At 57.4% G+C, this 115,343-nt stretch carries 85 protein-coding genes and 1 pseudogene; 32 read left to right on the plus strand and 54 right to left on the minus strand.

All coding sequences use genetic code 11. The features are described from left to right. Positions 1-46: 46 nt before the first annotated feature. The 3 genes from AUC60_RS19095 to AUC60_RS19105 form a co-directional block, all read right to left on the minus strand. Entirely contained in the window at positions 47-727 is a 681-nt protein-coding gene (locus AUC60_RS19095) for an SPOR domain-containing protein (RefSeq protein WP_087271104.1), read from the minus strand. Position 728: 1 nt separating this feature from the next. Then, positions 729-2,465, minus strand: a complete 1,737-nt coding sequence (argS, locus tag AUC60_RS19100; RefSeq protein WP_087271107.1) for an arginine--tRNA ligase — start codon at positions 2,463-2,465, stop codon at positions 729-731. Between the two features lie 222 nt (positions 2,466-2,687). Beyond that, the gene (locus AUC60_RS19105) at positions 2,688-4,907 is read right to left on the minus strand and encodes a primosomal protein N' (protein ID WP_087271110.1); all 2,220 of its coding nucleotides are present in this window, start codon (positions 4,905-4,907) and stop codon (positions 2,688-2,690) included. A gap of 166 nt (positions 4,908-5,073) precedes the next feature. Between AUC60_RS19105 and rpmE the strand changes: the two genes are divergently transcribed. The 3 genes from rpmE to AUC60_RS19120 all read left to right on the plus strand — a co-directional run bounded on the left by rpmE (position 5,074) and on the right by AUC60_RS19120 (position 7,690). Next, entirely contained in the window at positions 5,074-5,301 is a 228-nt protein-coding gene (rpmE, locus tag AUC60_RS19110) for a 50S ribosomal protein L31 (protein ID WP_087271113.1), read from the plus strand. Between the two features lie 23 nt (positions 5,302-5,324). Beyond that, on the plus strand, positions 5,325-6,128 hold the full coding sequence (locus AUC60_RS19115; RefSeq protein ID WP_087271116.1) for a thermonuclease family protein: 804 nt from the start codon (positions 5,325-5,327) through the stop codon (positions 6,126-6,128). A 293-nt stretch (positions 6,129-6,421) separates the two neighbouring features. Further along, positions 6,422-7,690 (plus strand): malic enzyme-like NAD(P)-binding protein, encoded by a 1,269-nt coding sequence (locus AUC60_RS19120; protein ID WP_027901987.1) that lies wholly within the window; start codon positions 6,422-6,424, stop codon positions 7,688-7,690. A 177-nt stretch (positions 7,691-7,867) separates the two neighbouring features. On the opposite strand, the gene AUC60_RS19125 is transcribed toward AUC60_RS19120, so the two are convergent. Further along, complete coding sequence (locus AUC60_RS19125) at positions 7,868-10,324, minus strand: penicillin-binding protein 1A (protein WP_405623991.1); 2,457 nt, start codon at positions 10,322-10,324, stop codon at positions 7,868-7,870. 211 nt (positions 10,325-10,535) lie between these two features. Between AUC60_RS19125 and AUC60_RS19130 the strand changes: the two genes are divergently transcribed. From AUC60_RS19130 to hemE, 12 genes are all read left to right on the plus strand, one after another. After that, entirely contained in the window at positions 10,536-11,600 is a 1,065-nt protein-coding gene (locus tag AUC60_RS19130; protein WP_087271122.1) for a pilus assembly protein PilM, read from the plus strand. Beyond that, complete coding sequence (locus AUC60_RS19135) at positions 11,600-12,166, plus strand: PilN domain-containing protein (protein WP_087271125.1); 567 nt, start codon at positions 11,600-11,602, stop codon at positions 12,164-12,166. The genes AUC60_RS19130 and AUC60_RS19135 overlap by 1 nt, the downstream gene beginning before the upstream one ends. Further along, entirely contained in the window at positions 12,163-12,786 is a 624-nt protein-coding gene (gene pilO, locus AUC60_RS19140) for a type 4a pilus biogenesis protein PilO (RefSeq protein ID WP_087271128.1), read from the plus strand. Before AUC60_RS19135 ends, pilO begins: the two co-directional genes overlap by 4 nt. Continuing rightward, positions 12,783-13,310, plus strand: coding sequence for a type 4a pilus biogenesis lipoprotein PilP (pilP, locus tag AUC60_RS19145; RefSeq protein ID WP_087271131.1), 528 nt, complete (start codon positions 12,783-12,785; stop codon positions 13,308-13,310). Before pilO ends, pilP begins: the two co-directional genes overlap by 4 nt. Positions 13,311-13,366: 56 nt before the next feature. Then, positions 13,367-15,469 carry a type IV pilus secretin PilQ gene (locus AUC60_RS19150; RefSeq protein ID WP_167384377.1) on the plus strand — a complete coding sequence of 701 codons (2,103 nt, stop codon included), beginning with the start codon at positions 13,367-13,369 and terminating at the stop codon, positions 15,467-15,469. 4 nt (positions 15,470-15,473) lie between these two features. After that, positions 15,474-15,992, plus strand: coding sequence for a shikimate kinase AroK (gene aroK / locus AUC60_RS19155; protein ID WP_087271137.1), 519 nt, complete (start codon positions 15,474-15,476; stop codon positions 15,990-15,992). A gap of 129 nt (positions 15,993-16,121) precedes the next feature. After that, the gene (aroB, locus tag AUC60_RS19160; RefSeq protein ID WP_087271140.1) at positions 16,122-17,225 is read left to right on the plus strand and encodes a 3-dehydroquinate synthase; all 1,104 of its coding nucleotides are present in this window, start codon (positions 16,122-16,124) and stop codon (positions 17,223-17,225) included. 9 nt (positions 17,226-17,234) lie between these two features. Next, entirely contained in the window at positions 17,235-18,854 is a 1,620-nt protein-coding gene (locus tag AUC60_RS19165; RefSeq protein ID WP_087271143.1) for an AAA family ATPase, read from the plus strand. Between the two features lie 356 nt (positions 18,855-19,210). Next, positions 19,211-23,659 carry a glutamate synthase large subunit gene (gene gltB, locus AUC60_RS19175; RefSeq protein WP_087271145.1) on the plus strand — a complete coding sequence of 1,483 codons (4,449 nt, stop codon included), beginning with the start codon at positions 19,211-19,213 and terminating at the stop codon, positions 23,657-23,659. Between the two features lie 116 nt (positions 23,660-23,775). Then, the gene (locus AUC60_RS19180) at positions 23,776-25,194 is read left to right on the plus strand and encodes an FAD-dependent oxidoreductase (protein ID WP_087271148.1); all 1,419 of its coding nucleotides are present in this window, start codon (positions 23,776-23,778) and stop codon (positions 25,192-25,194) included. 440 nt (positions 25,195-25,634) lie between these two features. Next, on the plus strand, positions 25,635-28,892 hold the full coding sequence (locus tag AUC60_RS19185; protein ID WP_087271151.1) for a dermonecrotic toxin domain-containing protein: 3,258 nt from the start codon (positions 25,635-25,637) through the stop codon (positions 28,890-28,892). Between the two features lie 169 nt (positions 28,893-29,061). Beyond that, the gene (gene hemE / locus AUC60_RS19190) at positions 29,062-30,126 is read left to right on the plus strand and encodes a uroporphyrinogen decarboxylase (protein ID WP_087271154.1); all 1,065 of its coding nucleotides are present in this window, start codon (positions 29,062-29,064) and stop codon (positions 30,124-30,126) included. A gap of 91 nt (positions 30,127-30,217) precedes the next feature. On the opposite strand, the gene AUC60_RS19195 is transcribed toward hemE, so the two are convergent. Beyond that, complete coding sequence (locus AUC60_RS19195) at positions 30,218-31,444, minus strand: MFS transporter (protein ID WP_420800744.1); 1,227 nt, start codon at positions 31,442-31,444, stop codon at positions 30,218-30,220. A gap of 165 nt (positions 31,445-31,609) precedes the next feature. Between AUC60_RS19195 and AUC60_RS19200 the strand changes: the two genes are divergently transcribed. The 3 genes and pseudogenes from AUC60_RS19200 (at position 31,610) to AUC60_RS28620 (ending at position 34,210) form a co-directional block, all read left to right on the plus strand. After that, positions 31,610-32,506, plus strand: a complete 897-nt coding sequence (locus tag AUC60_RS19200; protein ID WP_087271161.1) for a LysR family transcriptional regulator — start codon at positions 31,610-31,612, stop codon at positions 32,504-32,506. 81 nt (positions 32,507-32,587) lie between these two features. Next, a pseudogene (locus AUC60_RS28615) lies at positions 32,588-33,349 on the plus strand (MCP four helix bundle domain-containing protein); the annotation flags it as partial. Between the two features lie 72 nt (positions 33,350-33,421). Next, the gene (locus AUC60_RS28620; protein ID WP_420800745.1) at positions 33,422-34,210 is read left to right on the plus strand and encodes a methyl-accepting chemotaxis protein; all 789 of its coding nucleotides are present in this window, start codon (positions 33,422-33,424) and stop codon (positions 34,208-34,210) included. A 117-nt stretch (positions 34,211-34,327) separates the two neighbouring features. Here the strand turns inward: AUC60_RS28620 and AUC60_RS19210 are convergent, their stop codons facing one another. The 21 genes from AUC60_RS19210 to AUC60_RS19310 form a co-directional block, all read right to left on the minus strand. Continuing rightward, positions 34,328-34,774: an excinuclease gene (locus AUC60_RS19210; RefSeq protein ID WP_087271167.1), complete on the minus strand. Its 447-nt coding sequence runs from the start codon at positions 34,772-34,774 to the stop codon at positions 34,328-34,330. 31 nt (positions 34,775-34,805) lie between these two features. Continuing rightward, on the minus strand, positions 34,806-36,032 hold the full coding sequence (locus tag AUC60_RS19215; RefSeq protein WP_087271170.1) for a beta-ketoacyl-ACP synthase: 1,227 nt from the start codon (positions 36,030-36,032) through the stop codon (positions 34,806-34,808). Next, positions 36,032-36,760 carry a 3-oxoacyl-ACP reductase FabG gene (gene fabG / locus AUC60_RS19220; protein WP_087271173.1) on the minus strand — a complete coding sequence of 243 codons (729 nt, stop codon included), beginning with the start codon at positions 36,758-36,760 and terminating at the stop codon, positions 36,032-36,034. The genes AUC60_RS19215 and fabG overlap by 1 nt, the downstream gene beginning before the upstream one ends. Continuing rightward, the gene (locus AUC60_RS19225) at positions 36,757-37,212 is read right to left on the minus strand and encodes a hotdog family protein (protein ID WP_087271176.1); all 456 of its coding nucleotides are present in this window, start codon (positions 37,210-37,212) and stop codon (positions 36,757-36,759) included. Before AUC60_RS19225 ends, fabG begins: the two co-directional genes overlap by 4 nt. Further along, entirely contained in the window at positions 37,209-38,405 is a 1,197-nt protein-coding gene (locus tag AUC60_RS19230; protein ID WP_087271179.1) for a beta-ketoacyl-[acyl-carrier-protein] synthase family protein, read from the minus strand. Before AUC60_RS19230 ends, AUC60_RS19225 begins: the two co-directional genes overlap by 4 nt. After that, complete coding sequence (locus AUC60_RS19235; protein ID WP_087271182.1) at positions 38,402-38,899, minus strand: DUF3261 domain-containing protein; 498 nt, start codon at positions 38,897-38,899, stop codon at positions 38,402-38,404. The genes AUC60_RS19230 and AUC60_RS19235 overlap by 4 nt, the downstream gene beginning before the upstream one ends. Continuing rightward, a complete protein-coding gene (locus tag AUC60_RS19240; RefSeq protein WP_087271185.1) occupies positions 38,896-39,630 on the minus strand; it encodes a class I SAM-dependent methyltransferase in 735 nt (244 codons plus the stop codon). Before AUC60_RS19240 ends, AUC60_RS19235 begins: the two co-directional genes overlap by 4 nt. Further along, positions 39,627-40,871, minus strand: a complete 1,245-nt coding sequence (locus tag AUC60_RS19245) for an NAD(P)/FAD-dependent oxidoreductase (RefSeq protein ID WP_087271188.1) — start codon at positions 40,869-40,871, stop codon at positions 39,627-39,629. The genes AUC60_RS19240 and AUC60_RS19245 overlap by 4 nt, the downstream gene beginning before the upstream one ends. Next, on the minus strand, positions 40,858-42,030 hold the full coding sequence (locus tag AUC60_RS19250; protein ID WP_087271190.1) for a cation:proton antiporter: 1,173 nt from the start codon (positions 42,028-42,030) through the stop codon (positions 40,858-40,860). The genes AUC60_RS19245 and AUC60_RS19250 overlap by 14 nt, the downstream gene beginning before the upstream one ends. Beyond that, a complete protein-coding gene (locus tag AUC60_RS19255) occupies positions 42,027-44,381 on the minus strand; it encodes an MMPL family transporter (RefSeq protein ID WP_087271193.1) in 2,355 nt (784 codons plus the stop codon). The genes AUC60_RS19250 and AUC60_RS19255 overlap by 4 nt, the downstream gene beginning before the upstream one ends. After that, positions 44,353-44,928: an outer membrane lipoprotein carrier protein LolA gene (locus AUC60_RS19260; RefSeq protein WP_087271198.1), complete on the minus strand. Its 576-nt coding sequence runs from the start codon at positions 44,926-44,928 to the stop codon at positions 44,353-44,355. The genes AUC60_RS19255 and AUC60_RS19260 overlap by 29 nt, the downstream gene beginning before the upstream one ends. A gap of 134 nt (positions 44,929-45,062) precedes the next feature. Continuing rightward, on the minus strand, positions 45,063-45,488 hold the full coding sequence (locus tag AUC60_RS19265; protein WP_087271201.1) for an acyl-CoA thioesterase: 426 nt from the start codon (positions 45,486-45,488) through the stop codon (positions 45,063-45,065). Next, entirely contained in the window at positions 45,478-47,025 is a 1,548-nt protein-coding gene (locus tag AUC60_RS19270) for an HAL/PAL/TAL family ammonia-lyase (protein ID WP_087271203.1), read from the minus strand. The genes AUC60_RS19265 and AUC60_RS19270 overlap by 11 nt, the downstream gene beginning before the upstream one ends. After that, positions 47,006-47,938 carry an LpxL/LpxP family acyltransferase gene (locus tag AUC60_RS19275; protein ID WP_087271206.1) on the minus strand — a complete coding sequence of 311 codons (933 nt, stop codon included), beginning with the start codon at positions 47,936-47,938 and terminating at the stop codon, positions 47,006-47,008. Before AUC60_RS19275 ends, AUC60_RS19270 begins: the two co-directional genes overlap by 20 nt. 106 nt (positions 47,939-48,044) lie before the next feature. Then, positions 48,045-48,779 (minus strand): glycosyltransferase family 2 protein, encoded by a 735-nt coding sequence (locus AUC60_RS19280; RefSeq protein WP_087271210.1) that lies wholly within the window; start codon positions 48,777-48,779, stop codon positions 48,045-48,047. Between the two features lie 248 nt (positions 48,780-49,027). After that, positions 49,028-50,707 carry an ApeI family dehydratase gene (locus AUC60_RS19285; protein WP_405623985.1) on the minus strand — a complete coding sequence of 560 codons (1,680 nt, stop codon included), beginning with the start codon at positions 50,705-50,707 and terminating at the stop codon, positions 49,028-49,030. A gap of 19 nt (positions 50,708-50,726) precedes the next feature. Then, positions 50,727-51,272 carry a COG4648 family protein gene (locus tag AUC60_RS19290; protein WP_087271215.1) on the minus strand — a complete coding sequence of 182 codons (546 nt, stop codon included), beginning with the start codon at positions 51,270-51,272 and terminating at the stop codon, positions 50,727-50,729. Then, positions 51,269-51,523: an acyl carrier protein gene (locus AUC60_RS19295; RefSeq protein WP_087271218.1), complete on the minus strand. Its 255-nt coding sequence runs from the start codon at positions 51,521-51,523 to the stop codon at positions 51,269-51,271. Before AUC60_RS19295 ends, AUC60_RS19290 begins: the two co-directional genes overlap by 4 nt. Positions 51,524-51,532: 9 nt before the next feature. Further along, positions 51,533-51,793 (minus strand): phosphopantetheine-binding protein, encoded by a 261-nt coding sequence (locus AUC60_RS19300; RefSeq protein ID WP_087271221.1) that lies wholly within the window; start codon positions 51,791-51,793, stop codon positions 51,533-51,535. Then, positions 51,768-52,580, minus strand: a complete 813-nt coding sequence (locus AUC60_RS19305; RefSeq protein ID WP_087271224.1) for a lysophospholipid acyltransferase family protein — start codon at positions 52,578-52,580, stop codon at positions 51,768-51,770. The genes AUC60_RS19300 and AUC60_RS19305 overlap by 26 nt, the downstream gene beginning before the upstream one ends. Beyond that, positions 52,556-53,278 carry a beta-ketoacyl synthase chain length factor gene (locus AUC60_RS19310; protein WP_087271227.1) on the minus strand — a complete coding sequence of 241 codons (723 nt, stop codon included), beginning with the start codon at positions 53,276-53,278 and terminating at the stop codon, positions 52,556-52,558. The genes AUC60_RS19305 and AUC60_RS19310 overlap by 25 nt, the downstream gene beginning before the upstream one ends. Before the next feature lie 275 nt (positions 53,279-53,553). Between AUC60_RS19310 and AUC60_RS19315 the strand changes: the two genes are divergently transcribed. Continuing rightward, positions 53,554-54,327 (plus strand): ParA family protein, encoded by a 774-nt coding sequence (locus tag AUC60_RS19315; protein ID WP_087271230.1) that lies wholly within the window; start codon positions 53,554-53,556, stop codon positions 54,325-54,327. A 132-nt stretch (positions 54,328-54,459) separates the two neighbouring features. Here AUC60_RS19315 and AUC60_RS19320 read toward each other — a convergent pair whose 3' ends face one another. Further along, on the minus strand, positions 54,460-54,858 hold the full coding sequence (locus tag AUC60_RS19320; protein ID WP_087271233.1) for a PAAR domain-containing protein: 399 nt from the start codon (positions 54,856-54,858) through the stop codon (positions 54,460-54,462). 134 nt (positions 54,859-54,992) lie between these two features. Next, positions 54,993-55,427, minus strand: coding sequence for a thioredoxin TrxC (trxC, locus tag AUC60_RS19325; RefSeq protein ID WP_087271236.1), 435 nt, complete (start codon positions 55,425-55,427; stop codon positions 54,993-54,995). A 119-nt stretch (positions 55,428-55,546) separates the two neighbouring features. Between trxC and AUC60_RS19330 the strand changes: the two genes are divergently transcribed. The 3 genes from AUC60_RS19330 to AUC60_RS19340 all read left to right on the plus strand — a co-directional run bounded on the left by AUC60_RS19330 (position 55,547) and on the right by AUC60_RS19340 (position 57,967). Continuing rightward, positions 55,547-56,242 (plus strand): aspartate/glutamate racemase family protein, encoded by a 696-nt coding sequence (locus AUC60_RS19330; RefSeq protein ID WP_087271239.1) that lies wholly within the window; start codon positions 55,547-55,549, stop codon positions 56,240-56,242. 294 nt (positions 56,243-56,536) lie between these two features. After that, positions 56,537-56,971: a hypothetical protein gene (locus tag AUC60_RS19335; protein ID WP_087271242.1), complete on the plus strand. Its 435-nt coding sequence runs from the start codon at positions 56,537-56,539 to the stop codon at positions 56,969-56,971. Positions 56,972-57,067: 96 nt separating this feature from the next. Next, positions 57,068-57,967, plus strand: a complete 900-nt coding sequence (locus AUC60_RS19340; protein WP_144443276.1) for a hypothetical protein — start codon at positions 57,068-57,070, stop codon at positions 57,965-57,967. Here the strand turns inward: AUC60_RS19340 and selO are convergent. From selO to putA, 8 genes are all read right to left on the minus strand, one after another. Then, on the minus strand, positions 57,906-59,369 hold the full coding sequence (gene selO / locus AUC60_RS19345; protein ID WP_087271248.1) for a protein adenylyltransferase SelO: 1,464 nt from the start codon (positions 59,367-59,369) through the stop codon (positions 57,906-57,908). The genes AUC60_RS19340 and selO overlap by 62 nt on opposite strands. A 346-nt stretch (positions 59,370-59,715) precedes the next feature. Beyond that, positions 59,716-63,093 (minus strand): mechanosensitive channel MscK, encoded by a 3,378-nt coding sequence (gene mscK, locus AUC60_RS19350; RefSeq protein WP_087271251.1) that lies wholly within the window; start codon positions 63,091-63,093, stop codon positions 59,716-59,718. A gap of 35 nt (positions 63,094-63,128) precedes the next feature. Continuing rightward, the gene (locus AUC60_RS19355) at positions 63,129-64,871 is read right to left on the minus strand and encodes a potassium/proton antiporter (protein ID WP_087271254.1); all 1,743 of its coding nucleotides are present in this window, start codon (positions 64,869-64,871) and stop codon (positions 63,129-63,131) included. 238 nt (positions 64,872-65,109) lie between these two features. After that, the gene (locus AUC60_RS19360; protein ID WP_087271257.1) at positions 65,110-66,912 is read right to left on the minus strand and encodes an acyl-CoA dehydrogenase; all 1,803 of its coding nucleotides are present in this window, start codon (positions 66,910-66,912) and stop codon (positions 65,110-65,112) included. A gap of 250 nt (positions 66,913-67,162) precedes the next feature. After that, on the minus strand, positions 67,163-67,381 hold the full coding sequence (locus tag AUC60_RS19365) for a DUF6124 family protein (RefSeq protein ID WP_087271259.1): 219 nt from the start codon (positions 67,379-67,381) through the stop codon (positions 67,163-67,165). A gap of 469 nt (positions 67,382-67,850) precedes the next feature. Continuing rightward, on the minus strand, positions 67,851-69,002 hold the full coding sequence (locus AUC60_RS19370) for a hypothetical protein (RefSeq protein WP_087271392.1): 1,152 nt from the start codon (positions 69,000-69,002) through the stop codon (positions 67,851-67,853). A gap of 714 nt (positions 69,003-69,716) precedes the next feature. Next, a complete protein-coding gene (locus AUC60_RS19375) occupies positions 69,717-70,769 on the minus strand; it encodes a hypothetical protein (protein WP_144443277.1) in 1,053 nt (350 codons plus the stop codon). A 218-nt stretch (positions 70,770-70,987) separates the two neighbouring features. Beyond that, positions 70,988-74,941 carry a trifunctional transcriptional regulator/proline dehydrogenase/L-glutamate gamma-semialdehyde dehydrogenase gene (gene putA / locus AUC60_RS19380; RefSeq protein ID WP_087271265.1) on the minus strand — a complete coding sequence of 1,318 codons (3,954 nt, stop codon included), beginning with the start codon at positions 74,939-74,941 and terminating at the stop codon, positions 70,988-70,990. A gap of 389 nt (positions 74,942-75,330) precedes the next feature. On the opposite strand from putA, the gene putP reads away from it, so the two are divergent. Beyond that, a complete protein-coding gene (putP, locus tag AUC60_RS19385; RefSeq protein WP_087271268.1) occupies positions 75,331-76,821 on the plus strand; it encodes a sodium/proline symporter PutP in 1,491 nt (496 codons plus the stop codon). A gap of 131 nt (positions 76,822-76,952) precedes the next feature. Here putP and AUC60_RS19390 read toward each other — a convergent pair whose 3' ends face one another. Next, positions 76,953-77,624 carry a polysaccharide lyase family 7 protein gene (locus AUC60_RS19390; RefSeq protein ID WP_087271272.1) on the minus strand — a complete coding sequence of 224 codons (672 nt, stop codon included), beginning with the start codon at positions 77,622-77,624 and terminating at the stop codon, positions 76,953-76,955. A 313-nt stretch (positions 77,625-77,937) separates the two neighbouring features. On the opposite strand from AUC60_RS19390, the gene AUC60_RS19395 reads away from it, so the two are divergent. From AUC60_RS19395 to AUC60_RS19405, 3 genes are all read left to right on the plus strand, one after another. Then, complete coding sequence (locus AUC60_RS19395) at positions 77,938-80,067, plus strand: putative bifunctional diguanylate cyclase/phosphodiesterase (protein ID WP_167384379.1); 2,130 nt, start codon at positions 77,938-77,940, stop codon at positions 80,065-80,067. Positions 80,068-80,121: 54 nt separating this feature from the next. Then, entirely contained in the window at positions 80,122-80,613 is a 492-nt protein-coding gene (locus tag AUC60_RS19400; protein WP_167384380.1) for a M48 metallopeptidase family protein, read from the plus strand. A gap of 129 nt (positions 80,614-80,742) precedes the next feature. Further along, entirely contained in the window at positions 80,743-81,039 is a 297-nt protein-coding gene (locus tag AUC60_RS19405) for a winged helix-turn-helix domain-containing protein (protein WP_087271282.1), read from the plus strand. 5 nt (positions 81,040-81,044) lie between these two features. Here AUC60_RS19405 and AUC60_RS19410 read toward each other — a convergent pair whose 3' ends face one another. Beyond that, positions 81,045-81,503, minus strand: a complete 459-nt coding sequence (locus tag AUC60_RS19410) for a GNAT family N-acetyltransferase (RefSeq protein WP_087271285.1) — start codon at positions 81,501-81,503, stop codon at positions 81,045-81,047. 272 nt (positions 81,504-81,775) lie between these two features. On the opposite strand from AUC60_RS19410, the gene AUC60_RS19415 reads away from it, so the two are divergent. After that, positions 81,776-82,513, plus strand: a complete 738-nt coding sequence (locus tag AUC60_RS19415; protein ID WP_087271288.1) for a substrate-binding periplasmic protein — start codon at positions 81,776-81,778, stop codon at positions 82,511-82,513. Here AUC60_RS19415 and yccS read toward each other — a convergent pair. The 12 genes from yccS to AUC60_RS19475 all read right to left on the minus strand — a co-directional run bounded on the left by yccS (position 82,494) and on the right by AUC60_RS19475 (position 99,963). After that, positions 82,494-84,695 (minus strand): YccS family putative transporter, encoded by a 2,202-nt coding sequence (yccS, locus tag AUC60_RS19420; protein ID WP_087271291.1) that lies wholly within the window; start codon positions 84,693-84,695, stop codon positions 82,494-82,496. The two genes, AUC60_RS19415 and yccS, sit on opposite strands and share 20 nt — an antisense overlap. A gap of 235 nt (positions 84,696-84,930) precedes the next feature. Further along, a complete protein-coding gene (locus AUC60_RS19425) occupies positions 84,931-86,109 on the minus strand; it encodes a BaiN/RdsA family NAD(P)/FAD-dependent oxidoreductase (protein ID WP_087271294.1) in 1,179 nt (392 codons plus the stop codon). A gap of 140 nt (positions 86,110-86,249) precedes the next feature. Further along, on the minus strand, positions 86,250-87,629 hold the full coding sequence (gene dbpA, locus AUC60_RS19430; RefSeq protein WP_087271297.1) for an ATP-dependent RNA helicase DbpA: 1,380 nt from the start codon (positions 87,627-87,629) through the stop codon (positions 86,250-86,252). Positions 87,630-87,791: 162 nt separating this feature from the next. Further along, positions 87,792-89,210: a multidrug transporter subunit MdtD gene (gene mdtD / locus AUC60_RS19435; protein ID WP_087271300.1), complete on the minus strand. Its 1,419-nt coding sequence runs from the start codon at positions 89,208-89,210 to the stop codon at positions 87,792-87,794. Between the two features lie 262 nt (positions 89,211-89,472). Beyond that, on the minus strand, positions 89,473-90,798 hold the full coding sequence (locus AUC60_RS19440; RefSeq protein ID WP_087271303.1) for a TldD/PmbA family protein: 1,326 nt from the start codon (positions 90,796-90,798) through the stop codon (positions 89,473-89,475). Beyond that, positions 90,798-92,240: a TldD/PmbA family protein gene (locus AUC60_RS19445; protein ID WP_087271306.1), complete on the minus strand. Its 1,443-nt coding sequence runs from the start codon at positions 92,238-92,240 to the stop codon at positions 90,798-90,800. The genes AUC60_RS19440 and AUC60_RS19445 overlap by 1 nt, the downstream gene beginning before the upstream one ends. A 340-nt stretch (positions 92,241-92,580) precedes the next feature. After that, positions 92,581-94,284 carry a choline dehydrogenase gene (betA, locus tag AUC60_RS19450; RefSeq protein WP_087271309.1) on the minus strand — a complete coding sequence of 568 codons (1,704 nt, stop codon included), beginning with the start codon at positions 94,282-94,284 and terminating at the stop codon, positions 92,581-92,583. Between the two features lie 174 nt (positions 94,285-94,458). Then, positions 94,459-95,931, minus strand: coding sequence for a betaine-aldehyde dehydrogenase (gene betB / locus AUC60_RS19455; protein WP_087271312.1), 1,473 nt, complete (start codon positions 95,929-95,931; stop codon positions 94,459-94,461). A 114-nt stretch (positions 95,932-96,045) separates the two neighbouring features. Beyond that, the gene (gene betI / locus AUC60_RS19460) at positions 96,046-96,639 is read right to left on the minus strand and encodes a transcriptional regulator BetI (protein WP_087271315.1); all 594 of its coding nucleotides are present in this window, start codon (positions 96,637-96,639) and stop codon (positions 96,046-96,048) included. A 288-nt stretch (positions 96,640-96,927) separates the two neighbouring features. Further along, positions 96,928-98,106: a choline ABC transporter ATP-binding protein gene (gene choV, locus AUC60_RS19465; protein WP_087271318.1), complete on the minus strand. Its 1,179-nt coding sequence runs from the start codon at positions 98,104-98,106 to the stop codon at positions 96,928-96,930. Then, positions 98,103-98,948, minus strand: coding sequence for a choline ABC transporter permease subunit (gene choW, locus AUC60_RS19470; protein ID WP_027899605.1), 846 nt, complete (start codon positions 98,946-98,948; stop codon positions 98,103-98,105). Before choW ends, choV begins: the two co-directional genes overlap by 4 nt. Positions 98,949-99,015: 67 nt before the next feature. Further along, positions 99,016-99,963 (minus strand): choline ABC transporter substrate-binding protein, encoded by a 948-nt coding sequence (locus AUC60_RS19475; RefSeq protein ID WP_087271322.1) that lies wholly within the window; start codon positions 99,961-99,963, stop codon positions 99,016-99,018. 1,080 nt (positions 99,964-101,043) lie between these two features. Between AUC60_RS19475 and gbdR the strand changes: the two genes are divergently transcribed. Further along, on the plus strand, positions 101,044-102,147 hold the full coding sequence (gene gbdR, locus AUC60_RS19480) for a choline metabolism transcriptional regulator GbdR (RefSeq protein WP_027899603.1): 1,104 nt from the start codon (positions 101,044-101,046) through the stop codon (positions 102,145-102,147). A 454-nt stretch (positions 102,148-102,601) separates the two neighbouring features. Beyond that, positions 102,602-104,263 carry a hypothetical protein gene (locus tag AUC60_RS19485; RefSeq protein WP_087271326.1) on the plus strand — a complete coding sequence of 554 codons (1,662 nt, stop codon included), beginning with the start codon at positions 102,602-102,604 and terminating at the stop codon, positions 104,261-104,263. A gap of 60 nt (positions 104,264-104,323) precedes the next feature. On the opposite strand, the gene AUC60_RS19490 is transcribed toward AUC60_RS19485, so the two are convergent. Further along, entirely contained in the window at positions 104,324-104,581 is a 258-nt protein-coding gene (locus AUC60_RS19490; protein WP_087271329.1) for a hypothetical protein, read from the minus strand. 303 nt (positions 104,582-104,884) lie between these two features. Continuing rightward, the gene (locus AUC60_RS19495) at positions 104,885-107,350 is read right to left on the minus strand and encodes an autotransporter outer membrane beta-barrel domain-containing protein (protein WP_158099142.1); all 2,466 of its coding nucleotides are present in this window, start codon (positions 107,348-107,350) and stop codon (positions 104,885-104,887) included. Positions 107,351-108,005: 655 nt separating this feature from the next. Between AUC60_RS19495 and AUC60_RS19500 the strand changes: the two genes are divergently transcribed. Beyond that, entirely contained in the window at positions 108,006-109,961 is a 1,956-nt protein-coding gene (locus tag AUC60_RS19500; protein ID WP_087271335.1) for a hypothetical protein, read from the plus strand. A gap of 146 nt (positions 109,962-110,107) precedes the next feature. Beyond that, entirely contained in the window at positions 110,108-112,159 is a 2,052-nt protein-coding gene (locus AUC60_RS19505) for a hypothetical protein (protein ID WP_144443278.1), read from the plus strand. Positions 112,160-112,220: 61 nt separating this feature from the next. On the opposite strand, the gene AUC60_RS19510 is transcribed toward AUC60_RS19505, so the two are convergent. Then, the gene (locus tag AUC60_RS19510) at positions 112,221-113,135 is read right to left on the minus strand and encodes a hypothetical protein (protein ID WP_087271339.1); all 915 of its coding nucleotides are present in this window, start codon (positions 113,133-113,135) and stop codon (positions 112,221-112,223) included. Positions 113,136-113,884: 749 nt separating this feature from the next. Here AUC60_RS19510 and AUC60_RS19515 point away from each other — a divergent pair. Then, positions 113,885-114,721, plus strand: coding sequence for a 23S rRNA (adenine(2030)-N(6))-methyltransferase RlmJ (locus AUC60_RS19515; protein WP_087271342.1), 837 nt, complete (start codon positions 113,885-113,887; stop codon positions 114,719-114,721). 81 nt (positions 114,722-114,802) lie between these two features. On the opposite strand, the gene AUC60_RS19520 is transcribed toward AUC60_RS19515, so the two are convergent. Beyond that, complete coding sequence (locus AUC60_RS19520; protein ID WP_087271345.1) at positions 114,803-115,273, minus strand: REP-associated tyrosine transposase; 471 nt, start codon at positions 115,271-115,273, stop codon at positions 114,803-114,805. Between the last annotated feature and the right edge of the window lie 70 nt (positions 115,274-115,343).

Below are 115,343 nucleotides of genomic sequence, written 5' to 3' on the forward strand. Positions count from 1 at the left end.
TTCAAACGCTGAGCGTTGGCGGACTTCCTGTAAGGATTGCGCGTAGTTACTTACTACGCTGCTGCAACAACAAGTTACTAAAACCACCGGTCGCCAATTGTTTCTGGGCAACGGTCAGTTGTTCGCGGTTGCTGAACGGGCCGACCAGTACGCGGTACCAGGTTTCTTCTTTGACGGTACCCGATTCAACGGCAGCGCTCTGGCCGAGCAGAATGATCTGCGCTCTAACCTTGTCGGCGTCTTCTTTCTTGCGGAACGAGCCCGCTTGCAGGAAGAACTGCGTCACTGCTGCCGGTTTGACCACGGGCGGAGCTGGCGGAGGCGTCAGGCCGCTGAGTGCAGCTTGAGCTCGTGCGGTATCAATCTTCGCTGCCTGCTCTGGCGTAACTGGGGCAACCACCGGTGGCGGCGTTTTCTCAGGTACGGCTTCGTTAGGCACGATGACTTCCGATTCCGGCAACAATGTGTAGAAGTCGTACTTGGGCTTCACCGGTGCAGTCGGGCTTGGCGGCGTCTTGTTGGCTTCGGCGATCTTCGCAGCCTTGGCATCGGCCCGGACCCGTTTGATGTCATCACCGCCCGGTTCGAGCTTCATCAAAAAGACGACAAATGCACCGACGCTCAGGCCGATTGCCAGCCACAGCCATCCAGGAATCGGCTTCTTCGCGGGTGCCTGATAACGGCTGGCGCCGCGCTTGGGAGCAGGTTTCTTTTTCGCAGCAGCCAACTTACATACGCTCCAGAGTTTCCAGACCCAACAGTTGCAGGCCTTGCTTGAGGGTGCGGCCGGTCAATGCAGCAAGGCGCAAACGGCTCTGCTGTTGTTCGGCATTATCGGCAGCCAGGATAGGGCAGTTCTCGTAGAAGCTGGAGAACAACCCGGCGAGGTCGTAAATGTAAGCGCACAGGACGTGAGGCGTACCTTTTTCGGCAACGTTATTGAGGATTTCCCCAAACTGCGCCAGACGTGCCGCCAATTCCTGTTCCTGCGGTGCTTCAAGGACGATCTGTCCCTTGCTGGCATCAAACGGCGTACCGAGCTTACGGAACACACCCGCGACTCGCGTGTACGCATACAGCAAATACGGTGCGGTATTGCCTTCGAAGCTGAGCATCTGGTCGAAGTTGAAGCTGTAGTCGCTGGCCCGGTGTTTGGACAGGTCGGCGTACTTCACCGCACTGATACCCACCGCCTGGGCGATGGTGCGCAGTTCGTCTTCTGGCAGCTCCGGATTCTTTTCCTTCACCAGGGTGTAGGCGCGCTCCTTGGCTTCTTCGAGCAGGTCGATCAGTTTGACTGTGCCGCCGTCGCGGGTCTTGAACGGACGGCCATCGGCGCCGTTCATGGTGCCGAAGCCCATGTGCTCCAGTTGCATGCCTTCGTGAACGAAGCCTGCACGGCGTGCCACTTCGAAGACTTGCTGGAAGTGCAGGGCCTGACGCTGGTCAACGAAATACAGGGCGCGATCAGCCTTCAAGACCTTGCTGCGGTAGCGGATCGCTGCCAGGTCGGTGGTCGCATACAAATAGCCGCCACCGGCTTTCTGCACGATGACCGGCAGCGGGGTGTCGTCTGCGGTGCGGAATTCCTCGAGGAACACGCACTGTGCGCCGTTGCTCTCGACCAGCAGGCCAGTCGCTTTCAGATCGGCAACTACGTTGGCCAGATCATCGTTGTAAGCACTTTCGCCCATCACGTCTGCCGGGGTCAGTTTGACGTTCAGCAGGTCGTAGACTTTCTGGCAGTGCGACAGCGAGATGTCTTTGAATTTTGTCCACAGGCTCAGGCATTCGGCGTCACCGGCCTGCAGCCTTACCACCAGTCCACGGGCGCGGTCGGCGAACTCTTCGGATTCATCGAAGCGTTTTTTCGCCGCGCGGTAGAAGTCTTCCAGGTCCGACAGTTCGTCACTGGTGGCTGGCTGCTCTTGCAGGTAAGCCAGCAGCATGCCGAACTGCGTCCCCCAGTCGCCCACGTGGTTCTGGCGGATGACGGTGTCGCCCAGAAACTCCAGAACGCTGGCAACGCCGTCGCCGATGATGGTCGAGCGCAAGTGGCCAACGTGCATCTCTTTGGCCAGGTTCGGAGCCGACAGGTCGACTACCGTGCGCTGTGCAGGACCGTTTTTGCGGACGGACAGTTGGGCATCGGCGAGGGCGGCATCAAGACGTGCAGCCAAGGCCTGAGTGTTCTGGAAGAAATTCAGGAAGCCCGGACCGGCGATTTCCACCTTGCTGATCTGCTCGTCGGCAGGCAGTGCGGCGATCAGCTTTTCAGCCAGATCACGCGGTTTCATGCCGGCTGGCTTGGCCAGCATCATGGCGATGTTGCTGGCGAAGTCGCCGTGGGTCTTGTCCTTGGCATTCTCCACCTGAATCGCTGGCGACAGGCCTTCTGGCAAGACGCCCTCGGTGACGAGTTGGCTCAGGGCTTGTTGGATCAGATGGCGAATGGTGTCTTTCATGGTGCTCTCTTTCGACCGCAAGCGCGGCAGCGCCTGGATGCGCGGGTGGAAAAACTGGGCATTATCCGTTGCCGGAGCCACCTTGCCAACCGCGTTGGATGTGCGGTCTGAAATTTCCCCTGTGGGAGCTGAGCTTGCTCGCGATAAGGTTGAACGCGGTTCACTTTAGACCCCGGTGTCCTTATCGCGAGCAAGCTCAGCTCCCACAAGGGATTTGCGCGTTTAATACAAATCCACCGGATCCACATCCAGCGACCACCTGACCTGCCTGCCACTCGGCATCTGTTCCAGCGCCAATAGCCAGGAAGCAAGTAGCCGATGCAGCGGCGCGCGGGCGCTGGATTGCAGCAGCAATTGCGCTCGATAACGACCGGCGCGGCGCTCCATCGGTGCTGGAACCGGGCCGAGCAGTTCGATACCGCCCAGATTCAGGTCGTTCAACAGTTGCTCGGCAACCAAGCAGGCTTCATCAAGGAATCCTTCGGCCTGCCCCGGTTTATGCGCTTCTGCCCGTAAAAGCGCCAGATGCGCAAAAGGCGGCAAGCCCGCAGCGCGGCGTTCACTCAAGGCCTGCTCGGCGAAGGCGAAGTAACCTTGCTCGGTGAGTTGAATCAGCAGCGGATGATCTGCCAGATGCGTCTGGATAATCACTCGGCCCGGTTCTTCAGCACGTCCGGCCCGCCCGGCCACCTGCACGATCAACTGTGCCATGCGCTCGCTGGCGCGGAAATCCCCGGAAAACAGGCCTCCGTCGGCATCCAGAATCGACACCAGCGTTACACGCGGAAAGTGGTGCCCTTTGGCGAGCATCTGCGTGCCCACCAGAATGCAAGGCTGGCCGCGCTGAATGGTCGCGAACAGTTGATTCATCGCGTCTTTGCGCGAGGTGCTGTCGCGATCAACCCGTAATACGGGGTAATCCGGAAACAGAATGGCCAGACGCTCTTCGGCGCGCTCGGTGCCTGCGCCAACCGGACGCAAATCGACTTTGCCGCAGGACGGGCACTGGCGCGGCACGCGTTCGACGTGACCACAGTGGTGGCAGCGCAACTCGCCGGAGCGTTGATGCACGGTCATCCGCGCATCACATCGCGGGCAGCCCGACAGCCAGCCGCAATCGTGGCAAAGCAGCGTCGGCGCAAAGCCCCGTCGGTTCAGAAAGACCAATACTTGCTGGCCCGCAGCGAGGGTCTGGCCGATGGCCTGTTGCATCGGTCCGGAGATACCGCTGTCCAGTGGACGGCTTTTTACGTCCAGACGCATGAATTTCGGTTGCTGCGCACCGCCCGCCCGCTGGTTCAAGCGCAACAGGCCGTAACGGCCGGTGTAGGCGTTATGCAGGCTTTCCAGCGAAGGCGTGGCCGAGCCGAGCACAATGGGGATGTTTTCCTGGCGTGCCCGCACCAAAGCCAGATCCCGGGCGTGATAGCGCAGGCCTTCCTGCTGTTTATAAGAGCCGTCGTGCTCTTCGTCGATGATGATCAGACCGGGATTCTTCATCGGCGTGAACAGTGCCGAACGGGTACCAATAATAATGTCGGCTTCGCCATCCCGCGCTGCTAGCCATGCATCCAGCCGATCGCGGTCATTGACCGCCGAATGCAGCAGCGCGATGCGTGCGTTGAAGCGCTGCTCAAAGCGCGCCAGGGTTTGCGGCCCCAGGTTAATTTCCGGGATCAGCACCAGCGCCTGTTTCCCGGCTTCCAGGGTTTCACGGATCAACTGCAAATAGACTTCGGTTTTGCCGCTGCCGGTAACACCCGCCAGCAGAAAGGCATGGAAGCTGTCGAATCCGGCGCGAATTGCTTCGCAGGCGGCACGCTGTTCGGTGTTGAGTGGCAGTTCCGGCTGCGCCAGCCAATGTTCATGACGCGCGGAGGGCGCATGACTGCGCACTTCGACCTGCACCAGTTCTTTCGCCAGCAGCAGGTTGAGGCTTTCTTTATTAAGCATCAGCTTGCTCAGTAACTGATGCGCAACGCCATGCGGGTGCTGGGCGAGTGTCGTCAGTGCTTCGCGCTGCTTGGGCGCCCGGGCGATACGCGGATCGTCAACGCTGGCATTTGGCGCAACCTGCCAGAAGCGTTCCTGACGCGATTCTGCCGGTTCGCCTTGACGCAGCAGCACCGGCAGCGCCCAACTCAAGGTGTCGCCGAGGCTGTGCTGATAATACTGAGAGGTCCACAGACACAATTTGAACAGCGCTGGAGGCAGCGGCGCTTGTTCATCGAGCAGGGCGATGGCGGGCTTGAGCTTCTCGGCGGGCACTTCGCTGTGATCGGCGATCTCGATCAGGATGCCGATCATTTCCCGGCGGCCGAATGGCACTCGCAAGCGCATGCCCGGCTGCAAGGCACTGCGCAGCACTCCTGCAGGCGCTCGATAGTCGAACAGGCGCCGCAGTGGCGAGGGCAGGGCAAGGCGCAGAATGGCGTCGGGCACGCGGGGTTTCCCTGTTACGGTGTGTGACGGATGCGCGATCTTAGCAGACGACCGGCGTAAAGCCCCGCTTGCGTGATCTGGATTGTCTGGTAATATTCGCGGCCTATTTACGTGCGGTATTCAACAATAGTGTTGGATGGCGGCACGCTAGCCCGAGGAAGTACCGATGAAAGCTGATATCCATCCAGTTTACGAAGCCATTGACGCTACTTGCAGCTGCGGCAATGTCATCAAAACCCGTTCGACTCTCGCCAAGCCTCTGAGCCTGGACGTTTGCAACGAGTGCCACCCGTTCTACACCGGCAAGCAGAAGACTCTTGACGTTGGCGGCCGTGTTGACAAGTTCAAGTCGCGCTTCGGTGCGTTCGGCGCGACCAAGCCTGCTGCTCAGTAAGGTCGGTCGTTCTGGAAGGTCCAATGGATTTCTCCAGGCTGCTAAAAAAGGCGTCCCTTGTGGGCGCCTTTTTTGTGGCCGCGATTTGGCTGCCTGCGGCTCAGGCTCTGTGCCCCGCGCCATCCTCGCTCCCGGTTGCTCAGGTCGAGCGTGTGGTCGATGGCGATACCCTGCGCCTCAAAGATGGCCGCAACGTACGCATGGTTGGCCTCAATACTCCCGAGACGGGCAAGAAAGGTCGTTCCGCCGAGCCGTTTGCCGAGGCTGCCAAGCGCCGCTTGCAAGCGCTGGTGGATGAAAGCGATGGCTCCGTCAGGTTGCGCGTCGGCCAACAGGGCAAGGATCACTACGGTCGTGTGCTGGCCAATGTCTATGGGGGCAACGGTGCGAATTTCGAAGCGCAGCTGCTGAGCGAGGGCTTGGGCTATCTGGTCGCAGTATCGCCGAATGTGGCGCTGGTGGATTGCCAGCAAGCGGCTGAGCGCATCGCTCGCGACGCCAGGCTTGGTCTGTGGCGTGATTCGCCGGTACAGCCCGCCGCGCAGATCGACAAGGGTGGCTTTGCCTTGGTGTCCGGGCAAATCGTTGATGTGCAGCGCAATGGCGGTGGCGTTTGGATCGAATTGCAGGGCTCACTGGTGCTGCGTATCGCACCTGATCTGGTCAGCCAGTTCGGTGTAAAACAGCTGAGTCGCCTGAAGGGCCAGCGCATCGAGGCGCGTGGCTGGATCGTTGATCGCTCCCGACGAGGCGGTCTCAAGGACGGGCAGGCGCGCTGGATGATGCCCATTACCCATCCGGCGATGCTTGATTCATCGACCCTCTGACGCACCGATCTGTAGGCGCGCGCCTCCATCAAACAACACGCAAACTAATGGATTGGAATGCATTTTCTGTAGGAGCTGCCGAAGGCTGCGAAGCGTTTATCCTGGCACACCGCAATCGCAGCCTTCGGCAGCTCCTACAAACCCTTTCCCCTGATGCAACTCCTCCGCTCTAAGCGTAAAGTCTTAGTCCCCGCCTATTGACAGTTGTGACTGGCCAGTCTTGTTAGGACTTTGCATCTTGCGTATCCTCGGCGGTCCGTCTGTCCCACAGTAAAAAAAAGCGGAATGCCCACATGTCTGATTTGAAAACTGCTGCGCTTGAATATCACGCCAATCCTCGCCCGGGGAAACTGAGCGTAGAACTGACCAAGCCTACCGCAACTGCTCGCGATCTGGCCCTGGCTTACAGCCCTGGCGTTGCTGAGCCTGTGCGCGAAATCGCCCGTGACCCTGAGCTGGCTTACAAGTACACCGGCAAAGGCAACCTGGTAGCAGTTATTTCCGACGGTACCGCGATCCTTGGCCTGGGTGATCTGGGTCCATTGGCTTCCAAGCCAGTGATGGAAGGCAAGGGTGTTCTGTTCAAGCGTTTCGCCGGTATCGACGTTTTCGATATCGAAGTGGATTCCGAAAGCCCGCAAGCTTTCATCGACACTGTAAAGCGCATCTCCATCACTTTCGGCGGTATCAACCTCGAAGACATCAAGGCGCCTGAATGCTTTGAGATCGAGAAAGCGCTGATCGAACAATGCGACATCCCGGTTTTCCACGATGACCAGCACGGTACCGCGATCGTTACCGCGGCCGGCATGATCAACGCACTGGAAATCGTCGGCAAGAACCTCGCTGACGCCAAGATCGTCTGCCTGGGTGCTGGCGCTGCGGCCATCTCCTGCATGAAGTTGCTGGTGAGCATGGGCGCGAAGATTGAAAACATCTTCATGATCGACCGTTCCGGCGTGATCCACTCCGGCCGTACCGATCTGAACCAATACAAAGCGGTATTCGCTCACGCGACCGAAAAACGCACACTGGCTGACGCGCTCGACGGCGCAGATGTGTTCGTGGGTCTGTCTGGCCCGAACCTGCTGAGCGCTGAAGGTCTGAAGTCCATGGCCAAGGATCCGATCGTGTTCGCATGCTCGAACCCTGATCCGGAAATCTCCCCAGAGCTGGCTCACGCTACTCGTAGCGACGTGATCATGGCGACTGGTCGTTCCGACTACCCGAACCAGGTCAACAACGTACTGGGCTTCCCGTTCATCTTCCGTGGTGCTCTGGACGTTCGTGCCAAGCGCATCAACGAAGAAATGAAGATCGCCGCGGCTAACGCCCTGCGTGAACTGGCCAAACTGCCAGTGCCTCAGGAAGTGTGCGACGCCTATGGCGGTATCAAGCTGGAGTTCGGTCGTGAGTACATCATCCCGAAACCAATGGACACCCGTCTGCTGGGCTTGATCGCTGATGCCGTTGCCAAAGCAGCCATCGAAAGCGGCGTTGCAACCCTGCCGTATCCAAAGCACTACCCGCTGACCAGCGTTGATGACGTTTTCAACGGCTAATCGCTGATTCAGATGCACAAAAAACCCTGCTGAGATGCAGGGTTTTTTTGTGGGTGATGATTTGATCTTGATCTGGCGTTGGACCCAATCGCTGCCTCTCGTTGCTCATGAGCTCCTACAAAATCCTGTAGGAGCTCACGAGCAACGCGAGGCAGCGATGACCGATGGCGCAGTCCGTCAGAACAAATCGATCGGCGCCGACTCATCCGCTGGCAGCGGGCTGCCCGGTGCCTGACCGCCCAGCTCGTTGACGCTTGGCGGCGTGTCTTCGCTTTTGAACAGCTCGAAGAATGCGTTAGGCGTGCTCGGCGTCGCTGCCCGGCCGCTGATCGGATCAACGCGTAAGCTCAGGATGCCGTCTGGTTCTGCCTGCTGGTGCGGCGGCTTGTCTTTGAGCGCAGCGCTCATGTAGTTCATCCAGATTGGCAGGGCAACGGTGCCGCCAAACTCATGACGGCCCAGGCTCTCGGGTTGATCGAAGCCTGTCCAGACGGTGGTCACATAATCTGCGTTGTAGCCAGTGAACCAGGCATCCTTGGATTCGTTGGTCGTACCGGTCTTGCCAGCGATGTCCGGACGATTCATTGCCAGGGCTCGGCGGCCTGTGCCGCGCTTGATAACGTCCTGCAGCATGCTGTTGAGGATGAACGTGGTACGCCCATCAACAATGCGAGGGGCAATGGCCGGTGCCTGAGGATCAACCGGCGCAGCAGGCTGTGCCGGGCCTTCGGTCGAGGAGGTGATCAGCGCTGGGCCATTGGGCACTGCTACCGTATTTGTATTGGGCGCGGGCTGACTGTCGACAGCCGGAACGCTTGGCGGATTCGCCTGGAACAGTGTCACGCCATCACGGCTTTCAATGTTCTGAATCAGATAAGGGTTGATCTTGTAGCCGCCGTTGGCGAACGCAGACCAGCCGGTGACGATTTCCATCGGGGTCAGAGTCGCGGTGCCCAGCGCCAGTGACAGGTTGCGCGGCAGATCGCTTTTGTTGAAGCCAAAGCGCGTGATGTAGTCGATCGAGGTGTCGATACCCAACTGTTGCAGCAGGCGGATCGATACCAGGTTACGCGACTTGTACAGCGCTTCACGCAGGCGGATCGGGCCGAGGAAAGTATTGGTGTCGTTTTTCGGACGCCATACCTTGTCCAGATACTCATCAACAAAAACGATCGGCGCATCGTTTACCAGGCTCGACGCGGTATAGCCATTGTCCAGTGCTGCGCTGTACAGGAACGGTTTGAAGCTCGAACCTGGCTGACGCTTGGCTTGCAGGGCGCGGTTGTAGTTGCTCTGTTCGAAGGCAAAGCCGCCGACCAGCGCGCGAATTGCACCGTTCTGTGGATCAAGTGAAACCAGTGCGCTTTGTGCTGCCGGGATCTGGCTGAATTTGATCGAGCCATTTTCCTGACGCTGCACGCGAATCAGGTCGCCAACACGCGCTACGTCAGCAGGTTGCTTCGGATTTGCGCCCAGGCTGTTGGTATTCAGATAAGGACGTGCCCACTTCATGCTCGCCCAGTCGACGGTTTCTTCCTTTTCGCCATTACGGGTCAGGACGCGCACGCCGGTCTTGTCGACCTGGGTAACAATCGCTGGCTCCAGGCCGCTGATTGGCCGCTGTTTAGTCAGCTCTTGTGCCCAGCCTTCGCGGGTCATACCCGGGAAGCGGCTTTCAGGGCCGCGATAACCATGGCGCTGGTCATATTCGATCAGGCCTTCTTGAACTGCGGTATTGGCGTGCTCCTGAAGATCGCTCGGTACCGTCGTGGTAACGCGGAAGCCTTCTGTGTAAGCGTCGCTGCCATAGCGGCCAACCATTTCTGCGCGAGCCATCTCGGCAATATAAGGTGCGTTAACTTCAGGCGTAGGTACGTGATAGCTGGCGTTGAGTGGCTCGCTGAGCGCGGACTGATAGGCGCTCTGGTCGATTTTGCCCAGCTTGTACATGCGGCCCAGAATCCAGTCGCGACGCTCTTTGGCGCGTGTCGGGTTGGCGAGCGGGTTGAAGCGCGAAGGTGCTTTAGGCAGGCCGGCAATCATCGCCATTTGCGCAAGACTTACGTCGCGGATGGATTTGCCGTAATACACTTGAGCCGCCGCTTCGATCCCGTAGGCTCTGTTGCCCAGGTAGATCTTGTTGACGTAAAGCTCAAGAATTTCGTCTTTGGTCAGTTGGCGCTCAATTTGCAGAGCAAGAAGGATCTCGGTGGTTTTGCGCGAAAAACTGCGTTCACTCGTCAGAAAATAGTTCTTTGCCACCTGCATGGTGATGGTGCTGCCGCCCGACTGAATATGGCCGCTTTTAACCAGCTGCGAAGCTGCGCGCATCAAACTGCCGGGATCGACCCCGTAGTGATTGGCGAAATTGTCGTCTTCGGCAGAGAGCAGGGCGTTGATGAAGTTCGGCGGAATCTCGGCGAAGCGGATAGGGGTACGGCGCATTTCGCCAAACTCCGCAATCAACTTGCCATCGCTGCTGTAGACGCGCAGAGGTATTTGCAGTTGGATGCTGCGCAGCGCTTCAACAGACGGAAGGTTCGGGCTCAGATAAAGAAAGGCACCGCTGAGGCCGAGTAACAGCGCACAGAATACGGCGACGAGAGACCACCAGAAAAACTTCAGCAGGCGTATCAAGGCTTTTTGATTTCCAGAATAAAAAGAATGAGTTAAGCGCAGGCATTAACAAATAGACACGCCTTGAAGCTTGGTTATACGAAAAAAGCGCTCGGCATTATAAGCATTTTTCGTCTCCGAGCGTTATTTGCGCTACTGTCAGGATTGCCGACAGTGGCGTTGGACAACAAATAATCCGTAAGTGACGGAAACTCATAGGGAACAGGTTGTGTTCGAACTCTTCAGTAAGAAGGCCAACACCCTTCTAGGGATCGATATTAGCTCTACATCGGTGAAACTCCTTGAATTGAGTCGTTCCGGCACGCGCTACAAGGTCGAGTCTTACGCGGTTGAGCCACTTCCCGCGAACGCTGTGATTGAGAAGAACATTGCCGAGCTTGAAGGGGTCGGCAATGCGCTGACGCGTGTGTTGGTCAAGGCTCGCACAAGCGTCAAATCTGTGGCGGTTGCCGTGGCCGGTTCGGCGGTGATCACCAAGACCATCGAGATGGACGCTGGCCTGTCGGATGACGACATGGAGAACCAGCTGAAGATCGAGGCCGATCAATACATTCCTTATCCGCTGGAAGAGGTCGCCATCGATTTCGAGGTCCAGGGATATTCGCTGCGCAACCCTGAGCGTGTTGAGGTCTTGCTTGCTGCCTGCCGCAAAGAAAACGTCGAGGTGCGCGAAGCAGCTTTGGCGCTGGCGGGGCTTAGTGCACGGGTTGTTGACGTGGAGGCTTATGCCCTGGAACGCGCATTCGGATTGCTGTCGGCGCAGTTGGGTAATGGTCATGATCAACTGACCGTTGCAATTGTCGATATCGGCGCAACCATGACGACCCTCAGCGTGCTGCACAACGGCCGCATCATCTATACCCGCGAACAGCTGTTCGGCGGGCGTCAGCTCACCGAAGAGATCCAGCGCCGCTATGGCCTCTCTGTGGAAGAGGCCGGGCTGGCGAAAAAGCAGGGCGGTCTGCCGGATGATTACTTATCCGAAGTGTTGCAGCCGTTCAAGGACGCCGTGGTGCAGCAGGTTTCCCGATCCTTGCAGTTTTTTTTCGCGGCGGGGCAATACAGTGCGGTGGACTACATCATGCTGGCCGGTGGTACCGCATCCGTTTCCGGGCTGGATAATCTGGTTCAGCAGCGTATCGGCACGCCGACGCTGGTCGCCAACCCGTTTGCGGACATGGCACTTGGCGCCAAGGTCAATGCTGGTGCGCTGGCTACTGATGCTCCCGCGTTGATGATCGCATGCGGTCTGGCCCTGAGGAGCTTCGACTGATGGCACGGATTAACCTTCTCCCTTGGCGTGAACAGCTTCGCGAAGAGCGCAAGAAACGTTTCCTGATAGCACTGGCTGGCGTGTTTGTCGCCTCAGTGGGTGCATTGTTCATGGTTGATCAATATTTGAGCAGCGCAATTACTCATCAGGCTGCGCGCAATGCGTTTATCCAGCAAGAAGTGGTGCAACTCGACGAGCGCATCAAGGAGATCAGCGATCTACGAGCCCGTCGCAAGCAACTGCTCGAGCGGATGAAAATCATCCAGGACTTGCAAGGCAATCGCCCGATTATTGGCCGGGTGTTTGATCAGATGGCGCGAACCCTGCCGGACGGCGTGTATTTCTCGGATGTGAAGATGGTCGACAATCTCATCAGCATCACCGGGGCGGCGGAGTCGAACAATCGCGTTTCAGACTTGATGCGTAACCTTGATGCCTCTGACTGGTTCGAAGCGCCAAGCCTGACCGAGGTCAAGGCAACGACCGCAGGTGCGCTGGATCAGGCCAACATCTTTCAGTTAACGGTACGCCAGACCCAGCCGAACCTTGATGGAGCCAAACCATGAATCTTTCCGAGACGCTGGAAGGTCTGCGCCGGATCGATCTTGGTGATCTGGACGTCAACAACCTTGGCTCGTGGCCCGCTGCGGTCAAGGTCGTAGCGGGTGCATTGTTGGCGGTGTTAGTGCTTGCTCTGGGGTACTTTTTCTACATCCAGGATCTGGAGAGTCAGCTCGATGCCGCCCGAGCCAATGAAGGTACGCTCAAGGAGCAGTTCACCAACAAGGCGTTCCAGGCCGCGAACCTGCAGCCTTATAAGGTGCAGATGACCGAAATGGAAAACACCTTCGGCGCGTTGTTGCGGCAGTTGCCGAGCGATACCGAAGTACCAGGCTTGCTGGAGGACATCACCCGGACAGGGTTGGGTAGCGGGCTGGAGTTCGAAGAAATCAAGTTGCTGCCCGAGGCTGCCCAGCAGTTTTACATCGAATTGCCGATACAAATCACCGTGGTTGGCGCGTATCACGACTTGGCAACCTTTGTCAGCGGTGTTGCCAGTCTGCCGCGGATCGTTACCTTGCACGATTTCGAGATCAAACCTCTGGAAGCTTCCAACCCGTCCAGGCTGCGCATGAATATCCTGGCCAAAACCTATCGCTACAACGATGAAGGGCTGAAGAAATGAGGCTGGCGAGATTGTTGTGCGCCAGTGTGGCGTTGATCAGTCTGGCCGGTTGTAACGATGACTCGACGTTTACCGACCTGACCAGCTTTATGGATGAAGCGCGTGCACGGCCGACAGGCACGATTGAGCCGCTGCCAAAGTTTCGCCCGTATGAAGCGTTTACCTATAACGCTGCGAATATGCGCAGCCCGTTTCAACCGCCGGTCAAGGCTGATTTGGTCAATCGTCAGAAAGGTTCAAGATTGGTGGCGCCGGATGAAACCCGGCCAAGGCAGTTCCTGGAAGGTTTCAACATCGAGGCTTTTGAAATGGTCGGTACCATGGGCAACGACTCCGGGACATTTGCTTTGCTCAAAGGGGCTGGCGGCGTGTATCGAGTAAAAGTCGGTGATTATCTGGGGCGTAACAATGGCCGGATTGTCTCAGTCGATGAATCCCGCGTTGATGTCGTAGAAATAGTTCCTGATGGAGAGGGGGCATGGTTGGAAAGGCCGCGCAGTATTTCCCTGAAAGAACGCTCATGAAACGGGCACAGCCAAGCATGCAAAACACCCTCGGGTTCGCAGGACGGAAAATGATCATGACCAGGATTCTTTCAACTATCGGTGTATCGCTATGGATTGCGATGATTTCGCCGACTCTTCAGGCCGCCACTCTCAAAACACTGGATGTGGCAGCGTTGCCTGGAGACCGGATCGAGCTGAAGCTGACCTTTGACGCTCCAGTACCTGCTCCGAGGGGCTATACCACTGAACAACCGGCGCGCATCGCGCTGGACTTGCCAGGCGTGAGCAGTCAGTTGGCGACCAAAAGCCGTGAATTGGGCAGTGGCAATGCTCGCAGTGTGGTCGTGGTCGAAGCCAAGGATCGTACTCGGATCATTATCAATATGACGACCCTGGCGCCCTACAGCTCGCGTGTTGATGGCAATAATCTGTTTGTCGTGATCGGTCAGGGGGCCGCAGCGGCTCAGGCATCGCAGCCGACCACTGCGTTGGGCGCCGCGCGGGTTGCCGTGCCACCACCAGCTCCGGCAAAGCCCAAGGCCTACGCGCCTGTAGGCAAGGCGATCAGGAACGTTGATTTTCAGCGCGGCGAGTTGGGTGAGGGGAATGTGATCATTGATTTGACTGATCCCGGTGTCGCCCCAGATATTCAGGAGCAGGGCGGCAAGATTCGTGTCGACTTTGCGAAGACTCAATTGCCTGAAAAACTGCGAGTGCGACTGGACGTCAAGGATTTCGCCACCCCGGTGCAGTTCGTCAACGCCAGTGCTACGGGTGATAAGGCCAGTATCACCATCGAGCCTTCCGGGGCCTTTGATTACTCGGCCTATCAGACCGAAGGTAAGCTAACCATTAGCGTGCGCCCCTTGACCAATGAAGATCTGGATCGCCGCAACGCAGAGAAACTGGTCTACACCGGTGAAAAACTGTCGCTCAACTTTCAGGACATCGACGTGCGTTCGGTGCTGCAACTGATCGCCGATTTCACCAGCCTCAACCTGGTCGCCAGCGACACGGTTCAGGGCGGCATTACCTTGCGTCTGCAGAACGTGCCTTGGGATCAAGCGCTGGATCTGGTGTTGAAAACCAAAGGCCTGGACAAGCGCAAGATTGGCAATGTGTTGCTGGTGGCTCCTGCCGACGAAATTGCCGCCCGTGAGCGTCAGGAGCTGGAATCTCTCAAGCAGATTGCCGAGCTGGCACCACTGCGCCGCGAGTTGCTGCAAGTCAACTACGCCAAGGCGGCGGACATCGCCAAGCTGTTCCAGTCGGTGACCAGTGCCGAGTCCAAAGTCGATGAGCGTGGCTCGATCACGGTGGATGAGCGTACCAACAACATCATTGCCTACCAGACTCAGGATCGTCTGGACGAGCTGCGTCGCATCGTTTCCCAACTGGATATTCCGGTGCGTCAGGTGATGATCGAGGCACGTATCGTTGAGGCCAACGTGGGTTACGACAAAGCACTTGGGGTTCGCTGGGCGGGCGACACCAACCGCAACAACAATCACAAGTGGAGTGGTTACGGTCTGGACGACAACGGCGACGAGGCGGGCAACACTGGTGACGAGCTAACCTCCAACGTGCCGTTCGTCGATTTGGGCGCGGCGAACGCTACGTCCGGTATTGGTATCGCGTTCATGACCAATAACACGTTGCTGGACCTTGAGCTGAGCGCTATGGAGCGGACCGGTAACGGCGAGATCGTCTCTCAGCCCAAGGTCGTCACCTCCGACAAGGAAACCGCGAAAATTCTGAAAGGCACCGAGATTCCTTATCAGGAGTCCAGCTCCAGCGGTGCAACCACCGTGTCCTTCAAAGAGGCTTCGCTGTCGTTGGAGGTTACTCCGCAGATCACCCCGGACAACCGCATCATCATGGAAGTCAAAGTCACCAAGGATGAGCCGGATTACCTCAATACCGTGCTCGGTGTACCGCCCATTCGCAAAAACGAAGTCAACGCCAAGGTGCTGGTTGCCGACGGCGAAACCATCGTGATCGGTGGTGTGTTCTCCAATACGCAAAGTAAAGTTGTCGATAAGGTGCCATTTCTCGGCGATGTGCCGTATGTTGGCCGCCTTTTCCGGCGCGATGTGGTCTCGGAGGCAAAATCCGAGCTGCTGGTGTTCCTCACTCCGCGTATCATGAACAACCAGGCGATTGCTGTGAGTCGTTGATTCTGTGCGAAATTTAATACTTGTAGGGCCGATGGGGGCTGGTAAAAGCACCATCGGCCGTTTGCTGGCCAAAGAGCTACGCCTGCCGTTCAAGGATTCCGACAAGGAAATTGAACTGCGCACGGGTGCTAATATCCCGTGGATTTTCGATAAGGAAGGCGAGCCAGGCTTCCGTGATCGCGAGCAGGCCATGATTGCCGAGCTGTGCAGCGTGGATGGAATTGTCCTCGCGACAGGCGGTGGCGCGGTCATGCGCAGTGAAAACCGTCAGGCCCTGCATCAGGGGGGGCGCGTGGTTTATCTGCATGCTTCGGTAGAGCAGCAAGTGGGACGTACGGCCCGTGATCGTAACCGTCCGTTATTGCGTACCGCTGACCCGGCCAAGGTTTTGCGCGATCTGCTGGAGATGCGCGACCCGCTTTATCGGGAGATCGCCGATCTGGTGGTTGAAACCGATGAGCGGCCGCCACGAATGGTGGTTCTTGATATCCTTGCGCGCCTGGCGGAGCTTCCTCCCCGTTAAAGCCCAGGCAGAAATGCGCTATCCTCGGCGACCAATAAAAAACAGGACGAGGCACAGCCTTGAGCCACATTTTGCGTGAGCGCCAACAAGCGCTTGCGAAGACGTATTCGGTAATCATCGTGGGGACACATGCAGACACTTAAGGTCGAGCTTGGCGAGCGCAGCTACCCGATTCATATTGGCGAAGGCTTGCTGGATCGTTTGGATTTACTGGCTCCGCATATCGTCGGACGGCAGGTGGCGATTGTCTCCAACTCCACTGTCGCACCTCTTTACCTTGAGCGACTGACCCGTACCCTGGCTGGCTATAACGTATTGCCCGTCATCCTCCCTGACGGCGAAGCTTTCAAGAATTGGGAAACGCTGCAAACCATTTTCGATGGCCTGCTGGGTGCCCGTCATGATCGGCGCACCACAGTGATTGCGCTCGGTGGCGGTGTGATCGGCGATATGGCCGGTTTTGCGGCCGCCTGCTATCAGCGCGGCGTGAATTTCATCCAGATCCCCACTACCCTGCTGTCTCAGGTCGACTCGTCGGTGGGTGGCAAGACCGGGATCAACCATCCGCTTGGCAAAAACATGATCGGCGCGTTCTATCAGCCGAGCGTTGTGCTGATCGATACGACCAGTCTCAACACTCTGCCGGAGCGCGAGCTTTCGGCGGGTCTTGCCGAAGTCATCAAGTACGGCCTGATCTGTGATGAGCCGTTCCTGACCTGGCTTGAAGAAAACATCGATCTGTTGCGTGGGCTGGATCAGGCTGCGTTGACGGTTGCCATCGAGCGCTCCTGCGCCGCAAAGGCCTTGATCGTCGGCGCTGATGAGCGGGAAACCGGCGTGCGGGCCACGCTCAACCTCGGCCACACCTTCGGGCATGCCATCGAGACCCATATGGGTTATGGCGTCTGGCTGCATGGTGAGGCGGTAGGTGCTGGCACCGCCATGGCACTGGAAATGTCTTGCCGTCTGGGCTGGATCAGCGAACAGGAGCGCAATCGCGGTATTCGTCTGCTTCAGCGCGCCGGTTTGCCGGTGGTGCCGCCTCAGGAGATGACGCCGGAGCATTTCCTTGAACACATGGCTGTCGACAAAAAAGTCCTGGATGGTCGTATGCGTCTGGTCCTGTTGAGCCGCATGGGCGAAGCAGTGATCACCGACGAATATCCAAAAGAAGTATTACAGGCCACGCTGGCGGCGGATTACCGCGCCCTCGTGGATCAGCTCAGAGGTTAATGAAAATCCATGACGAGTAGCTTGCACGCCGACGAGGCCTTTCTCGGCCATTATCAGTTGAGTCATGACCCCTTCGCAGCGCGGGTACCTGGCTTCAAATTCTTCCCTGCCCAGCGCAAGCCGGTGTTGGGACAACTGCATCATCTGGCGCGTTACAGCCAGCTATTGCTGGTAGTCACCGGGCCAAATGGCAGCGGTAAGACCTTGTTGCGCCAGGCACTGGTTGCCAGCACCAACAAGCAATCGGTCCAGAGCGTAGTGATTTCAGCGCGCGGAGCCACTGATGCGGCAGGTCTGCTGCGTCAGGTCGCTCAGGCGCTGAATGTCGCCCAGCCAGAGATACAAGCCATTCTCGGCCAGATCGTGCAATTGGCCCTGACCGGTCAGGAAGTCTATTTGTTAGTAGACGATGCCGAACAACTGGGCGAATCCGCAATCGAAGCACTGCTTGGTCTGGCCGATGGGAGCCCTGAGGGGCGTCCGCATGTATTCCTGTTCGGTGAAGCCTCGCTGATTGATCGACTCGATCAGTTGTTTGCTGAAGCCGAAACCGAGGGCGAGCGCTATCACGTCATCGAGCTGGCACCTTACACGGAAGATGAAACACGGGAATATCTGGAGCAACGACTGGAAGGTGCCGGACAAGGCATCGAATTGTTCACGGCCGAGCAGATAACCGATATTCACGAGCATTCCGGTGGATGGCCTGGAGCTATCAATCAGGTTGCCCGGGACTCAATGATCGAGGCGATGATCGCCAGCCGTTCGGCGGTCAAGCGCCCAAGTGTGGGATTTAAAATGCCGAAGAAATATGTACTGGCACTGGGTGCTGTGGTTGCAGTCGGGGTGTTGGCAGCAGTGCTGATTCCTGGCCGTGGCGGCAATTCCGGCGCCCCAGCGACGCAGTCTGCCAACTCTCAGGCGCAATTGCCTCTGGGGCAGGGGCAGCCTAGCGCTCAACAGTCCAACAATGGTGGCCCGGCCATCGAATTCGCGGGTAATTCGCAGCCTATGCCGTTGCCGTTGGTCGGTAACTCGCAGCCGGTAATGCGCGGTCCGCTGGCTGAAGCGGCTGGCTCGGGTGATGGCGAAGACGATGGCGTGCCGGTCGGTTCCGTTGATCAGCCGCCTACCGTGACCACTACTGCGCCACCTGCTGGTGTGCCGGCCGGTGCTGCGCCGTCGACACCTCGTTCTTCGATAGCCCCGCCAGCGGCCGCGACGGCTCCGAAGCCAGCCGCACCTGCTGCGACCGCTCCGAAGCCAGCAGCGCCTGCTCAGGCTCCGGCGCAAGTAGCCACCGCCAAGACTGCACCGGCCGCTGCTGCAAAACCTGCTGCCGGTGGCAGCTGGTACAGCGCCCAGGCACCCGGTCGTTACGTGGTGCAGATTCTGGGTACCAGCTCTGAAAGCACCGCTCAGGCGTTCGTTGCAGAGCAAGGTGGTGAGTACCGTTATTTCAAGAAAACGCTTCAGGGCAAGCCGCTGTATGTGATCACCTACGGCAACTTCTCTGACCGCGCAGCTGCACTTGCAGCCATCAAGGTATTGCCAGCGAAGGTTCAGGCTGGTAAACCTTGGCCTCGTACTGTCGCCAGTATCCAACAGGAACTCGGCGCAGCTCGCTGATGTCGCAGCGGCCTTATCCAGGCCGCTCACCCAGCAACCTGATTCAACCCTCGAGCGTGCTGCCAATGGGCAGCGCGCCTTGTGGTGTCTGCATTACAGACACCTTTAACAATCAGTGCGCTTCTGGTCAGATTGATAAAAGTTCTTTCGGCTAGCACAGCATCCAGCTATAAACGTTCATAAATGCGACACGAATTTACGACTGTTCGTCGTTAAATTTGTGAGGCTTTGTGTCGCTGTGTACAATGACCTCCCTTTTGCTCCCGCTAAGCTGGCGTACGTTCAGCGCGTGAGGTAACTGGTTGAATTGAAAAGAAATTTGCCTCGGAAAGAGGCAGCCTGGTGAGAAAGTGTCTATGAAAGCAGGTCTGTACCATCCAGATGAATTCAAGGATAACTGTGGTTTTGGCCTGATTGCCCACATGCAGGGCGAACCCAGTCATCACCTGTTGCAGACGGCTATCCAAGCCCTGACCTGCATGACCCACCGTGGTGGGATCAACGCCGACGGCAAGACCGGAGACGGTTGCGGGCTGTTGATTCAAAAACCGGACGCGTTCCTGCGCGCCGTTGCCAAAGAGCACTTTGGTAATGAGCTGCCGCGTCAATACGCTGTGGGCATGGTGTTCCTCAATCAGGACGACACTAAAGCAGACGCTGCCCGCGAGAACATGAATCGCGAAATCCTCGCCGCTGGCCTGACCCTCGTCGGTTGGCGCCAGGTGCCAATCGACACCAGCGTGCTGGGTCGTCTGGCCCTGGAGCGTCTGCCGAAAATCGAGCAGGTGTTCATTGGCGGTGAAGGCCTGAGCGATCAAGAGTTCGCAATCAAGCTGTTCAGCGCCCGTCGCCGTTCTTCGGTCGCCAACGCTGAAGACACCGATCACTACATCTGCAGCTTTTCTCACAAGACCATCATCTACAAAGGTCTGATGATGCCGCGCGACCTGACGGCATTTTTCCCGGACCTGAGCGACGAGCGCCTGCAAACCGCGATCTGCGTGTTCCACCAGCGTTTCTCGACCAACACCTTGCCGAAATGGCCGTTGGCCCAGCCGTTCCGCTTCCTCGCCCACAACGGCGAGATCAATACCATCACCGGCAACCGCAACTGGGCGCAGGCCCGTCGCACCAAGTTCGCTAACGAACTGATTCCGGATCTGGACGAGCTGGGCCCGTTGGTCAACCGCGTAGGTTCCGACTCCTCGAGCATGGACAACATGCTGGAGCTGATGGTTACCGGTGGCATCGACCTGTTCCGTGGCGTGCGCATGATCATTCCGCCTGCGTGGCAGAACGTTGAAACCATGGACCCCGATCTGCGGGCGTTCTATGAGTACAACTCCATGCACATGGAGCCGTGGGATGGTCCGGCCGGCGTCGTAATGACCGAAGGTCGCCACGCGGTGTGTCTGCTTGACCGTAACGGTCTGCGTCCGGCGCGCTGGGTCACCACCAAGAATGGCTACATCACTCTCGCGTCGGAAATCGGCGTGTGGGACTACAAACCGGAAGACGTCATCGCCAAAGGCCGTGTCGGTCCGGGTCAGATCTTCGCCGTGGATACTGAAACCGGCCAGATCCTCGACACCGACGCGATCGACAACCGCTTGAAGTCGCGTCATCCGTACAAGCAATGGTTGCGCAAGAACGCTTTGCGTATCCAGGCGACCATCGAAGACAACGACCATGGTTCGGCTTTCTACAATGCCGACCAGCTCAAGCAATACATGAAGATGTATCAGGTCACCTTCGAAGAGCGCGATCAGGTATTGCGTCCGCTGGGTGAACAAGGCCAGGAAGCGGTCGGCTCCATGGGCGATGACACGCCGATGGCGATCCTGTCGCAGCGCGTGCGTTCGCCCTACGACTACTTCCGTCAGCAGTTCGCGCAGGTGACAAACCCGCCGATCGACCCGCTGCGTGAAGCCATCGTCATGTCGCTGGAAATCTGCCTCGGTGCCGAGCGCAACATTTTCCAGGAGTCGCCAGAGCACGCTTCCCGCGTGATCCTCAGCTCGCCGGTCATTTCTCCGGCCAAGTGGCGCTCGTTGATGACTCTGGAGCGTCCAGGTTTCGAGCGGCAGATCATCGACCTGAACTACGACGAGAGCATCGGCCTTGAAGCGGCTGTGCGTAACATCGCCGATCAGGCTGAAGAAGCCGTGCGTGCCGGTCGTACCCAGATCGTCCTGACTGACCGCCATATTGCGCCGGGCAAGCTGCCTGCTCACGCCTCTCTGGCTGTTGGTGCTGTGCACCACCGCCTGACCGAAAAAGGCCTGCGTTGCGACAGTAACATCCTGGTTGAAACCGCCACGGCTCGTGACCCGCATCACTTTGCGGTGTTGATCGGCTTTGGTGCTTCGGCGGTTTACCCGTTCCTGGCCTACGAAGTGCTGGGCGACCTGATCCGTACTGGTGAAGTGCTGGGCGACCTCTATGAGGTGTTCAAGAACTACCGTAAAGGCATTACTAAAGGCCTGCTCAAGATCCTGTCGAAGATGGGGATCTCGACCATCGCTTCGTACCGCGGTGCGCAGTTGTTCGAAGCCATCGGCCTTTCCGAAGAAGTGTGCGAACTGAGCTACCGTGGTGTGCCTAGCCGCATCAAGGGTGCACGCTTCGTCGATATCGAAGCCGAGCAGAAGCTGCTGTCCAATGAAGCCTGGAGCCCGCGCAAGCCGATCCAGCAGGGCGGCCTGCTCAAGTTCGTGTTCGGTGGGGAATACCACGCCTACAACCCGGACGTGGTCAGCATGCTGCAAGCTGCTGTGCAGCAAGGCGACTACAGCAAGTTCAAGGAATACACCTCGCTGGTAGACAAGCGTCCGGTGTCGATGATTCGCGACCTGTTCCAGGTCAAGACCCTCGACACGCCGATGTCCATCGACGAAGTCGAGCCGCTGGCGGAAATCCTCAAGCGCTTTGACTCGGCCGGGATTTCTCTCGGTGCGCTCTCGCCAGAGGCCCACGAAGCGCTGGCTGAGGCCATGAACCGTCTGGGTGCACGCTCCAACTCCGGCGAGGGCGGCGAAGACCCTGCGCGCTACGGCACCATCCGCAGCTCGAAAATCAAACAGATCGCTACTGGCCGTTTTGGTGTGACCCCTGAGTATCTGGTCAACGCCGACGTGTTGCAGATCAAGGTTGCTCAAGGCGCCAAACCGGGAGAGGGCGGGCAACTGCCGGGCGGTAAAGTGAACGGTCTGATCGCCAAACTGCGTTATGCAGTGCCGGGCGTGACCTTGATTTCACCGCCGCCGCACCACGACATCTATTCCATCGAAGACTTGTCGCAGCTGATTTTCGACCTCAAGCAGGTCAATCCGGATGCGCTGGTTTCGGTCAAGCTGGTTGCTGAAGCAGGCGTGGGTACGATTGCCGCCGGTGTTGCCAAGGCGTACGCCGACCTGATCACCATTTCCGGCTATGACGGCGGCACCGGTGCTTCGCCGCTGTCGTCGATCAAATACGCCGGCGCTCCGTGGGAACTCGGTCTGGCCGAAACTCACCAGACCCTGCGTGGCAACGACCTGCGCGGTAAGGTCCGGGTACAGACCGATGGTGGTCTGAAAACCGGTCTGGACGTGATCAAGGCTGCGATTCTCGGCGCTGAAAGCTTCGGTTTCGGTACTGCGCCAATGATCGCGCTGGGCTGCAAATACCTGCGCATTTGCCACCTGAACAACTGCGCCACCGGCGTCGCCACTCAGAACGAGAAGCTGCGCAAAGACCACTACATCGGCACCGTCGACATGGTGATCAACTTCTTCACCTACGTGGCAGAAGAAACCCGCGAGTGGCTGGCCAAACTGGGCGTGCGTTCGCTGGAAGAGCTGATCGGCCGTACTGATCTGCTCGACATCCTGCCGGGCGAAACCGCCAAGCAACAGCACCTGGACCTGACGCCACTGCTGGGCAGCGACCACATCCCGGCTGATAAACCTCAGTTCAGCCTGGTGGATCGTAACCCGCCGTTCGACAAAGGCCTGCTGGCTGAGCGTATGGTTGAAATGGCCAAACCGGCCATTCAGAGCCTGAGCGGCGGTGAGTTCGAACTGGATATCTGCAACTGCGACCGTTCGATCGGCGCACGGATTTCCGGCGAAATCGCCAAGCTGCACGGCAACCAGGGCATGAACAACGCACCGATCACCTTCCGTTTCAAAGGCACCGCCGGGCAGAGCTTCGGTGTATGGAACGCCGGTGGCCTGAACATGTATCTGGAAGGTGACGCCAACGACTACGTCGGCAAAGGCATGACGGCCGGTAAGCTGGTGATCGTTCCGCCAAAAGGCAGCCCGTTCAAGACACAGGAAAGCGCCATCATCGGCAACACCTGTCTGTACGGTGCAACCGGCGGCAAATTGTTTGCGGCCGGTACGGCAGGCGAGCGTTTCGCGGTGCGTAACTCCGGTGCTCACACCATCGTGGAAGGCACGGGCGATCACTGCTGCGAATACATGACCGGTGGCTTTGTCTGCGTACTGGGCAAGACCGGCTACAACTTCGGTTCCGGCATGACCGGTGGTTTCGCCTACGTGCTGGACCTGGACAACACCTTCGTTGACCGGGTCAACCATGAACTGGTTGAAATCCAGCGCATCAGCGGCGAAGCGATGGAAGCCTATCGCAGCCATCTGGAGCGTGTACTGGCTGAGTACGTCGAGGAAACCGACAGCGAGTGGGGCCGTAACGTCTGGGAAAACCTGGACGATTACCTGCGCCGCTTCTGGATGGTCAAGCCGAAGGCTGCTTCGTTGAAGTCGTTGCTCTCCAGCACCCGCGCCAATCCGCAATAAAAGCAGCCACGAGCTGCAAGCTTGAAACTACAAGCTTGCAGCTCAGTGGGTCGAACAGAATTTGATTTCTTGCAGCTTGAAGCTTGTCGCTTGAAGCTGCCGTGAAGAGGCTCCAAATGGCTGAACGTCTAAGTAACGACTTCCAGTTCATCGATGTCGGGCGTAAAGATCCGAAGAAGAAGCTGCTGCGTCAGCGCAAGAAAGAGTTCGTGGAAATCTACGAACCTTTCAAACCCCAACAGTCGGCCGATCAGGCTCACCGTTGCCTGGGTTGCGGTAACCCGTACTGCGAGTGGAAATGCCCGGTACACAACTTCATTCCCAACTGGCTGAAGCTGGTTGCGGAAGGCAACATCCTGGCTGCCGCCGAGCTGTCGCACCAGACCAACACCCTCCCGGAAGTTTGCGGCCGCGTCTGCCCGCAAGACCGCCTGTGTGAAGGTGCCTGCACCCTGAACGACGGGTTTGGCGCTGTGACCATTGGTTCGGTGGAGAAGTACATCACCGACACCGCGTTCGCCATGGGCTGGCGTCCGGACATGTCCAAAGTGGTCCCGACCGGAAAGCGCGTCGCGATCATCGGCGCTGGTCCTGCGGGTCTGGGCTGTGCTGACGTACTCGTGCGTGGCGGCGTGACTCCGGTGGTGTTCGACAAGAATCCGGAAATCGGCGGTCTGCTGACCTTCGGTATTCCCGAGTTCAAGCTGGAAAAAACCGTATTGAGCCATCGTCGCGAAGTGTTCACCGGCATGGGTATCGAGTTCCGTCTCAATACCGAAGTCGGCAAGGACGTGACCATGGAGCAACTGCTCGAAGAATACGATGCCGTATTCATGGGCATGGGCACCTACACCTACATGAAGGGTGGCTTTGCCGGTGAAGACTTGCCGGGCGTGCACGATGCGCTGGACTTCCTGATCGCCAACGTCAATCGCAACCTGGGCTTTGAAAAGGCGCCGGAAGATTTCGTCGACATGAAAGGCAAGAGGATTGTGGTGCTCGGCGGTGGTGACACGGCTATGGACTGCAACCGCACGTCGATCCGCCAGGGCGCCAAATCGGTGACCTGCGCTTATCGTCGCGACGAAGAAAACATGCCGGGTTCGCGCAAGGAAGTGAAGAACGCCAAGGAAGAGGGCGTGAAGTTTCTCTACAACCGTCAGCCGATCGCCATCGTCGGCGAAGACAAGGTTGAAGGCGTGAAGGTCGTCGAGACCCGGCTCGGCGAGCCGGATGCCCGTGGCCGTCGCAGCCCTGAGCCGATTCCTGGCTCGGAAGAGATCATCCCGGCTGATGCCGTGGTCATCGCTTTCGGCTTCCGCCCAAGCCCTGCGCCGTGGTTCGAGCAGTTCAGCATCCAGACCGACAGCCAGGGCCGCGTCATCGCCCCGGAACAGGCGCAGTACAAACACCAGACCAGCAACCCGAAAATCTTCGCCGGTGGCGACATGGTGCGCGGCTCTGACCTGGTGGTAACTGCAATCTTTGAAGGCCGTAATGCGGCCGAAGGGATTCTGGACTACCTGGGCGTCTAAGCGATCCCGTGTAGAAGTGAGCTTGCTCGCGATGAACGATAACGCGATCCGCCTGATAGATCGCGGTGTCCGCATCGCGGCAAGCACTGCCCCCGCTGGTTCTATGATTTGCCTGATACACCGCGCCGCCTGATTCTCGAGCAAAGTGGAGCGCCACTCCGGCGCTCCAACGGAAAATCGCTGATACAAACCCTGCAACAACTCTGCGCAGTAACGCTGATTGAAGTAACTCTCCGCCCGACCCCAGCGCTAATACCTCCTCCAGCTTCATCCCCTTCTTTGCACCCATCCATGGCCACTACCTGCTGGCTCGCTGACTCTTTTGCTGCGTATTTCCGTTACGTTTTTCCGTCTTGCAGAGGGACTAGGATTGCCTGATCTACGGGAAATCAGTGTCACGTTGATTTCCTTGTCATACATGACGCTATAAGGAAATAGCCATGTCTCAAGATGCAACCTTGTCCACTCCTTCGACTGCCGAGGCGTCGAATACATTCTTGCCGAGCATCAGCGCGGTCCGTGAGCACCGTGCCCGCCAGCATGCTGACCGGATTCTTGATCAATTTGCCGAGCGTTTTACCGAGAAAGATTTTTTTCCTGAAGGCGGCGACGGATTGTTGTTCGCCATGCTGACTCGTTTACCCCAGTGGCCCGCGGATACGCAGATCACAGTGCTTGATGACGAGGGGGAGGTCGCGGGATACCTGAAGGACAATGACCAGAGTATTGCCCTGTACGCCGTAGTGCTCGTCCAGCAGGATGATGGCACGTACTCTCTAAACCACAATGAGCCCGCCACGGGGCCGGAGTCATTGTTTCGGCTGATCCTTGGTCAGCTTCCTGCCTCGTCGGGTCTTGGCCTGGGGGGCAACTTCCATGGCAGCAACAGTATTTCCGGACGTATCGTAACGCTTCGCGAACAGCTCGCAGGAATGGCGCGATCTGAACGTGGATTGTTGTTCGACGCGTTGTTGGCCGATGCCCAGGCAAACAAAAGCGAATCGCCAACCGGTTTACCCAATCCTTTCTTGCCGCTATGGACCCTTGCGGAGGCCGACCGGTTGCCGTCGCTCGTGAAGCTCCACGAGTTAAATCCACAGCTGCCTAGTGAAAGGCTGGGGGACCTGTTGCAAGCTGTTCCGATGACCGAAAGTCAAGATTCCGAGTTGCTGCTAAGCGGCACAATACCCGCAGAACATGCGGCAGCTTTGACGACTTCGCGGGCAGAGTGGGTTCGCTATCGCGCCATAGACGGCATATTGAATACTCGGGTTTATGACCCTGAAACCGATGCCTTGGCGCGGCAATTCGTCCAGCGGCTTTTAAAGGACACGCTTGACCGAGAATTGATGATTGTCGAGTCAGGCCAGAGCAGCTATTCACCTACGGAGCCCGACGACACTCGTATTGTCCTCTGGCATGACCGTGATGGTATTTATAGGGCAGAAAATCCTGGCACAGGTGAGATCAACAGCTTCGGACAGACCACCGACAGTTTTTATCTGGCTTTGGGTTCGCTACTGCAGCCTCATGAGCTCAGCCTGTGTGGCATGCAGCATGAGCGGGACGTAGCGGGGCTGCGCTCGACGGTAGGTAATCTGGTCGTCAAAGAAAACGGCGGCTGGTTCGAACTGGAAACATCGGCCCAGACCGATAATGCGTTAGCACCTGACTGGTTCAAGCAAGCGTCTGCTGCAGACAAACTCGCCTGGGCGGATGCGGTTCAGACGTACACCCAGGCCATGCTTGAAGCGCAAGTTCCTGATTCACCCACGCTGGCCGTGTCTGAGGTCGCCAGAGAACTACGCCAATTCGCCCGTAAGAAACTTCAGGATCACCTCAAATCCGGATTCGGCCTTGAACTGGACCCTGATCTGATCAGGGTTCACATCCCGGTTATACAGCCTTGGGGTACCGGCTCAAGCATTGGCCTGCCACATATTGGAGGTGACCACTCGGCCTCATTGCCGCGCACCGTCAGCCTTACCCAGCTAAGCCTGGAAAACGTAGCATTCAGCGATGTTCTGTTCCTGTTGCGTGCTCAAGTGAGAGACGCAGTCGGCAGGCCGATCGATGGTTTTGGTGCGCTTGATGCTTACAGGCTCGTGCGTGAAGTGGATATTGGCGAGACCTACAAAGCTTTTTTGAGAGCGCGATTGCTCAACTCTCCTGAAGGGGAGTGGTACAAAGAGCGCTTTGCTCAAGTCATGCAGGCTCAGATGCAACTGGATGCGTTAGAGGCCAAGCTTGCCGGAGATTACCTTGAAAATGGTACCTCACCGCACGGCCAGGAAGATCGCGGCTACAAGTGGGTCAAAGCCGTTCTGGATCATCCGGTCGATGATGGCGCTCGTCCTTTGGTGGAGGGCAGGCGAGTAAGGGTCGGTTCGCTACGCATTGCATCCGGTACCAAGCCGGATGACAGGGTGATCCTGAATGACTTTCTGGTTTTCGGACTGGCCTCTCCCTTGAGCGTTCCTTCCGCTGTGCTTTACACCGCTGGGGCTAAGGATGGGCGGTGTTTCGTTGAATTGAACAGCCTTGAGGATCTGCGTCCCAGATTGGGAGATAGCGAGTTTCAGGATTATTTGGTCCTTCAGGCTGAACCCTCTCAGAGACCCAGAATCAGGTGGATGTTGGAGAACAAGTGGCAGGATTTGATAATTGATGTGGCACTGCACACCGAAAACTTTCTTGAGACAAACTATAAGGCCCAAGCGGAGCGCGTAATTGCACTCGTTGATGAAAAGACCAAAAGTACTTGGGAAGTAAACTGGGAAAGTGCCTGGTCAATCGTCAGATCCGTCGGAGACTTTGCGCTAGGCTTCACACCGTTCAGGGTTGCGTTACCCGTAGCAGCCGTGCGCAGTTTGTATGCGATGTCCAAGGCGATAAAAAACGAGGACGGTGGTGACCACAGTTCCGCTTTGTATTTTGTTGCAGCGGCCAGCTTCCTGACCGCAGCATTGCCGACGTCAAAACAAACCAACATCAAATCCCCCCCTCGCAAATACCCCACTGTCATTGAATTAAAAGGCAAGGCGGCTCTGGCCGTCAGCCCGGATGGCTTGAGACTGCGCACGGATGGAATTTTTAAAGAAATCTACGAGCAAGCACAGCAAGGGTCAGCACCGCGTTTTTATATAAAACAGGATGGGAAAACCTTCCAGGTACGCTATGACCGTGACAGCGGGGTCTGGCGGCTGATTGATCCTCGCCGCCCTGACGCTTATTACCAACTACCGATACGCTCTCAGGGCGGTAACTGGGTATACGCCAGGTCCGGGTTGATAGGCGGCATGCCCAAAGGCGCAAAAGGCGCCAACGGTGCCACGGCTACGGTGCCAGCCGCGAGCGAAGGACCCAAGCGCTATACGTTGGACCTGACCGGGTTTGAAGAAGCCAAGCCGTTTAAAAAGGCTGATCCGTTTATTAAGGAAAAACTTCTGAAGTCGGCAGAGAGCGTCACTGAAAAGTACGCCCAGGAAGGTGGCGGAAGATTTCATGGCTACAAGGAGAAGGGTACTGGCAGGAGTATCTTTACCCTCGATCTGACAGGCATACCAGGCTCTACCGGCAGAGGCTCGTGGCGATTACAGCTTGTCGAGCGCTTGATAGTTGATGAAACGGGCAGCGTTGTTAAACAGCCGGGCCAGCCCGGTGTATTGGTGTTCGATAAGGTCTTGTCCCAGCACTAATGCAGACATTGTTTCATCTGGCATCGTAGCGGGAATGAGTGGCCGAGCTTCATTTGGCTCACTCAGCCCGCCGCGACAAATCGACCCGATAGATAAAAGGCACGGCTCTGTCCGTGCCTTTTACGTCCGCGTCTGAGAAAATGCCCGCACTTTTTTTGCGGATGCCGACATGACTGCCTTGAAGAACGACCGTTTCCTCCGTGCCCTGCTCAAGCAACCCGTGGACGTTACCCCTGTCTGGATGATGCGCCAGGCCGGCCGTTACCTGCCGGAATACCGCGCCAGCCGCGCCAAAGCCGGAGACTTCATGAGCCTGTGCATGAACCCGGAGTTCGCCTGCGAGGTCACGTTGCAACCGCTGGAGCGTTATCCGCTGGACGCTGCAATCCTGTTCTCCGACATCCTGACTATTCCGGATGCCATGGGGTTGGGCCTGTACTTTGAAACCGGCGAAGGTCCGCGCTTCAAGAAAACCGTCAACACGATGGCCGATATCGAGGCCTTGCCGATCCCCGATCCGCAAAAAGACCTCGGCTATGTGATGGACGCCGTCAGCACTATTCGTCGCGAATTGAATGGCCGTGTACCGCTGATCGGCTTCTCCGGCAGCCCATGGACCCTCGCCACCTATATGGTTGAAGGCGGTTCTTCGAAGGATCATCGCAAGTCCAAAGCCATGCTCTACGAAAACCCGCAAGCCATGCACCTGCTGCTGGACAAGCTGGCGGACTCAGTCATTGCTTACCTCAATGGCCAGATTCTGGCGGGTGCGCAGGCGGTGCAGGTGTTCGACAGCTGGGGCGGTAGCCTCTCTGATGCCGCCTATCAGGAGTTTTCGCTGGCCTACATGCGCAAGATCGTCAACGGCCTGATTCGCGAGCATGATGGCCGCAAAGTTCCAGTCATCCTGTTCACCAAAGGCGGTGGTCTGTGGCTGGAGAGCATGGCTGATACTGGCGCCGACGCACTGGGCCTGGACTGGACCACCAACATCGGCGACGCCCGTCGTCGCGTCGGTGACAAAGTCGCGCTGCAAGGCAACATGGACCCGTCAGTCCTGTACGCCAGCCCGCAAGCGATCCGCGCCGAAGTCTCGCGCATTCTCGCCAGCTATGGCAGCGGCAATGGCCACGTCTTCAACCTCGGCCACGGCATCACCCCTGAAGTTGACCCGGCACATGCCGGTGCTTTCATCGAAGCGGTGCATGAGTTGTCGGCGCAGTATCACGGTTAATGCAATGACCCTGTAGGAGCTGCCGAAGGCTACGAAGGTGTATTCCTGACACACCGCTTTCGCAGCCTTCGGCAGCTCCTACAGGGAGCGCTTATATTTGTGTCTTCACCTGCAACGGCGGCAGCTTCGCCAACTTCAGCGCCACCCCCAGTGCAATCAACAGCAGCACACCAATAAACAACCCGATGCCGTTCCACCCGCCGTAATGCCAGCACACTCCGCCCGCCGTCCCGGCCACGCTTGAACCTGCGTAATAACTGAATAGATACAGCGACGATGCCTGGCCTTTGGCCTTGAGTGCACGGCGGCCGATCCAGCTGCTCGCCACAGAGTGCGCACCGAAAAAGCCGAAGGTGAACATCACCACGCCAATGACCACCAGCGCTAATGGCTCAAACATCGTCAGGGCCATGCCTGCCAACATCAACACGATGACAGCCCAGAGCACCTGGCGACGTCCGAGTTTGTCCGCCAGCGAACCAATCTTCGCCGAGCTATAGATGCCTGACAGGTAAACCACCGAGAACAATCCCACGACCGCCTGGCTCAAGTGATAAGGCTCAGCCAGCAAACGATAGCCAATGTAGTTGAACAGGGTCACGAAGCTGCCCATCAACAGGAACGCTTCAAGGAACAGCAATGGCAGGCCAGCATCACGAAATTGCATGACGAAGCCATCAATCAGGCTGCGCGGTTGCAGCGAGCGTGCTCGAAAGTTGCGCGACTCCGGGAGGATTTTCCAGAACACCGCAGCGGCTATCAGGGCCAAAACACCCACCACCATCAACGCCACGTGCCAACTGACGTAGTCGATCAATACGCCAGTAATGACCCGGCCGCTCATGCCGCCAATCGCGTTGCCGCCGATATACAGACCCATGGCCAGACCAATGTGGTTGGGGTGGATCTCCTCGCTGAGGTAGGTCATCGCCACTGCCGCCAGCCCGCTGAGCGACAGTCCCACCAATGCTCGAGTAATCAACACACCTTCCCAGCTCGGCATCAATGCACTGGCGAGGGTGAAGATCGCTGCGCAAAACAGCGCCAGAACCATCACCGGCTTGCGCCCGAGGCGGTCGGAGATCGGTCCGGTGATCAATAAACCGATTGCCAGCATGCCGGTCGATACCGAAAGAATCAGGCTGCTCTGCGCCGCATTGATCGAAAACTCCTGAGACAGCACCGGCATCATCGGTTGCACGCAGTACAACAGTGCAAACGTCGCGAAGCCGCCCGCGAACAGCGCCAGCACCGTGCGCATGAACAGTGGCGTGTCTTTCTCGATGTAAACGTCACCCAAAGGGATGGCCGCTTCAATCGTTGTCGATTGGGTTTGCGGAGCAGAAGGGCTGACGGCAGTGTTCACGGTGGGCCTCAAAGAGCGTCTGGCGGGCAATGAGAAAAAAGAATATAGCTCGCTAATCATTCTTTCCAATATATTGTTCGACCTGTTTGATAGGTAAAACGACTTATTGGAAAGGCCATGGAATTACGTCATCTTCGCTACTTCATAGCGGTCGCTGAAGAGTTGCACTTCGGTCGGGCTGCGCAAGTTCTGGGCATTTCCCAGCCACCGCTGAGCCAGCAGATTCAGGCGCTGGAGCAGGAACTGGGGGCGCGTCTGTTTGATCGCACCAATCGGCGTGTGGAATTAAGCGAGGCGGGCCGGTTGTTTCTCGACGAAGCCCGTTTGGTGCTGGCGCAAGTCGACAAGGCTGCAGATGTCGCTCGTCGTGCGCAGTTGGGGGAACTGGGGGAGTTGAAGATCGGCTTCACCACGTCGGCGCCGTTCACCTCGAGTATTCCACAAGCGATCCTCGCTTTTCGCCAGACCTTTCCCGCGGTGCACCTGTCGTTGCAGGAAATGAACAGTAAAGAGGTTGCGGCCGGCCTTGAGGATGAGTCCATTCAGGTCGGCATCATGCGGCCACTGGCGTTGCCGGATTCCCTGGTGGTACATGAGCTGTTGCGCGAGTCGCTGGTGGCGATCATCAATGCGGATCACCCGCTGGCACAGGGCAGCGATCAAGGCATCCATTTGTCAGAACTGGCCAGTGAACCCTTCGTGTTTTTCCCACGCACTTACGGCAGCGGTTTGTATGCGCAGCTTGTCGATCTGGCGCGAGCGGCCGGGTTCAGCCCCTTGATCACTCAAGAAGCGGGAGAGGTCATGACCATCATTGGCCTGGTTGCTGCGGGGCTTGGCGTGACCGTGTTGCCTGCGTCCTACCGACGTATGCGAATCGAAGGTGTGGTCTATCGCACGTTACTTGATCCGGAGGCCACCAGCGCCGTCTGGCTGGTGCAGCGCAAGGATCAGCAATCACCGATGGCGAGGGCTTTTGTAGAGCTGGTGACGCGCCGGACAGAGGACAAGTAGCCAATTAATCGTGGCCTTGAGGTCAAGTTCTGCTGCCCGAAGTCGAGACAATTTAAAGACCTTTCCAGTTTTCGGTGACCTATGGCGCTTCGGCAGATACGTATTTCAACACGTGCATTTCTGAGTTTTGGCGTCATCAGTGTGTTGATGCTTGGCTTCGGGATCTTCTCCATGCACCAGATCACGCAGATGCGCGAGGCGGTTGTGCACACCGAGCAGGTGTCGCACGCCGGGACCCGATGGCTGGGCAGTATTCGTGATAACTCACTGGGCATTCGGGTTCTCACATTCCGGCTGATGATCAACCGTGATCCCGCTGTCCTGGGGCCTTCCACCCAGCGTCTGGTGTTTCTGCGTGGCGAATTGAGCAAGGCACTTGAGGGGTATACCCCGATCGTGCCCGAAGTCGCTCGTGCATCGTTTACCAGGATGCAAAGCGTCGTGGCCCAGTATCAACAGGCGCTGGATAGTTATCAGAAGCTTTCCGAGAAGGGCGACATCCCGGGGATGACAGCGCTGCTCAATGGCACCATCCAGGATCTGTCCAATCAGACGGGTGACTTGTTCAACGAGCTGGTCAAGATCAACCTCGAACAAGGCAGCCTTTACACCCAGCAGGCCGAGCAACGCTACGACACGGCCATGCAGACCACCGTGGCCGTGCTGGTGCTGGTATTTGTGTTGACCGTCGCGCTGGCCTGGCTGCTGACGCGCAGCATTGTGCAACCACTCAATGGCGCCATCGGTGCCGCCCGGCGTATTGCCCGTGGTGACCTGACCGGGACTATCGAGGTTGATGGCAAGGACGAGGCGGCCGATCTGCAGAAATCGCTGGGTGATATGCAGCAAGCCTTGATGGATACCTTGCGTCTGATCGGCAACTCCTCCGATCAACTGGCCACCGCCGCCGAAGAGATGACTGCAATTACTACTCAGACCTCGGGTGATCTGCACAACCAGAACGACGAAATCCAGCAGGCTGCTACAGCGGTCAACGAAATGACGGTGGCTGTTGAGGAAGTAGCTCGCAACGCGGTCTCCACGGCAGATGCTTCCAGCGCCTCAACGAGCACCGCACAAATGGGGCGCCAACGAGTCGACGGGACTATTCAAGCCATCGAGCGTATGGGGCAGCGTGTAGAGGACGCGTCTTCACAGGTTCGTGAGCTGGCTGAGCATTCCCAGGACATCGGCAAGATTCTGGATGTGATTCGGGGCGTGGCCGAGCAAACCAATCTGCTGGCGCTTAACGCGGCGATTGAAGCTGCTCGCGCGGGAGAAGCAGGACGAGGTTTCGCTGTCGTTGCCGACGAAGTCCGCGCATTGGCGGGGCGTACTCAGACTTCGACTCAGGAAATCGAGCAGATGGTCGCCGCTATTCGGGCTGGTACAGCGAAGGTCGTTGATACCATGCAGGCCACCAATGAGCAGGCGCTCACGACCCTGGACATGGCCAAAACTGCCGGTGGTGCGCTGGACGAAATTGCCCAGGCTATCTCGCTGATCCACGAACGGAATCTGGTGATCGCCAGTGCCTCAGAGGAGCAGGCGCAGGTGGCGCGGGAAATCGACCGCAATCTGGTCAACATCCGTGATCTGTCGATCCAGACCTCGGAGGGGGCCGGGCAGATAGATTCGGCCAGCCAGTCTCTGTCGGGACTGTCCCACGATCTGAAAACCATGGTTGGGCGTTTTCAGTTGTAGTCTGATCGGATACCGATTCCCGGTAGGAGCGAACTTGTTCGCGAGCCGCTTTACGCGGTGTATCAGGCAAACTGCCTCGCCAACAAGTTGGCTCCTACCACTATCTGCAACGTGGGATCAGTCCACCTTGCTCAGATCACCCTTCAACGCAACGCCAGCGATGATTGCACCGGCATGGCATTCGTAGTTCACCGGGTCTTTGCGTTCGATACTTTTGTAGTAGCTGGTGATGTTGGTCACGGCGTTGGCGTTGGCGTTTTTCGCTGCGCCGTACATCTGCAGGATGGCCGATTGCAGGACCCACTCACACGCTTCAGTATCGGTCTTGTTGAATGCGTTGGTTTTTTTGTTGGTCACAGCGCCAGGGCTGACCACGGTAACCTTACCTTTTGGCGGTACGCCTGCCAGGTAGAACTTTACGCTGCCATCGATTTTGCCAGCAGCGGTCATGTCATTGATGACTTTCTGAAACGGCAGGAACAACGCTGTGTCGCGGGCCTGGCTGACAGCAGGCAGGACGGACAACGCAATGGCAGCAGCGGCGATCCAGGATTTCATTTGCATAACGATCTCTCCTTGAGACTAGGTAAAAGGGTCAGGACCAGCGGCGGAAAATCAACGACGTGTTGACCCCACCAAAAGCGAAGTTGTTGTTCATCACGTATTCGTGGCTCATCTGCCGAGGCTCGCCGCGCAGGTAATCCAGGTCGCCGCACTGTGGGTCGATCTCGTTCAGGTTCAGCGTATGGATGTAACGGTCGCGATTGAGCATCTCGATGCAGAACCAGGACTCCAGCGCACCGCATGCGCCCAGGGTGTGGCCCAGAAAGCTTTTCTGCGAACTGATCGGCATGCGTGAGCCAAACAGACTGCTGGTGGCGAGGGTTTCAGCGATGTCGCCTTGCTCGGTTGCGGTGCCGTGACCGTTGACGTAGCCGATGGCTTCAGGCGGCAGGTTGGCGTCTTCCAGCGCCAGCTCCATGGCGCGGCGCATGGTCGCCTGTTCAGGGCGGGTGCTGTGCGCGCCGTCGGCGTTGCTGCCGAAACCCACCAGCTCTGCATGAATGTGCGCGCCACGGGCCAGTGCGTGCTCCAGTTCTTCCAGCACCAGCATGCCGCCGCCTTCGCCGATCACCAGGCCGTCACGTCGGGTGTCATACGGGCGCGGGCTGGTGTGGGGCGCGTCGTTTTTCAGGCTGGTGGCATACAGCGCATCGAAGACCATGGCTTCGGTAGGGCACAGTTCTTCCGCGCCCCCGGCCAGCATCAGCGGCAAGCGGCCGAACTTGATTGCCTCATAGGCATAACCGATGCCCTGGCTGCCGCTGGTGCAGGCGCTGGACGTCGGGATCAGACGACCGGTCAGCCCGAAGAAAATGCTGATATTGGCCGCCGTGGTGTGCGGCATCATCCGCACGTAAGAGTTGGCGTTGAGCCCAACGGCCACCGAGTTGAGCAGCATGTTGCCGAAGGCTTTTACATCTTCGGTGCTGCCCGTGGATGAGCCGCAGGCGGTGCCCATGCGCCCGTCACGGATGATGGGGTCATTGAGCAGGCCCGCACCTATCAAGGCCTGTTCGGCCGCGCCCACTGCCAGACGCGAGACCCGGCCCATGCTGCGCAGTTGTTTGCGGGTCCAGTGCGACGGCACGGCGAAATCATCGATAGGGCCCGCCAGCCGCGTGTTCAGCTCGGTGAAGCGATCCCATTCGTCCATGCGCCGAATGCCGCTGCGGTTGGCGTTGAAGTTGGCTTCAACGCTCGCCCAGTCGCTGCCCAGTGAAGTAATACCGGCCATGCCGGTGACGACGACGCGCTTCATCAGCACAGGCCTCCGTTGACGGCCAGTACCTGGCGAGTGATATACGCGGCTTCGGCGGACATCAGGAAATTCACCGCACCAGCGACTTCTTCAGGGGTGCCCATGCGCTGTGCGGGGATCATCTTCATCAATTCATCCACAGGAACATTTTCGTCGAGCATGGCGGTATCGATCAGACCGGGCGCGACGCAGTTGACGGTGATCTTGCGCTTGCCCAACTCGATGGCCAGCGCCTTGGCGGCACCGATCACGCCCGCTTTGGACGCGCTGTAATTGACTTGGCCACGGTTGCCGATCAGGCCTGAAACCGAGGTGATGCACACGATGCGACCGGCCGCACGACGACGGATCATCGGCATCATTACCGGGTGCAGCACGTTATAGAAGCCATCGAGGTTGGTTCTGAGCACCACGTCCCAATCATCGTCGCTGAGCGCCGGGAAGGCGCCGTCACGCGTCAGTCCGGCGTTGAGCACCACACCGTAATAGGCACCGTGGGTTTCCACATCCGCTTCCAGAATGGCTTTGCAGGTTTCGCGGTCAGCCACGTCGAATTGCAGGATCCGCGCCTGACGGCCCAAGGCGACGATTTCGGCCTGGACAGCTTCGGCTTCGGTGCGTCCACTGCGGCAATGCAGGATCAGGTCGAAGCCTGCTTGCGCCAGTCGTAGCGCAATGGCGCGGCCGATGCCACGGCTGGAGCCGGTGACCAGTATCGAGTCAGTCATGTGCCGGCTCCTTCGTTCAGGTATTGATCGGGGTTGGGCGGGCAGTACACGCTGAGGCGGGCAAACGCTTCAATGGCCGGGCCGGTCAGGCGACACTCGAAAACACCCATGCCGTTGTCGTCCTGCAGCGAGCGCAGGGCGTGGATGGTCAATTCACTGCCCGCGGGAAAGTGTTCCACGTTGCATTCGAACTTGCGACTGCCGAGCAGAAAGCCCAGTACTACCGGTTCACCTTGAGTACGAGCCTTACAGCCTGCGTAGGCGGCGACACTCTGAGCCATCAGCTCGATGCCCACCCAGGCGGGCATGTTGCCTTTGGCGTCATTGAGCAGTCCACCGGGTGTGACAGTCAGGCGAGTGTGAATCTGTTCTTCGTCGAACGACAGCACCTCATCGATGAGGATCATGTCGCCGGCATGGGGCAGCAGTTCTGCGAGCGGCCAGGCAATCATGAGGCGTCTCCGATAATCAGGCTGATGTTGTTGCCGCCGAAGGCAAACGAGTTGCTCATCAGGTAGCGCTTTGGCGTTTGTGCCAGGCGAGTCTGCGCGTTAGTCCACTGCAAAGGCGGCAGCAGCGGGTCTGCTTCGCCATCCCAGGTGTGAGGCGGCAGCGCGTGGTCAGTGTTTTCCGGTGCCAGGCTCAGCCAGCAGAACGCTGCTTCCAGCGCACCCGCTGCGCCCAGCGTGTGGCCGGTCATGGGTTTGGTCGAAGAGCAGGGCACGCCGTCAGGGAAAATAGCGTTCACGGCCAGGCTTTCCATGGCGTCGTTGTGAGGCGTGGCCGTGCCGTGCAAGTTCAGGTAACCGATCTGCGTCGCAGCAAGCCCGGCATTGTCCAGCGCTTGTTGCATGGCTTCACGTGCTCCGCGACCGCTCGGTTCGGGAGCGGAAATATGGTGCGCGTCGCACGTTGCGCCCGCACCCAGTAACGCAATCGAATGCTCGCCGCTGGCTTCGCGGGTCATCAGAAACAACACCGCAGCCTCGCCGATATTGATCCCGTCACGATTGCGCGAAAACGGGTTGCAGCGCTGTTGCGAAACCGCTTCCAGCGCCGAGAAACCGTTCAGGGTAAGTTTGCACAGCGTGTCGACACCGCCGCACAGCACCGCATCGCACAGGCCCATGTCCAAGGCGCGTCGGGCACTGAGCAGGGCGCGGGCGCTGGACGTGCAGGCAGTGGAAATCACGTAGGAAGGGCCGCTCAGCTCCAGCCACTCCGAAAGGAAATTGGCCGCTGCACCCAGCTCTTGTTGCTGATAGTGGTAATCAGCAGGGAACTGCTGGCTGCTCAACCATGCGCCAATGCCACGCCCGGCTTCGTCGATGCCCGACGTGCTGGTGCCCAGAATCACCCCTATACGATGAGTGCCATAACGCGTGATGGCCTCACGGATATCCGGCTCGATCTGCAGGGCAGCCGCCAGCAACAGCTGATTGTTGCGGCTTTTGTGGGAGGCCAAAGCAGAGGGGATTTGCGGCAATTCTGTTTTGACTGCACCCACCGGCAAAATGCGATCCGGCACCCAGCCGCTTTCTGCAACCATGCCTGACGTGTCGGCGGCAAATAGCCTGCGTGCGACTTCTTCACGGCCACTGCCCAGGGAGCAAATCAGGCCCAGTGCGTTCAGGTAGGCGTTCACTGCAGGGCCTCACTGTTCAGCGGGCTGATGCCATAGTTGATCCTGCCGTCTTTGCCGGTGAGGACGACCAGCCTGAAGGTGTCGGCGCTGCTGTATTCCACGCCCCATCGTTCATTGAAAATGCGTTGCGTACCTCGGCGCTGAGCCGTCGGATAGTTGCGCCCCAACTCGTTGTCCGGGGTCAGGGCGAATAGCAGCGCCGCGAACAGTTCCCGGGCTTCGGCATTGGGCGGTAACAGGCCGTCGGCTTGCCACTGGCCGTTGATCAATTGCTGGCGGGCAAGGGGAATGCCCAGCGGGTCCATCAGTGACCAGCGCAATCCGCTGGCTTCCTGCTGAATCACCAGTAACCAGTCCTGACGCTGATCAGCCTGCTGGCGCTGGATGTGCAATTGCATAGGCAGCTGCAGCTCGGGGACCGAAACAGGCAGCGGGGCCTGGCTGGCACACGCCGTGAGCAGCAGGGCACAGGCAATCAGCAATGCGCGAATCATGTTCTTTCACCCTCGAAAGGTTTGCGCGCCACCACATTGACCAAGGTTTCCTCGCGTTGGCCAACAGGCGCTGGCTTGCGCAGCTTCAGACGTTCCAGCAAACCGAAATCAGTGGAGCGGCTCCACCAAAGATACGGGTAAGACACGTTCTGCGCACCAAACTCAAAGCCCTGATCGCGGAGCATTTGCAGGTACTGCTCAGCACTTTTCTGCACATGCATCGGGTGGCGGAACAGCCAGCGGATCACCCAGGTGTCGATATAGGCTTCGGTGGATTCAGCGAACAACAAATAACCGCCGGGTTTGAGCACCCGATAGAACTCGGCGAGAGCCTGTTCCTGTTCGACCAGGTGGTGGAATGTCTGGTGGCAGAACAGGATATCGACGCTGGCGTCGGCCAGTTTCAGGGCTGCGCAGTCGCTGCCGATCAGTTCGACATCGATGCCTTGAAGCCGGGCTTCAGTGCGGCTCATGGTCAGGCTTTCAGGATCAGCGTCCACACCTAACAGGCGTGATGGCGCAAACACTTCACACAGGCGCTTGAAAGACTTGCCCTGACCGCAACCCGCGTCGAGCAGTACTGGCTGGCTTGGCGGTGCGCCGTCAAACAGGCTGCGCAGATCGTCGATCGCCACCCGCAACACGCGGTGTTGCCAGGTATGGCTACGAAGGAACCACAAACCGAAACGGGTTTCTTCGACGTATTTGTCGCTCAGGAACGGCCCGCTCATTGAGCTGTACTCGCGCAGATTTCCGAGAGCATGCGCAGGCGGCGCTTGGGCTCGGCAACAAACGGGTTAAGCGGGTCCCAGGCATATCCGGCCAGAATCGCGCTGATCATGCGGCGGATATCCCGAGTGCTTTCCGGGTAGAAAATCACATCCTGGAAAGTGCCCTCGTACCAGCCTTCAACGTAGGCGCGGAAGGTGTCTACGCCACGCTTGAGCGGTGTGGCGAATTCAGCCTGCCAGTCGACCGTTTCACCTTGCAGTTGGCGATGCAGAACCCCCGCCGCCATGCTCGCCGAACGCATGGCAATGGTCACGCCGGAGGAGAACACCGGGTCGAGGAATTCAGCCGCATTGCCCAGTAGCGCAAAGCCCGGACCGTGCAGGGTTTTGACGTTGGCCGAGTAACCGCCGATGGTGCGCGCCGGAGTGTCCCAGACGGCGTTTTTGAGCAGTTCCTTGAGATGCGGCGTTTCGTCGACGAACTCGCGCAGGCAGGCGTCGAGGTCTTCGGGTTTGTCCTTGAAACGTTCGGACGCAGCGACGACACCCATGGAGCAGCGGCCGTTGCTGAACGGGATCGACCAGAACCACACATCGCGCATTTCAGGGTGAATGCTGACGAGGATTTTCTCGCGGTCAAAGGACTCCGGGAAGTGATCCTCAACGTGGGTGAACACCGCCTGACGCACCGGAAAATTCGACGGTGCTTCCAGGTCCAGCAAGCGCGGCAGCACGCGACCATAGCCGCTGGCGTCCAGCACGAACTGCGCCTGTATCTGATACTCGCTACCGTCTTCGCGACGTACGCTCAAGACCGGTTGCGGGCTGTTGAAATCGCCCGCGATGATCTCTTGCTGATAGCGGATTTCCACGCCCTGCAATTCAGCCTGATCGGCCAACAGTTTGTCGAACTCACCGCGTTGTACCTGGAAGGTCGATGGCTGGCCTTCGCTGAAGGTGTCGCCGAAGTCGAATGCGCTGTACTGATCGCGCCACGCAAAGGCTGCACCATTTTTCTTCTGAAAGCCTGCGGCCTTTACGGCGTCGAGCATGCCGGCCTCTTCGACGAAGTCCAGGCAGTGGGACAGCAGGCTTTCACCAATGGAGAAACGCGGGAATTGCTGGCGCTCAATGATCAGCACGTCATGCCCGTTACGCTTGAGCAGAACAGCGGCGATCGCACCGGCGGGACCTGCTCCAATCACGACGACTGTCCGGCTTTCCCTATCAGTTACTGACATATGACTTCCTTACTGGATCGACAGCGTTTACGGGTGGCTGCACCGGTGCGCGGCCCATGCCCAGCAACGCTGGCATCAGGGTCGCGAGCAGGCTCATCAGCATCAGCGCGAAGTACAGCGCCGGGTTGATCAGTTGTTGTTGCAGCAGCATATTGAGAAAGACGATTTCGCTCAGGCCGCGAATATTCAGCAGCACGCTTTCACGCCAGCGGCTGGCACCGGCAAACGACGGCGTTGCCCAGCTCAACCCGAGCCAGTTGCCGAGCATCTTGCTGGCAATCGGCAGCAGAATCAGCGCACCGAGCTGTACCCAACCGAGGCTGCCCATGGCGCTATGCACGTTGATCTGCACGATGCCGAAAGTCAGGATCAGCGGGATCGCCAGCCAGGTTTGCAGGTGCATGAACCATTCGCGCCTGATCGGCAGCACCCATGGCTGTTTGAGTCGGGCCATGCACAGCAGATAGCCGATGCCGAAAATCAGCGCGTTGAGCTTGTAGTGCTCGGCCACCATCAGCAGGGCAAAGAACGTGAGGCTGTAAACCAGCGGCTGGCCCAGTTGCAGAACACGTAGCAGCAAAGGCACGCACGCGCCGAGCAGCGGCAGTAAAAGGCTATTGATGTTCAGGCTGCCTTGGGCGATGCCAAACAGGCTCCAGCACATCAGGTCGATAAGGATTGCGGTCTGCACCAGACGCCGGGTCGCCTCTGGCGGATAGTCGATATGGCGCAGGTACAGGTACAGCACCGGTATTGCCGTAATCGCGAATACCAGGCCGAGAGCCAGTGAACTGATCCACGGCTGTGCGGGTAGAAACCAGAAGGCGCAACTCAGCCCGGCCAGAAATGGCACAGCAAAACTAGGCAGTGCGACTTTCAGGCTTTGGCGATCCATCTTTACGTCGATAACGTCGCTGAGGATGTGCCCCAACACGATGGCGAAACTCAGGCCATACAAGGTCTTTAGCCAGACTGGCGACACTAGCTGTGCACCGCTCAGTTGCCAGTGCGGTTCCACCCAGAACAGCATGATCAGCGGCAGGGCGAAGGTCGCCAGTAGCAACTGGCTGACGATGGGAATCAAGCCGAAACGGCGTCCCAGATGCGTCGCGACTGCAAACATCAGTAAGGCCATCAACCAGAACAGCGCGGTCATCATGAATGAGCCTCGCTTTCAGTTGCAGGCTTGGCCTTTCGAGAGGCAGCCCACGGTGCGAGCATGAAGCTGAACGCCAGTCCGAGGCTCACCGACAGGCCAAAGTTGCTGATGGCGGGCGTGCTGGAAACGGCCAGCAAACCGAACGATAACCAGGTGGTGACGGCGGCGAGCAAGGTACCCAGCAAACTCACTGCGGCACCACCAATCTGTTCGCGCATCAGGATTGCGTAGTCAACACTGATCGCGGTCACCAGTAACAGGCCGAACAGGCTGAACAACGTCAGCGGCTGACCGAGCCAACCCAGGCTGGCAAGGCTGCATAGCGCGGCGAGCAACGGTAGCGCGACGATGCGCAGCGCACCGCCGAATCCGAACGGCGCAATCAGCAACAGCACGATCAACACGCAGGACGCCAGTTTCAATTCTGCGGCGCTGATCTGGGTGGCGGCAAAGACAGTGTTAAGTTGTCCCAGGCGATCCACCAACCGCACGCCCGGCAAGTCCTGAGCTTGCAAACGCAGCAAGGCGGCGTTGTTCAAACCTTGCAGGCTGACCATGCCAGCGACACCGTTCTTGCTTGCGCCCAGCCATAGCACTCGCCATGGCTCGCCGAGTGGTCCGGCCAGTGCCGCGTCGATGTCGGTGACCGGCAACGCCTGCAGTTGATTCAGTTCAGCTTGCAGCGCGCTGGCGGGAACGCCGAGCTCAACCAGCGTTTGCCAGTGCTCAGGCAAGGTGCTCAGGGCTTTGCGAACGGCGTCTTGTTCGGAAGGGGGCGCGACCAACTGGTTCAACGCCAGATAACCGTTCAGTTCGTCCAGATTGACCAGTTGATCGAGACGTTGTGTCAGTGCCGTCTGACGCTCCAGCAATTCTTGCTGGTCTTTGCCCTCGACCAGAAAGAACTGGCTGGTGGGCTGGTAACCCGTGATCTTCGCAATGGTCTGCGCTTGCGCGGTAAGTTGCGGCGGCGCCGAGATCCATTGGCGGATGTCATTCTTGGTGGTCAGTTGCCACAGTCCTGCTGCGCAGAACAGCACCAGCAACGTCAGCAGAATGGGCGTGCCGACCCGTTGCAGCAGGGTTTCGCGCCAGCCCAACAAGCGATCAGCCAGACGCAAAGGCCATTGAGCCGGGTTCAATTCAGTGCTGTTGAGCAGCGCGGGCAACAGGCAAACGGCAGTGAGGTAAGCGCCGATCAGGCCCGCCGCAGAGAACACGGCGATTTGTGTCAGCGCCGGGAAAGGCGTCCAGGCCAACGCCAGGTATCCGATGCAACTGGTCGCCAGGCTCAGACTCAGGCCCGGCAGCGTCAGGCGCAGGGCAGGCCAGCTGCGCCAGGGTTTCAGGCTCCAGCTTTTGGACAGGTAATGCAGCGGGTAGTCCACCGCTACGCCAATCAGGCTGGAACCCAGTACCAGTGTCATCACGTGCATATGACCGAAGAGCGCGACGCAGGCGACGGCGCCAAACAGCATGCCTACCAGCACCGGCACGAACGCCAGCAACACGCGCCAGCGGCGGAAAGCCAGCAACAGCAACAGCAAAATACCCGCTGTTGCACCACCGCCGACCCAGGTGATTTCCCGGCTGGCCTGACGCTGGCCGTCGGCCGCATACAGCAGGCCGCTGGCTGCCAGTAACTGCCCATCGGCCTGCGCAGCCTGTTGGCGGGCCGCGCTGAGCAAGTCGGCGACGCGCAGCGGCAAGTGCATGTCGAACGCATCGCCGTTTGTGCGGGCTCGCAGCAGTACCCAGTTTTTGCCATCGGCGTTGGCGATTAGCGCCCCGGTGCCGATATCCGGCCGCACGGCGCCGTGTTGCGGCATGCCGCTCTGAATACGTCCGGTCAGGCCCAGCCAGTCATCCTGGCTGGGCACCAGGCTGAAGCCGCTGAATGGGTCGAACAGGCTTTGCACGCGTTGTTGAATAAAGGCCTGCGGGTTGTCGATCAATTGTGTCCGGTCTGCCGTTGGCAGCATCGCCAGTCGACCTTGCAGTAGTTGGGTGCGCAGCGCAGGCAGATCGGCTTGCAGGCTCCATTGGACCTTGTCGAACAGACCGCTGGCCTGCCATTGCTCTCCCAATTCTTGGGCCAGTTTGATGGCTTGCTGCTGATCGGTGTGGCCGACCAACACCAGCATTTCGCGGTTCAGTGGTTCTTGCATGCGCTGTTCGGCGCGCAGTTCCAAAGGGTCGGGGCTGCTACCGGGGACCAGCTCCATCAGGTTGGCTGACAGCGGCGCACCGTCGCGCCATTGCCAGCCCGCGAGAGCCAGCACCGCCAACAGGATGATCAGGAACAGGCGCGGCAACAGGCGTTCAATTCGCAAAATCAGTACGCTCCGCATCGCTCAAGGCTGGCACGCTCTGGCTGTCGACCATCTTCAACAGTGTGCTGTCACCTTGGGTTTCCAGCAGTTCGATACGCTGCACCAATTCCCCGCCGTCGATATTGATCTGCTTGAACACCTGTTGCAGCAACAGCGAACGCGGGGTCAATGTCAGTTGCCAGGCTTTGGCATCGCCTTTGAGCTGCAATTCGAAGTCGCGCTGCAGGCCGCTGCTGTCACCCTGCAACACGGCAAGGAACAGTCGGTTCTGTTCAGCTCCGGCGCTCTTGTTGGGCAGCAATTGCCAGCCATTGGCTGCGTCACGGCGGGCAATGCCAGCCGGGGTGATGCGGTAATCCTGTTTGAGCGGCGTATCCAGCAGCCACAGCAGACCGAACTCCTTGGCCAGTACAAAACGGCCTTTGCTGATCAATGGAGTTGGCAGGGCGCGCAGGTGTTTTTCCTGGATGAAATTGCCGCGTACCACGACCGGTTTTGCCAGTTGATCGCTTAGTTGCTGTAGGTCAAAAGCCTGGGCCGGTGGTGACAGGCACAGCAGCGCCATAAGGCAAAGCCCTGAAATGCTTTTCCTGTAGGAGCTCACGAGCACCGCGAGGCAGCGATGGCGGAAGGTCAGGCAGACCACTATCGCTGCCTCGCGGTGCTCGTGAGCTCCTACAGGTGTTGGGGTTGCTGTATTCATGGCAACACCCTCTCAACCGCATCAGTGAAGGCTTTCGGCGACGCCAGCTGCATTTCGCGGGTTTCGATGGCCACTGCCACCTGAATCGAGCTGGCGCGGGTCATGCGTTCGCCGGTCTCGGCGTCGGTGATCAGGTAATTAATCTTCAAGCGGTTCTCCCACTCCACAAGGCTGGCGCGCACGATCAGCCGTTGGCCGAATACCGCGCCGCGCACGTAGCGCAACTGGATGTCGATCACCGGCCAGCCGTAGCCGGATTCGAGCATCTGCGTGTAGTTGTGGCCGATATGGTCCAGCAAGGCGCAGCGGGCGACTTCCAGGTACTTGATGTAATGGCCGTGCCAAACGATGTTCATCGAGTCGACGTCAAAAAAGGGCACCAGAATTTCGGTGTCGACATCGATTACGCCTTTACTGCGCATGCAACCTCCAGTGGCGATCAGCGATGCGCTGCAGGCACAGACGCAGTTCACCTTCCAGCGCACGGTCTTCAATCACCGGCGGGAAATCAGCGGCCAGTTGTTCGTGCATGGCTGCCAGCGCTGGTGGTAGAGGGCGCGCATCAGCGGCCTTACTGCGCAGCCAGACGCCCTGATTCGCGGCGATCAATGTGGCGGCTGCCACTTGCTCGGTCAGCTCCAGCACGCGAATGGCGTCCCGGGCGGCGATGGTGCCCATGCTGACTTTGTCCTGATTGTGGCACTCGGTAGAACGCGAGAACACGCTGGCTGGCATGGTGTTCTTCAAGGCTTCGGCGGTCCAGGCGCTGGTGCCGATCTGCACGGCCTTGAAGCCATGGTTGATCATCGCCCGGTCCGCTGGCGCACCCGACAAATTGCTCGGCAACCCGTGGTTGTAGCGTTCATCTACCAGCAGCGCGAGCTGGCGATCAAGCAGATCGGCGACGTTGGCGACGAGGTTTTTCAGGCTGTCCATGGCGAACGCAATGTGGCCGCCGTAGAAATGCCCGCCGTGCAGCACGCGTTCGGCTTCGGCGTCGATGATCGGATTGTCGTTGGCGCTATTCAATTCAATTTCGATGAACGAACGCAGCCAGTTCAAGCTGTCGGCCAGTACGCCCAGCACGTGGGGGGCGCAGCGCAGCGAGTAGCGATCCTGCAAACGATGCAGTGGCGCGGTTGGTGCGTCGATGGCCAGATCCTTGCGCAACCAGGCCGCCACTTGCATCTGGCCCGGATGAGGCTTGGCAGCAAACAGGCGTTCGTCGAAATGCTCAGGGTTGCCTTGCAGCGCAACGACGTTCATCGCGGTGATACGCGTTGCCAGTTGCAGCAGGTAATCAGCGCGGGCAAAGGCCAGGCACGCCAGACCGGTCATCACCGCTGTGCCGTTCATCAAGGCCAGGGCCTCTTTGGGGCGCAACACCAACGGGTCCCAGCCCAGCTCGCGATGCACGTCGCTGGACTGACGGCGTTCGCCGCGGAACATGACTTCGCGCTCGCCGGACAAGGTCGCCGCGACGTAAGACAGCGGCGTCAGATCGCCGCTGGCACCCACCGAGCCTTCTTCCGGAATCAGCGGCAATACGTCCTGATCAAGAAATGCCTGCAGCCGCTCCAGCAGTTCAATGCGAACCCCGGAAACGCCGTGGCACAACGACTGCAAACGCGCCGCCAGTACCGCACGAGTGGCTTGGGCATCGAGCAGTTTGCCCAGCCCACAACCGTGAAACGTGTACAGGTGACGTGGCAAGGCTTCCACATGCTGCAGCGGTACAGCCACCACGCAGGAATCACCGTAACCGGTAGTCACGCCGTAGATCACGCCTTCCTTGTCCAGCAGCGAATCGAGGAACTGCGCGCCTTTGGCGATGCGCTGACGGTAGGCGCTGTCGCTTTGCAGGACCGTAGGGACTTGGCGATTAGCCAGGGCCAGCACGTCTTCGATCTGCAACGCACGCTCGCCGAAGGTGACCGGCTCAGGAACTTGATTCGTCATCGGACTTCCAGAAAGGGTAGAAATTGAACCACTGCTGCGGGGCTTGCAGGCTGTAGTGGGCGAGGCGGTCGGCATAGCGCTGAGCGTGATCGGCAATGACTTGTTGCCGGTCGCTGCGCCGCCATTCGACGGTATTGGCGAAAGGCTCAAGCGTCACTTGATAACCGCTTGGGCGCTTGAGGCAGAAAATCAGATTGATCGGGCATTTCAGCAGTCCGGCCAGCAGCCACGGGCCTTGGGGGAACGCAGCCTTGGCTCCGAGGAAGTCGACCCGTGCATTGCGCCCGCCATGAAGGGCCACTCGGTCACCGGCGATGGCCAGCCATTCGCCTTCATCCAGACGCTGGCTCAGTTGCAGCATGACCGACGGGTCCAGCTCGCTGACCTGAATCAGACGCAGATTGGTCGCGCCGGCTTCACCCAAAAGACGGTTGAAGCGCTCGGCGTGCCGGGTATGGACCAGCACGTTCATGGTGACTTTTTCGCCCAGTTCGGCCAGCGCGCGGCAGACTTCGAGATTGCCCAGATGCGCGCCCACCAGCATCTGGCCGCGTTCGCCACGCAACTGAGTGCGCAACAGGGCCGGGTCAACGATTTCGATCTGCTCCAGGCGCAGCTTGCCGTTCCAGACGTCGAGCTTGTCGAGCAACGAATCAGCAAAGGCCATGAACTGGCCGAACACCCGTTTGTGGGTTGGCATCAGCTCTGGTCTGGCGCTCCACTCGGACAAGCGGCGTTGATATTCCCAGGCACTCTTGCGCGCCTGACGGCCGAACAGGAAGAAATACAGCACGATGCCGTGCAGCACCGGGCTCAGCACCCGACGACCCAGATGGCGTACGCCCCATGCGGTGAGTTTCATCAGCATGAAACTGCCGCGTTCTTCGTGTTTGGCCCAGTGCTTATCGGTCATCGTTGCGTCCCCCTGTAGGTGCGCACGAGCAGCGCGAGGCCGCGGTGGCGGTGTGTGAGGACGAACGCTTGCTCGTGAGTTCCTGCATTTCCTGCCAGCAAACCGATCATGGCAACCACCGTCGCCAGAGGATCAACGGGAAACGTCCCAACATGCCGAAGAACAGCTTGGTGTGCATTTTCGAGATCAATGCGTTGTCGTGGAACATCCGGAAATGCGACAAGCCGTCCTGCGGGTAATGCACTTTGGTCGGCAGCCAGATCATTGGCTGATTGAGCCACGACAGGCGCACGAGGATTTCCGAGTCGAAATCCATCCGCTTGCCCACTTGTACGGTATTGATCAGGTGCAGGACGGGCGCCAGCGGGTAAACCCTGAAACCGCACATCGAATCCTTGATCTGCAAGGACAGGCTGTTGACCCATACCCAGAAATGCGTGAGGTAGCGGGCATACAACCGGCCTTTGGGCACGCTGGCATCGTATTGCGGATAACCGCAGATCAGCGCGTTGGGTTGTTGGCGTGACGTTTCGAGGAAAATGCCGAGATCAGCGAGATTGTGCTGACCGTCAGCATCCACTTGCAGGGCATGGCTGAAACCCAGGCGCTGAGCCTCACGGAAACCCGCCATGACCGCGCCGCCTTTACCTTGATTGATGGGCAATGTGACCAGATAAACGTTATCGCCATGCGCCAGTTCGCGCAGCACTGCAGCGCAAGCCGGGCTGCTGGCGTCGTCTACCAGGACACACGGCAAACCGGCCGCGAGCACCGCTTCAAGCACCGCAGGTACCGCCAGCTCATGGTCGAACACCGGGATGATGGCGCAGGGGTTATGCATGCGTAGGTACCTGTTCCCGGGTTATCGAGTGCGCTGGAGACTGTGTGGGAGCGAATGTGCTGAGGCTGGAATCGAGTTCATGGCAGAGAATGAATGTCCTGTAGGAGCTCACGAGCATCGCGAGGCAGCGATGGCGGCTTGGCTGGCACACCGCTTTCGCTGCCTCGCGATGCTCGTGAGCTCCTACAGAACTGATGTTTGCCGCGCGATCATGCAGCGGCAGGGAAGATGCAGCATGGAGCTTCGGGTCAAACATCTCCCACCTCCAGCAATATCCGGCCACTGGAGCACGCTGCGTCGCCGTTGCGGAAGGCGAAGTAGAGTTTGCTGCGTTCTGTGTCGAACCGCAGGGTCAGGCTGATCTGGTCACCGGGGCGGACCAGTTGTTGAAACTTGAGGACTTCCATCCCGGCAAATTTCGGCGGCACGTCCAGCAAGCGCTGACCCAATGCCATTGCCCAGTTCACCTGAACCACGCCCGGTAACACCGGGACCTTCGGAAAGTGTCCGCTGAAGTACGCCAGATCCGGCGGCACACTCAATTGCAGATGCCACTCGCCATCAATGTTCTGCTGCTCCAGCACTTCCGGATCGAGTCCGCGGGATGCCATCAATAGGGCTTGAACCTCTGCCTGGGGCAGCTTGCCTTGTGCATTCAACGGCAGCTGTCGCAGCATGCGCCAGCGGCGGGGCAGGGCAATGGCTTCGCAATGACCGCTCAAGTGCTGGCGCAGGGTTTGCGTCAGATTACGTCGTCCTTGATTGCGCAAGGCATGCAAACCCGCGTCGCTCAGCACCACCAGCGCGCCGAGCGAGGCTCGATTTTCCTGCACGACGCCAAGACGCGCTTCACTGACCCATTCATGGCTGACCAGTGCTTGCTCCAGCAGCGGCAGGGAAATGCGTTTTTCTTCGAGCTTGACGATGCGATCCAGTCGGCCGATCAATTCAAAACGGCCGTCATCGGTCATGCGAACTGCGTCCGCAGTTTGCTCGACGTGGCCCGGCGGCATGTAGCTCGAACTGATACGCAGGGCACCGTCGGCGTCCTGACCCAGCTCCACGTCAGCGAAGGCTTGCCACAGGTCCTGACCTTGACGCCAGGCGATGCCACCGGTTTCCGAACTGCCAAGGATCTCAGTCGGCCATTGGCCCAAGCGCTGGTGAAGGCTGGCGGCTGCGTCAGCAGGCAGTGCGCCACCGGAGGAAAATACCCGACGTACTTTACCCAGGCTTGGCCAGTCGAGGTTGTCGCCCATGCGCTTGAGCAGCGCGGGGCTGGCCACCCAGGCAAAATTCGCGAACTCACGACTGGTGCGCTGTAAGTCTTCCGGGAACGGCAGCTGTTTCCGGACGAAGCAACGCCCTGCGCTCAATGGCCACAACACGCGGAACAGCAAGCCATAGATATGCTGAGTCGCCACGCTGCCGATGATGCAGGCCGTGCCCAGCTCTGCGCCCCAGAGTTGCTCCAGTGCATCGACTTCATTGGCCAGTTGACGCAGGCGTTTCTCAATCAGCTTGGGTTCACCGCTGGAGCCGGACGTACACAGGCTCAGGCGGCATTGATCCAGATCCAGCAGTTCGGACGGCAACGGTTCGGCGTGCAGTTCATGCAGCTTGCGATCGCCGGGCAGGTCCGTCAGCCAGGCATCCACATGCCCGGACCAGCGCTCGCGGGTCTGCGCTTGCAGGTCGGCGGGTAGCAATACGCTGACGCCTGCGCGCCAGGCTGCAAACAGCGCAACCGCCAGTTCGCCCGCATCTTCAAGATGCAGCGCCAGGCGCTTGATGCCTCGGGCCCGAAGGCCCGCCGCGACGCTCAACGCCTGCTCGCAGAATTGTGCGTGGTTCAGGCCCTGCGTCAGCTCGCGGGCTGGCTGCGGGGCGAGCAACAGACGCTCGGGTTTTATCCAGTCAACAACCATCCGGTTCATGCATTCCATTTCATGCCGCGCCTCTGACTCGGCGGCGGATCAGCCATTCGCCTGCAAACAGCAGGCCCATCAATCCGTATGAAACAAGCCCGGTGTACAACGCCCACCAGGACAGCGGAGCCCACAGCGTCAAGCCGGCCGCCGTCAGCCCGTTGGCGAGAAAAAACCAGCACCACACGACCGTCACCTTACGGGTGTAGCGAATGGCTTTTTCCGGCAGTTGCGGGTCGCTCAAGCGCGCCAGGCGCTCGACGATCGGCGGCCCATAAATCAGGCTCATGCCAAACAGGCTCAACATCGAAACACTGATCAGCACCGGGTACCAACGTAGCCATTGCGGGCTGCCCAGCAGGCCCAGCAACAGGCAGAAGCCAATGGCGATCAGTGCGGTAATCAGCGTGGCGGGCCGTCGGCCTGCGGTCAGTGCTCGTCCTAGCCACAAGACACCCAACAGCAGTGCGAACTGCCAGGGTGCGAAGTGTTCGGTGCCGTAGTAAACCGCGAATGGGTACAGCACGCCTGCCAGCAACAGACCCAGGCCAATCAGCCGTTTCATTCGGCGTTGTTGGCCAGACGGTAAACCGCCTCGACGACGTCATTGACGGTGCGTACCGCCTTGAATTCTTCGGCAGCGATTTTGGTGCCGGTCTTGCGTTTGATGTGGTCGATCAGGTCCACGGCGTCAATGCTGTCAATTTCCAGATCCTGATAAAGATTGGCTTGCAGAGTGACTCGCTCAGGCTCAAGTTCGAACAGCTCAACCAGCGCATCGCGCAGGATTTCGAAGATGTCTTCACGGGTTTGCATGTCAAATCCTCAGGCCGCTTGTCGCGCGCTGACAAAAGCCGCAAGGCTGTCGACGCTAGTGAAATGATCACGGGTATCTTTGGCGTCCGCATCGATCTTGATGCCGTAACGCTTCTGAATGGCAAGGCCCAGTTCCAGCGCATCGACGGAGTCAAGACCCAGCCCTTCACCGAAGAGGATCTGGTCGTTGCCAATGTCATGGGTGCTGATGTCTTCGAGGCCCAGGGCATCGATGATCAGCTGTTTAATGTCTTGATGTAGATCGCTCATCTAAGGCGAGCTCCCGAATGAAATAGTGATGCAAGTGATCGTTGAGCTTGCGCGACGCAACAGGCGCCGGGCCAAGCGCAGCAAAGGCGTGTGGATCTATATCGGCACCTACGCGCAAACTGAAATGCACGCGACGCAACGGGATGCGATACCAGGGTTCGGCCTTGGTCAGCGTCGTCGGGCTGACCTGAATGACGACCGGAGTGATCACTGAGGCACCACGCAAGGCAATTGCCGCTGCGCCGCGATGAAACTCAGGTGCGCAACCGGGCTGGGTGCGGGTGCCCTCCGGGAAAACAATCAGGGTCTGGCCTTCGCGCAAAGCGTCGGCGGCGTTGTCGAGCATCTCGGCGCTGCCATCGTTGCTGATGTAGCCAGTGGAGCGCACCGGGCCGCAGGTAAAGGGGTTTTCCCAGAGGCTGTGTTTGACCACGCAGTTGGCGTCGCGCACCAGACCGATAAGAAACACCACATCAATCAGCGAAGGATGGTTGGCGATGATCATCTGTCCGGGGCGACCCAGGCGTTCGGCGCCCTCTATTTCGTAGGTCAGGACACCGTTACGCGCCATGCGCTGAATAAACACCCAGAACAGACGGCTGATGGTTCTTCTGGCCCGCTGGCGTTTTTTGCCCTGATCACCCGGCAGGCAGCGCAGCAGCGGAAAAAACAGCAAACGCAGGCACAGCCCACCCAGCCCGAACAAGGCAAAGCACATAGCAGTTGCGAACAAGCGCCAGTAGTAGGCGTCCTGACGCTTTTTCAGTGGTTGCGTTGCCAGTTCCATAACCGGTTCTTCCAGGTGTGTCGGCATGTGGTGCGTTCAGTGTTGAGTGCCTGCAGCAGGTTCAAGGCGTGCGGCCACGGGCTGCACGGCAGTTTCTCTTCGCCGGCGGGTTGCAAGGACAGCTGCCAGTCCGTTCCTGGTGTCAGCAGCAAGCCAACGGCGTAGGGAAAGGGCACGTCGTCTATCCAGTCCGAGTAAGCGTGGGGCGGTTGTTCTTCGGTGACGATCAACAGCACCGCGGATGCGCCTTCGGCCAGCAGTGCCGCAGCTTCAAAAGCGCCATGTTCCAGGCCATCACCCGCGGCAGCCAAGGCTGTCATTTCGCTGGTTTCACCGCGCATGATCGACCACAGACCGATGACTGCGTTGTGCACGGACAGGCTGAACTGTGTCGGTGAAAGAGGCTCGTCGGCGGCTACGTCACGCAGGATCTCGAACGTGCGCGGTGTTTCACCGTGGCGCGAGACAAACACCAGTGGCAAACGCTCGTGACCTTCGGCCAGTGGCCAGCCTACAGCGAATGCCATGCGCGCCAGACGACCGAGGCGTCGACGTTGCATGGCGGGCAGGAACGAAACATCCGGAGCTTCATCGCTGCTCTGCAAAGGCGTTGGGTGCTGACTCCACTGCTGCCAGTCGCCGACGCTAGTCAACCCCGGTGCCCAGGCGCGCCATTGTGCGATGTTGAAGGTGATCAATGGATTTATCTTCCCGCCCCTGCGGGCTACTGCTTACTGCTATAGAGCTGGCAATCTGCCCTGATCGTGCAATTTTTGCTCAAACGTCGGGCATTATCCCGATGAGGATGATGAGTAGCAATTTGTAAAGAACAAATATGTCGAAATTTGCCACTTTCATTGTCGGATGCTGTCGAGTCGATGGCTGAACCGCTCGCCGTTGTCACGTGCATTGCATAGACTCCAGCCATCCACTAATTCCCTGTACTCAATCCAGGCACCAAGGAGGTCAACTCATGCGTCGGGTGGTTTTCAATCAGAAGGGGGGCGTTGGCAAGTCCAGCATCGCCTGTAACCTGGCCGCGGTCAGTGCTCACGAAGGGTATCGGACGCTCTTGATCGATCTTGATGCCCAAGCGAATTCGACCCAATACCTCACCGGGTTGACGGGTGATGACATTCCTATGGGGATCGCGGATTTCTTCAAGCAGACCCTGTCGTCAGGGCCCTTCGCGAAAAAAAATCAGGTGGATATCTACGAAACACCGTTCGACAACCTGCATGTTGTGACCGCCACCCCGGAACTGGCCGACTTGCAGCCCAAGCTTGAAGCCAAGCACAAGATCAACAAACTCAGGAAACTGCTGGACGAGTTGGATGAGGACTACGACCGGATTTACCTGGACACCCCGCCAGCGCTTAACTTCTATGCTGTTTCAGCACTGATCGCAGCGGATCGGGTGTTGATTCCTTTTGATTGCGACAGTTTTTCCCGTCAGGCGCTGTACGGTCTTATCAAGGAAGTGGAAGAGCTTCGTGAGGATCACAACGAAGAGCTGCAGATTGAAGGAATTATCGTCAACCAGTTCCAGCCACGGGCCAGCCTGCCGCAGCAGATTCTTGATGAGTTGATTGCCGAGGGCTTGCCGGTTTTGCCGGTGTACCTGAATGCTTCGGTGAAAATGCGTGAATCACATCAGGCCAGTAAACCGCTGATCTATCTCGAGCCACGCCACAAACTGACTCAGCAGTTTGTGGAGCTGCATCATTTGCTGGAGACCAATGCGTAGAGTGAAGTGATGCTGTGGCAATCATGACCTGTAGGAGTCATCGGAGGTCACGACGGTCGCGAAGCGGAGTTTCAGACTGAGCGCTATCGCAGCCTTCGGCAGCTCCTCCAAAAATATGTTTCGCCTTGAACGTCAGGCTTTGCTGCCTGTGCGCAGGTCACGAGGCTGCACTCCGTCTTTAACCGCCGCATTCATCTTGTCCACCACAAGCCTTGCGCGTTTGGCCAGGCCCTTCGGGATATCAATAGCGGCATCCATGTCGGCAGCCAGGGTCTGCTGAGTCGCTATCAATTGATGGCTGCCGGGCTCGCATTCACACCGCACGTGATGCCCATGGGTCGCGACGGCGATGTATTCATCAACAAAAGTCGGGTTGCCCTGAGCGATGTAACCGACTGTTCCACATGCCGGGCACCACACAGGATCGCCCATGCGCGCCAGTTTGCGCTCGTCCAGGCGCTGTATTGCCGAAGCACTCAATACAAAACCACCAGTAGTGGTTGGATCGTCTTCCCTGACTACATAAGGCATAGGTGTGCTTCCGTTAAGCGAGTCGGACCTGAATCCTAGGTCCGAATCGCGCAATCGGGAGCGGCAAATCGCAGTTTCGGAAATGCCCTACGGAAAAATCAGCAAAGCGAGTTCGCTGCTTTCCCTTGGGCCGGTCAGATGCCTTGGCTTTTTAACCACGCCAGCAACTGCTGCAACGGGAATGCGCCACTTTGACGGGCGACTTCCTGACCATTGCGGAACAGAATCAGGCTGGGTATCGAACGAATACCCAACTGTCCAGATAGCTGCTGGTTGGCTTCGCTGTCCAGCTTGGCCAACCGGCAGCGCCCGGTCAGTTCGCTGGCAGCTTTTTCGAAGACAGGGGCAAAGGATTTGCACGGCCCACACCATTCAGCCCAGACATCCACCAGCAGTGGCAAATCACCTTTGATCTGGCTGGCGTAATCGCCCTGGGTCAGATTGAACGGCGTGCTCAGCAAGACCTGCTGTTTGCAGCGGCCACATTTGGGGTGGTCGCCGAGGCGCTCGCTCGGGATGCGGTTAAGGCCGTTGCAGTGCGGGCAGGGGATCAGCATGGGGTCGGACATGATGCCTCCAAAATCTAATGACTGGCAGATTGTACTGCTCGGTTCTTGTCTGGCTGTAGCTGGTTGTGACGGGGGAATGCCCTTAGGCTGATTTCAATGGTTCAGCGACGGAGCAAAGCATGAAAACCCTCGGCGTTATAGGCGGAATGAGCTGGGAATCCACAGCCACTTATTACAAATGTCTTAATGAGGGTGTTCGTGATGCGCTGGGCGGCCTGCATTCGGCGCCTATTCTTCTGCATTCAGTCGACTTCGCGGGTATCGCTACGTTGCAGAAGTCAGGTGAGTGGGACGTTGCGGGTGAGCAACTGGCCCAGGTCGCGCACGGCTTGCAACGAGCCGGAGCGGGCGCGCTGCTGCTGGCTACGAATACCATGCACAAAGTTGCTCCAGCCATCGAAGCTGCGGTGAATATCCCGCTGCTGCATATCGGCGATGCCGTCGGGCAGACACTGCAAGCCGGCGGCGTGTCACGTGCTGCACTGCTTGGCACGCGCTTCACCATGCAGGAAGACTTCTATCGCAGCCGTCTTGCCGAGCGCTTTGGCATTGAATGCCTGCTGCCTGACGCTCAAGCCATGGCCGAAATCGACCGCGTCATCTTTGCCGAATTGTGTCTGGGCCAATTCAACCAACCGGCTCGGGACTACTACCTGAAAGTGCTTGAACAACTTCGCGATCAGGGTGCGCAGGCGGCGATTCTGGGCTGTACCGAAATCGGCTTGCTGCTTGATGGCGTTAAAAGTCCGTTGCCGTTGATCGACAGCACCGAGCAGCATGTGGCGATGGGGTTGCGATGGTTGCTTGACCTGTAGGAGCCAACACTCGTTAACGCCTACCGAAATGCATTCCAGTTCCGGGATTTATTTATTGTTAGAAATAACGTCTGGTGATTGGTGTTTCTGCTTGAGTGGTAGTTATATATGGTGTGCGTAAGATAGTTCTTACAATAAATAAAGAATATTCGGAAATTTGATATTTTTGCTGGTCTGATTGTCCAGTGATTGCGGGGCGCTATCCATTAACTATCCGTTCGGATAGTTGTGGGTTCTTTCGTTTGGTGATTACCTTTTCTCAAGTTTTAATAATTGATAAAAGGAAATTAACTAATGAAATTGATTAGCGCTTTGGCGCTCGCGTCGCTTTCTGTCGCTGCTACATCAGGTGTTGCTCTGGCAGGGCCTGAAGCTGCTGTTACGTTCAAGAATAACTCTGACTTTGATGCCGATTATGATCCGGTGAGTATCAGTGCGTATACCTACGCTCACGCTGATCCAAAGCCACCTGCTCGTGTGGGGACGCGTTCCTCAACAGTCTTTAAGGTCAAAGGACCTACCGCTGATGTAACGTCGGTTATTTTTCAATACAAGATTGGGCGGAAGGTTTGCAGGTTTAAAACCAGCTATTTGAAGCTCCCTGGCCGTAACGGCGCGCCAAAGTGGAATAAAAGCGTTGAGGAAAGTGGGGGCGCGCGCTGTGAAGTTAAAATTACCGCGGTCAACTACTCCAATCATGACTGGGCTGCGGAATTCACCATGAGATAAAAAATCACGTCTGCGTGATGTCCGGTCACAGGGCTGTTATTCAGTCCTGTGGCTACACGGTTTGGTGGTTGTATCTTATCGCTTAGAGGTTAGGTCGTGATTAATGCTGTTTCCATTGGCTCCGGTATTCATATCAACTCTGCCAAACAGGCCAGTGATGTCGCATCAGTACCTGTTCAGGAAAAAGAATCAATAAGGGGTGATGCATCACCCGCAAATGCAACATTGTCGACGCTTTCTCGACAGCTCGCAGAGAGTGCGGTACGTGCTGAGCATAGAGACAAGACAATGGATCGCCGGCAGTTGGGGGCCGAAGCCAGTCGCATCATGAGCCGAATGGCTGAAAGTAACTGGCGATTGGACCGGGCCGATTACAAGATTGAGCTACCTGACACTACCGACCCTGAGTTGTTGAAGAGGGCCCGGCAAGCCGCTGAATATGTCGCGCGTTATGCTCATGGCCACGTGGGTGCTACAAATCCTTTTGCCGGGCTTTCCAGGGAGCAGTTGAACCTGATTGTCTATGACGAAGAAGGGCCGTACACGATGGATGAAAGAAGTGCGGCGTGTAGTGCGGTTCTTAAAATTGAGGGCAAATGGAATCACGCTTTATGGGGCCCGGAGCGCCTGGAATCTGCGGCCAATAACGGCAGAACGCCTATGTTTCTGACCGAGGTACTGGCTCATTATCGGACGCTTGAGCCCATCGAGCAGGCCCAATATCCTGATATTTATGAGAGCCGTTTAGAGCGAGAAATAAAAGAAGCCAGTGATCCAAACTTTTCAGATAAAAAAAGCGACTTCGAGTTGTTGTCGCTTTTCGAGTTTCTCGCCCGTTATGGATTTCCCGGGGACAAGAAAAAGCCTGGAATGCTGGACGAGGACCTCAACGGCACGCCTTCTATGGCTGTGAACACAAACCAGGCCTCCAACCTTACGACGAGCAACTTATCTCCAGATGCTTCCCCCACTCCGGCGGCCGCTGGGCGTAGCTAGCCATGCCCGGTTGCTCGTTGAACGGATCGCTGAGGACTTTGTGCAGACGGCGGACTTCTTCGTAGTCGCCGTTCTCGGCGGCATCGATGGCTTGTTGTGCCAGGTAGTTACGCAGGATGTACAGCGGGTTGACCGCGTGCATGCGCGTCTGGCGTTGCTGATCGGTGCCGTTGTCTTCACGGCTTATCCGCGCCAGATAGCGTTCGACCCAGCTGTCGAAGCCTTTGATGTCGACGAAATCATCACGTAGCACATGCAGTGCTTCAGCGGCCGGGGCGTCGCCGAGGCGACGGAAGAACAGGGTGTAATCCACACCACTGTTCTGCATCAGTTTGAGCAATCCGCTGATCAACTCTCCGTCATCGTCTTCGGCGCTGGCCAGGCCCAAGCGACGGCGCATCAGGTCTTGATAATGGGCTTCATAGAGCGGCAGAAACAGGCCGATGGTCTCGCGCAAGGCCTCGACACTGATGAAGGGCGTCAATGCCTGAGCCAGGGCGCTGAGGTTCCACTGGGCAATGGGCACCTGATTGCTGAAGGCGTAGCGGCCTTCATGATCCGAGTGGTTGCAGATGAAGTTCTGGTCGAAATCATCAAGAAACGCGAACGGTCCAAAATCGAAGGTGATGCCCAGAATCGACATGTTGTCGGTGTTCATCACCCCGTGGCAGAAGCCATAAGCCTGCCACTTGGCGATCAGTTCGGCGTTACGCTCGACGATCTCCTTGAACATCGCCAGGTACGGTTCTGGCTGCTCCAGGCACTGCGGGAAATGCATCGCGAGTACGTGCTCGCCCAATTCCTTCAGCTTCTCAGGCTGCTTGGTGTAGTAGAAGTATTCGAAGCTGCCGAAGCGTACATGGCTTTGCGCCAGGCGCAGGACCATCGCGCCTCGTTCCTGCTTCTCGCGCCACACGGGTGTACTTGAGCCGATGACGCAGCCCGCGCGACTGCTCGGTATGCCCAGCGCAAACAGCGCCTCGGAAGCCAGGAACTCGCGGATCGAGGAGCGTAACACGGCGCGCCCGTCACCCATTCGGGAGTAGGGCGTTTGCCCGGCGCCTTTCAAATGCAGATCCCAGTGCTCGCCCGCCTGGTTATAAACCTCGCCAAGCAACAACCCACGGCCATCGCCCAGGCGCGGATTGTAGGAGCCAAATTGATGGCCCGAATAAACCATCGCCCGTGGATCGGCGTCAGCCCAGAGTTTATGGCCGCTGAAAATTTCCGCGAACAATGGCAGTTCGGCTTGCGCGGGATCGAGATCGAGCAGGGCCAGCGCTGCATCGCTGGCCACTACCAGACGCGGCTCGGCAAGCGGTTCGGGTAATACCGAGGTGGAGAACGCATCGCCCAGGCGGGCAAAGCGATTGTCGAAGGTCAGTTCGTCGAGGGCTTTCACAGGCCTTCTCCAGCAGAATGTCCGAGCATTCTGCTGGGTTGGTCCGGATGCGTCCAGTTGGTGGGATGGGTATAGGGGACCTGCAGGTTCATCTGATGGTCCTTCGCGCCGCGCTGTCTCGCGGAAAACATCAACCCTGTAGGAGCGCACGAGCACCGCGAGGCCGCGAGGCCGCGATAGCGGTGTATCAGACAGACCGCCATCGCGGCCTCGCGGTGCTCGTGCGCTCCAGAAAGAATTCCAGATCAGGTGGTTGCATCTTATTTGATAACAGCTGCCGACGGCTGGTGTGTCAGGATGAATGCTTCGCAGTCTTCGGCAGCTTCTACAGGATTCTGTACCGGCTTTAATCCAACCGTAGCTCAGGCGGCTCGGGCTGGTCTTTCGGCGCGGGTTTGACCGGCTCCGCAGACTCCAGCTTGAGCGGCCCGGTCGGCTTTGGTTCTTCGTCCGTCGGCACCAGTTTGTATTCCTGGCCATGCAGGTTCTTGAGGTAGACCTCCATCTGCCGGAACGAGATGTTGATGTGCTGCTTCTTGAATTCTTTATTGATGAAGCGGTTGATCTCGTCGAGCACCGGGTTACGGTCGCCGAGGTCGCGTACGTGCATGCGCAACTCATGGTCCAGAGTGCTTTCGCCGAAGTTCAGGAAGTAGACGATCGGCTCCGGGTCCTTGAGCACTCGCGGGTTATCCCGTGCGGCCTTGAGTAGCAGCGTGCGAACCAGATCCAGATCGGAGCCATAGTCCACGCCAAGCTTGAGGGTCACTCGGGTAATGGTGTCGGTCAGCGACCAGTTGATCAATTGACCGGTAATGAACGTCTTGTTCGGGACAATGATGTCCTTGCGGTCAAAGTCAGTGATGGTCGTCGCACGGATACGGATCTTGCTCACGGTACCCGACAGGTTGCCGATGGTGATCGTATCGCCAATCCGTACCGGGCGTTCAAACAGGATCATGATGCCCGAGATGAAGTTGGCGAAGATCTCCTGCATGCCGAAACCCAGGCCGACCGACAGCGCCGCCACCAGCCATTGCAGCTTGTCCCAGCTCACACCCAGCGCAGACAACGTAGACACGAAGCCGATACCGGCGATGGCATAAGACAGCAATGTAGTCGTCGCGTAAGCACTGCCTTGAGCCAGACTCAGACGTGACAAGACCAGCACTTCAAGCAAGCCGGGCAGGTTACCCGCCAGCACAAAGGTGATGCCGATAATCACCAGTGCGCCAATCATGTCGCCGAGGCTGATCGGCACCATGCTCATGGTGGCGCCGGTACCGCTGGTGTATTCGTACAGGGTGATGTTGTCCAGATACGAGAACACGGTGATCAGGTCCGACCACACCCAGTACAGCGCAGCCACGAATCCTGCCAGCAGCGCCAGACGAATCAGACGCAGCGATTGTTGGTTGACCTGTTCGATGTCGAGTGTAGGTTCTTCAACCACCGCATCACCATCGCCTGCCTCTTTGGCCGCCTGACGTTTAGCCAAGGCTCGCTGATAGGCCAAGCGTCGTGCGGCAACACTCAGGCCGCGGACGAAGGTCGCCTCGATCACCAGCCAGAGCATCATCAGATACAAGGTGTCGATCAGGCGATCGCTGAGTTTCAGGGCGGTGTAGTAGTAGCCGAAGCACACCGCGACAAATAGCGCGATCGGCAGCGCTGTGAACGCCAGGCCCATGGTTTTGCGGAACAGTGAGGCGTTGTGGTTGCTCGGGCTGATCAGCAGCAGGCGGCACAGCAGCAAGGCCATCAGTGCGTAGCAGGTCAGAACTACGCCAATGCCCAGTACATCATCAGCCAGCGCGGCGGGTTGATGCTCAGCCACCGCTACAACGGCGACCAGCGCCAGTACGACCAGCCCCAGCTTGCGTATCCAGCCTTGAAGGAATTCGACCTGTGCCTTTTCCCAGCGGAAGTGCAGTTGAGCCACGCCGCCCGGTGCCAGAATTCGATAGGCGGTATAGAACACAAGCCATGCCAGAGCGATTTGCAGCAGCGCCTCGCCCAGGTTGGCGTTTTGCCCGCGAGCGTCGATCTGCAAGGCGTAGCCACACAGGGCCAGCGCCAACGCGACCGGCATCGCCAGAAGGATATTGATCAGGATCGCCAAGGGCGTTTGCAACTGGCTATCACGCTTGAAGTGGCCAATGTCGGCATGCAGCTTGTTGAGTTTGTCGTAGAGCGCTTTGCGCTTCCAGGTCAGCACGCCAATCAATAGCAGCAACGGCAGGAACAGCAACGGTCGCTGGGTCAGGCCGTCGCTCAACTCGCTGACGCTGGACGCCACTGGCAATGTCGCCACCTGTTTTTGCAAGCGCGGCCAGATGCCCTGGAACCACTCCACATCGAGCGGCTTGTTGCTGGGAATCCAGAACATCTGCTCATCCAGCGTCGAACGCAGGCTCATGGCCGTGCTCACTAATTGCTTCTGGTTGAGCTGCAAGGTGATGGATTCGTTGAGCAACGAACTGAGTTCGCGGTTCAGACGCTCCAGCAGATCGCTTCGGGTCACCGCCAGATCCAGCAACGTCTTGCGCAATTGCGGCGTGATGTCCGCCGGCTGTTGCGTGGCCAACAGCTTTTCAACGTAGGCCACCGGGCTGCTCATCGCTTCACGTTGCTGATTGATTTCGAACTGGTACAGGCGGATGTCGGCAATCTCGTCGGCCAGGCCTTTGTCCAGTTGCAGGTGCGGCAACGACTGCTTTTGCTTGTAGAGAATCTTGGACAGCAACAGGCTGCCACGCAGCACGTTGATCTGCTCGTCCAGCGCCTGATCCGTCTGGGTCAGGTTGTCCAACTGCTGCTTGGTCTTGAGGTTCTGCTGAGTCAGCTCGTTCAGGCGGTCGGTGCCGCGCAACAAATAGTCGGAAAGCTTGAGGTTGGCGGCGCTTTCGGTCGCCAGCAGGCTGCTGCTCCCGGCTTTTTGCGCTTCCAGAGACAGCTGCGTGACCGTTTGCTGCGACTGCGCGCGGCGCTTGTCGTTGATCAGGGTTTGCAGCTCCTGGATTTCCTGCTCCTGGCGGCTGACCTTTTCTACCAGCAGGTCATGCTGGCTGTTGCCCAGATCCTGCAACTGACTGTTTCCCGCCAGTTCCTGACGGCGCAACGTGTTCAAGGCATTGATCGACGCCAGCTCGGCGCTGAGCTGATTGCGTTGTTCGGGGCTGAGGTTTTTACCGTTGTCTTTACCCAGCTTGAGCGTGGCGTTGATTTGCTGGATACGGTTCTGGTTATTACTGATTTCAGCCTGAGCCCGCTCGGGGCGGGTCTGCGCGGTGATGACCATGCTGCTGGCATCGCTCAAGGCTTTTTGTAACTCGCCTTGCAGGGTGCTGCGTTCGCTGAGCATGTTTTCCAGTTGCGGCACATCAAGGCTGCCGTAACGCTGGGCGACAGGGATGATCCTGCTGCCCTTCAGGCGAGTCAGTTCTCGCTGGTTTTCACTGATCTGCTTCTGGGCATCGTTCAGTTGCTGCTTGAGTGCCGCGAGTTTTTTCTCGTTGTCACTTTTGCTGTCGATAAACCCCAGCGTCTGTTCAAGCACTTGCTGCAGGGCTTTCTGGTCGGCGTCCGGCAGTTTGCGGTCGGCAATTTTGTCGAGGCTTTGCTGCACGGCGTCACGCGTGGGCGGATCAGCAGCCAGCACCGGGAAAGAAGACAGGCAAAGGCCGAATACAATGGCAGCAAAAAAAGTACGCAGGGGCAACATAGACACCGGTCGAGCTGATCGAATAGAAGGGCAGTTTAGAGGAACAACCCAGGGCCCGGGTTGCTTCCTTCCGGGAATCTGACGCCGACTTTGAGGATCTTGTTCCCCTCCATAACCGCAACTGTCCAAATAGTTCCATTCCATTCAATCTGGTCACCGACGACCGGCTCGCCGCGATTCTTCTGCACAATGAACTGGCTCAGCGGCATGTTGCCGTCCTGGCCGTCCAGTTTCAGGCCATACAGCGCGGCGACGGCGCTCAGTTGGGCGTCGCCTTCCAGTACGAAGTCGCCAAAAAAACGCAGATCCAGACCGCGTTGCGGAGCCTGACTAAACAGTTTGCCCAGCGCCGGCAGGTCATGTTCGTGGCCGATGACACACAGCAGGTCGCCCACTTCCAGCGTCGTACTACCCGACGGGTGGAGCAGTTGCTGACCACGGAACAACGCCGCGATACGTGTTCCTTCGGGCATTTTCAGTTCGCGCAGTGCAGCACCGATGCACCACTTCTCCGCACCGAGGCGATAGACGAACAGCTCCCATTCGCTGGTGACGTGCACTTCCAGCGGCGCCCGTGAAATCGGTGCAGGTTCTGGCGGAACGGTTACTTTGAGCAGCTTGGCCACCCAAGGCAGGCTAGTGCCTTGCACCAGCAGCGAGACGAGCACGATGAAGAACGCAAGGTTGAAGTACAGCTGCGCATTAGGCAGGTTGGCCATCAGCGGGAACACCGCCAGAATGATCGGTACTGCACCGCGCAAACCCACCCAGGCAATGAACGCTTTTTCACGTCCGTGGAAGGCTTTGAACGGCAGCAGTCCCACCAGTACCGAAAGCGGGCGTGCGACCAGAATCATCCACAGCGCCAGACCCAGTGCCGGGATCGCAATCGGTAGCAGGTCATGCGGCGTGACCAGCAGACCGAGCACCAGAAACATACCGATCTGCGCCAGCCACGCCATGCCGTCAAGCATGTGCAAAATACCGTGACGGCTGCGGATCGGACGGTTGCCCATCACCAGACCACAGAGGTAAACCGCCAGAAAACCGCTACCGTGGATGGCGTTGGTCAGGGCAAACACCGCCAAACCGCCAGAAATAACGAGAATCGGGTACAGCCCGGCAGCCAGATTGATGCGGTTGACCAGTTGCAACATGAGCCAGCCACCGCCCAGACCAATCACTCCGCCGATACCGAATTCGCGAATCAGATGGGCCAACAAGCTCCATTCCAGATTGGTCTGGCCGTTGGCGAGCATACCGATCAGGGTTACGGTGAGAAACACCGCCATGGGGTCGTTACTGCCGGATTCGATTTCCAGGCTGGCGGTCACCCGCTCATTCAGGCCTTTGCCACCCAGCAACGAGAACACGGCGGCGGCGTCGGTTGAGCCGACAATGGCGCCGATCAACAGGCCCTGAATCATGTTCAGATTAAACAGCCAGGCGGCGACCATGCCTGTCAGAGCCGTCGTAATCAGCACCCCGACGGTTGCCAGCGACAGCGCGGGCCACAACGCTACCCGGAAACTGGAAACCCGCGTACGCAGGCCGCCGTCGAGCAAAATCACTGCAAGTGCGAGGTTACCCACCAGATAGGCGGTGGCGTAGTTGTCGAAAATAATCCCGCCGCCGTCCACGCCCGCGACCATGCCGACCGCCAGGATGATCACCAGAATCGGGATGCCCAAGCGCGAGGAGAGCGAACTGACCAGAATGCTTGCACCCACCAGCAACGCGCCGATCAAGAACAGGCTGTTGATGGTCGTGGCATCCAAGGGCATTACTCCATGCAGAAAAGTCGATCAAAAAAAGAAGGGGCACGTAATGACCATGCAGTCACCGTGCCAACCGATTCTAACCTGTTGAATTGGTTGGCTGTCAAAGCATTGCTGTTGATTGGCTGAACAGAGGTGTTTATAGCCGATGAGAACTGCACGAACCCGTCGCTCACGAGCAATGCGCGGCGACGCTGGGTGATCGGTTCCTCCCTTTACGGTCTGGCACGTTGATCGTTTAAAACCAGTTTTCCTGCATGCTCAGGCAGGTGTCATCACGGGCTTCGAGAATTGCCAGATCGTGATGGCAGCCCGGTACTTCCCAAGTCAGGAAGTACCGGGCGGCTTGCAGTTTGCCTTGATAGAAGTCGCGGTCTGCGGGGTTGCCTTCGCTCAGTCCGCGTTCAGCGTGGATCGCCTGCTCCAACCAGCGCCAGCCGATCACGGTGTGGCCGAAGACCTTCAGATACAGCGCTGAGTTGGCCAAGGTGGAATTGACCTTGCCCTGCGCCAGATCGCCCAACAATCCTAGCGTCACGGCTTGCAGGCGAGTCACCAGTTGCTCCAGTGGCTGGCGCAGCTCAGTCAGCGTTTCATGCGCTTGGGCGCGCTGGCCGGTGTCCGCGATCAGGCGCAGCAATTGTTTGAGGCCAGCGCCGCCATTCTGCGCGAGCTTGCGCCCCAGCAGATCCAGCGACTGAATGCCGTTGGTGCCCTCATGGATCGGGTTCAGACGGTTGTCGCGGTAATGCTGCTCCACCGGATATTCCCGGGTGTAGCCATGGCCGCCGAGAATCTGGATCGCAAGCTCGTTAGCCTTCAGGCAGAACTCCGATGGCCAGGCTTTGACGATAGGCGTGAGCAAATCCAGCAACTGCTGGGCCTGCTGGCGCGCCTCGTCGGTTTCTCCGGTGGTGGTGTCATCGAACAGTCGAGCCGCATACAACCCAAGATCGAATGCGCCTTCCACGTAAGCTTTTTGGGTCAGCAGCATGCGTTTCACGTCGGCGTGCTGGATGATCGGCACTGGCGCGCTTTCCGGATTTTTACTGTCGGGCAATCGACCTTGAGGCCGCTCGCGCGCGTAATCCAGTGAGTAAAGATAACCCGCGTAACCGAGCATCACCGCGCCCATGCCGACACCGATTCGTGCCTCGTTCATCATCTGAAACATGCAGTTCAGGCCTTGATGCGGCTTGCCTACTAAATAGCCAACGCACTGTCCGTTATCGCCGAAATTAAGCGCAGTCGAGGTGGTGCCACGCCAGCCCATTTTGTGGAACAACCCGGCCAGAATCACGTCGTTACGCGGGCCAAGGCTGCCATCTTCGTTGACCATAAACTTGGGCACGATAAACAGCGAAATGCCCTTCACTCCGGCTGGCGCATCCGGCAGCTTGGCAAGCACCATGTGCACGATATTTTCCGAGAGCTGATGATCGCCACCGGAGATAAAGATCTTGTTGCCGCGTAAGCGATAGCTGCCGTCCTCGTGAGGCTCGGCGCGGGTGCGAATGTCCGAGAGTGATGAACCGGCATGAGGTTCGGTCAAGGCCATGGTGCCGAAGAAGCGCCCCTCAATCATCGGCTGCAGGAAGCGTTTTTTCTGCTCATCGCTGCCAAAGCTTTCGATGAGGTTGGCAGCGCCCATGGTCAGGAATGGGTAAGCGGTAGAGCCTGCGTTTGCGGCTTGGAAGTGGGCAAAGCACGCTTGTGACAAGAGCGTCGGCAACTGCATGCCTCCGTCCTCGAAACTGCGTGCGGCGTTTAGAAAGCCCGCTTCCAGAAACGCATCTACGGCAGGCTTGACCTCGGGAATCAGGATCGCCTCACCGTTTTCATAGCGCGGCTCGTGTTCATCGGCCTTGCGGTTGTGCGGGGCGAAGTACCTCTCGGCGATGGTACGGGCCGTGCCAATCGCCGCATCGAACGTCTCGCGATTGTGCTCGGCAAACCGCTCGCGCCGTGTCAGCGCTTCGGCGTCCAGCACTTCGTAAAGCTCAAAAGCCAGATTGCGCGAACTGAGCAGCGACTCGGACATGACCCTGTACCTTTTTGTTGGAGTGGGTTGAGTCTAGGCGCGTGGATTAAGGCTGCACAGGATGATTGATTTGGGTGATGGTGGAGGCTTTATCCGAAGCGTTCACACCGCGGTGCCATGCATCAAACGCAGACCCGTAGGACCGGCTTTAGTCGGGAGGGCGCCGGTACAGTCACTGCTTTATCTTTCGTAAGCACTAATGCCCTCCCGGCTAAAGCCGGTCCTACCGACGATGCATGCGGGCGATAAGCTACCGGGCTTCAACTCCCGCCAGTGAACGATCCAGTTCGGTTCGAGCCATGCTGATCAGGTGAACGACTGAGAAGGCCAGATCACGTTTCGGACCGTTGAGGCTGTCGCCGGATTCGTAAGCGGTAGCGGTAGCGGCTGCGCAACGCAGCAGATCGGAGACATGCAGCAGGGATTGTTCGAGCGATGTTTGCGGTGGAGCGGACGTTACTATTGTCATCGATATGTTTCCTCATGGGGCCACCGGACAATCGCTGCTAAACGATTGAGGGTGGCGGCTTTGTCGCGGGTTAGCAGACCGGGAAACACACCAAAACCGGCGCGCCCGAAGGCGCCCCACGCAAAGCCGCCATAAGCGATTTCATTGCGTGATGTGAATCATCGAGCTGCTAAACCCGATCACTGATGAGCAGTGACCGGCGCAGCCTAGAGAGCCAAAAGCACCCACGCAACGGGGTCAGGAGTTTCTAGGAAGTTTCACGCAGAAGAAAGGGAGAAGCCTGTCGGAAACGCTCTATTTACCGAGCGTTTCGTTAGCGAAAGTAACGCGATTGTCTGTGGAAAACGTTACGTATGTTACGCCAGCGTCGTAGGACTGGCTTCAGCCGGGAGGACTGCATTGCTGACGACGAAAATACATTGGGTGTACTGGCCGCTTCCCGACTGACGTTGGTCCTGCAAGACAGGTCTTATGGCAACAACCTCAGCAGCACGGTGAGCGACCCTGATAGCCCGGCAACAACAATTTTGCCGTCATTCTGGACAGTGACGCTTTTTGCAAAACTGATCTGAGCGTTGTTAAAGTTGATTGATCCTGATCCGTCGCTGCCGAACTCCTGATCCAGCGCACCATTTGGTAAATAGCGGGTCAGCTGATTACCTGTCATCAGGCCTCTATGGAGGATCAGAATTTTGTCGTCTTGAAGTGCAAGATCTTCGCCCACTTCGCCGGGGATGAGCACAGGCTCTCCTCGATCGAACGTTGCATCAATGCGGCCGGTCGTTGTTAGGCGAGTCAGGTAAATGGCCGAGTTGTCCACGGATCCCGAGCTGGCGATAAGTGCCAGCAATTTCCCGTCACTTAGCTCAATGACTTTACGACACGCACTAAGCCTGCTATCGACCATCTTGATCAGATAGACGCCATTGTCAGCAAAGCCCTGATCCAGTTCACCTGAGTTAGTCATACGCAGGATAAAACCATCGTTACCGACTTCGCCTGCAAGGTAAAAATATGAGTTGCCCTTGCTCCGGGCCATGTGCAGTGTAGAAATATAGCTGTTGCCTGACAAAAACGTTGTTTTGCCGTCGCTGCCAAAATCCATATCTGGTGTCCCATCAGCCTGCCGACGATATATCACGCCCGCACTTCCATTAGCCGTAGCAACAAGAAACTTGTCTTCAAGTGCAAGCAGTCGCGGAGTAACAGATTGTGATTCTTGCGCAATATCCTGGCTGGAGACAAGTTTGCCGTCAGCGTCGTATTGAATAAGTGGCAGTTGGGTACTGCTGGCACCCGTGATGAAAAACTTTCCATCTTCCAGCATGGCAATGCTGCTGACGCTTGATGCCAGAACCTCTTTCGGTGGGCTGGTCAAGCCGTCCTGCATGTCGCCAAACCCGGTGTCGAAGGCCCCTATGTCGGTGAACCTCGCAACACCAGGTCGCTGTGTAGCAGGGGTTTGCCGTCTGTAGGAACCAAAAATCACGAGACGACCCAGCGCATCAGTCGTCACGTTTGAAAGGATGTTAGTGAAGTTGCCCGGTGGACGAACTTCAAGCCTTCCGTTTTCGCCGAATGACGGGTCAAAATCGGCTGCCTTTGTAGTTGATAAAGTCATTTCCCTATTCCTTTTTGTGATATGTCGGTTTTATTGCTGGTTTGCCCATGAGCCTATTGGCATGTTTAATCACGCAGTTGCCCAGAGCGCAATGGCTATTTCGCGATACTTTTCGACGTTTTTATAGTGGTTGTAAATGGGGGCGGTATGTACAGGAAGAACAAAGACTTGATACGCGTGGGCATGAAGCTTTCCAGTCGATCGGGGTTAGCATCACGTACGACAGGGATATATCGACCCGCGCAACCAAACGCTTCACCCTGGAAAGCGCTATATATGAGCAAGCGGTCGAACGTTACCGTCGACAGGTCGTTGCGAAAGTTTTCTGACGGGCGGGCTTCGAGTTTGCCCTTTATACCAAACGTTGGATCAAATGCCGGGGCCGCCTATTATTAAATGTCATTTATAAATTCTTTGTGCGGTAATTATAGGGGTGCGAGAGATAGACTTATTAATCGATGGCGCGTTTAATCACATGTCCTGCGGAGAAGTCAAATTGGTTTTTGCGTTTTAATTGGGTGGTTTTCACGAAGTATTTGTTTGTCTAAAAAGGTTGTTTTTGTAGCGAATTAATTACTTTAAGCTCTGTCAACTCATTAATTATTTTCAAAAAAAGAGAGCCGAAGCTCTCTCTAATGACTATCGACAAAGGGTTGTTAAGCTCACATTGCGTACCCGGCGGCGGTGTTGATGAATAATTCATGCGCCTTCAGTTCATGGAGCTAGCCCACCATCGTGCTGGTGATCGCGGTTTGCCATTTCCCCTATGGCTGGGTAGAGGTCTGGCAGCAAGCGTGTCTGGCTGCCGCCGTGTACGACACCTACGATCTGCGTTGCTTCCAAAGGGAGGGAAGCATCGTTCACGAGTAAAATAGGGCCTCCGCTATGTCCGTGCCTATCTTTGCAGTTGGGCAATCCGAGAGCTGGCACGTCCGTTTGAGTCGTGCTCAAGCACCAATACTGCGTTGCGCCCAAGTAGCGTCCTTTCGCGGGATAACCAAGCATGTTGACCAAAGGCAGGAGTTCGCTGCCATCATTGATAAAGGGTGCAAAACCGCCACCTACTACTTCCTCGATGCGTGCGCTCAACTGATCAAATACGCCTGCGACACCCAGATCATGATCAATCCGGAAGGCCAGCCCTGGATCCTCCTCAAGGTCCGCAGATACATATGATCGACTGATCGGCCATAAACCATAAGGCGCCCGTAGATTATCCGTGACAGGGCGGTTGCCGTCATAGGCAGGTACAAACATCAACCTCTGATTCCATTGAAGGGGCGGATGTAGGGTAGCGGCCATGAAGCAGTGCGCTGCTGCAATAATTAGACGTTTGCTTTGAGACTGTAATACGGAGGCAGTGCAGTGTTTATTTTTTTCAGAAACCGGCTCGAGGAAAAACAGCTGGCCCGTCACTCGGGAAATTAATTGTTGTGTATACGGCTGGGGCAATTGTGCGTGGCCTTGATCATCGCCGCCAGGCGTCAGGATCGGGCCACTGATGGGGGTGTCGCCGTCTTGGTTTTCCTCGCGCTCAGCCTCTTTCATACGCTCCAGTGTCCAGTATTGCAGCGTGGAGATTTTGTTCTGTTGCGAGCTTCCGATTGCGCCCTCGGCGCGTTTCTCTGCAGCTGCCAGGCTGGTGCCTGACAACGCGCAGACCATCAAGAGTGAATAAGCCCGGTTTCGCATCATTACGTTAACCGTTCTCCTGACGCCAAATGGCGCTGCTTGCGCTGCTGATTGATTAATTGTCTTTGAGGTCATTTCCCTGCTCCCTTGGTCCATGATCAGGTATTGAGCTTGCCTAATGGGCAGCTCGATACAGCGTTTAATCACGAGGTAGCAGGGAGGGCAAAGTTTTTCTTGGTATCTGAAAATGGGCGGTTAGCGAGGATTGAAATAACAACGGTTTTACGCTGTTACCATGAGCCAATATCAAAAAAGAGAGCCGAAGCTCTCTTTTTTAATTGCCAATTAATCCATCAGCCAATAGTCATCAAGCTCGCATTACCCCCCGCCGCAGCCGTATTGACGCTCAATGCGCGTTCAATCACCAGACGCTCCAGCGCAACGTTGGTTTCGCCATGGGACAAGCCGTTGACCCCAACGATGGCGCCGGCGCGTTGGGCCACTTGCTCGCAGACTGCGCGCAGTTGGTCTGAGTCGCCGTGGTGCAGAACTGCGTCGATCAGCACTTCATCCTTGGTCCAGTCAGCTACCAGCTTGATGCGCGCCTGGACTTCTTTCGGCAGGCGAGCACGCAGTGGCTTGCTGAGCGAGTTGTCAGGCCAGATCGCTGTGCTGCCAACCGCCAGAACAGCGGCCAGTTGAACCAGCAGATCGCTTTCTGCTTCGGCCAGACACAGCACGTGCTCACGCGGCAGGATGCTGTAGCTGTTGCGCTCGCCGGTCGGGCCCGCCAGCAGGCGAGTGATACCGCTTTGCGATTGCACGGCGAACTGGCTGCATAGCTGATCCAGCTCGGGTTGCTGATTGGCGGTTGCCCAGGTTTTCAGCGCCTGCAAAGGCTGGCTCAGGGCTTCGCGCATGCGGGTGTCTGGCGTGGCAAGCGCGTCACCGCGCACGAACGATTGCTCGATGGCGTCGACCGGGCGGGTCGAGAGCAGGCGATACAGATACAGCGGCCCGCCTGCTTTTGGACCCGTACCCGACAGGCCTTCACCGCCGAATGGCTGCACACCTACTACAGCACCGACGATGTTGCGGTTAACGTAAACGTTGCCCGCGTTGACGTTGTCGATGACCTTGGCAATCGTTTCGTCGATACGGGTGTGCACACCGAGGGTCAGACCGTAACCGGAAGCGTTGATCTGGCCGATCAACTGGTCCAGTTCCTTGCGCTTGTAGCGAACCACGTGCAGCACCGGGCCGAAGATCTCGCGTTGCAGCTCGTCGAAGCTTTCCAGCTCAATCAGGGTTGGCATCACGTAGGTGCCGCGCTTGATTTCGTCGCTGTCGGCAATGGCGACTTGATAAACCGTACGGCCTTTGTCGCGCATGCCCTGGATGTGCTTGTCGATCCCAGCTTTGGCTTCGGCGTCGATCACCGGGCCGATGTCTACGGACAGGCGCTCCGGGTTACCGAGACGGCATTCAGCCATGGCCCCTTTGAGCATTTCGATCACGCGGTCGGCGGAGTCTTCCTGCAGGCATAGCACGCGCAGGGCCGAGCAGCGTTGGCCGGCGCTGTCGAACGCGGAAGAGACCACGTCGATGACCACTTGCTCAGTGAGCGCCGAGGAGTCGACGATCATCGCGTTCTGGCCACCGGTTTCCGCGATTAGCGGGATTGGACGGCCTTGCGCATCAAGGCGACCGGCAATGTTGCGTTGCAGCAGACGAGCGACTTCAGTGGAGCCGGTGAACATCACGCCCTTGACGCGTTCATCGCCGACCAACCGGGCGCCGACGGTTTCGCCACGGCCGGGTAGCAATTGCAGCACGCCTTCCGGGATGCCCGCTTCGAGCAGAATGCGAACGGCTTGTGCGGCGACCAGTGGCGTTTGTTCAGCAGGTTTGGCCAACACCGGGTTACCGGCGGCCAGCGCAGCGGCAACTTGACCGCTGAAGATTGCCAGCGGGAAGTTCCACGGGCTGATACACACCACTGGTCCCAGCGGACGATGGGCGTCGTTGCTGAAATCGTTGCGTGCCTGCACGGCGTAGTAGCGCAGGAAGTCCACAGCTTCGCGGACTTCAGCGATGGCGTTGGCGAAGGTTTTGCCTGCTTCACGAGCCAGCAGGCCCATCAGCGGCTGGATTTCAGCTTCCATCAGGTCGGCGGCGCGCTCCAGAATTGCAGCGCGCTCGGCGGGTGGCGTGGCTTGCCAGATCGGCCCGGAACTCAAAGCGCAAAGCAGGGCGTTATCGACATCTTCCAGGCTGGCTTCCTGCACATGACCGACCACATCGCGCAGGTCGGATGGATTCAGCAGCGGGGTCGTCGAGCCTTCACTGGCGGGGCTTCCGAGCATTGGCGCCGCTTTCCAGTCGTTGTGCGCGGTGGCCAGCAGGGCGGAAGACAGCGAGCCCAGACGGTGTTCGTTGGCCAGGTCGATGCCGCTGGAGTTGGCGCGCTCCGAGCCATATAGGTCACGCGGCAGCGGAATGCGCGGGTGCGGCAGGCCAAAGCCGCCTTCCTGAGTCGCCATGCGCTCGATGCTGGCCACTGGATCAGCCACCAGCTCCTGAATGGAGATGGACTGATCGGCAATCCGGTTGACGAAAGACGTGTTAGCGCCGTTTTCCAGGAGGCGACGCACCAGGTAAGCCAGCAGTGTTTCGTGTGTGCCTACCGGTGCATACACGCGGCACGGTCGGTTCAGCTTGCCATCGGCAACCTTGCCCACCACTTGCTCGTAAAGCGGTTCGCCCATGCCGTGCAGGCACTGGAATTCGTACTGGCCGGGGTAATAGTTCTGACCGGCGATATGGTAAATGGCCGACAGCGTATGGGCGTTGTGCGTGGCGAACTGCGGATAGATGACTTCCGGCACCGACAGCAGTTTGCGTGCGCAGGCAATGTACGAAACGTCGGTGTACACCTTGCGGGTATAGACCGGATAGCCTTCCAGACCTTCGACCTGGGCACGCTTGATTTCGCTGTCCCAATACGCGCCTTTCACCAGACGAATCATCAGGCGGTGGCGGCTGCGACGGGCCAGATCAATCACGTAGTCGATCACATACGGGCAGCGTTTCTGGTAAGCCTGAATCACGAAGCCGATGCCGTTCCAGCCGGTCAGTTGCGGCTCGAAGCACAGGCGTTCAAGCAGGTCCAGCGACAGCTCAAGGCGATCGGCTTCCTCTGCGTCGATGTTCAGCCCGATATCGTATTGCTTGGCCAGCAGCGTCAGCGACAGCAGGCGCGGGTACAGCTCCTCCATCACGCGCTCGTACTGGGCGCGGCTGTAACGCGGGTGCAGCGCCGACAGCTTGATGGAAATGCCCGGGCCTTCGTAAATGCCACGGCCATGAGACGCTTTGCCGATGGAGTGGATCGCCTGCTCGTAAGAGGCCAGGTATTTCTGTGCGTCGTGCTCGGTCAGTGCGGCTTCGCCGAGCATGTCGTAGGAATAACGGAAGCCTTTGGCTTCGAAGCGGCTGGCGTTGGCCAGGGCTTCACCGATGGTTTCACCGGTGACGAATTGCTCGCCCATCAGGCGCATGGCCATGTCCACGCCTTTGCGGATCATGGGCTCGCCGCTCTTGCCGATGATGCGGCTCAGGGAGGACGTCAGCCCGGCTTCGTTGTGAGTCGCAACCAGTTTGCCGGTCAGCAGCAGGCCCCAGGTCGCAGCGTTGACGAACAGCGAAGGGCTGTTGCCCAAATGCGGATGCCAGTTGCCGGTGCTGATCTTGTCGCGGATCAAGGCGTCGCGAGTGCCTTTATCCGGGATGCGCAGCAGCGCCTCGGCCAGGCACATCAAAGCGACGCCTTCCTGAGAAGAAAGCGAAAATTCTTGCAGAAGGCCCTGAACAATTCCCGCACGGCCGCCTGCGCTCTTCTGATTGCGCAGTTTCTCGGCGATGGTTGCCGCGAGCTTGTTGGTGGCGTCGGCCATCGGTGCAGGCAGTCGCGCCTGTTCGATGAGCATCGGCACTACTTCGGGTTCCGGACGACGATAAGCCGCAGTGATCGCCGCGCGCAGTACCGATTGCGGCAAGATGCTTTCCGCGAACTCCAGGAAGCACTGGTGAGCGGTGTCCACGGGCAGTTCGCCGTGATCATCGCCATCTTTGCTTGCGGTGCCATTGAGTTCAGAAAGGGTTGCACCACCTTCGAGCTTTTCCAGGTAATTGAAGATTGCCTGTTTGATAAGCCAGTGCGGAGTCCGGTCAATAGACTGGGCAGCTGCCTTCAATCGCTCGCGGGTCGGGTCGTCGAGTTTGACACCCAGGGTGGTGGTCGCCATGTGCAGTCCTCATCGTGCCACTGTGAATGTGGCCTTGGTTGTCGGACAAGATTAGCTATGAGTGGGTGAGGGTGCAACCGGGTGCAACCCTTTTCTTCATGAATATTTTCGATGTTTTCCAGGCCGTAACCAACGGCCGGTAAACGTGCACAATCACAGTGCCAAGGGGCTGACGAAAGGTGTATGCGGCTCTGGAACGGGGCGCAACGCGAGAGATTGAGAGATTACTCATGGCTGGGTGCAACTTTTTGTCGGTAAATAGGTTGCACCTTTGGCGGCAGGTTGAATAGGATGCTCCGCTTTGGTGCGAGAACGATCAAGAATCGTTCGCGTGGGACTGGCTTATTGACGGTCCCACTCAATAAAAACAATGCCTAGGCGAAATCCCCATGAGTGTCAGCAATCCCACCCTGATCACATTCGTAATCTACATCGCAGCAATGGTGCTGATCGGCCTGATGGCTTATCGCTCAACCAATAATCTTTCGGACTATATTCTGGGCGGTCGCAGCCTGGGCAGCGTTGTAACGGCGCTGTCGGCAGGTGCTTCGGACATGAGCGGCTGGCTGTTGATGGGTTTGCCGGGCGCGATCTATATGTCGGGTCTGTCGGAAAGCTGGATCGCCATCGGCCTTATCGTCGGTGCTTATCTGAACTGGCTGTTTGTGGCCGGTCGCTTGCGCGTACAGACCGAGCACAACGGCGATGCGCTGACCCTGCCGGATTACTTCACCAGTCGTTTTGAAGATAAAAGCGGTCTTCTGCGAGTGATCTCTGCAGTGGTGATTCTGGTGTTCTTCACTATTTATTGCGCGTCGGGCATTGTCGCCGGTGCGCGGTTGTTCGAAAGCACCTTCGGCATGTCCTACGAAACTGCGCTGTGGGCGGGGGCTGCGGCAACCATCGCTTACACCTTTGTAGGTGGATTCCTGGCGGTGAGCTGGACGGATACCGTTCAGGCCACGCTGATGATCTTCGCGTTGATCCTGACGCCCATCATTGTGCTGCTGGCAACGGGTGGAGTTGATGCAACCTTCCTGGCCATCGAAGCCAAGGATCCGGCCAACTTTGACATGTTCCGCAACACCAGCATCATCGGCATCATTTCCCTGATGGGCTGGGGCCTGGGCTACTTTGGCCAGCCGCACATTCTGGCGCGCTTCATGGCAGCGGATTCGGTGAAGTCCATTGCCAGTGCACGTCGCATTTCCATGACCTGGATGATCCTCTGCCTGGGCGGTACGGTCGCGGCGGGCTTCTTCGGTATTGCTTACTTCTCGGCGCACCCGGAAGTTGCCGGTCCGGTGACTGAAAACCCTGAGCGTGTGTTCATCGAGCTGGCCAAGTTGCTGTTCAACCCATGGGTGACCGGCGTGTTGCTTTCGGCGATTCTGGCAGCGGTGATGAGCACTTTGAGCTGCCAGTTGCTGGTGTGCTCAAGCGCGCTGACTGAAGACTTCTACAAAGCCTTTTTGCGTAAAAACGCTTCGCAGAAGGAACTGGTCTGGGTCGGTCGCGCGATGGTGTTGCTGATCGCGATCATTTCCATCCTGCTGGCTGCCGATCCGAACAACCGTGTGTTGGGGCTGGTGAGTTACGCCTGGGCCGGTTTCGGTGCAGCATTTGGTCCGGTGGTTTTGATCTCGGTACTGTGGAAAGGCATGACCCGCAACGGCGCCCTGGCGGGCGTGCTGGTTGGCGCGATCACTGTGATCGTCTGGAAGCAGTTGGGGATCTGGGGGCTGTACGAAATCATTCCGGGCTTCCTGTTCGCCAGCATCGCCATCGTCGTGTTCAGCCTGCTGGGCAAAGGGCCGTCGACGGGCATGCAGACGCGTTTTGAGCTGGCAGAGAAAGAGTTCAAGGCAGCGAGCCATTGAGTTGAAATGATGTTCTGTAGGAGCGCACGAGCAACGCGAGGCCGCGATCGCGCTGTATCAGGCAGACCGCTATCGCTGCCTCGCCTTGCTCGTGAACTCCTACAGATTTTTGGGCTGTCAGGTATACAGCGCTAAATCTTGTTGTGATCAATATCCAGCTTGTAGAAGGTGGCCTTGCCGCCTTCGCTGCTGTAGCCCTTGTTGTCCTGCACGTAAACCCCTGCCTTGAAGTACAGCGGCTTGTCCCGCCAGGAGGCGCTGATCGGGCTGCTCCAGTTCTGGCCTCTCGCGCTGACGCTTAGATCACCTCCGGGGCTGAGGTGAATCTTGTAATTGAAGCGCTCATTGAGCGGCACGCCTTCAGCGATCTTGATGACGCGACTTTTATCGTCGTCATAACGCTTACGGACCTTGGCAACGATGTTTCCCGTCTTGGTCTCTTCCTTGTACTGATACTCAACCTTGAGCATCGGCTCGGTGCTTTCATAGGCGTGTATCTGGCCGATCACGATCTTGCCGGAAGAGGGCACCTGATTAACTTCCAGCGTTGCATCGAGAAAGTTGTCAGCTTGCGGATACATCCAGTTATGCAGCGTGCCGTCGGCCCAGGTTTCGCGCAATTCACTGCGCGGGTATTTGGCGTTGGCTGTTTTCGAACCGGTTACGGGTGACCAGAAGAAGATGTAACCCGATTCGGAACGAAAATATTTGCCGTCGTACCCTTTCTTCAGTTGGGACGTCTCGATTGTTTTGGGGGGCGAACCCACAGGAATACTTAGATTCCACGAAGCCATGTCTACCATGTGATGTTTTCCAATATGTCGCATTGCCAGTAATAGGCGTCTAAGTCAAGCCTTTGCGGGTTGTTGTTATACGTTCTCAATAACGATGTGTTAATGCCTGATTGCCGAACGGATGACGTCAAAGTGCTGTCACATTGGCTGTAGGGCATGTGCTCAGTGGCCTGTAGGAAATGACCGTTAGTCGGTTAGATGTGAACTTTAGAGACAGCTGTCACAAAGCTATCTCCGGTTTTCGTCAGAGCCGACTAGAGTTACGCCGATTGGAAATCAAAAACGATGGTCTAAGGATCTCGTGCCACATAAGAGAAGTTGCATGGAATGCGCGCAAACCAACCCGGGTGATGGCTGTTCTGTTTTGTTGGTTGTTGATGACTATCCAGAGAACCTGGTAACGATGCGTGCCGTTCTGCAGAGGCAGGACTGGTGCATTGTGACTGCAAGTTCCGGCATTGAAGCGTTGACTGTGCTCCTGGAGCGCGAAGTCGATCTGGTGCTGCTCGATGTGCAGATGCCGGGCATGGATGGTTTTGAGGTTGCCCGCTTGATGCGCGGCAGTCAGCGAACGCGGCTGACCCCTATTATCTTCCTCACCGCTAACGAGCAATCTCAGGATGCGGTGCATCGCGGCTATGCCAGTGGCGCGATCGACTATCTGTTCAAACCGTTTGACCCCAACGTTCTCAGGCCCAAAGTTCAGGTATTGCTGGAGCAGCAGCAGAATCAGCGCGCCCTGCAACGAATATCCCGTGAGCTGGAGGCTGCAAGAGCCTTTAACGCTTCGGTGCTCGATAACATTGACGAGGGCATATTGGTCGTCAACGAGGCCGGGCTGATCAATTTCGCCAACCCGGCCATCTGTCGTCTGTTGGGAGCCAGCGTCGAGACGTTGAATGGCACTAGCGTGATCGATTACCTGATTGAGCCGGAGGTGGTCGATTGGGCTCAGTCCGGGTTCTACCGCCACTATCGCAATGCTGAAATCTACCGACTGCACGATGCGATCATGCGCACCAGTGACGGCCGCAAGCTGCCGGTGGCACTGTCCTGCGCGCCTTTGCCGGTTGAGCAGAAAGCCATGGTGTTCAGCATTCTGGATATGTCGGTGGTGCGCGATCTTTATCAGCAACTCGAGCAGCAGGCGGTTACCGATGCCTTGACCGGATTGCTCAACCGACGCGGCTTCTACCAGGCAGTAGAAGGCATGTTGCTGCGCAATGAGCAGCCGGGCCGGTTCCTTGTGTTGCTGTATCTGGATCTGGACGGTTTCAAGCGCGTCAATGATTCACTCGGGCACGACGCCGGGGATCAGGTGTTGCTTTGGGTCTCTCAGCAGCTCAAAGAGTGCATGCGGCCCTACGATGTGCTGGCACGCATGGGGGGCGACGAATTCACCGTGGTCATCGATGGTCTGGACTTCCCCGAGCAGGCCGCCAAAGTGGCGGAAAAACTCATCGAGCGGGTTTCGGTGCGCAGGCAAATCGATGGCCTGGACGTTACGCTGGGTGCCAGCATCGGTATCGCGACCTACCCGGACTGTGGCTCCAACCTTGATGGTTTACTGCGTGCGGCGGATATTGCCATGTACGAAGCCAAGCGCGCGGGACGTCAGCAATACCGCTTCTACGATCAGGAAATGAACGGCCGCGCCCGTTCCAGGCTGATGCTTGAAGACAGCGTGCGCACCGCCATTGATGGCAAAGACTTCTCCATGGTTTATCAACCTCAGGTCTCCATTGCCGATGGGACGTTGCGAGGCTTCGAAGCGCTGTTGCGTTGGCAGCATCCCAACGCCGGTGATGTGCCGCCGGGTGTATTTATCCCGTTGCTGGAAGAGACCCGGCTGATCAACAGGCTGGGCGGCTGGATCTTCGAACAGGGGGCCGAGCATCGCAGCCGTTGCACTGACGTGTTCGACGATGATCTGGTGCTGAGCATCAGTGTCAGCCCAACCCAGTTCTGCATGCCGAATCTTGCTGGCGAATTACGCCGTGCCATGCAGCGCTACGGCTTGAAACCCGGTCAGTTGGAAGTGGAACTCACCGAGGCGTCGCTGGTGCATAACCTGTCGCACAGCCGGAATCAGATTCGTCACTTGCATGACATCGGTATCAGCGTCGCACTGGACGATTTTGGCGTTGGAGAGTGTTCGCTGACGCATTTGCGCAATCTGGATATCGATACGCTGAAGATCGACCGGCATTTCATCGCGGGCATGCTCACCACGCCGCGCGATACCGCAGTGGCGCGCAGCATTATTGATCTGTGTCGCAATCTGGATGTGTTGGTGATCGCTGAAGGTGTCGAAACCGTTGAGCAATATCAGTGGCTGGCCGACAACGGTTGCCAACTGATTCAGGGCTATCTGGTAGCGCGCCCGATGCTGGCTGATGAGGCATTAGGCTTCCCGAAGGTGTTTGACTGGGAGAGCCTAAAGCAACAGTGAGTTCTGTACACTGGCGCCTTTCACTCTACGTTACGGCTCATGACTGCATCGGCGATTGCTCCTCTCAAATACCTTCAGGCCTATCCGCCAGCGCTTCAGGATCAGGTCCGGCAACTGATCGCCCAGAACAAACTGGGCGATTATTTGCAGCAGCGCTATCCCGCTCGTCACGAAGTGCAAAGCGACAAGGCGCTGTACGCATACGCGCTGGCGCTCAAGCAGGAATACCTGCGCAATGCGCCGAACATCGACAAAGTCCTGTTTGATAATCGCCTTGACCTGACCCATCGCGCATTGGGTCTGCATACGACGATTTCCCGGGTGCAGGGCGGCAAGCTCAAGGCCAAGAAAGAAATCCGTGTCGCGTCACTGTTCAAGGAAGCGCCCCCGGAGTTCTTGAAAATGATCGTGGTGCACGAACTGGCGCACTTCAAGGAATCAGATCACAACAAGGCTTTTTACCAGCTATGCGAGCACATGCAGCCCGGTTATCACCAGTTGGAGTTTGATCTGCGGATCTATCTGACCTGGCGGGATATGCAGTAAACGCTTCTATACCGACGTGGGACCGGCTTTAGCCGGGAAGAGGCCCGGACAGGCGCTGAATCTTCATCTGCAAAAATACCGCCTTCCCGGCTAAAGCCGGTCCCACGACCTCAGTGAGGATTCCTAACGATGGACGTCAGCAAAACCAAATCCAGTTTCTACCGCCGCCTTTACGTGGCGTATCTGATCGATAGCGAACTGGCCAGCAACGTCCCGGCATTGGTCGACGTCACCGGCATGCCACGCCGTACCGCGCAGGACACGATTGCCGCGCTGGCGGATCTGGATATCGAATGTGAGTTCGAACAGCTCGATGGCGCCCGCAACCACGCCGGGCAATACCGGATTCGTCGTTGGGGGGCGATAGACAAAAGCTGGATCGCGGGTAACCTCGCACAGATCAAAGCCGTGCTTGGTTACCCCTGAGCGCGTTACTCGAGATCGCGGCGCATGCCGATGTGGGGGATTTCGTCTTCCAGATACACCTCGCCCACCGGCTCGAAGCCGTAGCGTGCGTAGTAGCGTTGCAAGTGTGCCTGAGCTGACAGATAGATCGGCTGATCGGGCCAGGTCTTCTCTGCGTTCTCCAATGCCTGTTCCATCAGTTCATGACCAATGCCACGGCTGCGTATCGAAGGCGCAGTCACCACGCGGCCAATGGTCACGTCGCCGCCTTGCTGAATAGGGTCGAGCAGGCGCAAATAGGCCACCAGTTTGTCTTCCTGCCAGGCCATCAGGTGGCAGGTATCACCCAGCAGATCCTGGCCGTCGACGTCCAGATAAACGCACTGCTGCTCAACCACGAACACCTGTGCGCGCAATTGCAGGATGGCGTAAAGCTGCTCCTTGCTCAGATCGGTGTGGTGTTTGCAAATCCAGTTGATAGGCATGTCGCTGACTCGGAGAAGAAATCTGGAGCGAATACTAACCCATCCGGTCAGATACCCCATAAACCCCTGCAATGAATGGCGGGTGAATGTTTCGTTTCGGGTGCCGATAACCCTTAAGGGTTTTTGCGGAGCGCCGCACGTAATGTCATCTAAGCGTGAGTTGTGAAAAGGGCTTTATGCAGCTTCAATGAGGCTACGTGCCACTACCAGTGCCGGGTTTTGCGGGCGTTGGCTGTAATCATCCGGGCATTGCCCGTCTCAGGGATATGAGCATGACGTGTGTGCTTCGAGCCATAGCGTTGCTGGGATTGCTGTTGATGACTCAGGTCAGTGCAGGAGAGAGATTGCGATTGGTGGCCGACTCCTGGCCGCCTTTCACGGACGCCTCATTACTTAATAATGGTCTGGCCAGTGATCTGGTCAGTACTGCGTTGCAGCGTGCCGGATACAGCACAGAGTATGAGCAAGTGCCGTGGGCGCGAGCGTTGCTCGGGGTTGAGGAGGGGCGTTACGACGTGCTGATCAACGCCTGGTTCAGTGACGACCGAACCCGCATTGGACGCTTCTCGCAAGAGTACCTGCTCAATCGTGTCCGGTTTCTCAAGCGCACCCGCTCCAGCGTACAGTTTCAGGATTTAAGCCAGTTGTACGAGCGGCCCATCGCTGTCGTGCGCGGCTACAGCTATTCCCCGGAATTTGATAACGACGACTTGCTGGAAAAAGTGCCGGTGAACAGCTTTTCAATGGCGCTGCGGATGGTTGCGGCGGGGCGAGTGGACCTGGCTGTAGAGGACGAATTCGTCGCACGTTACTACCTGGCTGCCGAGCCCAAAAGCGTTCGCGACAAGCTGGAGTTTCTCTCTAAATCCTTGAGCGAGAACAACCTGCATATTCTGGTCAGCCTCAAGAATCCACGGAATCAGGGGATCGTCGCTGATTTTAACCGAGAGATTGCCGCCATGAAGGCTGACGGCAGTTACGCGGAAATCTTCAAGCGACACGGTCTGTAGCGGCCGGCTCCGGAACCTTGATCAAGTGCGCCGCAAGGGTGCGCAGTGGGCCCAGTTGACGGCAGATCAGCGCCAGTTGGGTTTGCACCAGACGCTGACTCTCATCCAGTTCATCGGGCATTTGCTCAAGCTCAGTGGCCAATGCCTCTTCAGCATCGCTGTGAATCGCCACCGGCTGCTTCTCGGAGAGGCCTTGGGCAATCTCATCGATACTCGCCGCCAGTGTCGTACCCGCGCCATTGATGAGCTGTTCGTGGACCTCGGCTGGCAACTGCGTCTCACGATGCGCTCCAAGCCCTGACAGATAACTGAGCAAGGTGTGCGACAGCACCAGAAAGCGGAAGCCAACGTCCGCCTCCTTACGGAAGTGCCCAGGCTCCATCAGCATGTTGGCCAGCGTGGTGGACAGCGCCGCATCGGCGTTGTGAGCGTTACGTCGGGCCAGACGATAAGCCAGGTCGTCACTCTTGCCCTTGGCGTATTGCTGCATGATCTGTCGCAAGTAAATGCTGTTGCAGGTCAGGGTGTTGGCCAGCACTTTGTTCAGGCGTCGACCTTGCCAGTCCGGCAGGAACAGGAACACCGCAAGACCTGCGATCAGGCTACCCAGCAGGGTATCGAACAAGCGTGGCAGGAACAGGCCATAGCCGTCGCCGACCTGGTTGAAGCAGAACAGCACCATGATGGTGATGGCTGCTGTAGACAGCGTATAGCGCGTGGTGCGATTGACGAAGAACACCACGCCGGCGAGCACTGCACACATGGATTGCAGAATCGGGCTGGTGACCAGATCAAACAGCGCCCAGCCGATGGTCAGGCCAATAGCCGTGCCGACAATTCGCTGGCCCAGCTTGCGACGAGTTGCGCCGTAACTCGGCTGGCAGACAAATACCGTGGTGAGGATGATCCAGTAGCCCTGCGACGGGTGAATCAAATGCACCATTGCATAGCCGACCGTCAGCGCCAGCGGCAAGCGCAACGCGTGGCGAAACAGCAACGAAGTCGGGGTCATCTGCAAGCGCAACCGGGTCCAGGCATCCTTGAAGGTGCGAGGCGAGCGGTCCAGCAGCGAGCTGTCGGTCGCATCGGCCACGGCATCGGGGTTGCTGGCATCACTGAGCAGGCGATCAAGGGTTTCCAGATTATTCGCCAGGGCGCGTAGCGAACGCAGCAGGCCGCGCCATGCCGGGTTGCTCTGAATACGTAAGTGTTCCAGCGAGGCGCGCAGGTCTTCCATGGCATAGGCGAAACTGTCGTTGTACACGAACGGCTGGCGCAGCTGGATTGACTCGGACAATGCCTGACAGGCCGAGCCCTGCTGGCGCAACAGGCGCTGACAGCGGAACAGCACGTCACTGTGAAAGAACGCTTCGGCCAGTGAGTTGTACGGGTAGTGCGATGAACTGGCGCGCTCGTGGATGTCCTGAGCGATGAAGTACAGCTTCAGGTAGCGGCTGACTTTCGAGCCGGGGCGCCCGTTGCCGACCCGATGCAGAATGATTTCTTTGGTGGCGTTCAGCGCCGCGACGACCCGGCCGTTTTGCTGGGCCAACTCCAGGCGGCGGGCTTCAACGTCCAGTTGGCGAATCGGCTCGAACAGGCTCGACTTCAATTTCAGGTACTGACCCAACTCGCGAAACAGCCGCGCCAGCGCCTGTTGCACCGGCTGATTGGAAAACAGCATTTGCCACAACACTGACAGCAAGCCATACCATGCAGCGCCCGCGACCAGCAGCATCGGCTCGTGCCAGAAATCGAGGACTTCCCCACCACGCTGATCGACGCCGATCATGGTGTACACCGACAGGATCAAGGTGCCGTAGGCAATCGCGCTATAACGTTCGCCCAGCGCGCCGAGCATGGTCAGCGCAAAACTGGCTATCGCCAGTGATATGGCGAAGATCCACGGGTAGGGGAACAACAGCTCAACGGCCATGGCGGCGATGCTGAAACACACCAGCGTCACCGCCAGCGCGTTGAGGCGGCCTTGCCAGCTGTCATCGGTTTCGGCGAGGGCGCAGGCGATAATCCCCAGGAACAACGGAATCAGCAGGCCCATTTCATTCTGGTACCAGCACAGCGCCATGCTGCCGGTCAGCGCAATGAAAACGCGAACGCTGTAACTGAACTTATCCAGCGCCCACAGACGACGGAAGGTATGACGAAGAGATTTCGATGCCATAAAGGAGCTGTTTCACGATTGATCAATGCTGAAGTGGATATGTACAGGCCTTGGCCTCATCTGTACATCCGGTTGGCGAGATTTATTCGATAGATGCAGATTGTGAAGGCGGAGCTCAAATCCTGTGGGAGCAGAGCTTGCTCGCGATAAGGCTGGACGCGGTTCACTTTAGAACTGCGGTGCCCTTATCGCGAGCAAGCTCTGCTCCCACAAGGGTTAAATCGCATTCCGGTTGTCAAACAAACTGCGCAGCCGCGTACCCCGAGGCCCACGCCCACTGGAAGTTGAAGCCGCCTAGATGTCCGCTGACGTCCAGCACTTCACCGACAAAATACAGCCCCGGTGACTTCAAAGATTCCATGGTCTTGGAAGAAACCTCTCGCGTATCGATCCCACCGAGGGTGACTTCCGCCGTGCGATAGCCTTCTGTCCCAGCCGGTACAACCTGCCACGACGCCAGCTTTGTGGCGATGTCGGCCAGCTCGGCATGGGTGTATTGCTTCATTGGCTTGGACACAAACCACTGTTCGGCAATCAGGTTGGCCATCTTCTTGGTGAAGATTTCCCCCAGCAAGGTCTTCAATTCGCTATTGGGCCGTTCGGCTTGTTGCTCGTTGAGCCAGCTTGGGACGTCGTGATCGGGTAGCAGGTTGATTTCCACCGCGTCGCCCGGATGCCAGAACGAAGAAATCTGCAGAATCGCCGGGCCACTGAGGCCACGGTGGGTGAACAGGATATTCTCGCGGAAACTCGTGTCGTTGCAGCTGACCAGACAATCCACCGACGTACCGGACAGCTCGGTACACAGCTCTTTGAGCTGGTCGGTGATGGTGAACGGCACCAGCCCGGCGCGGGTCGGCAGCAAGGTGTGACCGAACTGCTTGCCCACCTGATAACCAAAACCGGTCGCGCCCAGTGTCGGAATAGACAAACCGCCTGTGGCGATCACCAGCGATTCACAGCTGATAGCGCCCAGGGTTGTAGTCAGGGTGTAACCGCTTTCGGTTTTCTCGATCTGCTGCACGGACGTGTCCATGTGCAGGCTGGCACCGGCCTGCCTGCATTCGTCGAGGAGCATTTCGAGGATGTCGCTGGACTTGTTATCGCAGAACAACTGCCCGAGCTTTTTCTCGTGATACGGCACGCCGTGCTTGCCCACCAGACCAATGAAGTCCCACTGGGTGTAACGCGCCAGCGCCGATTTGCAGAAGTGCGGGTTCTGCGAGAGGAAGTTGCTCGGCTCGGTGTACATGTTGGTGAAGTTGCAGCGCCCGCCACCAGACATGAGGATCTTCTTGCCGGGCTTGTTGGCGTGATCGATCAGCATCACTTTGCGGCCACGGCCAGCAGCAGTCAGCGCGCACATCAAACCTGCGGCGCCAGCGCCAATGATCACAACGTCAGTAACGGGCAAAGCGATTTCCTCGGGGTGTGATGTTTTATGTGGGAGCAGAGCTTACTCGCGATAAGGCTGGACGCGATCTAAAGTGAATTGCGTCCAGCCTTATCGCGAGCAAGCTCTGCTCCCACAGGTCCTGCGTTCGGCTTTAGATCTTACAAAATCCGCACGCGCAGCGACTTGCCCTTGATCTTGCCGTTATTCAAGCGCTCCAGCGCTTGCTTGGCGACGCTGCGTTCAACGGCCACGTAGGCCTGGAAATCAAAGATCGCGATCTTGCCGACCTGGGCGCCCGGAATACCGGCTTCGCCCGTCAGTGCGCCAAGAATATCGCCCGGACGCAATTTGTCTTTACGACCGGAACCGATGCACAGCGTGCTCATGGTCGGGATCAACTGAGAACCGCCAGCGTTTTTCAGGCTGTCGAGCTGTTCCCAGCGCAGCGAGGCTTTCTGGATTTCTTCAATGGCGCGGGCACGTTGGCTTTCCGATGGGGCCACGAGGCTGACCGCAACACCTTTTTCCCCGGCGCGACCGGTACGGCCGACGCGGTGAATGTGCATTTCCGAATCACGGGCCAGTTCGACGTTGATCACCATGTCCAGCGCGTCGATGTCCAGACCACGGGCTGCAACGTCAGTGGCAACCAGCACCGAAGTACTGCGGTTGGCAAACATCGCCAGCACCTGATCACGGTCACGCTGTTCCAGGTCGCCATGCAGGCCGACGGCGGAAATGCCTTTGGCAGTCAGGTGATCGACCACTTCCTGACACTGCTGCTTGGTGAAGCAGAACGCAACGCAGGATTGCGGACGGAAATGACCGAGGACTTTCACCACCGCATCAAGGCGATCTTCCGGAGAAATTTCGTAGAAAATCTGCTCGATCTGGCTGTCAGCGTGCAGCGCTTCAACCTTGACGGTCTGCGGGTCGCGCATGAACTTGGACGACAACTGCTTGATGCCCACCGGGTACGTGGCGGAGAACAGCAGGGTCTGACGCTTCTTCGGAGTCTGCTCGATGATGTCGGCAATCGCGTCGTAGAAGCCCATGTCCAGCATGCGGTCGGCTTCGTCGAGGATCAGCGTGTTCAGGCCGTCCAGCACCAGCGAGCCTTTGCGCAAGTGCTGCTGAATGCGACCCGGCGTACCGACGATGATGTGCGCGCCGTGCTCCAGCGAGCCGATCTGCGGGCCAAACGGCACGCCGCCACACAGCGTCAGGACCTTGATGTTGTCTTCCGAACGGGCCAGACGACGGATTTCCTTGGCGACCTGGTCAGCCAGTTCGCGGGTCGGGCACAGCACCAGCGCCTGACAGCCGAAGTAGCGCGGGTTGATCGGGTTAAGCAGGCCAATACCGAACGCTGCGGTCTTGCCGCTACCGGTCTTGGCCTGAGCGATCAGGTCCATACCCTTGAGAATCACCGGCAGGCTCTGCGCCTGAATCGGCGTCATCTCGGCATAACCAAGGGACTCCAGGTTAGCCAACATGGGGGCGGACAGGGGCAAAGTATTGAAAGCGGTGTTAGTCACGGTAAGAGCCTGCAAAACAAAATGTCGCGCAGTGTATCAGGTCACAGAGCCATCAGGCGTGCTCCCGCCGGGTGGCAGTAATGCATTCCCGGTAGGAGCGAACTTGTTCGCGAGGGATAGATCGGCTTACGCAGGGCAGACGTCTCGCGAACAAGTTCGCTCCTACCGGTCAGGTGGGGCCTTGGCTTTCACCTCACGCGACGGCAATTGCAGAAAGATCCCCGCTGCCAGCATCGCCATCACGCCCACGGTCAGGAACGTCAGTTGAAACGCGCCCAGCACGCTGCTGACTTCGCCGGTCGACACTTGCTCGGTAAACCCACCCAACAGCGCCGCTGCGCACGCCACACCGAAGCTCAGGGACAATTGCGCTACCACCGACAGCAAGCTGTTGCCGCTGGCGGCGCTGGCATCATCCAGATCGATCAGGGTCACGGTGTTCATGGCGGTGAATTGCAGCGAGTTGACCGCGCCCAGCAGACCCAGATGCACCAGCAGCACCCAATACGGTGTTTGCGCATCTACCAGCGCGATGCTCGACAGCAGAATACCCAGCATCAGCGTGTTGCCGGTCAGGATGATTCGATAGCCGAGCCGTTCGATCAGCCAGCGCGCGACGGACTTGGCGAACATCGCCGCAGCCGCCAGCGGCAACATGCTCATGCCCGCTTGCGACGGCGAGTAACCCAGCGCTACTTGCAGCAACAAGGGCATGAGAAACGGCAGGGCACCGCTGCCCAGTCGGGCGAACAGATTGCCAAGAATGCCTACCGCGAAGGTGCGAGTGCGGAACAGTGACGGCGCGAACAGTGGCGACTCAACGTGCCCGGCCCGCAGCCAATACGCCGCCAGACAACCAAAGCCTGCGAACAACAACAGCACCACGCGCAAGTGCGGCAAATGCAATTCGCCCAGGCCTTCCAGTGCTATCGTGATCAGCACCATCGCCGCGCCAAACAGCGCGAAGCCTATGCCGTCAAATTTTGTGCGGCCGCCACTGGCCAGGTTCGGGATGAAATGATGCACCGCCCAGCAACCGAGGATGCCTACCGGGATGTTGATCAGGAAGATCCAGTGCCAGCTCAGGTATTCAACCATCCAGCCGCCCATGGTCGGGCCCATCAGAGGACCCAACAGGCCGGGCAGGGTGATGAAGCTCATGATCCGCACCAGCTCCGAGCGCGGGTAAGCGCGCAGCACGATCAATCGCCCGATGGGCAGCATCAATGCTCCGCCCAGACCCTGAACGATCCTTGCACCCACCAGCATGCCCAACGAGTTGGACATGGCGCAGAGCAGTGAGCCAAAACTGAACAGCAGGATTGCACTGAAGAAAATCTGTTTGATGCCAAACCGGTCCGCGATCCAGCCCGAGGCAGGGATCAACAGGGCGATGGTCAGCATGTAGGCGATGACCACCGACTGCATGCGCAGCGGATCTTCCGCGAGCGAGCGGGCCATGGAAGGCAGCGCAGTATTGAGAATCGTGCCGTCCAGGCTCTGCATGAAGAACGCGATAGCGACTACCCAAGGCAGCCAGCGCAGGGTTTTTTCATCCAGAAGCGGCGTGGTGGTCGGCATTTGGGTCCTTGTCTTAGGAAGTGATCCTGAGGCTGGTTGATATCCTGTGGAGCGCCACCCCGGTCGGTCGATATCTCCTGTGGGAGATTCTACGGTCGCATAGCTGACGTGGGACCGGCTTTAGCCGGGAAAGCTGCATTCCTGATCACAAAAGTGCAATGGATGTACTGGCCTCTTCCCGGCTAAAGCCGGTCCCACGTCATCGCCCGCAAGACCTGTGCTCCCACAAAATCATCATTCCACAGTGGTTTTTCAGCGGTCTTTACAACGTCAACGTCAACTTGCTGATCAACGCACCGGGCAGCTGGCTAGAAGCTGTCTGGCGCTGACTATAGGTACTTGTGGACAGAATCAGTTCCCGCTCTCTGGTCAAATCTTCCAGTGCGCTGCCCAGCAGGCTGTAAGCGCTGTCGTCGAAACGCATGGTGCTGACCGGGGCCTGGATTTTGCCATCTTCCACCCAGAAGGTCGCAAAACGGGTCATGCCGGTCAGGCGCGCAGCGGGCTGGTCGGAGTAGTTCAAGTACCACAGGTTTCCGATGTACAAACCTGTGCCGATCTTCTCCAGAATCTGCTCCAGTTCCAGGCTACCGCCCGCCATGCTCAACGAGTTCGGTGCTTCCCAAGGCTCAGCGCCGTTGGCTGCCAAACCATACTCGGCAGCACTGGCGGAACCCACCAGTTGCTCGCCGCCTTTACCTTCACGAATCAATGCCAGATCCCGACGTGGATAGCCTTCGCCGGAAAACGCCGGGGAAAGCGAACCGCTGACCTGCTCGTCGAGGCTCACCAGCGGACTGAACTGAGCATCGCCGCTATACAGCCGCTGTAATGGACTTGTCTTGTTCGCCAGCGACTGCGCCGAGAAACCGCCCCAGCACAGCATGCCGATGATTTCATCCATGGCTGCCGGGGCCAGATACGCACGGTATTGACCCGGCGCCAGAGTTTTCAGCGGCTTGCCAAGAAACTCCAGTTGTTCGCGAGCCAGTTCGAAGCGACGTGCAAAACCGTCGTCACTCCAGTCGTGCCCGGCGTAGTTGGCTTTGACCGCCTGACCGTTCTCGTGAAACAGACTCCAGTCGAAATTGAAGCTGTTGGCTTCATGCCAGCCGAACGCGCCCCACGAGCTGGCGAAACCGCGATACAGCGGTCCTGCAGCATAGAAACCAACCAGATCCAGCCCTTCGCCAAGCTGAGCGATTTGTCCAACCACATGTTCGCTGTCCGGCAACGGCAAGTCTTGAACGTTTGTGTTCTGCCACGCTTCGGTGTTGGGCTTGAGGTAAGGATCTTTCGGCAACAGCGCTACCGTTTCACGCAGTTGCTCCAAGGCCTCGCTCAAACGCTGACGATCAAGCTCGCCGTCGCCGCTGAGGGTCAGTTGCAAGTCGGCGTGGCGCTCGTCGTTGATCAGCTTGAGGGTCACGCTGGCCTGTTGCACATGGCCGACCTGACGCACTTTGGCGTGATTGAAACGAATGAAGTCCGACTCTTCGGCGTTGTAGGCGAGGGTGAAGCGCTCTTGATCGCTGATCGCACCGTTGAGTACTGCGACCAGTGCCTGAAATTGCTGTTGATGCGACATCAGGCATCCCCTCCGAATACATCGACTTGCTTGAACACACAGGCGGGCGAGGCATGGCCCACGCGCACCACTTGATTGGGTTCGCCTTTACCGCAGTTGGGCGTGCCCAATACTTTGAAGGTACTGGCGTCGCCCACGGCGCTGAGGTTTTTCCAGAACTGCGCGGAAATTGCCCGGTAGTTCGGGTTCTTCACCACACCTTTGAGTTCGCCGTTCTCGATCAACTGGCCCCACTCGCAGCCGAACTGGAATTTGTTGCGCGCATCATCGATGGACCACGAGCGGTTGGTGGACATCAGCACGCCATGTTCGATGCCGCCAATCAACTGGTCGAGGGACTTATCCCCAGGCTCGATGTTGAGGTTGGCCATGCGATCAATCGGTGGCCGGTTCCAGTTGCAGGCGCGGCTGTTGGCGACGCCTGGCAGGTCAGCGCGGTATTGCGACAGTGCGCCGCCCAATGGCCTTTCCAGCACGCCGTTGCGAATCAGGAACTGCTTGCTGGCCGGCGTGCCGTCATCGTCGTGGCTGTAGCTCGCCAGTTGCTCAGGAATGTCCGGGTCGAAGGTCACGTTGAGCAATTCGGAACCGTATTGCAGATGACCGAAATCACTGGCCTTCACAAAACTGGTACCGGCGTAGTTGCGCTCGTCACCGAGGATGCGATCCAGCTCCAGCGGGTGGCCGATGGACTCATGGATTTGCAGGATCATCTGGTCCGGCGTCAACAGCAGATCGCGAGGGCCGTTCGGCGTGTTCGGGGCCATGATCAGTTGCAAGGCCTGATCGGCGACTTTGCTTGCCGCGCCCACCAGTCCGCAACTGCTGATCACTTCCGCGCCGCCCTGCTGGCCGAAGTTGTCCCGGCCCAGGCTACGGGTCTGGCTGTCGCTGCCGTCATAGGCGGTAACGGTCATGCCCGGATAGACAAAACGCTGCGCCCGACGAATCTGTGCGCCTGCGTTATTCAGATAAATCTGCTCGACGTTTTCCAGGCCGAGCGTGACTTGCCAGTTCACCAGTCGCTCGTCTTTGGGCACGGCGCTGGATTCGCTGAGCAACAGCTGGAGGCAATCGCTCAAGGGCGGGAAGGCGTCCTGCAAATGTGGCGAAAGGTAGTCAGCCTGCGCGGTCGCAACAGGTTGATCGCTGAGGTCCAGCAGGGCATGAGGGGCGAGCCTGCGGGCGTGGGCTTCGGCTTGCTCCAGCGCGGCTTGCAGACCCCGTTGCGAAATGTCCCGCGTCGCTGCGTAAGCTTCGACGCCGTTGAGGCGCACGGTCAGCATCGCGCCTTCGTCAGTGCTCAAGTGCGGCGGTTCAGCGACGTTCTTGCGCACGCAAAGATGCTGGCTGGTTTGACGGACATAACGCAGGGAGAAGAACTGGGCACGGCTCTGCAAGGCGGAAAACCGCTGCTGGAGCTGAGCGGAAAAATCGAACATGCAGAGTCATCCTTGTTCGGGTGAGGCCGGGAGATTAAGCGTTGTCTGGTCGGACGTCTTTGCAAATCAATTCGCGAAGGGCGCGACGCGGTGTTGCGCTGAAACGATGGCGCTAGATTAGGCCTGTGGCCATGTCGGGATCAAGCGCGGCTCCCGAGAGGAATGCGATCTATGTGGGAGATTCTATGTTTGCCCGCAAGCTAATGCGACGACGTGGGACCGGCTTTAGCCGGGAAGGCGGCATTTCTGCGGATGAAGATTCATCGTCTGTACCGGCCTCTTCCCGGCTGAAGCCGGTCCCACGTCATCAGTGATTCCCACAGGATTTGTATTTCAGGTTTTACTGCGCAGTACGGCTCACTTCCCGCACTGGCTTGCCACGTGCTGGCTTGTCACCCGCGACGAAGTAATCGGCAGTGCTGCGAGGCAGCGGTGCGCGGCCGCGGATCTTGTCGGCGATTTTCTCGGCGATCATGATCGTTGGTGCGTTCAGGTTACCGGTGGTGATCAGCGGCATGATCGAGGCATCGACCACACGCAGGCTTTGCATGCCATGCACGCGGCCTTCGCCATCGACTACGGCCATTTCATCGGTGCCCATCTTGCACGAGCAGGACGGGTGATAAGCCGTCTCGGCGTGTTCACGAATGAACGTGTCGAGGTCTTCATCCGACTGCACTTCGATGCCAGGGCTGATCTCGCGGCCACGGTATGGGTCGAGCGCAGGCTGCTGCATGATTTCCCGGGTCAGGCGGATGCCGTCGCGGAATTCCTGCCAGTCCTGCTCGCTGGCCATGTAGTTGAACAGGATGCTTGGGTAGTCACGCGGGTTCTTCGATTTGACCTGCACACGACCGCGACTTGGCGAGCGCATGGAGCCCACGTGAGCCTGGAAACCATGCTCTTTGACGCCCTTGGTGCCGTTGTAGTTAATCGCTACAGGCAGGAAGTGGTACTGAATATTCGGCCATTCGAATTCTTCGCTGGAACGAATAAAACCGCCCGCTTCGAACTGGTTGCTGGCGCCGATACCCGTGCCCAGGAACATCCACTCTGCACCGATGGCAGGCTGGTTCCACCACAGCAGTGACGGGTACAGCGACACCGGTTGAGTGCAGGAGTATTGCAGGTACATCTCCAGGTGGTCCTGAAGGTTCTGGCCGACACCTGGCAGGTCATGAACCACAGGAATATCCAGCGCGTTCAGAACTTCAGCCGGGCCTACACCGGAGCGCTGCAGAATCTGCGGCGAAGCAATCGCGCCGCTGCACAGCAAGACTTCCTTGCGTGCACGGGCTTCGATGCGTGCATCACTGTCACCCACCAGATAGCTCACGCCGACTGCTTTTTTGCCGTCGAACAGAATGCGGTCTGTCAGGGCGTGAGTGACGATGGTCAGGGTGTCACGCTTCTTGGCTTCATCCAGATAACCGCGAGCGGTGCTGGCGCGACGGCCTTTGGGCGTCACAGTGCGGTCCATGGGACCAAAGCCTTCTTGCTGATAACCATTGAGGTCATCGGTACGCGGGTAACCGGCCTGCACACCGGCTTCGACCATGGCGTGGAACAACGGGTTATTGCCCGCTTTCGGCGTGGTCACGCTGACCGGACCGTCGCCGCCGTGATAGTCGTTGGCGCCGATGTCGCGGGTTTCGGCTTTGCGGAAATACGGCAGGCAGTCTGCGTAGGTCCAGTCTTCCAGACCTGGGTTTTTTGCCCAGCCGTCGTAGTCCATCGCATTGCCGCGGATGTAGCACATGCCATTGATCAGCGACGAACCGCCGAGGCCTTTGCCGCGACCGCATTCCATACGCCGCCCGCCCATGTGTGGCTCTGGATCAGTTTCGTAGGCCCAGTTATAGCGACGGCCTTGCAGCGGGAATGCCAGAGCAGCCGGCATTTGTGTACGGAAATCCAGACGATAGTCCGGGCCGCCGGCTTCCAGCAGCAGAACGGTGACGCCCGCGTCTTCGGTGAGACGGGCTGCCAAGGTGTTACCGGCCGAACCTGCGCCGATGATGATGTAATCGAATTCCTGGGACATTACTGCACCCTCTAAAAAAATGTTTGAGGTCTACGGTCCCTGTAGGAGTGAGCTTGCTCGCGATTGCGGTGGTTCTGGAAAAATACCGGTGTCTGACACACCGCAATCGCGAGCAAGCTCACTCCTACAGGATCCGGGCGGCAACTTGCTCGCCGCCTGGAGGGGACGGCGTTCCTAGAACACCGACGCGTAATCACCCAACTCAACCTGAACAGACTTGATCCGCGTGTACTGCGCCAACGAGCTGATGCCGTTTTCGCGGCCTACACCGGATTGCTTGTAGCCACCGACCGGCATCTTCGCGTCGGATTCGCCCCAGGCGTTGATCCAGCAGATACCGGCTTCAAGCTGATGAATCACGCGATGCGCGCGGTTCAGGTCTTTGGTGACGATGCCTGCTGCCAGACCGAAATCAGTGTCGTTGGCGCGGCGGATGACTTCTTCTTCGGTGTCGTAACCGAGGATGCTCATCACTGGGCCGAAGATTTCTTCCTGGACGATTTTCATGTCGTCTGTGCAATCAGTGAAAACCGTAGGGGCCACATAAGCGCCTTTGGCCAACTCACCTTCAGTCAGTCGCTCGCCACCGGCCAGCAAGCGTGCGCCTTGCTCTTTGCCGGACGCGATGTAGCCCAGTACGTTTTCCATGTGGGCGAAACTCACCAGCGGGCCGAAATTGGTATTTTCGTCTTCCGGGTCGCCGACACGTATGCGCTTCACAAGCTCCAGAATTTTTGCTTCAAACGCAGCCTTCAACGCGTTGGGTACGAACACCCGAGTGCCGTTGGTGCAGACCTGACCGGAGCTGTAGAAGTTGGCCATCATCGCAACGTCGGCCGCGCGATCCAGATCAGCGTCGTCGAAGACGATCAGCGGCGACTTGCCACCCAGTTCCATGGTCACTTCTTTCAGGGACGAACCCGAAGCGCTGGCCATGACTTTCTTGCCGGTTTGCACGCCGCCGGTGAACGAGATCTTCTCGATGCGCGGGTGCTCGGTCAACCAGCTGCCGACTTCAGCGCCGGTGCCCGGCAGTACGTTGAACACGCCATCCGGTACGCCTGCTTCGGTGTAGATTTCAGCCAGCTTCAAGGTGGTCAGCGAAGTGACTTCGCTCGGCTTGAAGATCATCGCGTTACCGGCAGCCAGCGCCGGAGCGGACTTCCACAAAGCGATCTGGATCGGGTAGTTCCAGGCGCCGATACCGGCGACCACACCCAGCGGCTCGCGGCGTGTGTAGACGAAAGAAGAGGTGCGTAGCGGGATCTGCTCGCCTTCGATGGCAGGCACCAGACCTGCGTAATATTCCAGCACGTCTGCACCGGTGACGATGTCAACGTATTTGGTTTCAGAGAATGCTTTGCCGGTGTCCAGGGTTTCCAGCGCGGCCAGTTCATCGTTGCGTTCACGCAGGATGTCCACGGCACGGCGCAGGATGCGCGAGCGCTCCATGGCGGTCATTTCGGCCCAGATTTTCTGACCTTTTTCGGCGCTGACTACGGCGCGTTCAACGTCTTCTTTGGAGGCACGCTGGACTTGAGCCAACAGCTCACCGTTGGCAGGGTTGATAGCGTCGAAAGTCGCATTGCTGGTGGCGTCGACGTAACCGCCGTCGATGTAGAGTTTTTGCTGTTCGAAACGGGCCATAAAGTCCTCGCAAATTCAGAGTGGCTGGCGATGACTGACGTCAGGTTGCCTTAGCGATTTGGGCAACTTTGGTGCGTAGTCGTTCGGTGCTCGCCTCATCAAATGTGAAACGTTTCAGCTCACCGCTTTCGCCAGTTGGAAATCCATGTATTCGTAGGCGATTTGCAGCGCCTGATCGGTGTCGAACTCATCGCCCGACAGCGCGCCGCGTAGCCATAAACCGTCGATCAGTGCCGCAAGACCGCGGGCCGCGCTACGCGCTTGCTCCGGTGCCAGTACGCGGCGGAACTGACAGCACAGGTTTGAATACAGACGGTGATCGTTGATCCGCTGCAGCCTGTGCAATGACGGGTGGTGCATGCTGGTGGCCCAGAAGGCCAGCCAAGTTTTCATTGCCGGGCCGTTGACCTGGCTGGCGTCGAAGTTGCCCTCGATGATCACTTGCAGATGCGCCCTTGGGCTGTCATCGGTGAGGGCCTGACGACGTTCACGTACGGTCAGGATCAGGGCATTCATCAGGTGGCGCATGGTGGCTGCGATCAGGCCGTTCTTGTCCTGAAAGTAGTGGCTGATGATGCCGTTCGAGACGCCTGCCAGACGAGCAATCAGCGCAATGCTGGCGTCGCCCATGCCGACTTGATCGACCGCTGTAAGCGTGGCCTGGATCAACTGCTGACGGCGTATAGGTTGCATACCGACCTTGGGCATTCGCTAAATCTCCTGATTCGCCTGACTGATCGCTCTGCCCAAAAAGGCTCAGCCAGTCTAAAGATTTTTTATTGAACGTTCAATCAATAAAAAATGATGGGCGTGCGGAAAGCCTTGTAGATGCACATGTGTGGGCGATGAAATTCGGTTCCCTTGTGGGAGATTCTATGTTCGCCTTCTATGTGGGAGCAGAGCTTGCTCGCGATAAACGATAACGCGGTGTTTCTTAAAACTGCGTCTCATGCATCGCGAGCAAGCTCTGCTCCCACAAGGGGCTGTGGTGTGCTTTTACCCTAGATTCTTGCCGAGCAGCGCGTGATACAACTCGCTATCCCCCAGAATCCCCACCACCTGGTTGCCATCCTGCAGCACCAGTTTGTTGCCCGTCTGATAGCGAATCTGCAGGGCATCGCGCATGCCGATATTGGAATGCACGAGAGTCGGTTTGCGATCCAGGGTGTCCATGGGTTGGCCGGGCGTCCAGTTTTGCAGGTCGAGCTGACCGGCACCCTGACGTGCGCCTTTGATGGTGTTGCCTTCGGCCAGTTCTAGCCACGAATCCACGCTTGGGTCCAGGCACACCGAGCCGTTGACTCGGGTGCAATTGTCCAGCGTACGCATCAGGCTGCGGCCACACAGCACGTTGAGTGGATTGGTATGGGCGACGAAGGTACGCACATATTCATCGGCCGGGTTGAGCACGATCTGTTCCGGCACGCTGTACTGCACGATGCGGCCGTCTTTCATGATCGCGATCCGGCTGCCCAGCTTGAGCGCCTCGTCCAGATCGTGGCTGACGAACACAATGGTTTTATTCAGCTTGCTTTGCAGCGCCAGCAGCTCATCCTGCAAGCCTTGGCGGATCAGTGGATCAAGGGCGGAGAAGGGTTCGTCCATCAACAGAATGTCGGCATCCATGGCCAGTGCACGGGCCAGGCCAACGCGCTGCTGCATGCCGCCGGATAACTCGTCGGGCTTCTTGTTGCGCCACTGGGTCAGGCCAACCAGTTCGAGTTTTTCGTCCACCAGCTTGCGGCGTTCTTTCTCGGGGCGGCCCTGCATTTCCAGACCAAAGCTGATGTTCTCGCGTACCGTCAGCCAAGGCATCAAGGCGAACTTCTGGAACACCATGGCGATGCGTTTGGTGCGCATCAGTTTCAGCTCGGCCGGAGTGCAGTTGGCGATGTTGATCTGCGAGCCTTCATGCTCGACGTAAAGCGCGCCACGGCTCACGGTGTTGAGGCCGTTGATGCAGCGCAACAGGCTGGATTTGCCCGAGCCGGAGAGGCCCATCAATACACAGATTTCGCCTTTCTCGATATCCAGACTGGCTTTTTCCACGCCGACGATCTGGCCGGTTTTCTTCAGGATCTGGTCACGGGTCAAGCCTTCATCCAGCAGCTTGAGTGCCTCGCGCGGATCATTGGCAAAGATAACGTCGACGTTATCGAATTTGATAATGCTCATGCGTCAGCCCTCACTTTTGCTTCGGGTTGTTTGCAGATACGGTCGAGCATGATTGCCAGCAACACGATCGCCAGGCCAGCTTCGAAGCCTTGGGAGATGTCGGCAGTATTCAGTGCGTTGACCACGGGTTTGCCCAGGCCATCGGCGCCTACCAATGCGGCAATCACCACCATCGACAACGACAGCATGATGCACTGGGTGATACCGGCGGCGATGCTGGGCATGGCGTAAGGCAGTTCGATACGCGTCAGCAGTTGGCGACGCGACGAGCCAAAGGCTTTACCTGCGTCGAGCAATTCGTGGGGTACATCACGGATACCCAGATACGTCAGGCGGATCGGCGCGGCAATGGCGAATACCACCGTTGAAATCAGACCAGGCACCACGCCCAGGCCAAACAGCGTAAGGGTAGGGATCAGGTAAACGAAGGTCGGTACGGTTTGCATCAAGTCCAGCACCGGTCGCATCACGGTGTAGAACATCGGTTTGTGCGCAGCAACAATGCCCAGCGGCACGCCGATGATGACGCAGACGAAGGTGGCGAACAGCACCTGAGCCAGAGTTTCCAGGGTTTGATCCCAGTAACCCAGATTGAGGATCAGCAAAAACGACGCGACGACGAACGCGGTCAGACCCCATTTGCGCTGGATGAAGTGCGCGAGCAGGGCAATCAGGCCAATCAGCACGAAGGGGTTGAACCAAGTCAGCGCAAACGTCAGGCCGTGGATCATGGTTTCAAGCGATGACGCGATTGCATCGAAAGTGCTGGCGCCGTGTTGGGTCAGCCAGTCTACGAAGGCCGCGATGTACTCGCCTAAGGGGATTTTATGATCTGTCAGCATGGTATCGATTGTCCGCTTGCGGGAGAAAAGGGGGACAACAGGCGGGCGTACCCGCCTGCGCGTCGGCTTACTTTGTCAGCTTGGCTTTTGCTGCCTCCAGGCCAGGTTTGCCATCAATGGTGGTCACGCCAGCCAGCCAGGTGTCGAGCACCTGCGGGTTGGCTTTGAGCCAGGCTTTGGCGGCCGCGTCAGGCTTCTGCTTGTCGTCCAGAACCTTGCCCATCAGGGTGCTTTCCATGTCGAGGGTGAACGACAGGTTTTTCAGCAGTTGGCCGACGTTGCTGCATTCCTGTGCGTAGCCTTTACGCGTGTTGGTGAAGATGGTGGCCTGACCGAAGTTCGGGCCAAAGAACTCATCGCCCCCAGTCAGGTACTGCATTTTGAAACGGGTGTTCATCGGGTGCGGTTCCCAGCCCAGGAACACCACATCGGATTTGCGACGTTGAGCGCGATCAACCTGGGAGAGCATGCCTGCTTCGCTGGATTCAACGACTTTGAAACCGGCGTCTTTCAGGCCAAACGCATTCTTGTCGATCATGCTCTGGATCAGGCGATTGCCGTCGTTGCCAGGCTCGATACCGTAGATTTTGCCGTCCAGTTCTTTCTTGAACTTGGCGATGTCGGCGAAATCTTTCAGGCCCTTGTCGTAGAGCGCTTGAGGAACGGCCAGGGTGTATTTGGCGTTTTCCAGGTTGGCGCGAATGGTCTCGACGGTGCCGGCATCACGATACGGCTTGATGTCGTTTTCCATGGTAGGCATCCAGTTACCGAGGAACACGTCCATGTTCTTGCCGTCGGCCAGGGACTTGTAAGTCACCGGTACGGAAATCATCGTGGTTTTGGTTTTGTAGCCGAGGGACTCGAGAACGGCGCTGGTGACGGCGGTGGTGACCGTGATGTCTGTCCAGCCGACATCCGAAAAGTTGACTGTGCTGCACTGCTCAGGCTCAGCGGCCTGTGCCAGCATCGGTAAGCCCAGCGCAACAGCCAGTAGCAACGATTTAGAACCTTTCATATATGGACTCCCTTGGTGTTTTTTTTCTCGCTATCAGCTTTGCAAGCTGACGCGGTTGGTGTTTTTTTGGCTGAAGTACAAGGCGTTTGATCAAGGCTCTTCCACTGCGCTGGCGAACGAGTCGATACGGATCATGTAACAGCAAAAATCAAACGCCTACAGGGGGCGTCGTAACCAGTACACAGGGCGTCGTATCCAGTGTTGGTGACGTCGCTTACAGGTTTTTTCCATGCCGTAAGGTCTCTTTTGCCGCGCGAACGCAGCTAAAACCGGCATAAGTCATCGCTCCGGGATTCAGCGAATCACGGGCGACGTTGGTGGGGATGTGCGTGTCGTTACGGGATGCCACAGGCGTTGCAAAAGCCTGATGATGTGCGCATCCCGGCAGGTAACAGCAAGAGCGTAGCAGCCGCAGCAGCGTTTGCCGTTAGCCCTTGAACCACTCATCACGGTGGTTTTGGATGGTCATTTGGGTGTTATGTTCCCTGTCGGGTGGAGGTCGGGTGGAGATTGGTCACGTCGTGGGACAGGCCCCAGCCGGGAAGAGGCCGTTATATCCGACACACATCTGTCGTCAGAGACTACAGACGTGGGACCGGCTTTAGCCGGGAAGGCGTAATTATCAGCGCTGCAAATTTAGCGAATGTACCGGCCTCTTCCCGGCTAAAGCCGGTCCCACGTCAATGCGCGTTGCGCTTACGACTGCGCACTTATTGACCATACCCGCGGATTGCCGCCACCTTTTGGCGCAATGCTATGTGCTGGCTTTCCAGTTTTCGAAGGCCTGTGCATTGAGTGACATTCCTGCGCCACTCCTCGTTTCGAGCCTGCACACAAGTGCTACCGAACTGCTCACCCGCCATGCACAGCACGGGGCGCAACCGACGCTGACGTCGCTAATCGACAACTCAAGTCGCTGCTGACTAGACGCATCGCGACGTCGTTTTCAGGTGTAATTGAATGAGCATTCAACTTTAGGCATGGCATTTGCGTTGTCATCACAAAGCCCTGCTTCGTACAGGGCAATAACAAGAGCCTCCGCCTGAGGCCTCCAACCGCTTTGTGTGAGGAGATACTGTGATGACATCGTTCAACTCCGGGGCCCAACCCCAGAATCGCGCACCACAATCCATCGGCTTTCTGCTGTTGGATAACTTCACTCTGATATCTCTCGCATCAGCGGTTGAACCTCTGCGTATGGCGAACCAGTTGTCGGGCCGCGAGTTGTATCGCTGGACCACGCTGAGCGCTGATGGCGGTCAGGTCTGGGCCAGCGATGGCCTGCAGATCACCCCTGATGCGGCCATGCACAAGGCTCCGGCAATGGACACGGTAATTGTCTGCGGCGGCGTCGGTATCCAGCGCACGGTTACCCGTGAACACGTCAGCTGGCTGCAAAGTCAGGCACGTCAATCCAAGCGCCTTGGCGCGGTATGCACCGGTAGTTGGGCACTGGCCTGCGCCGGTCTGCTCGATGGTTTTGATTGCAGCGTGCATTGGGAATGTCTGGCCTCCATGCAGGAGGCGTTCCCCCGCGTGGCGATGAGCACCCGCTTGTTCACCCTGGACCGCAACCGCTTCACCAGTTCCGGTGGTACCGCACCACTGGACATGATGTTGCACCTGATCAGCCGTGATCATGGTCGTGAACTGTCGGCTGCCATCTCGGAGATGTTTGTCTACGAGCGCATTCGCAATGAGCAGGATCACCAGCGTGTGCCGCTCAAGCACATGCTCGGCACCAATCAGCCGAAGCTGCAGGAAATCGTCGCGCTGATGGAGGCTAATCTTGAAGAGCCGATCGATCTGGACGAACTGGCGGTTTATGTCGCTGTTTCTCGTCGTCAGCTGGAGCGGTTATTCCAGAAATACCTGCACTGCTCCCCATCGCGCTATTACCTCAAGCTGCGCCTGATCCGCGCCCGGCAGTTGCTTAAACAAACGCCGATGTCGATTATCGAAGTGGCCTCGGTCTGCGGCTTTGTTTCTACACCGCATTTCTCCAAGTGCTACCGCGAATACTTCGGCATCCCGCCGCGTGACGAACGAGTAGGTTCCAATACCACCCAGCAAGTGGCGATGATGCCCATCCCGCAAGCGATGGTCCTGGCACCGCTGTCTGGTCCGTTGTCTGCGTTGAGTCAGGCCAGGAATGAATCGACGTTTGCGAGTGTAAGGTTGTAAAGATGACCTTACGTCCCTGACATTGCGCAACCGACGGGGGGCGGCTCCAGCCGGAAAGCTGCATTGCTGATGATACATGCAGCCAATTTACCGTCCCCGTCCACTGAAGCCCGTCTTACAAGGCTGCATTCTTACCTACCGGGTTGGATCTTGGTTTGCCCGCGCATGGTCGCTAGGTATCTCAGGTAGAACTGTCTTTTCTCCTTCGCGCTCGTGCCTGGCTGCAACAGGCAAGCCTACCCTATCGGCATGAGTCCGGTTTTGGCGTCCCAAAGATCGCAAAAAATCCGGTCCCAGAGTTACGTTGATTACTTATGCTATATCGCCGTGCCGCACTATTGTGAATGATTCTTAGACTCTATAGACCCCTGAGCCATAATCAACACCGTTGGTTTGAAGATGTAAATTCATAAGTTAGGAATGGAGTTTAATTCGTTACGACAAGGAGCGTGTCATGATCAAACCATGGATGGTGATAGGGGCTGCATTGGCATTGCTGGCTTGTTCCTCAGGCCAGATGTCTACTGGAGATGCGCCGCCACCGGCGCAAATACCTGTTTCGGATCAGCAACTCGTCGATAGGCTAAATGAGCGCTACCAAAGTACAGTTGAAAGCTGCGCCGAGGGGACACCAGCCTATTATTGTTCAGGCGTCATACTGCGTACGACAACTTACAGCGCCGCTTATCCGTTCTGGACGCATAGCCCGCCTGCAACAGCGCTGGGTTCGGTGACGTTCTCGTACATAAGAAAGGATATTGGAAGTAATGGTATTGACCTTGCCAGCGGTTTTATCTTTAGCGATCAAAATACATCGCTGGCCCATGGCAAGGCACCCACTGTGCGATGCATTTACCCATTTATCGCAGGTACACAAATTGCCGGGCGTCCGGGCTTTGGCTGTGGCTTCGCGCCAGCTGGAGCACTACAGGACACAGACGTTAGCACCTGTGCAACGTTGGCGACGCCTGCCGTTACCGCAGCATTGTGGCTGGAAAATTTTCGTCGATTTGGTTCGGACGTTTTCAGGCAGTGTTCGTTGAGCTCGGTGGTTGCCAGCCAGTTCAAAGCTAGCCTCGAAGCGCACAATGGTGTCGATGCTGCGCACACGGCGACTCGCAATGAGCTGCTGATTGGTACGTGGCGCGAAGAAACTCCAGAGCAATTACCTATTGAAGCCTTCTTTTACAATGCCTCCACGGGGGGTATTTTGAATGCACAGTCCTTGCGCCACGCCTATTACCTGAAGACGTCACAAAGGGTACCGATTGTCAGGGTCAGTTTTTCTGCCGCTGACAACAACATATTTACCTGGAATAGTGCTGATCAAGTTGATGGCTGGGAAGTAGCGGATCGCTTGAATGCTCGCTACAACGACTTATCTTACGAGTGCGCAGGACAAGCGGCGTATTACTGCAACGGCGTTCTTGCGCGGATGGTTGGCTACGGGGCGGGCTTCCACTCTTGGAACCCCAATCCGAATGGCGTGGCTGATGTTTCATTTAGCTATCTCAGAAAGGATCTCAAATTTAATCATGCGGTGCATGTGGGGTATGCCGAGCAAGGCTATATTTTTAAAGAAGCTAGCCGTTACGGGCGGGACGGGATTTATCCACTAGCGGTGCTTTGTTCTTTCGCCTATGACGGATTCACTGTTGAGCGCTTCGACGAGGGGTGTGGCTCAAACTCCAATTACCCCGGTAGTGGTTTCTGCGCGGTGCAGGGCATCACCACACTTGCTGCGTGGAAGGATCATTTCTTTTCATATCCGCTGGACGCTAGCAGGTATCGCCATCAGTGTGGTTTTAAAACTGACCCGGCAAGTTTCGCGTTGAGCCTGGCAGCCAGAGAAAATCCACAAGCGGAGGTAGCCGGTTACGCGCACAATGAAGTCCTCATTGATCGTTGGCCACAAGACATTCCGGCGCAGTTGCCTATAGAGGCATTTATTTACGTCTACGATCAGAGTCGGGCGGCACCAGGGCTTGCGGGCGCGCGATATATACAAAAAGATTATTACACTGAAAGTGGTAAAACGGCTCCAGTGATCAGCGTCGCGTTCAAAACAGGCGGTGATAACATTTTCAGCTATCACCCAAGTGATCAAGGGCTGTAATGGACGTTGCAGCTGTGTAGCCGGATTTCGCAGCGATCTAACGCCACCAATATCTCGGTGTCAGTGACCTTGCTTATAAGCTGCCAACGCAGGTAGCAACTGCTGATCAATCGCTTGCCGAACAGCCGGCAGGATCGTCGCGTTTCCGGTGAGCATTTGCTCAACCAGTCTACGCAAGGCGGTGGCGCGGTCTGCAGTCAGACCTCTCACTGCTTGCGCGCAGGCTTGGTCGGCCGTGGTGCCTGAAGGCAATTCGCAGCCGATCGCCCTAAGCTGGCCGATCAAATCTTCCTGGTCAATCAGGTCCGCGTGCATCATTGCGACTGCTCCTTGTTATTTGGGATCGGACGATTCTGGTAGCGCCCGGCGGCATCGGCAAGACTCGTTTTTCAGAATGTCCGGCATGCCTATGAACAGGTCGTTTTCGGCTAACCGGCAGAAGATATCAACAGGCAGACTGAGCCCGTCTTAAAGAGCGGCACATGGTTTGGTCACCCTCTGTACCGTGAGGCGAGGCGAGCTGTCAGCGCTGGGCGCGGTTTTTAATGGCTTGACCGGGTTTGGCGCCTTTCAGCAGGCGTTAAAAAGGGGCCGTGTGGCCCCTCATTTATGCACTATCGCTTACCAACTGTAACGCAAGCCAACATTGACGCCCCAAGGCTGTTCGATGTTCTCACCTTTGCTGTAATCAACGTCAGCGTGTAACTGCAATACCTCGGTCACCTGTGCTGCAATCCCGGCACCCAGTTCACCGCGGCTGCCTGACAAATCATTACTGAATGTCGTGCTGTTAACCTTTACCCGGTTGCTCTTGGCAAACTCGTGGGCTACGGCCACCTTGACGTAAGGCTGGATGAAACCACCGCCTTGCAAGGGGAAGTTGCGGCCGACATTCGTACCCGCTTTGCCCAGGAATGAATCAGCCTGATTGCTGCTGGCATTCATGCCGTTGTCCAGCGAGTAGTTCTCGCCCGAAACCCACAAAGCCGAGCCCTGTATAAAGGGTTCTACGAACCAGTTGTCAGCAAGTTTGATGTGTTTACCGGCTTCGATCGACGCACCGATACCGTTGGTGGTGTAGTCGCCGTCAGACTTGGTGCCGTCGCTCATCCGCACGTCTGATTGGTTCTTGAAACGGTTGGCCTTGATGATTGCATCAACGTAATACCCGCTGTCCGACAGCCAGGTGGTGTAGGCACCCAGATAGTAACTGTCGACACGGCCGGTGGTGCCCGCTGCGATATCCAGATCCGAGCGGCTGTAACCACCCAGTACACCCACTAGCCACTGACCGCTGCTGCTGGGTAGCGCTACGTCGGCACCGTAGGAAATACCTTGCTGATTTTGTTGATAGGCCGTGCCGCCCGCAGCAGACATATTGAATTTGTTGCCGTAGGCACGCACCCATGCGCCACCTTCGGTCTTGCCATAACGCAACTCGCCCATGCGACTGCGCAGGCTGGTCAGCTCGCCGTACCAGACCGTTGGCGCCGCGCTGAACAAACCGATAACCGAACGGGTACCTGGAGTGGTAATAGGGCCTCCATCATCATCCAGCTTCTGGACCAGAAACCAGTCTGTTCCACGTTGCTCCAGCTCATAGGCAAATGTGCCCACGTCCACTTGACCGCCAACCACGCCAAATTCCGCATCGCTACCCGTGCCGGTGTGAACTACCTGCTGATCCTGATCGCCCTTTACAGGTTCAACTCCCGTGTTTTTGATCTGCAGGTCGTAATTGCCCGTCGCGACGCCGGTCACATCAATGAAGTCGCTTTGATGGGCGGCGAGGTCAGTATCGATGATGAACCTGCCGTTACCCGAAAGGGTGCTGACGGTCAGGGTTTCGAATGTTCCGTCATTTTCACCGAGCTTCACGGCACCTGCGTTCATGCTCAGGTTAGTCACGCCAGAGCCACTGTTGGTGGTCCAGGTTGAGTTATCCAGACTCAGGTTCTCAACGCCGCTCAAGTTGCCTGTTATTGACGAGTTGCCCGCGAGATTAAGCTGTTGAACATTGCTGATGTCGCCTGTCAGGCGTGAGCCGTTATTGGCGCTCAGGTTGGTGGTATCAGAGACATTACCCGTCAGGCTTGAACCGTTATCCAGCGTGAAGTCGGTAACGTGGGAAACGTTGCCGGTAATGCTGGAGTTGTTGTCCAGGCTGAGGGTGTCGCTGCCTGTGAGATCGCCGGTCAACGTCGAGCCATTGTTCATGGTCATGGTTGCGACGTTGGTGACATCGCCGATGATGCGAGCATTGTTGTTAAGTGCGACCGTGCCAGTTGATGCTGGATTGATCAATATCCCACCTTGTAGCGTGCTGTTGTCCACTTGAACGACCGCGGATGAGTCGTTGGCAACTTCAATGGCCAGGCCATTACCGCCGGTCAACACCGAGCCATTGGCGATGGAAATGGTTGCATTGGTCGGTGTGCCTGGCTCAAAAGAGGCGACGTATATAGCGCTTTGGGATGTGCCCGTGATGCTTGAGCCGTCCACGGTCAGGGATGTGTTTGCCCCGTCCAGACCACCCAGTATGTCTGTGCCCAGATAAACACCATAGGCCGAGCCCTTTACCGAACTGCCGTTCCGGACAATAGCGGTGCCGCCCTCAACAGCAATCCCGGTGCCTCCCGAAAATGGGTCGGCGCTGCCATCACCAATGCCGTTGACTACCGTCCCGGAGAGTGCGACTGCGCTTTGATAAGTGACATAAACACCTGCATCGACCCCGGTAATGGATCCGCCGGTTATCGACGCACTGGAAGGGCCGCCAATCAATGAGCCGTCACGTTCAATAAGCAAGCCATAGCTGGCAGTGCTGGTCACATTGGTGTTGTTCAGGGTTGCGGTTGCGCCCAACAAAGTGATGCCTTCAGCCGCGCCACTGGTGACAGTGCCGCCGTCAATGTTCAGCGTTGACCCGTCCAGTGCAGTAATTTCAAATAATTGCGTACCCGGTAGTGCGGTCAGGGAAGAGCGCTCGCCTAAGAGCCATGACTCTGCCGGTGAGCCCGGGCCAATAGTTCTTGGCTCGTCGGGTATGAGTGCTCCCGCCCAGGCAAGAGGGCTTATAGCCAGCATCATAGAGATGCTTACGGCTACAGACGATAGTTTATGTGGAGGCCTTTTGATATTCACGTGAGTTCCTTGCAGTAGTGCAGCCTTTATTCGCTAAAGGTGCTTTAGGGGCACTAATTAAATAGGGGACGCTCTCTGATACCCATAGGAAGCATCTGCACTTTCTGTGGGAAAGTTCCCACAGAAACTGGATGTGTCTCATTTGCCTAACACATGTAACAAAATAAAAGCACGGTGCTCTGTATTTTTGGAGAAGCCTTGGGTAGAGATGTGGGCACCATGTCTTTGCTATTGCGGGTGTTAACAAGTAAAAGCTAATTGTTATAATTGTCAAGTTTGAGAGGTGTAAGTTGGTTTTTGTAGTGGTCTTCGCTATTTGGGAAAGCGGCGTTATTTTAAATGGCTATAAGCAGCTGACCGTAATTGCCATTCTCGATGCACTAAATCGCTATTAAATATAATGCATGAGGTAGGTTGATCTAGCCTTCAGTGGCAGGATGAATGATTTTAAAGTGCACTGCCAGGCAGGGATTGCCATCGCATATCCTCGTGTCCCTTTTTTCGGGCAACAGGCTGCTCATGTCAGAGCATCCTTTCTGGCCATGATTACATTTTAAAATCGTAGACCTTTCATTTGATTGATAGAGGGTATATTGACATGGGTAACTTAAATATAAGTTCGGTAGCTAAACCGAGAGCGGGGGATGCTCGCATCCCCGATCCATTGCTCTTGAAGCCCACTATCGACGGGCAGTTTACCAGTAAAAAAGTACCGGTGGCGTTAGCGGACAGTGGCTTGTCAGTGAGATTTCCGCGGTGGGAAGGACTGAGCGCTGGCCATAAAATATATTTAACGGTCGGTGGGAATACTACCGCTAATCTAGTGCAGCCAGCTTATGTGGTGACAGCAGCTGATGTGGCGGACCCTGATAAAGTTTTTGTGTTGCCGTTGCCTGCTTCTTATACGGTGGCTGAAGGCAGTATTATTGTCAGCTACATGGGCTTAACCAAGACCAATTCAAATCCAAAATGGCCCGTCGCCCCTCAAACCGTCATCGTTGATCGTACGGCGCCTGGTGGTGAAGTTTTACCCATATTACTGAACCCGGATGCAACGCAAATTATTAGAAGTCTAACCGAGAGTACGTTCGATCCTAACGGGAAATTCGAAACTCTGGTTGCGGACTACGATGGTATTGAGGTGAATGACCGGATTGTGCCTTTTATCATTCCGGAGAGGAGCGGCACGCCAATATTCTTCAATGCCTCTGCAGAAATAGTGGATGACGACGAAGTCCATACAAATAGAATTCGGCTGTTTTTTGATCGGGCGGACATTATTGCTCAAGGTGACGGTTTGCATGAGTTTGGCTATCAGATAACGGATGAGGCAGGCAATGTTTCGGGCTTGTCACCGTTGGCGAGAATACAGGTGTTGCTGCTGGATGTACCGTCGGCATTACTTGCGCCTGTAGTGCCTGACTTCCTGGACAGTGCGGGCCTCGGTGATGGCGTCGTTAATTATGATGATGCAATGGCGGGTGTTGAAGTAGAGATTCCTGCATACGCCACCTCTGCAGAGAACGATATCATCGTTATCAACTGGGGAGGGCAGCTTTCTACGCCCTATCCTTTGACGGCGGCTGATGTTGCTAATGATCCGGTCACCACCATTATTCTGTCTGCTGCACTTGTGAAGCTCGCAAACAGTAACCCTGCACTGCCAGTTTTTTATACCGTGACCCGGTCAGGCTCGCCGTACACTTCACCTACGCTGTCAGTCAACGTTGACCTCAGTGTGCCCGGTGGACCCGATCCGGAACGTTTGCTGAAGCCTCTCACGGTCGTTGGTCCTGATGCTCAAGTCGACGTTATCACTGAAGATGATTACGGCCAAAATGCGAGCGCAACGATTCCGGCATTTACCAATGACGTGCCCCCTAAAAATAGTTTCCTATCGGGGGATGAGGTGACCATCATCTGGGACGGTGTACCGGTGTTGCCTCCTTATCAAGTTCAGACCGTTGACGTAAGTCGTAATTTACTGCTACCGATTCCGGCCAATTACATCACCGATAAAGGCGCCGGCTTCAAACCCGTCACCTATTCCATTGTGAGGGAGTTGCTCCCACCATACAATCCGCCCCAATATGGGACCGGTACCGCGGGTATTAAATCGGTAGAAGTGCGCTCCAGAGACGGGTTGCCTAATGACGGTCAACCGCTGACGGCCCCTACTTACACGAGCGTTAACGAGTTTGGGGTTATTGATATAGAGGCCGCCGTCAATGGCGCCCCTGTTCAGTGCCCCATTGGTTACTCCAACGTGAGTCCGGGGAACGATATAATGCTGAAGTTCATGGGGTATGACTTTGATAGCCCAACCACGCCGATACTCCCATCACAGTTTGACGTAACGACTCAAATTACAGATATCGATGCAGGGCGTGGCTATGCCGTTATCACCATCCCTCGGGAAAAGCTGCGCATGTTGTGTGTAGGTTACGGTCGAGTGACGTATCTGATCAGAAATGATAAAGGGCCCACTGAATCACTGCAGACAGAGGCCGTTGTGGACCTGAGTGATCCAACCAATGGGATGTGCTTGGTATAAGTAATGGTACGCCTGCCTGGCGAGTCTCTTCTTTGAAGAGAGACTCGCCATTCACCGTATCCTGGCCGGTGTAATAGCATCGCCGCTCGATTAATGTGCTAACTGCACCGGGCCCAGGGTGGGAAACACTCATAATGGGTACTCCAATGAACCATGAGCGAAATAAAACGATAGCCCCTTCTTTGGTGAAGCCGAAAATACCCGTAGTCGAACAAACAGGTAAAGGTGGGCTTGGCGTTGCCGAGCTTAGAAAAAACCCACCTGAAGATGTAATTGTCACCGCCCCCCTGTTATCAAGTGTGGCGCTTGGATCAACGCTCGTGTTGTTTTGGGATGGCGTGAATGTTGATTCTTACATACTGAAAGAGGATCAGCAGGCGACAGGTCTTATTATCTTTAATGTTCCACCCGGCCAAATTCTGGACGCCGAAAATTCTGAACTTATCTATGAAATCTACACCCCGGTTGGGGGCAATCCTGCCACATCACTTCCCGGCTATGTGCGCGTAAATACCAAGGTGCCCGGTAATCCGCCGCTCAACTCGGCCGAGCCGATCAATCTGGCTTTGGAACCGCCCGGTAATATCCCTACACCCATCACTGACGCCATCGCTGAATATGGCATCAATGTCATTATTGCGCCCTGGTTGCCCGCGACTCACATGGAGGTGGGTGATGTCCTGACCTTGACTTGGGGGCAGACGAAGATCACCTTGCCACCGTTGACGGCGGCAGATCTGAACAAGCCGATTACGGTGGCTGTCAGCAAGGAAATTATTCTTGCGACCTCCAACACTTTGGGCTTGGAAGTCTTTTACGACATTCGTGATAACGTCGGTAATTGGTCGTTGATGTCACCGGCCACCAAAGTTGATATCGAAGCGGGCCCGAACACGCTGCCAGCGCCTCGTGTTCAGGAAGCCTTGGGTGATAACGACATAAACCTGGCCGAGCTTGGCGCACAAAATGCGCATGTGGATCTCCCCGTTTATCCGGGATGGGCTGTAGGGGATCAAGTCAAAATCTACTGGTTCGGGACTACGCAAGGCGGTGTTGAGGTCAATGAGACCGACACTTACCAGATGAAAGATACTGATGAAGGTTTTGTGGTCACCCGGCAAATACCTAACGCCGCGGTGGTTGCCATCGCTAACGGTCGTGCCATTGTCTATTACGAAGTCAACGGCGTCAGGCGCTCCAAGCGCTTGGCTATTACTGTCAGTGGAGTGGTGCAGAAACTTCCCGCTCCCGAAGTCCGTGAGCAATTGGGAGGGGTACTTGATCCTGCCGCTGTGCCCGCTGCGGGCGCTACTGTAGTCGTCAAGCCTTATCCGGGGATGAACAGTGCGGACCAAGTCGTGATTTATTGGACCGGTGTGACTGCTGCTGGAGATACAACGCACTTCACTGATCACCAACCTGGTAATGACCAATTGCAGGAAATCATTTTCAGGGTGCCCAAGGATACTCAGGTGAACCCGTTGGCAGGCGGCACTGTTGACGTGTATTACACCGTGGTCAGCGGAGCTGTCCGTCGGGATTCGATCAGCCTGCCGTTAAGTGTGCGAGCGGTATCGCCCGGCCTGGATTTGCTCAAGCCTAGAGTTCCGAAGGCCTACGGCGACGGTACACGCCTTAACTTCGACACGGCCCTATACTACGATGATTACTTGTCGGTGATCGTCAACTACACGGGGATGGCAGTCGGGCATAGTGTTCAACTTCGTTGGGCGGGAACGGTTGTCTATCCGTCCGCAGTCAAGCCTGTGGAGGTTGTGGGAGACCTGGAATTTCTGGTCCCTCGTATGGAAGTTATAGATGTCATTGGTCGTTCGGCCACTATCACCTATACCGTGACACTCGCGAACGGAACTGTAGCAGGGCCATCAGCGGCGTTATCGCTCAGCGTTGATGCTCAGGCGTATGACTTGATTCCTCCGGTGATTTCTGCAGACAACTCAATTGTCACACTGCGGTACACCGACATGCATGCGCCTCATACAGGCCGGATTCGCTGGGAGGGTATCGTTAAGCACGATACGGACGAACAGAATCTGGACACTCGTCCTGAGGAGTTTCGCATTCCTATCAACTGGGTAACCGAAAACAGAGGACGTGAAGTGCTGATCAACTATACGGTTTATAGGGGGGAAGACAGGCATTTGATATTTTCCAGGGTGCTCAGAAAAAATCTTTAAAGTCCTTGCTGCGTAGCCTTAAACAAAGGAAGTTTTTGCTTCCTTTGTTTTTTTGTGCTGACTACGGGATTATTACAACCTGGTCGGTTGGCAAGTATTTGAATGATGCCTGATCGGCCGGCGTTCTGGGCAGCCACAGCGATATAATCGGCAACGAAATACCCGTCATGTTTTTGAAATCACGCTGATCATTTTGTGCATCCGAGAGCCCGGCCGGAATGCTGTTGACGTAGAAGAATGCCTCCAGGGGCAGCACCCTCCCGAGACCGTCTTGCCAGACGGCTAACCTGAGTTCATTTTGGGTGTTGAACGATTCAACATTGATCAACGCCATCCCTTTAATCATCGCATCAAACGCGGCGGTAGCGCCGTCATTCAGCGCATCCCTTACATTAAACCCGCACTGGTGGGCGCGACTGCTGGCACCGGCTCTGTAGTGGTTGTACCAAGCGAGCGGCGTGTAAATACCTTGGGACTGACAGGGGCCGCTCCCCGCGACTCCGCTATAAGCTCCACAGCCTTTCTCGGCTCTTGCTGAGGTGCCCGCATCAATTGGGAATGCACACAAAATTTCCGGTTGGATTTTATCCCCTGAATAGAGAATCGGCAGAAAGACATAACCGTTGTCGTAGTCATATGCCAGTTTTGTATACTTGGAATCGCGCCTCAAATAGGAGAAGGAAACACCCCCTGAAGTGTGGTTGGCCGGACTATTGTCCCAAGAGTGCCGCGTTGGAGAGTAGTTGGTGCCTCGAATAATAACGCCGTTACACAGGAAAGCCGGTTTTGATACTGCCCCGCAGTTTGTGGCGACGTCGTTATAGCGCTTGATCAGGTGCTCTGCTGTGGCTTCACCGAGGCCCAACAGACTCATACCTTTTACTATCGGTATATCTGCGCTGGGTGTTTGTTCCAAACCGGCCGAAGTGCAGCCCGCCAAGGCAAGGCTAAAGGCGAGAGTGTGCAATTTTGTCATGATCTAAACTCCACTGTAGAGGCGCACAGGATTAGCCCGGCCCTCACCAACTTTGGCGTGGGGTTTGTCAGTTGATAACTGTAATAGTTGACAGTGTTGAGGTTGTTTTGAAATGGTTATTTATTGTTGATTTCGAATTAATCTAAACCACGGGTTTTAATTGTCCACACGAGCTGCAGGGTATCGATCTGCGTTTCGCTTTAAGGTCGCTGGTCATGACATTGAGTTCGCCGGTCCACCACTCCAGGCCCCCCCCCCCGGTGTCGGACTGTTGTGGTCTTTCACTTCCGAGGCGAACGCAACCTGCGCAGCACGCTATACGTCAGCCATTTACGCAGTAGCGAACTTGCGAGGTGTGGGGGGTAGACGAGCAGTGCGTAGACGGCGGACTTGCTGACCATCAGGGTTTCTTGCGCTTCGCCGTAGTAGCTCAAGGTCAGGCTGCAGCGTTGGACGGGGGCGAGTTTGCGGATGTTTGCCCGGCACTGCGCTACGGCAAGCGGGCCACCTGCGGGAAATTCTGTTTTGGTCCCGTGGACTGGCTTTAGTCGGGAGAGCGGTATCCATGACGAAGTAATGCGGCGTGTGTACCGACATCCTCCCGGCTAAAGCGAGTCCTACGAGTTTAAAGGCACGCGTGCGCTGCTTGTCCGCGACAGAGATTGCAGTTCACTATCGACAATTGATGGGCGTTTGATCAAAGTGAGTTTCTGATTTTTGCTAAACTGCGCAGCCTTCGAGGAGCTGCCATGAATTACCGCCACGCCTTCCATGCCGGCAACCACGCCGATGTACTCAAACACTTGATCATGACTCGCTTGTTTGCCCTGATGGCACGCAAAGAGCAGCCGTTCGCCTATATCGACAGCCACGCCGGGTTGGGCCTTTATGACCTTCAGGGTGATCAGGCCAACCGCACGGGCGAATATCTGGAAGGCATTGCCCGTCTGTGGGATGCGCCGGATTTGCCTGCTCTGGCGGCGGATTACATGCAGTTGCTGCACGACATGAACCCCAACGGTGAGCTGCGTTATTACCCCGGCTCCCCGGAAATCGCCCGCCGCTCGACCCGCGCCAATGATCGGGTGTTGCTTAACGAGAAACACCCGGAAGACGGGCGCTTGCTGAAAGAGAACATGAAGGGCGATCGCCGCGTGGCCGTGCATCTTGGCGAAGGCTGGCACGTGCCGCGTGCGCTGCTGCCGGTGGCGGAGAAGCGTGCCGTGCTGCTGATCGACCCGCCATTCGAGCAGCTCGATGAGATGAAACGCTGCGCCGTGGCGCTGAAGGAGTCCATTGGCCGCATGCGTCAGACCGTAGCGGCGATCTGGTACCCGATCAAGGATCAGCGCCTGCTCAAGCGTTTTTATCAGGACCTTGCTGAAACCGGCGCGCCGAAGCTGCTGCGTGTCGAGTTGTATGTTCACCCGCTGGACACGCCCGCCAGCCTCAACGGCTCAGGTCTGGCCATCGCCAACCCGCCTTGGGGCCTGGAGGAAGAGCTGCGCGAGCTGCTGCCATATCTGGCGCAGAAGCTGGGGCAGACCAAGGGTGACTGGAAGATGGATTGGTTGATAGCTGAGTGATGTCGTGGGACCGGCTTCAGCCGGGAATGGGTCGGTTTGAGCACCATCAATTTTGCGGTGTAACACCTGACGCTTTCCCGGCTAAAGCCGGTCCCACATGTAAAAACAATCCCATAGTGAGTAATCTCCCTCATGCTCAACCAGCCCGGCTCTTACCGGATTGGCTATGACATAACGAACCATCTCCGCCAAGTCATCTTCGACTCTTACCCTGCGGTCGTGATAGCCCTTCTGCCATGTAAGCTTTTTGGTGCCGTATGCCTTGTTGATTGCAAAAGCGCTACGGCCTTTGAGCGACTGCATGAGCGTCTCCAGGGATCCTGACTTCAACTCAAATAACCAGTGCAAATGGTCCGGCATAATCACCCATGCTAGAGAATCCACGACACCCGAGACCTGCAGGCGCTTCATTTCACTGATTACCATGCGAGCAGTGCGCAAGTCTGTAAATACGGGTTGTCGATCTTTGACTACGCACGTAATTAGGTAGCTGTGGCCGTGCTCGGAGAATCGATTGGTGCGAAGAAGATGTTCGCGTGCATACCCTTGCATTCCTTTGCTCTCCATCAGGATCTGAAGACAAACAATAGGCGCGCCGGGTCGTTTTAGGCATTGGTAATGG

The organism is Pseudomonas caspiana (genome assembly GCF_002158995.1).
GTDB classification, from domain to species: Bacteria; Pseudomonadota; Gammaproteobacteria; order Pseudomonadales; family Pseudomonadaceae; genus Aquipseudomonas; species Aquipseudomonas caspiana.

Coding starts and splice junctions, on each gene's coding strand:
- AUC60_RS19135 (WP_087271125.1), top strand. CDS start 11,600: ATGGCACGGATTAACCTTCTCCCTTGGCGTGAACAGCTTCGCGAAGAG.
- AUC60_RS19280 (WP_087271210.1), bottom strand. CDS start 48,779: ATGCATAACCCCTGCGCCATCATCCCGGTGTTCGACCATGAGCTGGCG.
- trxC (WP_087271236.1), bottom strand. CDS start 55,427: ATGTCCGACCCCATGCTGATCCCCTGCCCGCACTGCAACGGCCTTAAC.
- AUC60_RS19500 (WP_087271335.1), top strand. CDS start 108,006: ATGGGTAACTTAAATATAAGTTCGGTAGCTAAACCGAGAGCGGGGGAT.
- pilP (WP_087271131.1), top strand. CDS start 12,783: ATGAGGCTGGCGAGATTGTTGTGCGCCAGTGTGGCGTTGATCAGTCTG.
- AUC60_RS19260 (WP_087271198.1), bottom strand. CDS start 44,928: ATGGCGCTGCTGTGCCTGTCACCACCGGCCCAGGCTTTTGACCTACAG.
- AUC60_RS19505 (WP_144443278.1), top strand. CDS start 110,108: ATGAACCATGAGCGAAATAAAACGATAGCCCCTTCTTTGGTGAAGCCG.
- AUC60_RS19405 (WP_087271282.1), top strand. CDS start 80,743: ATGGACGTCAGCAAAACCAAATCCAGTTTCTACCGCCGCCTTTACGTG.
- AUC60_RS19210 (WP_087271167.1), bottom strand. CDS start 34,774: ATGCAAATGAAATCCTGGATCGCCGCTGCTGCCATTGCGTTGTCCGTC.
- AUC60_RS19335 (WP_087271242.1), top strand. CDS start 56,537: ATGAAATTGATTAGCGCTTTGGCGCTCGCGTCGCTTTCTGTCGCTGCT.
- AUC60_RS19390 (WP_087271272.1), bottom strand. CDS start 77,624: ATGGTAGACATGGCTTCGTGGAATCTAAGTATTCCTGTGGGTTCGCCC.
- betI (WP_087271315.1), bottom strand. CDS start 96,639: ATGCCCAAGGTCGGTATGCAACCTATACGCCGTCAGCAGTTGATCCAG.
- AUC60_RS19520 (WP_087271345.1), bottom strand. CDS start 115,273: ATGCAAGGGTATGCACGCGAACATCTTCTTCGCACCAATCGATTCTCC.
- AUC60_RS19360 (WP_087271257.1), bottom strand. CDS start 66,912: ATGTCCGAGTCGCTGCTCAGTTCGCGCAATCTGGCTTTTGAGCTTTAC.
- gltB (WP_087271145.1), top strand. CDS start 19,211: ATGAAAGCAGGTCTGTACCATCCAGATGAATTCAAGGATAACTGTGGT.
- AUC60_RS19320 (WP_087271233.1), bottom strand. CDS start 54,858: ATGCCTTATGTAGTCAGGGAAGACGATCCAACCACTACTGGTGGTTTT.
- AUC60_RS19315 (WP_087271230.1), top strand. CDS start 53,554: ATGCGTCGGGTGGTTTTCAATCAGAAGGGGGGCGTTGGCAAGTCCAGC.
- gbdR (WP_027899603.1), top strand. CDS start 101,044: ATGACATCGTTCAACTCCGGGGCCCAACCCCAGAATCGCGCACCACAA.
- AUC60_RS19375 (WP_144443277.1), bottom strand. CDS start 70,769: ATGACCTCAAAGACAATTAATCAATCAGCAGCGCAAGCAGCGCCATTT.
- AUC60_RS19415 (WP_087271288.1), top strand. CDS start 81,776: ATGACGTGTGTGCTTCGAGCCATAGCGTTGCTGGGATTGCTGTTGATG.
- AUC60_RS19115 (WP_087271116.1), top strand. CDS start 5,325: ATGGATTTCTCCAGGCTGCTAAAAAAGGCGTCCCTTGTGGGCGCCTTT.
- choW (WP_027899605.1), bottom strand. CDS start 98,948: ATGCTGACAGATCATAAAATCCCCTTAGGCGAGTACATCGCGGCCTTC.
- AUC60_RS19495 (WP_158099142.1), bottom strand. CDS start 107,350: ATGCTGGCTATAAGCCCTCTTGCCTGGGCGGGAGCACTCATACCCGAC.
- fabG (WP_087271173.1), bottom strand. CDS start 36,760: ATGACTGACTCGATACTGGTCACCGGCTCCAGCCGTGGCATCGGCCGC.
- AUC60_RS19270 (WP_087271203.1), bottom strand. CDS start 47,025: ATGACGAATCAAGTTCCTGAGCCGGTCACCTTCGGCGAGCGTGCGTTG.
- putP (WP_087271268.1), top strand. CDS start 75,331: ATGAGTGTCAGCAATCCCACCCTGATCACATTCGTAATCTACATCGCA.
- AUC60_RS28620 (WP_420800745.1), top strand. CDS start 33,422: ATGACTGCAATTACTACTCAGACCTCGGGTGATCTGCACAACCAGAAC.
- aroB (WP_087271140.1), top strand. CDS start 16,122: ATGCAGACACTTAAGGTCGAGCTTGGCGAGCGCAGCTACCCGATTCAT.
- AUC60_RS19515 (WP_087271342.1), top strand. CDS start 113,885: ATGAATTACCGCCACGCCTTCCATGCCGGCAACCACGCCGATGTACTC.
- yccS (WP_087271291.1), bottom strand. CDS start 84,695: ATGGCATCGAAATCTCTTCGTCATACCTTCCGTCGTCTGTGGGCGCTG.
- choV (WP_087271318.1), bottom strand. CDS start 98,106: ATGAGCATTATCAAATTCGATAACGTCGACGTTATCTTTGCCAATGAT.
- AUC60_RS19330 (WP_087271239.1), top strand. CDS start 55,547: ATGAAAACCCTCGGCGTTATAGGCGGAATGAGCTGGGAATCCACAGCC.
- AUC60_RS19265 (WP_087271201.1), bottom strand. CDS start 45,488: ATGCGCAGTAAAGGCGTAATCGATGTCGACACCGAAATTCTGGTGCCC.
- hemE (WP_087271154.1), top strand. CDS start 29,062: ATGACTGCCTTGAAGAACGACCGTTTCCTCCGTGCCCTGCTCAAGCAA.
- AUC60_RS19365 (WP_087271259.1), bottom strand. CDS start 67,381: ATGACAATAGTAACGTCCGCTCCACCGCAAACATCGCTCGAACAATCC.
- AUC60_RS19290 (WP_087271215.1), bottom strand. CDS start 51,272: ATGAAACGGCTGATTGGCCTGGGTCTGTTGCTGGCAGGCGTGCTGTAC.
- AUC60_RS19445 (WP_087271306.1), bottom strand. CDS start 92,240: ATGTTCGATTTTTCCGCTCAGCTCCAGCAGCGGTTTTCCGCCTTGCAG.
- putA (WP_087271265.1), bottom strand. CDS start 74,941: ATGGCGACCACCACCCTGGGTGTCAAACTCGACGACCCGACCCGCGAG.
- AUC60_RS19200 (WP_087271161.1), top strand. CDS start 31,610: ATGGAATTACGTCATCTTCGCTACTTCATAGCGGTCGCTGAAGAGTTG.
- AUC60_RS19180 (WP_087271148.1), top strand. CDS start 23,776: ATGGCTGAACGTCTAAGTAACGACTTCCAGTTCATCGATGTCGGGCGT.
- AUC60_RS19410 (WP_087271285.1), bottom strand. CDS start 81,503: ATGCCTATCAACTGGATTTGCAAACACCACACCGATCTGAGCAAGGAG.
- AUC60_RS19165 (WP_087271143.1), top strand. CDS start 17,235: ATGACGAGTAGCTTGCACGCCGACGAGGCCTTTCTCGGCCATTATCAG.
- betA (WP_087271309.1), bottom strand. CDS start 94,284: ATGTCCCAGGAATTCGATTACATCATCATCGGCGCAGGTTCGGCCGGT.
- AUC60_RS19215 (WP_087271170.1), bottom strand. CDS start 36,032: ATGAAGCGCGTCGTCGTCACCGGCATGGCCGGTATTACTTCACTGGGC.
- AUC60_RS19395 (WP_167384379.1), top strand. CDS start 77,938: ATGGAATGCGCGCAAACCAACCCGGGTGATGGCTGTTCTGTTTTGTTG.
- AUC60_RS19250 (WP_087271190.1), bottom strand. CDS start 42,030: ATGATGACCGCGCTGTTCTGGTTGATGGCCTTACTGATGTTTGCAGTC.
- AUC60_RS19275 (WP_087271206.1), bottom strand. CDS start 47,938: ATGACCGATAAGCACTGGGCCAAACACGAAGAACGCGGCAGTTTCATG.
- AUC60_RS19305 (WP_087271224.1), bottom strand. CDS start 52,580: ATGGAACTGGCAACGCAACCACTGAAAAAGCGTCAGGACGCCTACTAC.
- AUC60_RS19295 (WP_087271218.1), bottom strand. CDS start 51,523: ATGCAAACCCGTGAAGACATCTTCGAAATCCTGCGCGATGCGCTGGTT.
- AUC60_RS19225 (WP_087271176.1), bottom strand. CDS start 37,212: ATGATTGCCTGGCCGCTCGCAGAACTGCTGCCCCATGCCGGCGACATG.
- pilO (WP_087271128.1), top strand. CDS start 12,163: ATGAATCTTTCCGAGACGCTGGAAGGTCTGCGCCGGATCGATCTTGGT.
- betB (WP_087271312.1), bottom strand. CDS start 95,931: ATGGCCCGTTTCGAACAGCAAAAACTCTACATCGACGGCGGTTACGTC.
- AUC60_RS19185 (WP_087271151.1), top strand. CDS start 25,635: ATGTCTCAAGATGCAACCTTGTCCACTCCTTCGACTGCCGAGGCGTCG.
- AUC60_RS19255 (WP_087271193.1), bottom strand. CDS start 44,381: ATGCGGAGCGTACTGATTTTGCGAATTGAACGCCTGTTGCCGCGCCTG.
- argS (WP_087271107.1), bottom strand. CDS start 2,465: ATGAAAGACACCATTCGCCATCTGATCCAACAAGCCCTGAGCCAACTC.
- AUC60_RS19120 (WP_027901987.1), top strand. CDS start 6,422: ATGTCTGATTTGAAAACTGCTGCGCTTGAATATCACGCCAATCCTCGC.
- AUC60_RS19440 (WP_087271303.1), bottom strand. CDS start 90,798: ATGTCGCATCAACAGCAATTTCAGGCACTGGTCGCAGTACTCAACGGT.
- mscK (WP_087271251.1), bottom strand. CDS start 63,093: ATGTTGCCCCTGCGTACTTTTTTTGCTGCCATTGTATTCGGCCTTTGC.
- AUC60_RS19475 (WP_087271322.1), bottom strand. CDS start 99,963: ATGAAAGGTTCTAAATCGTTGCTACTGGCTGTTGCGCTGGGCTTACCG.
- AUC60_RS19150 (WP_167384377.1), top strand. CDS start 13,367: ATGACCAGGATTCTTTCAACTATCGGTGTATCGCTATGGATTGCGATG.
- AUC60_RS19235 (WP_087271182.1), bottom strand. CDS start 38,899: ATGATTCGCGCATTGCTGATTGCCTGTGCCCTGCTGCTCACGGCGTGT.
- AUC60_RS19245 (WP_087271188.1), bottom strand. CDS start 40,871: ATGTCAGTAACTGATAGGGAAAGCCGGACAGTCGTCGTGATTGGAGCA.
- AUC60_RS19240 (WP_087271185.1), bottom strand. CDS start 39,630: ATGAGCGGGCCGTTCCTGAGCGACAAATACGTCGAAGAAACCCGTTTC.
- AUC60_RS19300 (WP_087271221.1), bottom strand. CDS start 51,793: ATGAGCGATCTACATCAAGACATTAAACAGCTGATCATCGATGCCCTG.
- AUC60_RS19370 (WP_087271392.1), bottom strand. CDS start 69,002: ATGACTTTATCAACTACAAAGGCAGCCGATTTTGACCCGTCATTCGGC.
- AUC60_RS19485 (WP_087271326.1), top strand. CDS start 102,602: ATGATCAAACCATGGATGGTGATAGGGGCTGCATTGGCATTGCTGGCT.
- mdtD (WP_087271300.1), bottom strand. CDS start 89,210: ATGCCGACCACCACGCCGCTTCTGGATGAAAAAACCCTGCGCTGGCTG.
- AUC60_RS19490 (WP_087271329.1), bottom strand. CDS start 104,581: ATGATGCACGCGGACCTGATTGACCAGGAAGATTTGATCGGCCAGCTT.
- AUC60_RS19285 (WP_405623985.1), bottom strand. CDS start 50,707: ATGGTTGTTGACTGGATAAAACCCGAGCGTCTGTTGCTCGCCCCGCAG.
- rpmE (WP_087271113.1), top strand. CDS start 5,074: ATGAAAGCTGATATCCATCCAGTTTACGAAGCCATTGACGCTACTTGC.
- AUC60_RS19510 (WP_087271339.1), bottom strand. CDS start 113,135: ATGACAAAATTGCACACTCTCGCCTTTAGCCTTGCCTTGGCGGGCTGC.